The following is a 115,343-nucleotide window of genomic DNA, read 5'->3' as shown; positions in this document are numbered from 1 at the left end:
AGAAACGCAAATCGGCTAGTCAACAACCGAAATAAACGCTCAAGATCGGCCTTATCGCTGGCGAGAACATCGAATGCCACCAGCATCATTGATGCCTGCTGCGGCGTCAGGATCCCCGCCTGATGCTGACCATAAAACGGCTGCGTTTCACTACGCGCATCCGGAGACAGTGTACCCGGCGCGCTTTGTGGTTTTTGCGCGTGGGCAACCGGACACCCACCCGCCAGCGCCAGCGCCCCACCCAGGGCGCCCATCCCTTTCAGTAAACGTCGGCGTGACGGTTCGCTCACGCCGTTTTCATTATCTTGCTGCATAGTGCTTAATCCAGACCCAGAACACCGCGTAATTGCGACAAGTCTTCCGCCAGCGTCGTGATTGGCCCTTTCAGCGCATTACGATCGGCATCAGTCAGTTTGTCATAGGTTTCAAAACCGTCTTTGGTACGGTACTTGCTCAGAATGGTATCAACCTTTTTGAAGTTCGCATCCACCTTCGCCAGCAGCTCAGCATTGGATTTTTGCAACTGAGGACGCAGGAGATCGACAATTTTCTGCGCGCCATCGACGTTGGCCTGGAAATCCCACAGATCGGTATGGCTGTAGCGATCTTCTTCCCCACTGATTTTGCTGGCAGCAACTTCTTCAATCAGTCCTGCTGCCCCGCCAACAACTTTAGACGGTGGGAAAGCCAGCTCGCTAATACGCGTTTGCAGGTCAAGAACATCGCTATTTAATTGGTCGGCGTATTTATCCATACCTTTGGTGGTATTGTCGCCAAACAGCGCTTTCTCCAGACGGTGGAAGCCGGTGAATTTAGGATCGGCGGCTTTTTGCTCATAATCATCTTCACGCGCATCGATGCTGCCGTCGAGATCGGAGAACAGTTCAGCAATCGGTTCAATACGCTCATAATGCTGACGGGTTGGCGCATACAGCGATTTCGCTTTTTCCAGATCGCCTGCTTTAATCGCATCAGTGAAGGCTTTAGTGCCCGCAACCAACTGCGCGGTTTCAGCTGTCACATAAGCTTTATATTCGGTAATCGCGCCGCTCAGACTCAGCAGAGCATCGCTCTGTGCGGCATCCGCCGTTGCGCTGCCTTTTACGATCAGTTTGCCTTTCGGGTTAGTCAACAGACCGCAGGTCATATCATATTCGCCAGGCTGCAGGTTAGCGGTCATTTTCTGGCTAAAACCTGGTGCAATGTTTTCGCGCTCTTCAACCACCATAACGCCTTTAAGAATTTCCCACTCCAGCGCTTTCTGGCTGTGGTTCTGGATGATGAACTGCGTTTTCCCGGCGTTAACCGTGATCGTCATCGGTTCACACTGTTTGTCGTTAACCGTGACTTTCACCTGCGGAATATCGGCGGCTTGTGCAGAAAAAGCGGATGCAAACAGCGCGGCAATACCCAACTGCAGCGCACTACGGCGAAAATTAAACGTCATAACCTATCCCTATAAATAAGTATGTTGTAACTAAAAAGTATTCTGCATCGCGTTTTTATCAAGGTGCGGTACGCGATGCCGTAGTGCCTGAACGCGGCGGTAGTGCAAACATAATCAACGCCGGAATCAGGTAGATAAACCAGACAGCGACTTCACTAACGCTTGGCGCTTCCTGATAGCCGAAAATGCCTTCCATCAATGTGCCAAACAGCGAATGCGTCGACAGCACACTGCTCAGGTCAAACGCCACATCCTGAAAATGATTCCACAACCCGGCTTCGTGGAAAGCGCGGATCGCCCCTGCGGCAAGACCGGCAGCTACCAGCAAAATGAACAGGCTGGTCCATTTAAAGAACGCCCCGAGGTTGAGGCGAATGCCGCCGAGGTAAATCAGGTATCCCAGTACCACTGCGGTAGCCAGTCCCAGCATCGCGCCTAACGGCGGCCAGATGCCTACATCCTGCTGGAATGCCGCCAGCAGGAAGAACACCGATTCCAGCCCTTCTCGCGCAACAGCAAAAAAGACCATCATCACCAGCGCCCAACCGTGATGATTACCGCGTTGCAACGCGTTATCGACAGCCTGTTCAAGCTGGACTTTGACGTTGCGGGAAACTTTACGCATCCAGAACACCATCCAGGTGAGGATCACCACGGCAATGACCGCCACGATGCCTTCAAACAGCTCCTGTTCTTTTTGCGGAAATTCACCGGTGGTTTCGTTGATGAAAATCCCTAACGCCAGGCATAATGCCGCCGCCAGCAGAACACCAATCCACATCACACCAATCCATCGACCACGCTGAGTCCGTTTCAGGTAGCTAGCAATCAGGCTGACAATCAGCGCGGCCTCTAACCCTTCGCGCAACATAATTAGAAATGGAACAAACATGCGAAGAACCCTTAAACGTTATTCTCGGTCAATTGATGAAAAGAAAAGTAAATTACAGTGATAGTGATTATCATTACAGCAAAGAAAAACTCAAGCAGAATGTTTTGAGAATGATGACTTAATGTAAACAGTTAGGCGGGTAATGGTTATGCAGGTTTGCGGGGGCGCAATAAAAAGCCCGCGCACGGCGGGCTTCAGGGACAGGAGATAAATTATTCTGCCTGTAAACGCGATGGCGGAGCTGAGTGATAATGCGCGTCAGCCTCGGCAAAACGTTGCTGCATAGCAGTTGAAGGTGCTTTACCCAACAGGCTGAAGACCACAATACCGATGCTGCCGAAAACAAAGCCCGGGATGATTTCATACAGACCCAGCCAGGCGAACTGCTTCCAGACGATTACCGTCACCGCACCGATGATCATCCCTGCCAGCGCGCCGTTGCGGGTCATACGCGACCACATTACCGAGAACAGAACCACAGGGCCAAACGCCGCGCCGAAGCCCGCCCAGGCGTAGCTTACCAGACCCAGCACGCGGTTCTCCGGGTTCGCCGCCAGCGCGATGGACACCAGCGCCACGACCAGCACCATGATGCGGCCAATCCATACCAGCTCTTTCTGGCTGGCATTTTTACGCAGAAATGCTTTGTACAAGTCTTCGGTGATTGCGCTGGAGCACACCAGCAGCTGGCAGCTCAGGGTCGACATAACCGCAGCGAGGATCGCAGACAGCAGAATACCGGCAATCCACGGGTTAAACAGGATTTGCGCCAGTTCAATAAACACACGCTCGGCGTTCTGGTTAACGGCACCAGCAAGCTGTGGGTTGTTGTTAAAGTAAGCAATACCAAAGAAGCCCACAGCCACGGCACCCGCCAGACACAGGATCATCCAGGCCATGCTAATGCGGCGAGCATGAACAATGCTATGGTGGGAATCTGCCGCCATAAAGCGCGCCAGAATATGCGGCTGACCAAAGTAGCCCAGACCCCAGCCCATCAGGGAAATGATGGCAACAAAATTCAGCCCTTTGAACATGTCCACGTTCTCAATGCTCTTTTGTTTAATCACTTCCAGCGAATCCTCGAACCCACCCACACCAATAATAACCATCACCGGCGTCAGGATCAGGGCGAAGATCATCAGGCTGGCCTGGACGGTATCGGTCCAGCTTACTGCCAGGAAACCACCGATAAAGGTGTAAATGATCGTCGCGGCCGCGCCCGCCCAAAGTGCTGTTTCGTAGCTCATGCCAAAGGTACTTTCAAACAGACGCGCCCCTGCCACAATCCCTGAAGCACAATAGATGGTGAAAAACAGCAGAATAACCAGCGCGGAGATAATACGCAGAATTCGACTTTTATCTTCAAAGCGACCGGTAAAGTAATCCGGTAACGTCAGCGCATTGTTATTATATTCGGTGTGTACGCGTAAACGTCCGGCCACCAGCTTCCAGTTGATCCAGGCGCCCAAAATAAGGCCGATGGCGATCCAGCTTTCTGAAATGCCCGACAGGAAAATTGCGCCAGGCAGACCCATCAGCAACCAGCCGCTCATGTCAGATGCCCCAGCAGATAACGCGGTCACGAACGGACCCAGACTGCGTCCCCCCAGAATGTAATCGTCAAAGTTTTTGGTTGAACGCCATGCAATAAACCCTATCAATATCATGCCGAAAATATAGACACAGAATGTCACTAACATCGGTGTGCTAATAGCCATCAAAACTCTCCAAAATTATGTATCAGCAATGCCGTGGCTTGCCGTTTTATTACCCTGCCGGAACGTGGCAAAGATATCTATGTTGACCAGGGCGACCGTATCCTGCCGGAAGCGATGGTTATTCACAATCGATTTAACACACCATTTACATCAAATTTGATCCAGAGTAGATAGCATTTTTCTGTAGGTTGCACTCTCTCACATTTTTTTCGGTTGCACCTTTTAAAAGTGTTAACTACCGCAGAGAAAAAGATTCTGTAATTTTTACAGCCCACATCATAAGACTCATATTTATTAACATCTCATTCATTTCCAAGCTTGCAAACCAAGTCACATTTAACACGGTTGCACAAAGTTGCAACATAGTGGATATTTCTCGGTAACTATCAGACCCGTATTTCAGTACAACAGGAGTAAACGGCATGGGAACCACCACGATGGGGGTTAAGCTGGATGACGCCACTCGCGAGCGTATTAAAACAGCAGCATCACGAATCGATCGCACGCCACATTGGCTGATCAAACAAGCCATCTTTAATTATCTCGAAAGACTGGAAAATGACGACGCGCTTCCTGAACTACCGGCCCTGCTGGCGGGTGCCGCGAATGAGGGTGAGGAGTCAACCACGCCGCAGAATGAAGCGCATCAGCCTTTCCTGGAATTTGCCGAACAGATCCTGCCGCAGTCAGTTTCCCGCGCAGCAATCACCGCCGCGTACCGCCGCGCCGAAACCGATGCAGTGCCGATGCTGATGGAGCAGGCTCGTCTGCCGCAACCCATCGCTGAGCAAGCGCACAAGCTGGCGTACAGCCTGGCCGACAAACTGCGTAACCAGAAGACCGCCAGCGGCCGCGCCGGGATGGTACAAGGTTTATTGCAGGAATTCTCCCTTTCTTCACAAGAAGGCGTCGCGCTGATGTGTCTGGCGGAAGCCTTGCTGCGTATTCCTGATAAGGCAACCCGCGATGCGTTAATCCGCGACAAAATCAGCAACGGCAACTGGCAGTCGCACATTGGACGCAGTCCGTCACTTTTCGTCAACGCAGCGACCTGGGGGTTGTTGTTTACCGGTCGTCTGGTTTCTACACATAATGAAGCCAGCCTTTCACGCTCACTCAACCGTATTATCGGCAAGAGCGGTGAACCACTGGTGCGTAAAGGCGTCGACATGGCAATGCGCTTGATGGGCGAGCAGTTCGTCACCGGAGAGACTATCGCCGAAGCGCTGGCTAACGCGCGTAAACTGGAAGAAAAAGGTTTCCGCTACTCTTATGACATGCTGGGCGAAGCGGCTCTAACCGCCGCTGATGCCCAGGCTTATATGGTTTCGTACCAACAGGCAATCCACGCCATTGGTAAAGCCTCAAATGGTCGCGGCATCTATGAAGGGCCGGGCATTTCTATCAAGCTGTCGGCGTTGCATCCGCGTTATAGCCGCGCGCAGTATGACCGCGTGATGGATGAACTCTATCCGCGCCTGAAGTCGCTTACTCTGCTGGCCCGCCAGTACGACATCGGTATCAATATCGATGCTGAAGAGGCAGACCGACTGGAGATCTCCCTCGATCTGCTGGAAAAACTGTGTTTTGAACCTGAAATGGCGGGCTGGAACGGTATCGGCTTTGTAATCCAGGCCTACCAGAAGCGCTGTCCGTATGTCATTGATTATCTCATTGATCTGGCTACACGCAGCCGCCGTCGCCTGATGATCCGCCTGGTTAAGGGCGCCTACTGGGATAGCGAAATCAAACGTGCGCAAATGGACGGTCTGGAAGGTTATCCGGTCTATACCCGTAAGGTGTACACCGACGTTTCCTATCTGGCCTGTGCGAAAAAACTGCTTGCGGTACCGAATCTGATCTACCCGCAGTTCGCCACCCACAACGCCCATACGTTGGCGGCGATTTATCAGTTAGCCGGTCAAAACTACTATCCGGGTCAGTACGAGTTCCAGTGCCTGCACGGTATGGGCGAACCGCTATATGAGCAGGTCACCGGTAAAGTTGCCGATGGCAAACTGAACCGTCCATGCCGCATTTATGCACCGGTAGGCACGCATGAAACGCTGCTTGCGTATCTGGTACGTCGTCTGCTGGAAAACGGCGCCAACACTTCATTCGTCAACCGCATTGCAGACACTACCCTGCCGCTGGATGAACTGGTAGCCTGCCCGGTCGAAGCCGTTGAAAAACTGGCGCAGCAGGAAGGCCAGGCTGGTCTGCCACATCCGAAGATTGCCCTGCCGCGTGACCTGTACGGTAAAGGCCGCGAAAACTCAGGCGGGCTGGATTTAGCTAACGAACATCGTCTGGCCTCACTTTCCTCCGCCCTGCTCAACAGTGCGCTGCAAAAATGGCACGCTAAGCCAATACTCGAACATCCGGTTGCTGACGGTGAAATGACGCCAGTCGTCAACCCGGCCGAACCGAAAGACATTGTCGGTTACGTGCGAGAAGCGACTCACAGCGAAGTGGAACAGGCATTGCAGAATGCGGTAAATAACGCGCCGATCTGGTTCGCCACACCGCCGCAAGAGCGTGCCGCTATTTTGCATCGCGCCGCCGTTCTGATGGAAGGCCAGATGCAGCAATTGATTGGCATTCTGGTGCGCGAAGCGGGTAAAACCTTCAGCAACGCCATTGCGGAAGTGCGCGAAGCGGTAGACTTCCTGCACTATTATGCCGGCCAGGTCCGCGATGACTTCGATAATGAAACCCATCGTCCGTTAGGGCCGGTAGTCTGTATCAGCCCCTGGAACTTCCCGCTGGCTATTTTCTCCGGGCAGATTGCCGCCGCGCTGGCGGCGGGCAACAGCGTGCTGGCAAAACCCGCGGAACAAACCCCGCTGATTGCCGCCCAGGGTATTGCCATTTTACTCGAAGCAGGTGTACCGCCAGGCGTGGTGCAACTGTTGCCTGGTCAGGGCGAAACGGTCGGGGCGCAGCTCACTTCCGATGAGCGCGTACGCGGCGTCATGTTTACTGGCTCAACGGAAGTTGCCACGCTGTTGCAACGCAATATCGCGACCCGCCTGGATGCTCAGGGACGTCCAATCCCGCTTATCGCCGAAACCGGCGGGATGAACGCCATGATCGTCGACTCCTCCGCGCTGACGGAACAGGTGGTGGTCGACGTCCTGGCTTCTGCCTTTGACAGCGCCGGGCAGCGCTGCTCCGCGCTTCGCGTCCTGTGTCTGCAAGACGATGTAGCCGACCATACGCTGAAAATGCTGCGCGGCGCGATGGCGGAATGCCGCATGGGTAACCCGGGCCGCCTGACCACCGATATTGGACCGGTCATCGATGAAGAAGCCAAAGCCAATATTGAGCGCCATATTCAGGCCATGCGCGCCAAAGGGCGTCCGGTGTTCCAGGCCGTGCGCGAAAATAGCGACGATGCGCGGGAATGGCAAACCGGTACCTTTATCGCCCCGACGCTTATTGAGCTGGAAAGCTTCGATGAATTACAAAAAGAGGTGTTTGGTCCGGTACTGCACGTCGTGCGTTACACCCGTAATAATCTGGGCAGCCTGATTGAGCAAATTAATGCCTCCGGCTACGGTCTGACGCTGGGCGTACACACCCGTATCGATGAAACCATCGCCCAGGTCACGGGCTCAGCACATGTGGGGAACCTGTATGTTAACCGCAATATGGTCGGCGCCGTCGTCGGAGTGCAGCCATTCGGTGGCGAAGGCTTGTCAGGAACCGGGCCAAAAGCGGGTGGGCCGCTGTATCTGTACCGCCTGCTGGCAAACCGTCCGGAAAATGCGTTAGGTATTACCCTTGCCCGCCAGGATGCAGACTACCCGGTCGATGCGCAGCTTAAAGCCGCACTGGTTCAACCGCTGGAAGCGCTCAGCGAATGGGCAACCGACCGTCCAGCACTGCGTGCGCTCTGCCAGCAGTTTGGCGAACTGGCGCAGGCGGGAACGCAACGCCTGCTGCCAGGCCCCACCGGCGAGCGCAATACCTGGACGCTGTTGCCGCGTGAACGCGTTCTATGTATCGCCGATGATGAACAGGACGCACTGGTACAGGTTGCCGCTGTAACTTCCGTTGGTAGCTTAATCCTGTGGCCAGATGATACGTTCCATCGCGACCTGGCAAAACGCCTGCCAGCCGCGGTCTCCGGGCGCATTCAATTTGCCAAAGCGGACAACATCGCCACGCAGCCGTTTGATGCCGTTATTTTCCACGGCGATTCCGATCAGCTTCGCGCACTGTGTGAAGCAGTGGCGGCCCGCGAAGGGGCGATTGTGTCGGTCCAGGGCTTTGCCCGTGGCGAGAGCAATATTCTGCTGGAGAGGCTGTACATTGAACGCTCCCTGAGCGTCAATACCGCCGCAGCTGGCGGGAACGCCAGCCTGATGACAATCGGCTAAGGTTGTGGTTAATTAAGGCTCCGGTAACGGGGCCTTTTTTTATGAAGCCAGAGGGAAGCATGAAACGAATCGTACTGACATGTGTAGCGCTGCTGCTGAGCGGCCAGGCGCTGGCGGATGACTGCGCCAACGCGAACACGCAGATTGAGATGAACACCTGTGCGGCTGAGCAGTATAAGGCGGCCGACGCCAAACTTAATGAAACTTATCAGAATGCGCTGAAGCGCGCCGCTCCAACCCAGCGCGATTTACTGAAAAAAGCGCAAATATCCTGGATAACTTTGCGCGATGCGGACTGTGCATTACTCAGTTCTGGTACCGAAGGCGGTAGCGTTCAGGCGATGATTACCAGCCAGTGCCTGACGGATAAGACCAACGAGCGCGAAGCGTTTCTCGCCTCGCTCTTGCAGTGTGAAGAAGGCGATTTAAGCTGCCCGCTACCACCGGCCAGTTAACGCACGCGGATCCCTTCAATAATCATCCGCTGTACGCTCTCGACCGTTTGGTTAAAAAAGGCTTCATCACGCAGCGTTGCGCCTGTCACCGCCTCTACCTGTGGGGCAAAGTCGGCGTAGTGCTGAGTTGAAGCCCAAATCATAAAAATCAGATGATGCGGATCGACCGGAGCCAGTTTTCCGCTTTTGATCCAACCGGCAATCAGCGCGGATTTCTCATCAATTAGCGTTTTGAGATCCCCCTCCAATTCTGCCATCAATAAAGGTGCTCCGGCCAGCATCTCCATACAAAACAGCCGTGATGCCTGAGGGTAATCGCGCGACACTTCCAGCTTAAGGCGAATGTATTCTTTAATGGCCACCAGCGGCGCAAAGTCTTCGCGAAAAGCTTTCAATGGAGCCAGCCAGATGTCGAGGATCTGCCGTAAAACGGCAATATAAAGCACCTCTTTTGACGGGTAGTAATAAAGTAAATTGGTTTTTGACACGCCCGCCTGCTCTGCCACCTGCTCCAGGCGCGTGCCGTGGATCCCATATTGGGAGAAGATATTTAATGCCGCGGTTAATATGGCCTGGCGTTTTGCACTGACGGCCTGCGAACGCTTACCTGTTTTTTTCTCTGCGCGTTGGACCATGCGCCCTCTCCTTCTTGTGAGGACATCAGCATACCAAATCACGCGGTGAATGGTTAAATTAAAGCGATTCCGGAGGCGCCTCTTGCGGCTGCGCTTTTTTCTTTTTGAACTTCAGCTCGCTGACCAGCACGCCAACAATAATGAATGCCGCACCAAGCAATGCAAGTAGCGGTAAGCGTTCACCCGCCAGACGGCCAAAGATCCCCGCCCACACTGGCTCACCGGTATAAATAACCGTCGCGCGCGTCGGCGAAACGCTACGCTGCGCCCAGTTCATGGTGACCTGAATAATCGCGCTGAAAATCCCCAGCCCCAGCGCCACCACCAGCAATCCGGTAGACATTGGAGGTACGGTCTCTCCGGCTGGTCCCATCGCAATAAACGCCACTATCGAAGCCGTTGCCAGTTGCACTACCGTTACCCGCCGTACATCCACTTTTCCCGCCCACGCGCTAATCAGGATAATTTCTGCCGCAATCGCCACCGCACCGGCGAGCGTGATCCACTCGCCTTCGCCTAAAGCCAGTAAATTACCTCCCGGTCCGGCAAGAAAAATCAATCCGATAAAGGCCAGTACAATACCGACGCACGGCATCAGTCCAGGCATGCGCCCCAGACACAGCCATTGTAAAAGCGGTACCAACGGAACGTACATCGCGGTAATAAATGCCGATTTACTGCTGGGAATAAACTGTAGCCCCCAGGTTTGCAGGCTATAGCCCAGCGCAATGGCGATACCGATTGCAACCCCTGCTTTGACTTCCAGCCATGTCAGCTTATGCAGTGTGTGTAACGACAAAATCGCGACCGCCAGCGCGGCAGTGGCAAAACGCACACCAACAAAGAAAAAAGGCCCGCTCAGGGTAACGGCATATTGCACCGCCAGAAACGTGCCACCCCAGAACATGGTGATCACAATGAGGATCGCTTCCTGAGGTTTAACAGAAAAGGAATAACGAGAGAGTAATGACATGAGACACCCGATTAACTGAATGTCATTAGTCTGCGTTGCGTTTTGTTACAGTTCAACCTTGCAGACAAAAAAAACCGCCGGAAGGATCCGGCGGCGGTGGCTACGTAACGTCTGTCTCTGACGCTCAGGCGTCACGACATATCTGACAGATAGCCCGACAATTACGATTTGTTGTTGCCGTGACTATTTTTGCCCCCTTTTTTGCCTGCCTCTGAAGCGCGTTGCGGGTCATTCTTAAAGTTGCCCCCGCTGTGCTGGCCACCTTTTCGACCTGCTTCTGATGCTCTTTCGCGGTCTTCCGCAAAGTTGCCGGAACCGCCCCGATGGTTTGCCATTACTGACCTCCGTCATTGATTAGACATCATATTGCATAGGTACTGAGGAGTGATACCTCACGCAGCGTTACGGGCGGGGCCCTGAAAATAACTGCGTGGGATTAAGCATAGTGAAGCGTGGACTGGGCAGACGCTAACTGTAATATCCTGCAACAGGATCAGGAGTGCCAAAGAAATAATCACCCTAAGAAATCAATAAGTCTTTCTTATGACTACCGAATTCACTCCAGTTAAATATGTATCATTTTGCTACAAAGCAGGTTGTTATAAAAATTGTTATAAATCAAAGAAGTGATTGTGAAATTTGCACTCCTGACAGTACGTCATATCTTTAAAGGTAGGTAGCGAGTCGCTACGGACACGGTTAACTCGAGGAGTAGTGTAAAATGGCAAAAGTTCTGGTGCTTTATTATTCCATGTACGGACACATTGAAACTATGGCCCATGCAGTCGCAGAAGGCGCAAATAAGGTAGATGGCGCGGAAGTGATTATTAAGCGCGTACCAGAGACCATGCAGCCTGAGATTTTCCTTAAGGCTGGCGGCAAAACACAAAACGCACCAGTCGCAACCCCGCAAGAACTGGCTGATTACGACGCCATCATTTTTGGTACCCCCACGCGCTTTGGCAATATGTCCGGTCAGATGCGTACCTTCCTCGACCAGACTGGCGGGCTGTGGGCCTCTGGTGGTCTGTACGGCAAACTCGCCAGCGTATTCAGCTCAACGGGAACCGGCGGCGGTCAGGAACAAACCATTACCTCAACCTGGACTACGCTTGCCCACCATGGGATGGTGATTGTGCCTATCGGTTACGCGGCGCAAGAGCTGTTTGATGTCTCTCAAGTTCGCGGCGGTACCCCTTACGGTGCAACCACCATTGCCGGAGGCGACGGCTCCCGCCAGCCAAGTCAGGAAGAATTATCTATCGCCCGCTATCAGGGTGAATATGTCGCAGGTCTGGCAGTAAAACTCAACGGCTAATCTTCAACAGGAGGATTCGAATGCCAACTCAAGAAGCGAAAGCCCATCGCGTCGGCGAATGGGCAAGTCTGCGCAATACATCGCCGGAAATAGCCGAAGCCATTTTTGAAGTCGCACATTATGACGAGAAACTGGCGGAAAAAATTTGGGAAGAAGGTAGCGATGAGGTACTCATCAAAGCCTTTGAAAAAACAGACAAAGATTCGCTCTTTTGGGGTGAACAGACTATCGAACGTAAAAACGTCTAGCGCTCAGACTCCCCCGCGAACACGGGGGAGTTTTTCTTTTATTTAGCCGCCTCATTCAGCACGCTGTCGAACTTATCTATCGGGCAAAAACCATCCGCATCTATCGGACATCCTTTCAGCTCAAGCGTTACGCGCTGCGCTGGGGATTTCAGCGTCAGAACGTCTGCATTACGCAACTGCAGCGAGCTCTGATACACATACTCGATTTTCATCAGATCACGATTTGCGTTGCTGTCATGCCAGCGCTGAAAGACAATCTTCCCGCCAATCGGTGTACGCTCGTTCTGATCGTGAAGCTGGTATGGTTTGAAATCCAGCGCGGTGAGCAGCGAAGCGATGTTTGAGTCATGTCCCACCAGCACGGTTATTTTCGGTGCTTTCGCGCGTTCAGTAACCAGCGCATTATCAATATATTTCACCAGAGGTTTGGCGACGTTCTGCGCCACTTCCGGGGAGGTGAACAGGCTGTCCTGATAGCCATTTTTCAGCTTCGACAGAACCTTCCACTGCTGATCCGATTTAATCTCGCCCCAGGCAACCTTGTCCATCGGGAAGCCTTCGTAATACTGCAGCGTGAAGGCATCGACCAGCGAATTCCCCACCTTCAGAGGCCCCGATACGCCTGGCTCCTGCTGGTATTTCGCGCTGAACGTATCTTTGGCATCGGTCAGGGAACACTGCTGTTTTTCTTTACAGGATGGAGAGTCTTTGTAGTCGGTCATTTGCTCAAGCAACTGATAGCTATCGTTGAGCTGCATTTTACTACGCTCTTTCTCCATGGCCTGAACGGCCTGCTGGCTGAAGGTGGCGGAATCATCGGTGATCACCGGATTAAAGGTGGGATCCATGGTGCCCATTTTTTCCTGATGATGGACCGGAACATCGCAACCAGGGAAAGCGCCGGTGACAAAGAACTGCGCCGTAGCAACAGTGCGCTGCAGGCTGTTAGCATAGGTATAAACCGTATCCGGTGCCGGACATTCGCCCGATTTCACCATCCCCTGCTCTGCCAGCCACTCTCGCATGTAGTGACCCATATAGATTTCCAGCACACCGCCTTTGGTGGTGAGTTGTCCGCCGGGGACATCCCACTCTGGCCATTGCTTGGGGGTGGACTGTTCAAGAACGCTGCCATTATTGGCTAAAGGTGCACGTAAGTTATGCCGACTCATCATCAATACTTGTTGAAGCTGATACCCTTCCGGCGCGGTCTGCGCCTGCGCGGCGGTTGACAATAATACAGCCCCTGCCACGGCTGCGGCGATTAACGATTTATTCATCCCTACGACCTCTTGTTGTTATCAATCACAACAGAGTGTGACAGAAATATGACATATTTCCGGGAACGCTTTCGCAAAACAGACCATCTAGCGTGTCGTTTTAACACCAAACTCGGTTTCGAGTTTACGAATGCCAAGAGGTGTGAAGATGACGTGGCGGCTGCCCTGTTCGGTTTTTATCCATCGCTGTTCACTGAACCAGCGCAGCAGCGTTGCGCCAAGCACACCACCAGGATGATAACGTCGCTCGCTCCAGTCCAGACAACCGCAGGTTAACTTCCGCCGGGATGAACCCGCCGCCAGGACAATCCCCATCTGGGCCAGCTTTTCCCGTCCAAGTGACGTCAGCGTTTCGCCATCCGGCGTTAACCACTGACGGGAAACCAACGTATCAAACAACCTCACCGCGACCTCTCCGGCGAGATGGTCGTAGCAGGTGCGGGCATGCCGCAAACCTGGCGGCGTTGTGATTCTCCGGGGCGTTGATGCCGCCCACGCAACGCCCATCAGGCGTTCCAGCAGTTCAGCGATATCGGAACCTGCAAGGCGAAAATAACGATGTCTGCCCTGCGCAAGCGCCACAACAAAGCGTTGTTCGCACAGACGCGCCAGATGCGCGCTGGCGGTCGACGCGGATATATCCGCCACCGCGCTGAGCTCAGTTGCAGTCCAGGCGCGGCCATCCATCAGGGCGCACAGCATACGCGAGCGCGATTTATCGGCCATCACTGCCGCAGAGAGTGCCATTTTCGACTCCAGATCGCCCTCTTCTTCATGTAACATCACGGATGCCATAACGACCTCATTGCCCCTGAATCTTTGAATTAACGATGCCATGAAAGTCGCGCAAAGTCACCGAACCGGTCACATAGCACGCAGCATCATCTCTGTACCCAACCCGACCAGACAAAACAGAAAACAGCGTTTAAACACGAGCGGAGAAATAACCCTTCGCACACGGGTTCCTATCCACTGGCCAATAAGTGCAGGAACAATGGCCAAAGCCGACAAGCTTAAAGATTGTACGGGCAGCGCGTTGTGCCACCACAGACCCAGCGCCAATGCCAGGGTCGAAAAGGTAAAAGAGATCCCGAGCGCCTGTACCAGTTCATCTTTCTCAAAGCCCAGGGACTGGATCCAGGGTACGGCGGGTATCACAAACACCCCGGTTCCGCCGGTCAATAAGCCGGTCACAAATCCAATAACGAGGGAGTACGGTTTTTCACGCTGCGGGGCCACCGTGATTTTCTTTCCCGCCAGCGTCCAGATAGCGTAGGCCACCAGCGCCACGCCGAGCGCAAACTGAGTTCGGGTGGTGTCGCCCCCGGTAATCCAGGCGCTGGCAAGCAGAGTCGCCACTACCACTGTCAGCAGCATTGGCCACAGTCGTTTGAGCAATTGACGCGTATTTCCGCCTGCGCCAAACTGAAACAGATTACTGATCAGCGAAGGCAACAGCAGCATGGCCGCCGCCGCAACCGGTGAAATAAGCGATCCGAGGATCCCCATTGCCACGGTAGGTAACCCCATACCCGTAACGCCTTTCACCATCCCGGCGAGGACAAATGTGGCGGCAATCATCATCACCAGGGAGGATTCAAATGCGTATACATTGGCCATTCTTTATTTTCCCACAAAAAAAGATAAGCCAGATTAAACGCAACTATGAATACTTGCTTCGTCGGTTGACGAAATATGCCATTCAATTATTCGCAGATAATCACTTCGCTGCGGATATTGCGTGCACAATATAAGGTTCCATCTGTCAAATACAATTGATGAAAGCGCGTGTTATCTGGGATGTTGTGTAAAAGGGAACGCTCAGTATCAATGAACTCTCGTTGTATCCGATAATGAACCGCATCATCAGTTTCAAAGGAAACGTATTCCCGTTTGGTATATGGTTTACTTTTTAATTTCACATACACAATGTATTGCACCGTACTGAATGTCAGTCCAGTTTTTGCAGCAATCTCTTTCAGATTTAGTGGTTCAGAAGACGTATAGAGTGTTTGTACCTGTTCAATACGTTTTTGATTGTAGGCGGATACCCGCAGGCTGAGTTTCAGTCGATACGCCATATTGCGCACAACCGTAATATTAGTGTGAAGCATCCCCGCAATCTGCTCCGTCGTGAGAACGCCTGCGTTTTCACGCAGGACGGCCAGACTCTCTTTATTCCACCTGAATGCCATATAGTGTTTCTCTTTGTATCGCGTTCATCGGGCGGCCAGTCGCGCAAACGTTGCATCTAACTCAGGCGGTTTCCGCATCCCCTGGTGTAATTCCAGTACACGACCATCCCTGTCAATTAACACAGAGGTTGGCGTGCCGATGACCTGATAGCGCTCCTGGGAAATCTTAAGCTGATCGCGGAGTACCGGGTAAGAAACCTGATGTTTCGCCAGTAAGTCATCTATGTTAACCGTTGCCGGATCGGTATTCACAGCCACGACCACAACGTTATCGCCCCACTTTTTACTTAGCGCTTCCAGCGCGTCCATTTCGGCAAGACAGCCACCGCATCCCGCCGACCAAAAGTTTAGATAAATAGCCTTTCCACGCCAGCGCTCAAGCCCAGCCTTCCCCCCCTGCAGGTCGAATGTTGCCAGCGCCGGGGCTTGCTGCCCAACCACCAACTTCTCTTCTTTACATCCACTAATCAGAACCAAAATGGCGAAAGTTAATACGTTAATCCAGCGCATGTTGATTAGCCTCCTCACCGTGATATTTGCCATGCTGCAAACGGATAATACGATCGGCAAATAACCCCAGCGCCGGATTATGCGTCACCATCACAATCGTGCGCCCCTGCCGATGCAGGTCAGTGAGTAGATCCAACACCCGCTGTTCATTCTCTTCATCGAGGTTACCCGTAGGTTCATCGGCAAAAATCACCGGCGGCTCATTGACCAGCGCCCGGGCAATGCACACCCGTTGCTGCTCTCCCCCAGAAAGTTGACTCGGCAGGTGCGTTACTCGATGCCCAAGACCGACTTGTTCCAGAACCTTCCTGGCCGCCGCTTCATCTACCACGCTATGGTAGTGTTGCGCCAGCATGATATTCTCCAGCGCGGTTAAAAACGGGATCAGATGAAACTGCTGGAATACCAACCCTATTTTCTCAGCGCGAAAACGGCGACGCCCCTCTTCATCCAGTGCGGCAGCATCAATCCCATCTAAAAACACCTGACCTTCTGTCGCGGTGTCCAGGCAGGTCAGAATATTCATCAGTGTCGTTTTACCCGAACCAGAAGCGCCCATAATCGCGACAAACTCCCCCTGCACTATTTGCAGGTTGATGTCATCTAAGGCGGTAACATCGCCGAACCGTTTATATAAATGGCGGGTTTCAATCGCCATTGATGGGGTCTGCACAACGGACATGGCGTTACTCTCCTTTCAACACTTTTGCGGGTTCGATGCTAACCGCGCGACGGACCGGAACAATCGCCGCCAGAATGGCGACCAGTAAAGATAATGTCAGGGTGATGGGCAGCACTGGCCAGCGTAGCGATATTGCGGCATTGAATACAGTCAGTCCCAGTAGTTGGGCCAACATGTACCCTAAGATCCACCCACAAACCACTGCAGCCAGCGCGATAATGCAGGTTTCAAGGAGAATTTGCCGGACAATATCACCGTTGCTGGCCCCCAACGCTTTTTGCAGCGCAAATTCCCTTGCCCGCTCACCCACAATGGCCATCAACGTGGTATTCACACACAAAGATGACAGCGCAAGGATCACAACCGATACCAGCCCCATTAACCCTTTTATTTTATCCAGTACCTGTCCTTCTGATGCGGAGACTTTCCGTATTGGACGGATCTCCAGATCCGGGTATTGAGCCTGCAATCGGCTGGCATAGTTTTCCACCTGACCGACATCGTTACTGACACTCAGCAGCCCATGGCTGATTTTATCGGGCTGATGCAACCACGCCTGCGCCACTTCAAGACTCACAATTAGCATGTTATCTGTCGCATCACCGGCTTCAACAATGCCTTTTATCTGTAAGTTTTTGCGCTGATTGTGATCCACCAGGATGATGTTATCGCCCGGTTGGACGTTAAGACGCTCAGCCAATTTGATGCCAATCATCGCATTGCGATCGTCAAAGCTGACACCAATCCAATTCCCCTGAACCTGCCAGTACGGCACCAGCTTTTGCAAGGATTCAAACCACACGCCGACAATCACCACCTTCTCCAGCTCGGTACGCGCCATACCGTAAAGCCAAGGACTGGCTCCGTGAACCAGGCCTTGCGGTGCCTGATCTAAAATAGTCTGCAACGCTTGCTGCGGCATGCCGGAGCCATGGCCTGGCCCGATGTAGAAATTTGCGCCAAAGGTCCGCAATTCTTCACTCATTTTGGTATTGATGTCGAACCACACCGCAGATAGCGCGGTCACAATGGTCGCCCCGACCATCAATGCGGCAAATACTACGCTAACTCGCTGAAAACGCAGACGCAGTGCCCGCCATACCAGCAACCAGAGCATCGTACGTTTAGCGGCCATACAGCACCTCCACAGGATACAGGCGGGCAATACGGCGGGCCGGGAACCAGGTGCCAATCAGGGCAATCAGGACCGCAATAACCAATACACATGGCACCACAATCCAGGCAAAATTCAATGGCGCATCAAATAGCATCAGGCCAATCGCTTTCGCCATTCCCCATCCAGCAACACATCCCAATGCCCCTCCGGCCAGTCCACTGGACGCGGCTTCAAGATAGAACAACAGCATGATTTGCCACTGATGCGCGCCAAGCGCCTTCATCAGGCCGATCTCTTTAGCGCGTTCCATAATGGTGCTGGTCATAAGTGACGCAATTCCCATAGCCGAAGCTGCCAGTGCTGCGACGGTCACTACGGCCATCAGCAACTGAATTTTATCGATTACAACCCCCTCAGATGCAGCAACCTGCCACACAGGGCGAACTTCTGCACCGGAAATAGCCTCCTCCAGTTGATGAGCAATGGACGAGACATAGGCAGTGCAGTACCAAAGGTCGTACTCTTCAGCATTCAGTGCATCGAGATTTTCACGCGCCCGACGCGACAATTCATTTTCCGGCACCGTCAGCGCTGAGACACGAATGGCCTGTACTTTGCCGGGTAAATCCAGCAACGTTTGCGCCGTGCTCAACGGCATAACCAGTTGGTTATCCTCGTCCCCGCCGCTGGAGAGAATGCCGCTGACGGCCACATTCAACGTTGTATTGCTGGTACGGATCACCAGTTTATCGCCTGGCTTCCAGCCCGTTTGTCGTGCCAACGCATGCCCTACCAGTGTTTGAGGAGCATCACCAGCAGGCTCTTGCGGCCAGTGGCCTGTCACTTGCCAGAACGGGCTTACCGTTTTTTGCCCCGTCTCAAACCCTTCTTCATCTGGAATATCTACCGGTTGGCTGAAGAAGGTGCCGAGAATACGTACTTCTTTGCCGTTAACGTCGACATCACCGCCAAGCATAGGGGCAAAGCCGACAATGTTGTTGCGCCAGAAGATATCCTTAATGTTGGGGAGTTCCGCTTCATCAAGGAAATCCTGTCCTGATAGTGGATTACTGTTTTCACTGAAAAGTGCAGGAAGCGCCGCCTGTCCGGCAGGTTCAATCAAAATATTGGCACCATAGGACTTCAATTCTCTGGACATTTTATCGCCAATATCAATCGACACCGCCAGCAGGGCGGAGATAAGGCTGGACGCAAGAAAGACGGTCATAATAGCCAGCCCCTTGCGTCGGAGATTACGCCCCCAGGATTGTCGTAACATTCTCCACAGCATTGTTACTCCTCCCTCAATTCAGCAGGGACGAACTGTTCCGGGGTTTTACGGAAGCGATCGTAATTGGCCTCGGACGAAAAAAACCAGGTTTTGCCACCATAGCTGTATTTGTAGTCAGCAGAAGTATTGGTCAATGTGGAACCATCAACCGGGTCGGTCACCTTGATGGTCATGACCGTCGAGAAGTAATTCACGCCAGCAGCCAGCTCTTTACCTGGGATCACCAGCTCTTTCTCATCATTACGCCAGTTTTCAATTGGCACAGGATTGCAACCACCAGGTTTACCAATCGAAGGAATGAAAATGTGTACCCCGCATGCCACGCAGATAACCTGATTACCTTCCATCACGTAACCCTGATCGCCGCACAGTAGACAGGCATCAAAAACTACCCCCAAACGCAACTTGTCGGGATAACGGTTAATCACGAAAAAACGTACCGCTTTACCATCATCAGCCACCCAAACAAAGCGGTGCAGCTTGCCATCACGGAGTCGTTCTATTGGCAGATGAACCATGCCATCACTGGCAAGTTGTACCGGAATGGCTTCTGACAACTGCGGCGGTTGAGAGGCGACTTTTTCCCACCACAGTTGTCCGGCGATCACCACCACCGCACAACCTAGCGTGACCAGCCAAAGACGAAACGCATTTCGACGATGCGCCAGCGCCAGTCGATAAGCAATCGGCTCATCGGCTTTACGCGTCTGGCGGAACGCGCATAACAACGCCGGTACCCAGCACAGTGCCAGAGCAAGTAATAGGGCGGCCCCCAACCAGTTATACATCGCCGCGTTGTTTGTCACTTTGGCCACGAAACTCAATAGCGATTTCGCCAGCGGTAGCACCTGCAGTTTCATTAGCAGTAGCAACAAATTACCGCTTAATGGCAGCCAAATCATGACCATCAGAATCAGCGTCAACGGCCAGTAGAGTCCACGAATACGACGCAACAGCATGGCGCTCAGTACCCCAACCAGGCAGAGGATCGCAAATGCCAATAGCATTGCCGTCAGATTCAACAGCAGATCGGTATTTAGCACATGGGTGCTGGTTAATCCGCCGAGATTGGGATCCAAAGCCCAATGTCGGGCTGCGCCAAACACCAAAATCCCCTGCCACAGGTAGCGAATGCGCTTTGATACCCACCAGAAGCTCAACACAAACAGCAGCGTAATCATCACTTCTGTGCCAACCAGCAACAATTGCACTGGCTGCGAGCCACGGAGGGTCAGTCCCACCAGCACGCCAACGATTAAACCTGTGAGTAAGGTCCAGACGAGTGGGCGCAAAGAAGGGGGATCGATGCGACTCCAGAGAACCCCGGAGAGCAGCGCAATGCAGAAAAAAACCTGTAGCGTCGTGACAAAAAAATAACTCATAACATCGACTCTGTACGGCGGATTGAATGATGTAACTATCCAGGTACATCGATAATTTAGAGCCAGCCCATCAGGGGGATAAGTTCGCGGTCAGTTAAGACATGAGCAGCGCAAAACAAATCGTGGGTACACTTCGTACGTAAGATTGTGAGCACTGCCCGGTCCAAAATGGCAAATCAAGCAGCCTGATGGAAAAGCGCTTAGTTCAGGCCGACGTATTTAAATTCATAACTCACGTCAAATGGTTTCCACCAACGACCAACGCCGGTCTCACTGTCTGTATGACGGTGCATACCTGCTTTTGACGGCGGTTCGATGTGATAGGTCACTTTATAGTTACCCACCCCCATCATTTTGATGTTCGCACCGTAATGAGGGCCATCGCTGGCAACCATCGGCATGAACGTACCTTCTTGTTTTTCACCCGTATCACTGTTAATCAAGGTGTAACTGATAGTCAGATAAGGGATCCACTCGCCTGCGCCAAAACCATTTTTACTGCCTTCCACGGCATGAATATCCGCCTCAAGGTGAATATCGGCTTTTGCTGCCGGTAATCCCATGCCACGCGGTTCCATATCGATTGGCTGCAGGTAAACAGCGGCCAGTTCCATCTCATTCATGGTGACAGGCTCACCTGCCGGATACTCCTTAAAGGCAAACGCTGCCGGAGCAGTGAAAATACCGGCCATCACTGCACTGGCAATCAGGGTTTTCTTCATGGTCATCAGACATATCCTCTCGTCTCAAATAACAGCTATAGATTAGTTTTTATCGTTTCCCCAGGAACAGTGCTTTTCCTCCGCATCACCCACAGCGCCGCCAGCGCCGCAAGTAGCAATATGGCCTGCGGTAATAACGTTTCCACGTAGGGATAAATTCCCAACCAACTGATTTCGGGGAAGCCGTTAATCAACGTTGGCTGGAACAGCTTGCCTTCCACCAGTTCCAGAACCCCTTTGCCCGCAAATACAAAGGCCATCAGGTACATAAAACTGCCGGTAAACATAAAGAACGGCTTCAAAGGCAGGCGTACAACCGAGTAGCGCATAATGAGCCAGGCGACCAGCAGAACAACACAGCCGATAACAAAACCTGCCGCAATCGCCATATGCCCAGAAATATCATTCGCATCCCCGATCAGGGCGTAGTAAAACAGCACGGTCTCCGCCCCTTCGCGGTAAACCGCCAGGAAACTGGTAAGCCACAATCCAACCAGTGAACCACGGGAAAGTGAGTGGGACAGTTTCCCTTCCAGCCATGCTTTCCAGTGGCGAGCCTCGACTTTAGACAGTAACCAGTAGCTCATGAAGAACAGCATGACGACGGCAATCAGCATCGTTACGCCTTCCAGCAGTTCTCGGCTGGCGCCGGAATTCGTGAACAGGAGTTGGAATATCACAGCGGTAATGACGCTGGCGAATAATGCAACAATCACCGACTGGCGAATTAACGGAAGCTTATCCTGGTGATTGTTTTTCACCATATAAGCCACGATGGCCGCCACAATAAGCAGGGCCTCCAGTCCTTCGCGGACAATGATCATCAGGCTGTAGAGCAGCAGGCTCCACTGGGTTTCTTCTCCTTCTCCCAACATCACCACCGCTTTTTGTAAATCCTGCTCCAGTGCGCTGGCTTCGGCGTTGAGTCTTTCCACTGGCTGACCCGCTTTCATCAGACTAACCAGACGCGTGAAGTAAGCCTCCAGCGAGGTTTTAAACGCCGAATCGCGAGAACCGATTTTGTTTTCCATACCGCTAGCTTCAAAGCGGTCAAAATAACTGTCTTGCACATCCAGAATGGCATTCTTCGCATCGCCCTCCTGGTAACGGGCAATCGCTTTCTGAATACTTTGATGGATACCCAACGAGACGGCAGCCCAGTCTGCGCGGGCTATATCATCCTGTGCCGTGGGCGTATTCCCCGTATTTTGCACCGCCGTGACCTGCTGTTCGTCACGGGTAGTAGGCAAACCAGGCAGAAGATCCTCAATATCCTGTAACAACGTAGTGACCTGATAAGAGACATTATTAAGGCGATCTGGCTCTGCGGTGAGCGCAATCAACGCAGAAAATTGCTGGTTAATCGCAGCAGCGTCTTTTGCCGATCGATTCTGTCTGACCGACATTTCCATCTCTGAGTTTTTAAAACCCTGATAGTGCGCTTGTTGAACGTTTTGGCTGGCTACGCTTAAATTCCCGGCCTGATAGTTATTTACTGCCTGGGCCAACAAATCGTCGATAACGCGAAAACTCTCTTGCCAGTGTACGGCGATATCTGTCCTGGAAAACGTATTGTGCTGCTCTTCGGCAACCAGGCGATGTCCGCCATCTAACACAGGTTCAACTTCGCGCAGCGAGGCTTTGAGCCAGTCGATTTTAGACTGCACGTCAGAGAGCGATTTTTTTGCGCCAATCATGCGACGGATCTCACCAAAAGCGCTTTCCATTTCATAACTTTTGCTGGCGGAAATGTTGATTCGAATAGGACCTTCAAGGTTTTCAAATACCTCAAAGTAGGCCATTTGCACCGTTCGCCGCGCTTCATCAGTTTGTTGCTGAGAGTAAAGTTCTGCTGTTTTATCAAGACGTTGCTCAATATCCTCAATGAATGAAGCATAGTTTGTTGCGGCCCATACATGAAGGCTTACAAGCAAGCTACACAAAGTGGTCAGCAGGAAAACACAGAACTTACGCACGGTACGCATCCCGTAAAATACAAATGATAATTATTATCATTATCGATTTTAGCTTGCGTTGTACATGACCTGGATCATAAAAATGTCAACGGGTAACAAGTTATGTAAATTTATCTCATGAAAATGTGATGAATACGAAACTGAGACATTTGGGATTGATTAGTGATGCCGTCAATACAGGAGAATTTATCGGTGATATGGAATAGAGTTGCCCCATACTCACTGACGCAAATGAGGCCAACAGTGAGTATGAAGATAAACGTTATTTAAGACAAAAGTGATCAGGGAACTATTATATCAGGACCACGAGTAATCCGTTGCAAAAAACGGCCGTAACCCTGTTCGCCTGTCCAGTAGTTGATGCTTCTCTCAACCCCATTCGATGTCAGGGTCGCGCCAGAAATACCATCCACTGTATATTCATCGATATTCTCTGGTTTCTCCTGAGTTATTCTTAGCGCTGGCATCAAGTTATTATCAACCACTTTTTTACCCGGCCATTGCTTGCGCCAACTTTCATCTTCCACTCTGGCTCCCAAAAAAGGAGTTTCCCGCTGCTGATAGTAATACAGGTTTTTAACCGTACGTCCGTCTGGGTCAAGAGCCAGAAAGGCATACATCATTGACTTCGCACCCTCACCGAAAACAGGGAGTATAATTTGTTGAATTTTATTACTTTTATCTTTTACAAGATATACATCTGCAATAGTACAGCGCTGATGGATCTTCGCGGGATCATGTTCCGGAGCGAGTTTTTTACATCCCTGCGTCTGGACGTCATCAGCTACCCATTCACCGGAATCCAGATTAACCTTACGCGCTAGAATATAACGTTGATACAAATTTTTAATTGTTTTTTTATCGTGCTCATCTGATTTCAACAGGCCTGAAGCATGCAGAATGGCGGCATATTTCTCTTCACTGGTAGGTTCAGTGAGTTCCCCCTGATACATCATAAACCAGACAATAGCAGCAATAAAAATAAGGATACAAAAAAACATCATTGATATAACAATAACTTTACCCTTGCGCATTATTCTATAATCCCTGCGAGAAATAAGATATTTAAAACATCATCAGATATGCCATTATCCTTGTGAATTTGCAACTACAGAAAAAAATCAAAAATATATAACTATTAGTGTGTAGCTTTAGGATCAAATATCATAACAACATGTTTTTCTTACCTTTTTATCGTAAAAGAATGCCGGGTTCCCCCGGCACAAATATCAGAATATTTTCGCCCACCACAGCCGAAGTTTCATGCCCCAGTAGCTGGTCCAGCCGCTGGTGGTTGATACCATCCGACCTTCTGACATCACCACCAACGTGGGCGTGACGCTAATCGCCCAACTGTGGGAAATAGCCCCATTCGCATCATTGATGACCGGAAATTCCACGCCTTTACGCAACAGCCAGCGAGATACCTCAGCTTCATTTCCGGAGCGTAACGCAATGGTCATCACATTTTCCCCTTCCGAGCGCAGCCTGGCGACTTCCGGCGTTGTGAAGCGGCATACGCCGCACCAGCTCGCCCAGAAATAAAGCAACACTGGCTCGTCTTTGCTGAGCGCCGCCAGCGTGACGGTTTCACCATCCAACGTTTGTAAAGGCGTACTGTCAAAAGAGGCAGGGAGCTGCGGCGCGCGCCAGGCATCCATCAGCAGCATCGCCCCCGCCAACAGAGCCAGTAAGATCAGCCCTTCGCGCAGCCAGCGGCGCAGTTTACTGAGCATTGGCCGCCGCCAGTTTTTCTTTTACCACTTCCTCAAGCGTTTCCCACGGCACCGCACCGGGAATAAGTTCATCGCCAATGATCGTTGCGGGGGTTCCCTGTACACCCACCAGTCGCGCCAGTTGCAGGTTAGTGCTCAGCGTTTCAGCACTTTGGGCGTCCAGCGTCACCGGACTGGCCCCCGCTTTTTCCTGCGCCTGTTTGATACTGACATCTGTATGGTAGCCCTTCTTCTGCATCAGTTTTTCATGTAGCGCCAGAAACTGCTGCGGATGCTCATGCCATGTCGTCAGCACGGTCCGCGCCGCCAGTTCCGAGCTTTCACCTTTAAACGGCAACGGTTTGATCACTACCGCCACGTCAGGATATTTCTGCACAATTTTTTCCAGCATTGGATCCAACTGCTTGCAGTATGGGCAGTTGTAATCGGTGAAGTTTATCAGGGTCAGTTTTGCCTGCTTTGAGCCAATCCTCGGGCTGTTGGGATCGTTAAACAGGGCTTCCTGAATTAATGCTTCAATTTGCTTTTCCTGTTCCGGGGTAAACGGCGCAGGTTCTTTCGCGATACTGACGGCAGAAAACAGGGTTAACAGCAGAACAATCATCATCTTCATGGGGTAACTCCTTTGGCATCGTTCAACGTTTGCAGTACCGCATCGCGGGTTAACAACGTGGGTAACACCTGGCCTTCCGGCAGACCGGGGCCATAAATTTGGTTATACGGCACAGCAACCTGGCCGCGTTTTTTTAGAAATTCGGTAATGACTTCAGAAGGGAGTGTCCAGTCGCCGCGCAGCGCCACCACATCCGGCTGTTGCAATGCGGCCTGTACGTCATCTTTATGCAAGACGTTGAACTTGTTTACCTTACAGGTGATGCACCAGTCTGCTGTGACGTCAATGAACACGCGCTTATGTTGCGCCAGCGCATCCTCAATAGCTTGCTCGCTTAGCGGTTGCCAGTTCACGCTCTCTTTGCCGGTGCTTTGCCCTACGAACCCGAAATGCGGGAGCAGCAACGTCGCAAGCCAGATAGCGGAACCCAGCATCATCACGCCGAGCAGACGCCGCAACATATTCATCCAGCGTCCTGGCCGCGGCAAACGCAGCGCCAGACCGGGACGCAGAGCCACCAGCAGCCACGGTAAGCTCATTCCCAGCCCAAGTGCGATAAACAATCCCCACAATGTCGGCAGCGAAGCGGTCAATGCCACCGCCACCGCCGTTCCAAGGAACGGGGCACTGCACGGCGTAGCAAGCAGCGTCGCAAATGCACCTTGCCAGAAATGTCCCGACAGACCGTTGCCGCCGTGAGTCGCCAGCGTGGTAGTCATCGCAGAAGGGAGTCGGAATTCAAACCACCCGAACAGGCTGGCGCTGAACGTCAGCATCACCAGTACCATCACGCCAATGAACCATGGATTCTGAAACTGGATCCCCCAGCCAAGCGCCTGATTGGTTAAACGCAGCACCGTCATCAATAGAGCCAGAGCCATAAATGAGACAAGTATTCCGGCTACCGATGCGAGGAACTGACGACGGACCTGGCGACGACTTTTTTCCTCGACCAGCAAAATCGAGCCCAGCTTCATGCCCAGAACCGGTAACACACAGGGCATCAGATTGAGGATCAAACCGCCCAGCAGCGCCATTAGCACCACTTGCCACAGTGGGAGTGAGGCGTTCTCAACAACCGGGGCTTCGCCAATCGCAAGACGACTTTCCTGGGCAACACCGTTATCTGCCAGCACCAGGGTGACTGACTTACCACGCAGATCCGGCGCGCCTTCTCCCCAACCGTCATGTACAGGTACCGTGGCGCGTAATGTCTCCCCCTCAACATGGATTTGCGGCATGCCAAAATCCGCATCATCAACAGCATCCAGATACAGCCCTGGTGCAGTCCAGCCTCCCGCACGGTGAGCCTCGACGACTAACTCTCCCGCCCGTGCACCGGCGCTCAGAGCATCGGTCAGGCCGCTGGCAAGTGGGATCTGTCCCATCGCCTGAGCATAGTCATGTGCAAAAGTCGGGTCCTGGGCTGTGGCCGTCACGGAAAAAGGAAAATCCGTCAACAGGCAAACGTTGCTACAGGTGGATAGCGTCAAAACGCCGCTGAGCGTGGCGGGCGCTCTACCGCGCACCACCATCGGGAACGTCACCTTATCGTGATACCCCTGGGTAGTAATATTGGCGACCTCAAAACGAGCAGGGGTTGGCCAGAACCAGTCGACCGCAGGCATTTCCTCTTTCCAGGCGATAGCAGGCGCAACGCCCCCCTCGCCCGGAGAACGCCAGTAGGTTTTCCAGCCGTCCTCCAGTTTGACATCCAACAACAGACGGGTTTCACCGCCAGCGGACGTATCAGCGCGTAACCGCACGCTGGCGTGATCGTTATCGGGTGAACGCAGCCAGCCGGGTTCAGCCGCCCAGGATACGGGCAGCCATAGCAATAACAGACAGAGCAGCGTCTGCCTGAAAACAGTCATCATAGTTTTTCTCCGTGAATAATTATCTAACAGTCAGCAACGGCTGTTCTGTCATTCACGGAAGACGCAAAATCGGAGATGCACCCGGAGAGTGGGCGGCGAGATGGCTCGCGGTGGGAAAAAAGGTAGACGAAACGCCCGCACTGGCGCCAGCAACGACAGCAGCAGGCACAGCACCAGAATAGCACCTTCAAACAGTACGGGTGGCGCAGCCAGTAATGACTTCGCGCTCAGTTCACAAGGGGTAACGGGTGAGGTTTCATCGGTCTGCACTTGTGCGCTGGCGACAACGCTTATAACGGCGGTATCCATCTGCAACGCGTGCAGGCCCGCCATGCGTTGTGCGGTGCAAACCATCACCACAACACATGCCAGACAGAGGAACAACCATCCCATCCGTTGACGTTTCGCCATTATACCCTCACTCATTGATGCGAGTTATCTTAACCACTCGCCGGTTTTTGGCAACCTTTACGCTGTAAAGTTATGTCCTTCCATCTGCTGGATATACCGCGATTTCAATCAGATTGAGATCGGGATCCCTGACATAAACCGAGCGAATCGGTCCTGTCGCGCCGGTTCGTGCAACGGGCCCTTCAATAATCTCAACTCCGTGGGTTTGAAACGTCTCTGTCACCTCTTCCAGGGTACGCGTGGTGATAAAACACAAATCCAGCGCCCCCGGCGTTGGCGCGTAGGCTTTAGGTTCAAACTCTTTTCCCCGAATATGGAGATTGATTTTCTGATTGCCAAAGACGAAGGCTTTCCGACCTTGTGCGAAAGTTTCCAACCTCATGCCTAAAAGCTCGACATAAAAACGAACGCAAGCCTCTTCATGATTGGTGGTTAGTACCAGGTGATCCAGGTGGTCGATCATAGTGATATCCATTTGGGTTGCTCATCTCTGACACTTACCCTATTCATTCACGCGCGACAAGAAAAAGACAATCTACAGGGGTATTTGCAGAACTTAGCGAAACACCTTGCCATTCACGCTTTAAAGGCGAAATGATAATTAATCATATTTTCGTCTTTGTTTATTACACTATAACATTGCTAAAAACACCCCTAAAAATATCACGGAAGTTATTATTCACTATTTACGAAGAATGCCAGAGAATATTTCAATGTCAGCACACAAATAATGCCCACCACGTACTGATGCGTAAATGAAAGTAAGGGTCAGCGCATTTTCAGGGGATTTCCTTATTATATCCATACGCAATGAATAACGTATTCATTAGCAGATAATTTGTTTATCAAATGTTATTTAGAGTATATGGAAATGAAAAAATATTTATTACCCCTGATTGGGTTACTTTTTACAGTTAGCGCTCAGGCAGCATCATTTACCGACGGTAAAGAGTATATCACCCTGGAAAAACCCGTCGCTTCCGCCCCAGCTGCGCTGAAGTTTTTCTCATTTTACTGTCCTTCCTGTTATCAGTACGATGAAGTTTTTGAAATCACGGATAACGTGAAAAAAGTACTGCCTGCTGATGTCAAACTCACCGAATACCACGTCGACTTTTTAGGTCCGCTGGGGCAAGACATGACGCACGCCTGGTCCGTCGCCATGCTGTTAAACGTACAAGATAAAGTTAAACCGTTGCTTTTTGATGCCGTTCAGAAAAAACAAACCGTTAAAACAGCGGATGATATTCGTAACGTATTTATCAGCGCGGGCGTCAGCGCCAGTGATTATGATGCCGCCTGGAACAGTTTTGCCGTGAAATCCCTGACCGCAAAACAACAAGAAATGGCTAAAGCGGTAGATTTAACCGGTGTGCCCGCCATTTTTATCAACGGTAAATATATGATCAATCCAAAAGGACTGAAATCTGACGACCTAAACTCTTTTGTGAAGAGCTACGCGGATACGGTTCGCTATCTGATCACCAAATCCTGACATTTCGCTAATCTCACTTTTCGCACCACACAACAGTCAAAAGCGCTGTTGGTGGTGCGCAATCACATCATTTAGACCAATATCCTTTCTTCCCGGTTGGCATTCGCCGTTATCAGGATTACCCTAAACTTAGCGGTGTTACCTGTTGTCGGGGTACACCTTCTTCAAGTGTTGATTTACACGAGAGAACGCTATGGAATTAAAGGATTATTACGCCATTATGGGCGTGAAACCGACAGACGATCTCAAGACAATCAAGACCGCCTATCGTCGACTCGCCCGTAAATACCATCCTGATGTCAGCAAAGAGACTGACGCTGAGGCCCGGTTTAAAGAGGTTGCTGAAGCCTGGGAAGTCCTGAGTGATGAACAGCGACGTGCCGAGTACGACCAACTGTGGCAGCATCGCAACGACCCTCAGTTCAGCCGTCAATTCCAGCAAGGAGAGGGGCAAAGCTACAGCGCCGAAGATTTCGACGATATCTTCTCCTCCATTTTTGGTCAGCGTGCGCACCAGTCGCACCAGCGCCCTGCCAGCCGCGGGCATGACATCGAAATAGAAGTTGCCGTCTTCCTCGAAGAAACGCTTACTGAGCATAGCCGCACTATCAGTTACAACCTGCCAGTCTACAATGCGTTTGGCATGGTAGAACGAGAAATTCCTAAAACACTGAACGTGAAAATTCCGGCTGGCGTCGGTAACGGCCAGCGTATCCGTCTGAAAGGTCAGGGTACGCCCGGCGAAAACGGTGGGCCGAACGGTGATTTGTGGCTGGTGATTCATATTGCGCCGCATCCGCTGTTCGATATCGTTAATCAGGATCTGGAAGTTGTCGTTCCTCTGGCGCCGTGGGAAGCTGCGCTGGGTGCGAAAGTAACCGTTCCGACGCTGAAAGAGAGCATCCTGCTGACCATTCCTGCAGGCAGCCAGGCCGGTCAGCGGTTACGCATTAAAGGCAAGGGTCTGGTAAGTAAAAAACATACCGGCGATTTGTATGCGGTGATCAAGATCGTCATGCCACCGAAACCTGACGACACCAGTGCCGCCCTGTGGCAACAACTGGCGGATGCACAAAAGACCTTTGATCCGCGCAAAGAGTGGGGGAAAGCATAATGGCTAACGTTACCGTCACTTTTACCATTACCGAATTTTGTCTGTACACCGGTGTGTCAGAAGAAGAACTGCATGAGGTTGTCGGCTTAGGGGTGATAGAACCCCATGAAGACGAGACGTTTGACGATCATGCGCTGACCGTAATGCGTCGCGCGATGCGCCTGCGTCAGGAGCTGGAACTTGACTGGCCAGGGATTGCCGTTGCATTGACGTTGCTGGAAGAGAACGCTCAGTTACGTCAGGAAAATCGCCTGCTGCGCCAGCGATTGTCCCGTTTTATCAGCCATCCTTAGTGCGTCAGGGCCAGCATGGTGCTGGCCCTTTTATTGTCCGCCCCGCGCTCTTAATGACATTAAGCAGTAGATAGCATACAGTCAGAGATAAGAATTATCTCAAACAATAAGACGTTGAGCCATGCAGCTTAAGCCCCTCACAAAAGGTCGTTTTCACAATATCTGGCAGCAAGATGATGCCTTAATTGAGAAGATATTCCAGGAACTGCTCTCTGAAACGCAGATGATCCACGAAGATGAGTATCTCTATCGCCAGGGACAAGTAGTCGATCGACTTATCATGGTGCAATCAGGCAGAATTTCCCTGCGTTACAGCGCGGAAAATGGTCGCCGTTTTCAGTTGGGCGCAATGGAATGTGATGAGCAACTATTTGGTGAAATGGAGTTTTTTACCGGGTATCGCTGCCAGCTTGATATCGTGGCCGAAGAGCCGTTGACCGTGGCGGTGTGCAGCTGTGATCGTCTTGAAGAAGCGCTAAACCAGCACCCGAGACTGGCGATATTTTTTGCCAGTGCGATGGCGATTGATTATCAGGATATGCTGGAAATCTTCCTGCACCGGATGCTCTACCCTATCGTTCATAACGTGGCGTATGATCTGTATCGCCAGCATCAGAACAAACAGCCGATGGATGGTTTCCATAAAAAATACCAGGAAGCAGAACGGTTCGGCACCACCGATCGGGTCTATCGGCGGGCGGTTAAAGCCCTGACGGATGCCGGACTGGTAACGCGCACGAAGCAAGGACTGGAAATTAAGGATCTGGATGGGCTGCGTAATTTCCTCGGCAATGACATCATTGACTGACACACCATCTCCGTAGAGAAGGTTGGTGTGTCAGTTCAGCGCAATCAGAATTTATAGGTAAGGTTGAAGTAGTGACCGAGTCCGGTGGTGCGCCCTGCTCCGCCGTGATTTTCCATCAATGCCATATTGCGGAAATACTTCAAGCCATAACCCACCGCATAATGCTCTGAATGCCAGTAGATACCGTTATACCATTCAATCGCGTTATTGCTGTATAACGGTTGATTAGCAATCTTGTTAGCGGCGAACTGATAGTCAAAGTAACCCTGATAGTTCAGGTAGCTGCCGTTAGCAAAGGTATAGAACGGCGTCGACCAGTTGGTCGAGAACATGTAGCCATCCCACTTGCCTTCGTTATCCGCACCGTAGTTTTCACGCACATAATGCGCATAGATGTTCATTCCCACCAGACCAAACCACGGAACCTTAACATCTGTGCCCAGACCGACATAATGTTCAAATAATTCCCGGTCGCCAATGTTATTTACCGTTGCGATATAGAATTCGTTAAATGGCCCAACGGATAAATCTTTATTTAAAATAGCATCCAGGGAAAAACGTGGGGATATCTTGGCGAAAAAGTTATCGCCACCATGGCGGTCATCCTGCTTGCGGTCAAAAATATCAAAGAAATCGACATAACCATACAGATCGATAACTCCGGAACGCGCCCCAAACTCCAGTTCCAGATAAGTGTCATTACGAATACCATAAGGCACTTTCGCATCCACACTTTGCATTAAGTTCATCTGCATCCAGTTAAAATCATTTTTACGGACGTTGCCATCGGTATAATCAGCAGCAAGCGCTTGCGTACAGCTCATTGCAACGATTGCGCCCAGAACTGTTTTTTTAATCATTGATTTATTCTTCATCATTTTCAATTCCTTTGAGCAAGGTTGAGTGTCGCCCCACCAAATAAATGGTGTGGCGACTGACTATCTAATTAGAGAGGTAAGTGTTATTACTGTGCTTTGTTACGTTTAAGTTTTAATGTACCCATCAACATGATAAAGATTATTAAATATAATACTGGTATTGCGTACATAATTTTCTGCAAGCCCATTGTTTTTTCCATTAGCGCACTGATCGCTGGACTAAACATAGCCCCGGCGCTACCGCTAATTAAAATATATGAAACATTCTGACTACTTGCGCGCTTCACAAATGAAACTCCGTAGGCAATAAAGGAGTTATACAGCGCCGCACAGACGAATCCGTAACTATAAGCCAGATAATCAAGCCCCGAGATGTTTTCTTTCGTTACAATAATGGTCGTAATAACGCAAGCGAGCAAAATAATACTCAACAGGAAATAATGTATCCTCACTCGAGAAACAATGACAGTTGATACTAGCGCCCCAACCAACGCCGCTCCCCAGTATTGGGTAATAATATTACCGGCTTCTTCAAAAGGAATGCCAAATTTGTTCTTCACAAATAATGGTGCCCAGGTCAGGAAGGTATACAGCGCCAGCATACCTAAGAACAGACCAATACCTCCGCTAATAATCCCTGGGTTCCACTCAGACTTCACCGCGTCTGTCCGATCCTCCGCAGACGCAGTTTCACAGGCAGTAAAACGAGTGAGCGCCACCACACCTAACGTAAGTAAGGCCACCATGCCAACACTTAGATAGCTGTAACTCCATGACATATTGTGCGTCAGGGCGTAGGTGGTGATCAGCGGGAAAACCACGCCTGCGACGTTAAAGGTGGCGTCTTGTACCACCAACATTGTACTTTGAATGCGATCCTGCCATACCGAAACGACAATCGTTCCTGCCACACACAGGCCAATCCCACCGCAAAAGCCCACCAAAGTCATGGCAACCATCACTGGCCATAAGCCGGGGCTTAAGTGCATTGCCAGCGAACAGAGGAACACTATCGAATAGATAATAAACGTCATTCGCTTGACGCCAATTTTTTCTATCAGGAAAAAGGCGGCGATGGTCCCCGCTAATGCCCCACCGTTAAGCAGCGAAAATATCGAGGCAACGGTATTCACATCAGCACTGTAACGTACCGCAATCGGTTCAATCAGCATTCCAAACTGACTGGCAAACCCCGCCATAATAAAATTTGCCAGAAAACTAATCAGTGTAAGTGCTATTTTATTCTTCATATAATGACATCCCTGATTGGTTCAATTAAAAGCCAATGCTAAGCCGTAACGGCTGTATTTAGCGCCAGCTCAATCATATTTTTAAAAGTTAATTGTCGTTCCTCTGCCGTGGTTTCTTCGCCTGTCAGGCAATGATCGGACACCGTTAAAATAGCCAGTGCTTCAATATTAAATTGGTGTGCTAAGGCGTATAAGCCGGCCACCTCCATATCCACACCCAGTACACCAAACTTTTCCAGTGCAGGAATGAGGTTTTCGTCAGGATCGTAATAAAGATCGCCACTGAAAACATTACCGACCTTAATGTCGATTCCGGCCTTCTGCGCCAGCATCCACGCCTGTTGTAGTAATGGGAAGTGAGCGGACGTCGCCATCGTGTAGCCCGCGCTACGTTTTAAATTTGTGACAGAGTCCGTTCCGGCAGCGAGAGCCAGAATAATGTCGCGCATTTTGACATGCGGTTGTGTTGCCCCCAGGCTACCGACGCGAATAATTCTCTTCACATTAAAATCATGTACCAGCTCATGGGCGTATAGCGTCATAGACGGAATACCCATACCGTGTCCCATCACCGAAACAGGTTGACCAAAATAAAGACCGGTATAGCCCAGCATATTACGCACGTTGGTAACTTCGCGGTAATCCATAAGATAATTTTCGGCAATAAATTTTGCGCGCAGCGGATCGCCCGGCATAATCACAGTTGGCGCAAAATCACCCGCTTTAGCATTAATATGTGCAGTCATAACAATTCCTGAATTATGGGTATTGGAGATATGCAGGGATTGTAACCAGACGTTTGCAGAGGATTGAGGACAAAAGTCCTGCTCAAAGGATCGGCCTCTCATTTCTGAGAGTTAGAGTTGCAGGCTTAGGATGCAGAGGAAAACTATGCCCCGGCAACAGTTAGGAAAAGCAAGACCCAGAACAATAAAAGAACAGATTAGCCCCCAAATCGCTGGTGACTACCGCGTTGGCGCGAGTAGCCATAGCAGCGTCAATATTGTTTTGAAAATGGTCTTATTGTTATTATCGTATTCCACTCTAAGCTTGGATGCCTGCCATGACCCGATTAAGGTTTAGTGAGATGACTCACGCCGATATACCTGCTGTTCAGTCGTTCCTTATTAAGCATCTTAATTTGTTCTTCAATGCCGGGAGAGTCATGCCTGCTGCTGAAGAAGATATCTTCGATCTCAGGCAGCAGTATATTTTGCAAGAAAGAAATCTATTACTTTGCGCATGGAGTGAAAAACAAGAGCTCATCGCTACACTTGCGGTATGTCAATATGATGATCGTATCACTGAGCTACGTGGGCACTATAATTTGCCTGAAACGGCAGAAATTTGTCGTTGCTACGTGGATGCGCGCTACCGCAGACAGGGAATCGGAAGCCGGTTGTTTGCTTTAGCTCAAATGTTCTGCCAGCAGCAAAAATATAAAACCTTATATCTTCATACTCATCATTTCTTGCCTGGAGGGTATCATTTTTGGTTGCGTAAAGATTTTAGCGTCGTTATGGATATGCAGGATGAATGGCAATTGGTACATATGCAGAGATCACATTATTAAATTAACCCAACGCTAATTAACTGCGTTATTGATAACGATCAATATGATTAAATTGAAAAAATAAAACCGTGTTTATAGTTTGATCAATATCAATCAATTCTCATTTAGCTTTTTATTGTTATTTTCATGTATACATCCGAGATAAAGGATTTAAGCATAACCAATTGTAAAACATAACAATTTTACCAAAGGTGTGAGGTTTTCCCTGTTTATTCATACGGTTGACCTCGTTAACAATTGCCGTTAGAGTCGCTTTTGACAGCATTTCATTACATTTTTGTATATGAATAGGAATATGGTGAGAATTATTCAATTCAATTCCATAACTGCCCCCGCAACTGTAGGCGGATGCAGAATATCCTTGTGTGGTTAATAAGCCACAGGTCACTGTAAAGCTCGTCTTTATGGGAAGGCTGATATTCTGATTACCGTGAGTCAGGAGACCTGCTGTCAACGATGTATACCATTAAGTGGACGGGATGGTCCATGGGATGAATTATTTGACGTAAGCAGTAGTGTATTTATGAATAAGATTTTGGCTAAGTAAGGCTTATTTGCATTTGTTGCATATCTTCATTCTTAAAATTCACGATTTAATGTCATCTATCTTCATGTCTCCTCCCGATATATGGAATGAAATGAGCCATGACCAGACTTTAAGATTCTGGCATCAACGGGACGATGATAATGCACGCTAATTCTACATTTTTCTCTTCTAAAAAAACGCTTCTGGCTATTGTTGGAACCACTGTACTGTTGACTTCCGGTTTTTCTAACGCGGCAAAAACCGAATATCCTCTGACGATTAAAAACTGTGGACGCGATATTACCTTTAATCAGGCACCAACGCGCGTGGCAACCGTGGGTCAGAACAGTACCGAGATTCTCTATTCACTGGGGCTGGCCGATCGCGTCGTGGGTACTTCGTTGTGGTTTGGCCCGGTACTGGATGCTTACAAAGCAGCAAATGAAAAAGTTGCCGTCATTGCGCAAAATATTCCCAGCTTTGAAGGAATTGTGGCTAAAAAACCAGATCTGGTCGCCAGCCAGTTTGAGTGGCAAATCGGCCCTGCTGGCACAGTTGCCTCATACGAACAGTTTAGTGAACTGAAGGTGCCCGTTTACACCGCGCCAGCTGACTGTGCTAAGGATAACGAAGATGGGGGTGATGGTGTTCGTAAGGGCATGTTTGATATTGCCATGGTGTATCAGGAAGTCGCCGATCTGGCAAAAATTTTTGATGTTCAGGATAAAGGCGAAGCGCTGATTGCCAGCCTTAAAGCGCGTGAATCAGCAGCAAAAAATAAAATTACCGGCATGGATAAGAATGTTTCTGCCGTGTTCTGGTTCTCAAGCGCCGATTTACAGCTCGATCCTTACGTTGCCGGGAAGTTTGGCCCAGCAGCATGGATAGCCCAAACGCTGGGTGTGAAAAATGTCATTGATTCTGCTGAAGAGTGGCCAACGGTGGGCTGGGAAACCATCGCTAAAGCTAACCCTTCTGTCATTGTGCTCGGTGAGATGAGCCGCCGACGCTTCCCGGCAGATGACTGGAAGATCAAGATGGAATACCTCCAGTCCGATCCTGTCACCAAACTGATTCCTGCCGTCAAAGAAAACCATCTGCCGGCCATTGACGTGCAGACAATGAATGCCGGGATCAGAACTATTGATGGGGTGGAAAAACTGGCTGACGCTCTGGTTGAATATGGCTTAGCGCATCCGCAGGCTGCTCATTAATCTACATTTTGCGCTATATCACGGCACGGTATAGCGCATCTCCGTTACTCAGGAACGCAGATAATCATGAGTGATTCTCGCAGGATGCGTCGCGCTGTTGGTCAGCTTGCGGTGAGAGTCGGTGGTCATGCCGTTTGGGTCAGTGCGCTGATGTGTTGCGTACTGCTGGCGGGGATTTCCATCGGCGAAACGTTTATCCCCTGGCGGCACGTACTCAGCACGTTGGCAAATCATCTTTTCGATACCCACTATCCTGTCGATGCACTGGATGCGGGGATCGTCTGGAACTACCGCCTGACCCGAGCACTGGTCTCAGCAAGCTGCGGCGCCTGTCTGGCTGTTTCCGGCGTAGTGTTGCAGTCGTTGCTGCGCAATGCGCTCGCCGAACCTTATCTACTGGGGATTTCTGCCGGAGCATCTACCGGTGCGGTGCTGATTGCGCTCACGGGACTGGGGGCTGGCATCATCAGTATGTCTTTAGGGGCGTTCATTGGTGCGCTGACGGCATTTCTGTTCGTTGCGCTATTGGCGATGGCCGCTGGCGGTAAACAAGGCGGCGGGATTACAACCCAAATCATTCTTGCCGGGATCGCCAGTTCGCAACTGTTCAATGCGATTACGTCGCTTATCATCACCCGCTCAGCAAACGCCGAGCAAGCACGCGGAATTATGTTCTGGTTGTTAGGCAATTTGAGCGGTGTACGCTGGCCCGATGTTGTCTTAGCTATTCCTACCGCTCTGGTCGGTATTGCGCTGTGCTTCTGTTATGCCCGCCACCTTGATGCGTTCTCCTTTGGCGCTGAATCCGCGGCATCGTTGGGCATTCCAGTCAAACGTACTCGCGCAGTACTGATTGCTGCTGTCACCGGTATGACAGCGATTATGGTCTCCATTGTTGGTGCGATCGGCTTTGTCGGTCTGGTGATCCCTCATGCCGCTCGTTTGCTGGTCGGCAACCAGCATCATCGACTGCTGCCGGTTAGTGCGCTTACCGGCGCCATTTTCCTCATTGTCGCCGATGTTATTTCTCGCACGTTACTACCCGGCCAGGTACTGCCCATTGGGGTAATCACGGCTTTGGTCGGCGCGCCTGCGTTTTCAATCATTCTGATAAGAGGAAACCAGAACAAATGACGGTAAACCTCGTACAGCCACTTGTTACCTCTGCGCAAGCCGTTATTGAAGCCTGCAATCTGCGTTGGAAGGTAAAGGGTAAGACGATTGTTGATGATATTTCTCTCCGCGTAACTCCCGGCGAGTTTGTCGGTATCATCGGTCCCAACGGCTCGGGCAAAACGTCACTGATTTCACTGCTGGCCGGTTTGCTGAAGCCGACTTCCGGGCACATCACTCTGCGGCAAAAAGCGCTCCAGCACTATTCGCGGCGTCATCTTGCACAACATGTGGCGCTGGTCGAACAACAGGCTGAAACCAGCGAGCGGCTTACCGCTTTACAAGCCGTTTCTCTGGGACGGACCCCCTGGCTTAGCCTGCTCACCCCCTGGTCTGCCAAAGATGACGATATCGTACAAACGATGCTGGAGAAGGTCGATCTCAGTGAATTACAGCACCGCTGCTGGCATACCTTTTCCGGGGGAGAAAAACAGCGCCTGCATATTGCACGGGCGCTGGCGCAGCAGCCGCAATTGTTGCTGATGGACGAACCCACCAACCATCTCGACATTCAACATCAGATTGGCCTGCTGAGTCTGGTTAAACGTGAAAAGCTCACGGTGATTGCTGCTCTGCACGACCTTAATCATGCCGCAATGTTCTGCGATCGCATAATCGTAATGACCTCCGGACAAATGGCGATGCAGGGTAAACCTTGCACCGTTTTTACCCGCGAAAATCTCCATGCCTGGTTTGGTATCGACGCCGTTGTCGAACATGAAGCGGGTAGTGAAAACTGTTTTATTCGTTATCAAAGACCTGATGAATTTTAAGGAAGAATCGATGAAATACCTCAAACAGAGTCTGAAAGTTTTGTGTTTACTCGCCCTCGCCTCTTCAGCCTTCGCGCAAACTCACGAAGTGTTGATGAAGAATCGTGGGTCTGCGGGGCCGATGGTCTACGAGCCGGATTATCTGGAGATCCAACCCGGTGATACGGTGAAGTTTATCCGTAAGCATAAGAGCCACAACGCGGCTTCAATTGCTGAATTGTCTCCAGCTGACTATCCCGGTTTCATGGGAAAAATAGATGAAGAGATCGAGGTGACTTATGACAATCCTGGATTTTACGGCATCAAATGTTCACCGCATTACGCTCAGGGCATGGTGATGATGATTAAGGTTGGCGATACCACGTTACCGGATAGCTATCGGGCATTCAAAGCGCCAGGTATTGCTGATAAGCGCTTTCAGGAAATTTACGCGCGTATCGACAAACAATAATCCGCATTACTCTGGGAGAAATACAAGGTGGCAGATAAAAAACTTGCAGATGGCGAAATCCAGGAACAGCGTCGGGAATGCCTGTGTAAACTGACGAAATTCGTCGGCGCGGCGGGCGTCGCGGCTGCCGTGTGGCCGCTGGTTTCGGCCTTGAGCCCGGATGAGAAAACGCTAGGGGAAAATGAACCGATTGATGTTTCTCTTGCGGGTGTTGCTGCTGGACAAACCATCAGGCGCATATGGCAGGGAAAGCTGATTCTTATTCACCACCGCACGCAGGAAGAGATTGTCGCCGCCAGAAATACCGACTGGCATACGCTTATTGACCCACAGTCTGACAGCGAGAGGGTCTCTGCGGTTCATCCCCAATGGCTGGTGGTTCAAGGGTACTGTCCACATGCCGGATGTGTCCCCAACGCCCAGCCGGGAGGGCTGGGCTGGATTTGTCCGTGCCACGGCTCGGAATTTGATACCTCCGGGCGCGTGACGCGCGGCCCCGCAACGGCCAACCTGGCAATCCCGGATTACGCCTTTCATTCTGATGGTCAGATCGTGCGTATCGGCACTAAGGAAGCCTGACATGATGAGTGAGCGCGTCTATTCGCTTCGCTGGCGAATTCCTTTTCCTCGTTCGATTGCCGGACTCTGGCTGTTCGCTATCGGCGCAATCCTGCTGGTTATGCTCGGCGTGCAGATCCTGACAGGTATCGTACTGGCGATGTTTTACGTGCCGACAGCCGGGCTGGCATTTGACTCCATTATTCATATTATGCGTGCGGTTCGCCACGGAGAACTGATACGTAATATGCATGCTATTGGCGCATCGCTCTTTTTCTTTGCCTGTTATCTGCATATTTTTCGCGGTATGTACTACAACGTGTACCGCAAGCCCTGGACAACAATGTGGTTGATTAGCGTCACGCTGTATATCCTCCTGATGATAACCGCATTTCTTGGTTATAGTCTTATTTGGGGGCAAAAAAGCTACTGGGCGGCAACGGTCATTACTCGCTTTGCCCAGGCCATTCCGCTAGTGGGTGATACGTTATACGCATATTTAGTCGGTAGCCATACGCCGGGAACACCGATGCTTGGCCGCTTTTTTGTTATCCACTTTATTCTTCCTTTTGTGATTGTCGTGGCAACGGTTTTTCATATACGAACCGTACAGTCAGCGTTTGCCCAGGCGATGAAAAAGAAGTTCAGCGAGAAAGAGTCCAGGAGCCTGTTGTTCGATTACAAAATTACCGATCTCGATGCCATCAAAATCACCCTTTTTTTGATGCTCTTCGCCTGGTTTTTATTCTTTGCTCCGCACTATCTGAGCAGCGCCGATAACTTTATTCCCGCAGACCCAACGATTACACCGGCGATTGTTGCGCCAGAATGGTATTTCCTTCCCTTCTTCTCCATCTTGCGCTGCTTCCCGAATGAATTCGTAGGACTAGCCGCGATGAGCGGTTCGATACTGATTTTCTATTTTCTTCCCTGGCTTGATACCTCCCGGGCTCGTTTTCGCCATTACAGCAAGCTGGTCAAATGCGGATTCTGGCTGTGGGTCATCAATGCCTGCTTTTTAGGCTGGTTAGGATCGAAAGCGCTGGTTGGCCCCGACCTTCTTGACGGTTTTCGTAACGAAGAAGGTTGGATACGTGCCGCGTCCCAGCTTTCGACGCTGATTTGGTTTGCCTGGTTTTTAATCGTATTACCTTGCCGTCGTTTTCTGGAAAAACAGGACTGATAATGAAACGACTATTGAAATTCAGTGTTCTGTGTTTTTCTCTATTGGGACTGGGCTCCACCTATGCGCAAGAAGCCACGCCTGAACGACAGGAATGGAGTTTCAGCGGCATCAATGGCCAGTATGATAAAGAGCAGCTTCGGCGTGGTCTGCAGGTTTATGAAGAGAAGTGTCGCGCTTGTCACGGCATGAAGCACCTTACCTTTCGAACCTTGACCAGATCCGGCGGCCCGGAACTCACGGAAGAAGAAGCAAGAAGTATCGCTAACGGCTATCAGTTTCCTGAGATTCAGGATGACGGCCAGATGGGTGAGCGGGACGGGACGCTAAATGACAGCTTTATATCGCCATATTTAAACGAGCGGGAAGCTCGATACCTTAATAATGGCGCAGAACCTGTTGACCTGAGCTATATCGTCCGCGCCCGCTCATACGATCGTGGATTTCCGCAATTCCTGTTAGATGCTTTTCTGCCCTACACGGACCAGGGAGCTGATTACGTCTACGCGTTACTCACCGGTTATCTGCCTGACGATCCCGAACTGAAGGCTAACCGCTATTTTCCGGGCGGCGTGATTAACATGCCGAAACCGCTGAATAGCGGAGAGATCCAATGGAGTCCGGCGTCACAGAAAGCTGAAACTGAGGAGCAATACGCCAGGGATGTTACCGCCTTTCTGGCATGGACAGCCGATCCGGCGCTCTCTGAACGAAAACAGCAAGGGAATTACGTTATGGGCTATCTGGCTATTATGCTGGGGCTGCTATGGATATTACGACGAATGAAGAGACGTTCGCTCATGTAGCTTTTGCGAGGCGGGGTGATTACTCATTTCACCAGTATTCAACCGGTCAGCAGCACTGTTGCCCTTGCGCGACTAAGACGAGTAAAGAAAGACAAAATATAAACCGAGCAAAACGAAAAAACCCCAAGCTATTTGATAGCTTGGGGTTTATGTTTGGCGGAAGCGTAGAGATTCGAACTCTAGAACCCTTTCGGGTCGCCGGTTTTCAAGACCGGTGCCTTCAACCGCTCGGCCACGCTTCCAATGAGGCGCACTATAAACATCCCGAACGGACCTGTAAAGCACCAATGTGTTCGTTTGCCTGAAAAACAGCCAAAATGTTGTTAATCGACTGAAATAACAACAGATTGACCATTTAATCAGCACAAATACCGGCTACAACGCTTAATGTTTTTTGATGTACATATCTTTGGTGTAGTAATTTCCCCGGTTATCCGGCGCAAATCCCCCCACCCACGGCTTCACCAGATGCGTGCGGACATAGTGGTAAACCGGAATCGCAGGGACATCATCACCTAAAAGATCTTCAGCCTGCTGATAGTATTTGCCTCGTTCTTCCAGTGAATTTGCTTTCGCCGCATTACGCATCGCTTCATCAAAGGCGGGGTTGCTGTACTTGGTAGTATTCTCGCTATCACCGGTACGGAAAATATTGAGGAAACTTGAAGCATCATCATAATCGGCTATCCACGCATAGCGCACGACGTCAAAATTACCGGTGTGCATAGTGTCCAGCATGGTTTTCCATTCCTGGTTTTGCAGCTTCGCCTCGACGCCAAGGTTTTTCTTCCACATCGACGATACGGCAATCGCAATACGCTGGTGCGTTTCGAAGGTGTTGTAGAGCAAATTCAAGCTAAGCGGATGCTCAGGACCAAAACCGGCTTCAGCAAGCAGTTTTTTGGCTTCAGCAATACGTTTTTCGAGCGGCCATGACGCATACTCCGGGGCATGCAGTTTCACCCCACCTATTTCCGGCTGGCTGATAACCCACGCTGCTCGCTGCCCCTGCCCCATCACCTTTTGCGCAATGATGTCTTTATCCAACGCCATATTCAGCGCCCGGCGCACGCGCGGATCATTAAACGGCGCGCGGGTTGTATTGAACTGATAGTAATACGTTGAAAGCTGGGGAGAGACATGCAGTTCATCGCCCATCGTTTTTTTCAGTTGGGCGAACTGATTGACCGGTACGCTATAAACAATGTCGATTTCACCGGCCTTATAGCGGTTTACGTCAGCCGACTCTGAGCTGATGGGCAAATAAGTAACTTTATTAATAACCGTATGCTGATCGTCCCAGTAATGTGGGTTACGCTCGGCAACGATGCGCTCATTGACCACCCATTGCGATAGTTTGTACGGCCCACTGCTGACAAAATGTTCTGGTCGGGTCCACTTGTCGCCAAAACGCCCAATCAGAACTTTATCCAGCGGCACCAGCGATGGATGCGCCAGCATCGCCAGAAACGCCGCCGTCGGTTGCGTCAGGGTAATTTCCAGCGTGGTATCATCCAGGGCTTTGACCCCTAGTGTAGCGGGATCTTTATTCCCTTGGGCAATATCAACCGCGTTCGCAACATGCATATTGCCCAGATACGAAGCATAAGGTGAAGCCGTTTGCGGCGAGACCAGACGCTGCCAACTCCAGACAACATCCTGTGCGGTAATCGCAGAGCCATCAGACCAGGTAATGCCCGGACGTAAATGAAAGGTCCAGATAGTATTGTCTTTATTCTCCCAGGACGCCGCAAGGCGGGGCTCGATAGACCCATCCTGATTGACAGCAACCAGACCGTCGAACATATCGCTGATTAAATTAAACTCAACGTTGCTTTCGACTTTATGCGGATCCAGCGATGCCGGCTCACTGCCATTATTTCTCACCAGTTCCTGCTTTTCAGCCAATGCTGTTCCTGCGGGAACATGAGCTGCCCATGCCGCGCCGTTTATTGATATCACACAGGCGGCCAACAGCGTAAACGTAAATACCTTCGATTTGTGTTGAGTCATTCCCTGCACCTTATTGTTCTGTTTTGTGATGACACCGCAATCACTCATAAAGGGATGCAGTAAATAACGCAATATTTTTCAGTGACCTATAAGATGTCGATCTGACATTTTCAAACAATAAGTGGTAACATCTAATTTAGACACTTTTGCTGAAATAATATGCTTAAGTCTGGCGGGTTAAAATGCGTAAAGATGGGTAAAACCGCTGTGTCATTCCCCTTGATTTCATTATCCTCCATCATTAATTACATCTGTCATAAGAGAGTGACTCATGGATCGTATTATTAGTTCTTCGCGCGACCGTACATCGCTACTCAGCACGCATAAAGTGCTGCGCAATACCTATTTTCTGCTCAGCCTGACGCTGGCGTTTTCTGCCATCACCGCAACGGCAAGCACCGTGCTGATGCTGCCATCCCCGGGTCTAATCCTGACGCTGGTGGGTATGTATGGTCTGATGTTCCTGACATATAAAACTGCGGATAAGCCGGTCGGAATTCTGTCTGCTTTCGCATTCACCGGCTTCCTGGGCTACATTCTGGGACCGATTCTGAACACCTACCTGTCTGCAGGCATGGGTGATGTTATCGGTATGGCGCTGGGCGGCACTGCTCTGGTCTTCTTCAGCTGTTCTGCCTATGTGCTGACCACCCGTAAAGACATGTCCTTCCTCGGCGGTATGCTGATGGCAGGTATCGTGGTGGTGCTGATTGGTATGGTTGCGAATATCTTCCTGCAACTGCCAGCTCTGCATCTGGCCATCAGTGCGGTGTTCATTCTGATTTCTTCAGGCGCTATCCTGTTTGAAACCAGCAATATCATCCGTGGCGGTGAAACCAACTACATCCGTGCAACGGTCAGCCTGTATGTTTCGCTGTACAACATCTTCGTCAGCCTGCTGAGCATTCTGGGCTTCGCCAGCCGCGACTAAGTTGTCAACTCGCACTATCCAGCCCCGCTTATGCGGGGCTTTCTTTTTTGGTAAACTGCCGCCAGTTTGACTAACGTAGTGACAAATTATGTTGATCTTTGAAGGTAAAGAAATCAGTACCGATAGCGAAGGCTATCTGAAAGATACCACGCTGTGGAGCGAGCCGCTGGCCGAGAAAATCGCCGAAAACGAAGGCATTACGCTCTCCGCAGAACACTGGGAAGTGGTGCGTTTTGTCCGCGATTTTTATCTGGAATTTAATACCTCCCCCGCTATCCGCATGCTGGTAAAAGCGATGGCCAACAAGTTTGGCGAAGAGAAAGGCAACAGCCGTTATCTCTACCGCCTGTTCCCAAAAGGTCCGGCCAAGCAGGCGACTAAAATTGCCGGCCTGCCGAAACCGGTGAAATGTATTTAATAACGGATACTAAATCCCTTTAGCTCGTCGCCAGGACGATGGGGTTCGCTGAGAACTCTGTCTACCCTGGCGCTTCGCGGCCCCCCGGCTTTCAACCACTTCATCAGTTGTTCCACCCGGTCACCTTCACCGCAGGCGACAACCTCTACGCTGCCGTCATCCATATTCTTCGCGTATCCGGTCAATCCCAGCCGTTGTGCTTCATGCTGGGTGGTGTAGCGAAATCCTACCCCCTGAACCCGGCCATAGACCCAGGCGATTATGCAGACTTTCGACATTGCGGTTCTCCTTATCATCACAGCGCGCGTTGCAAATATGCGCAAAACTCAGGACAATGGCGCCCATTTCTTTGAATTGACAGAATAGTAAATTATGAGTGTACGTTTAGTGTTAGCCAAAGGGCGCGAAAAATCATTACTGCGCCGCCATCCGTGGGTATTTTCCGGTGCTGTCGCACGTATGGAAGGTAAAGCCAACCTCGGTGAAACCATCGATATTGTTGACCATCAGGGTAAATGGTTAGCACGCGGCGCGTACTCACCCGCGTCGCAGATCCGTGCACGCGTCTGGACATTTGACAAGTCTGAGTCCATCGATATTGATTTCTTCACCCGTCGTCTGCAGCAGGCGCAGACATGGCGTGACTGGCTGGCGAAAAAAGACGGTCTGGACAGCTACCGTCTGATCGCCGGCGAATCCGATGGTCTGCCGGGTGTCACCATTGACCGCTTCGGCAACTTCCTGGTGTTGCAGTTGCTCAGTGCGGGGGCTGAATACCAACGCGCCGCGCTGATTAGCGCTCTGCAAATTGTTTTCCCAGACTGCGCCATTTATGACCGTAGCGATGTGGCCGTGCGTAAAAAAGAAGGTATGGAGCTGACTCAAGGGCCAGTAACGGGCCAGCTTCCGCCAGCACTGCTGCCAATTGAAGAGCACGGCATGAAGCTACTGGTTGATATTCAGCATGGTCACAAAACCGGCTACTACCTCGATCAACGCGATAGCCGCCTGGCCACGCGTCGTTATGTGGAAAATCAGCGTGTGCTGAACTGTTTCTCTTATACCGGTGGATTTGCGGTTTCAGCATTAATGGGTGGCTGCCGTCAGGTCGTCAGCGTTGACACCTCTCAGGAAGCGCTCGATATTGCCCGCCAGAACGTGGAACTGAACAAGCTGGATCTGAGCAAAGCTGAGTTCGTGCGTGATGATGTGTTCAAACTTCTGCGAGCTTATCGCGATCGTGGTGAGAAATTCGACGTCATCGTGATGGATCCGCCGAAATTTGTCGAAAACAAAAGCCAGTTGATGGGTGCCTGCCGCGGCTATAAGGACATCAATATGCTGGCTATTCAGTTACTCAATCCGGGCGGCGTACTGCTGACTTTCTCCTGCTCTGGGCTTATGACCACCGATTTATTTCAGAAAATCATCGCTGATGCCGCAATAGATGCTGGTCGTGATGTACAATTTATAGAGCAGTTCCGTCAGGCCGCCGATCACCCGGTGATCGCTACCTACCCGGAAGGGCTGTATCTGAAAGGGTTTGCCTGTCGCATCATGTAACTTGAAAAGTGGAATATTACCCTTACATAGAGGGTATCTATTTCCCGGGAGGTGACTATGATTGCCAGCAAATTCGGTATCGGCCAGCAGGTCCGCCATTCCCTGTTAGGTTACCTCGGAGTGGTCGTGGATATCGACCCGGAATATTCGCTTGATCAACCGTCAGCCGATGAGTTGGCGGTTAACGACGAACTTCGCGCCGCTCCCTGGTATCACGTGGTGATGGAAGACGATAATGGTCTGCCAGTACATACGTATCTGGCCGAAGCACAACTGAGTAGTGAGCTACAGGAAGAACATCCGGAGCAACCGTCGATGGATGAACTGGCGCGAACAATTCGAAAACAGCTTCAGGCCCCGCGCCTGCGCAATTGATGCAAACACAGACCCGATTAGCTAATCGGGTCTGTGCGTTTTGTTCGGCTACAGATCAACCTTACTTCGCCAGTCCCAGCCGCGGGATCTCAATCGCCGGGCAACGATCCATCACCACCGTCAACCCTGCATCACGAGCCAGTACGGCTGCTTGCTCGTTAATCACGCCGAGCTGCATCCATAGGGTCTTCGCGCCGATGGCAATTGCCTCCTGAGCAACACCCCACGCCGCTTCGGAATTACGGAAGACATCTACCATATCCACTTTCTCTGGTACATCTGCCAGCGTCGCATAGCCCTGCTGCCCCAGCAGTGTTTTTCCGGCAACTTTCGGTGAAACAGGAATAACGTGATAGCCCTGATCGAGTAAATATTTCATAACCCGATAGCTTGGGCGATCGGGTTTATCGCTTGCACCCACCAGTGCAATCGTGCGGGTCGTTGTCAAAATGCCAGCAATATCGGTCTCTTTCATCGTTTTCCTCCAGGCTGTTTAGCAAAGTGTACGACAAACCTGACTTTGCGACCATTCATCCCATACTGGCGCATGAGAGCTAAACTCAAAAATATGTCTATATGTTAGTAAACATGATTATCGAAAAATTTAGATACATCTTATACAGATTTTTTCTGGACAGGAGAAACTTATGAAAGCCGGCATTGTGACAGCCTTAATTGCCCTGTGTTTGCCGGTAACCGTTTTTGCTACCTCTCTACGTCTGTCTAATGATATTGACCTTCTGGTGCTGGACGGAAAAAAAGTCTCCAGCTCATTACTGCGTGGTGCCGAAAGTATTGAGCTGGAAAATGGTCGGCACCAGCTCGTGTTTCGCGTAGAAAAAACCATTCGCCTGTCCAGCCACGAAGAACGTCTGTATATTTCGCCCCCGCTGGTCATCAGCTTTGATACCCAACTCGTCAGTCAGGTTAATTTTCACCTGCCACGTCTGAGCAACGAGCGAGATGCAACGCATTTTGACGATGCCCCACGCGTAGAACTGCTGGATGGGGATTCCATGCCTATACCGGTTAAGCTGGATATTCTGTCAATCACATCCACCGCAAAAATCGTAGATTATGAAATGGAAACAGAGCGCTATAACAAAGCGGCTAAGCATGCGTCTTTACCGCAATTTGCCACGATGATGGCCGATGACAGTTCGCTGCTTTCCGGGGTATCTGAACTGGACCGCGTGCCGCCTCAGTCACAAACGCTGACTGAGCAGCGCTTAAAATATTGGTTTCAACAGGCTGACGCACAAACGCGAAGTAATTTCTTACAATGGGCTGAGAAACAGCCCCCATCGTGACATTTATGTTCGTATACGCATTTTTTTTGTCTTTCTCTTGCAGCGTCAAGTGCTTCCAGTACTCTGTAACAAGGTTAACTTGGGAGCTGTACTATGGAATTAACGACTCGCACATTACCAGCGCAGAAACATATTGCGTTGGTCGCACACGATCACTGCAAAAAGATGTTGATGAGCTGGGTTGAACGCCACCAGCCATTACTGGAACAACACGTTCTGTATGCTACAGGGACAACTGGAAATTTAATTCAACGCGCGACAGGAATGGACGTCAATGCCATGCTGAGCGGCCCAATGGGGGGTGACCAGCAGGTGGGTGCGCTAATTTCAGAAGGGAAAATTGATGTGCTGATTTTCTTCTGGGATCCGCTCAACGCCGTTCCCCACGATCCTGATGTCAAAGCCCTGCTACGCCTGGCCACAGTCTGGAACATTCCGGTCGCCACCAACGTGTCAACGGCTGATTTTATTATCCAGTCGCCAAACTTTAACGACGCAACGGATATCTTGATCCCGGATTACGCCCGTTATCTTGCAGAACGCCTCAAATAAACGCTAAGCAGGCGGCAACTGCCGCCTGCTTTTCAGGGTTTCCGGGTCACCGGAACGTCTAATTGCTTAAGCTCATCAACAAAACATGATGGCGCGTCTTTACTAAACAGTAGCCATACCCGATGCCGCGCACGCGTTAGCGCCACATACAGCAACCGCCTCTCTTCAGCATCAGGAAAATCTTCAACAGCCGGGAGTAACGCCTCTTCCATAATCGACTCACGAGCCGGAGCCGGAAAACCGTCATTCCCGTCATGAAGCCCCATAACAATGACGTAATCCGCCTGCTGCCCTTTGCTGGCATGAATAGTCATAAAATCCAACTGCAGCTTGGGCCAGCGGGTGGCCGCTTTGTCCAGGCTGGCTGGCTTCAGATGATGGTACCGCGCCAGTACCAGAATTCTCTCTTCAGCTTTCACAAAACCCGACAGCTTATCCAGCAACAGATCTAACTGACTTTCATCGAGCAACGTGACGGCTTTTTTATCACCGGTCGTCAGACTGTTCAGCGGTTTCGTGAGCTGATGTGGGTTTTGCTGGATAAACTGGTTTGCGACTTCGCCAATCCGGCTATTAAAACGGTAAGTCGTATCCAGATTACAGCTATCGCCCTCACCAAAATTTTGCTGGAATGCGGTCGTCAGAGAAAGCTGTGCTCCGCTGAACCGGTAAATGGCCTGCCAGTCATCTCCCACGGCAAACAGCGTGGTCTGCGAGTTTTGCTTTCGCAAGGCGGCTAACAGGGCGGCGCGCTGAGGGGAAATATCCTGAAATTCATCGACCAGAATATGTTTCCACGGACTGATAAACCGCCCCTTCTCCAGAATGACAATAGCCTGATGGATCAACCCGGAGAAATCGACGGCATTCTCATCCTTCAGGGCACTCTTCCAGGCCTTGAGCAGCGGCGCCATTAGCTTTATGCGTTTACTGAACAGATCGCGGATCTCCTCCGGAGCATTAGCAATCATCTCCGCCTGTGCTCCACCATGCATCCGCATCAAACTAACCCAGCGATCCAACCGGGAGGCCAGACGGCGCTGTAATTTTTCGTCATCCCAGAAGTTACCTTCGGGTACAGACCACTGCATTTCTTCTTCTAACCATTGTCGCCAGCCTTTAGCCTGAGCCTTTTTCTCACTGCACTGCTGACGCCAGGTCGTTATAAAGAGTTGACTGCGAGCGGCGGCATCATTTTCCAGCTTGCTCACTGTTGGAACTTTTTTGCTACCTTGCGAAATAATGTACAACGCCAGTGAATGGAACGTCCGTGCAGTGACCTCGTCCGTATGCAGACGCTCACGAATGCGGTCATCCATCTCCTGGGCTGCTTTGCGTCCAAACGCCAGCAACAGGATCTGTTCTGGCGCGGCTTCTCCTCGTGCAAGCAGCCAGCCCGCACGGGCGACCAATACGGATGTTTTGCCGCTTCCGGCCCCCGCAAGAACCAATAAAGATTGCTCACCGTTCACTACCGCACGCGCCTGAGCCGGATTCAACGGCGAAGATTCAATATGCTGGAAAAACTCAGCATACTCTTCCAGCATTGCCTCGGTGTACGCCTGATTGTGCTGTAAGCGGCAGGCTTCAATGTCCTTCAACCATGCCAGGCATTGACGTAACGCCTCCCGGCAATTTTCAAATTCTTCCAGCCGATTAACCGGGAGCGGTAACGCGGCAAAGGCACGGCGAATCTGCTGCTGCAGCCCTGACGTTTGTTCGCGCGTCAGCCATTTACTTTCACTAGTACGGGCCGCTATCGCATCCAACTGCTGCTGTAAAACCCCCGCAGCAACGTCACTCATTTCCTGGCTCCACTGTTGCCAGAGTGCATTCAAATGATGATGGAAGCGCTGGGTTTCCGCCCACTCTGTACCGTGAAGACGGACCACCTTCTCATCCGGGAGTACAAACTCCAGCTCGCCCCACACCAGACCACGTTTGCAATGAATAGCCAGTAACTGATTGAAGGGAATAAGATACTCGTGACGATCGCCGGAAACTTTAATCCCGGCATTGAGAATAACGGCCCGATCGTAAGGGTGTTGTGCCAGACGTTTTCCAAGAGAAGTAGCTTTCAGTTCCATAAGACTCAAGCGGATCCACACGAAGAGGTTTGCTTATCAGTGTAACCGCCAGAGAAAACGTGCTCCAGCCCAAAAAAACGTTACAATTGCCGAATTCACAGAAAACCAGAGTTAACCGAGGGTTTATGCGTACTGTTCTGAATATTTTAAATTTTGTGCTTGGGGGGTTCGCCACCACCCTGGCCTGGTTACTGGCAACGCTGGTCAGTATCGTGCTTATTTTTACTTTACCCTTGACCCGTTCATGCTGGGAGATAACCCGACTTTCGCTGTTTCCCTATGGCAACGAAGCGATACATGTCGATGAACTGAATCCTGCCGGTAAAAGCGTCCTGTTGAATACCGGCGGCACCGTGCTCAATATTTTCTGGCTAATTTTCTTCGGCTGGTGGTTGTGTCTGATGCACATTGTCTCTGGTATTGCTCAGTGCATAACGATTATTGGTATTCCGGTTGGCATTGCGAACTTTAAAATCGCTGCCATTGCGCTCTGGCCGGTGGGTCGCCGGGTAGTTTCAGTAGAAGTTGCCCGTGCAGCGCGTGAAGCCAATGCACGTCGTCGCTTTGAATAATCAGGACCAATGGCCTTTATGTTAAGTCCTCTGCTCAAACGCTATACCTGGAACAGCACCTGGCTGTACTACGTGCGGATTTTTATCGCGCTATGCGGTACAACGGCGCTGCCCTGGTGGCTGGGTGACGTCAAGCTGACCATCCCTCTCACGCTGGGTATGGTCGCTGCCGCACTTACCGATCTCGATGATCGTCTCGCGGGCCGACTGCGCAATTTAATCATCACGCTGGTGTGCTTTTTTATTGCCTCAGCCTCCGTTGAACTGCTCTTCCCATGGCCCTGGCTGTTTGCTATTGGGTTAACGCTTTCCACCAGCGGTTTTATTCTGCTGGGAGGATTAGGCCAGCGCTATGCAACCATCGCTTTTGGCGCGTTGCTCATCGCCATTTACACGATGCTGGGCACCTCGCTTTACGATCAGTGGTATCAACAACCAATCCTGCTGCTCGCGGGCGCTATCTGGTATAACCTGCTGACGCTCACCGGACATCTTCTGTTCCCCATCCGCCCCTTACAGGACAATCTGGCCCGCAGCTACGAACAATTAGCGCACTACCTGGAACTGAAGTCGCGTCTTTTTGATCCCGACATAGAAGATGAAAGCCAGGCGCCGTTGTATGATTTAGCCCTCGCTAATGGGCAACTGATGGCAACGCTAAACCAGACCAAAGTGTCGCTGCTGACTCGCCTGCGCGGTGACCGTGGACAACGGGGAACACGTCGCACGCTACATTACTATTTTGTGGCGCAGGATATTCATGAACGCGCAAGCTCCTCACATATTCAGTATCAAACGCTACGCGATCATTTCCGTCACAGCGATGTGATGTTCCGCTTCCAGCGGTTGATGTCGATGCAAGGACAAGCCTGCTCACAATTGTCTCGTTGTATTTTATTGCGCACGCCTTACCAGCACGATCCGCACTTTGAGCGCGTCTTCACCCATATAGATGCCGCACTTGAGCGCATGCGTGCCAGTGGTGAGCCTGCAGATCTGCTCAATACGCTGGGATTCTTACTATCGAACCTGCGGGCTATCGATGCGCAACTGGCCACCATTGAGTCTGAACAGGCTCAGGTGCTCTCGCGCAATGAGTCTGAAAATCAGCTTGCTGATGACAGTCCCCATGGATTCAGTGATATCTGGTTACGCCTGAGCCGTAATTTCACCCCAGAGTCCGCACTGTTCCGCCATGCCGTCCGCATGTCGTTAGTGCTCTGTGTTGGTTATGCCATTATCCAGGTAACCGGCATGAATCACGGATACTGGATCTTGCTGACCAGCCTGTTTGTCTGTCAACCAAACTACAATGCCACCCGACATCGCCTGGCGCTCAGGATTATCGGCACGTTGGTTGGTATTGCCATCGGTTTACCGATCCTGTGGTTTGTGCCCTCTTTAGAAGGGCAGCTAATACTTTTAGTGATCACTGGTGTACTGTTTTTTGCCTTTCGCAACGTCCAGTATGCGCACGCCACCATGTTTATCACGCTGCTGGTATTACTGTGCTTTAACCTGCTCGGCGAAGGCTTTGAGGTTGCGCTGCCGCGTGTCATCGATACGCTAATTGGCTGTGCTATCGCCTGGGCGGCTGTCAGTTTCATCTGGCCAGACTGGCGTTTTCGTAATCTACCACGGGTAATTGAGCGGGCGACTGACGCTAACTGCCGCTACCTTGATGCAATTCTCGAACAATACCATCAGGGTCGTGATAATCGTCTGGCCTACCGTATCGCTCGCCGTGACGCGCATAACCGTGATGCTGAACTCGCCTCCGTGGTGTCAAACATGTCGAGCGAGCCGGATGTGACGGCCCAAACCCGCGAAACGGCGTTCCGTTTACTGTGTCTCAACCATACGTTTACCAGCTATATTTCTGCGCTTGGCGCACATCGCGAACAGTTGACCAATCCAGACGTTCTGGCATTGCTGGATGACGCTGTTTGCTATGTTGATGATGCCCTTCACCATCAACCCGCTGACGAGCAACGCGTATACCAGGCGTTAGAAGGGCTGAAGCAGCGAATTCAGCACCTGGAACCACGCCCGGACAGTAAAGAGCCTCTGGTCGTTCAGCAAGTTGGGTTATTGATCGCTCTGCTCCCGGAAATCCGGCGATTACAGCAGCAAATTGCCGTACTACCTTCTAATACCCCGGTTCCGGCGTAAGAGAACTTACCCACTCCACCAGCTCCTGGCGACGCGTCGCCGGGAGCGCGGCTTCATGTATCCCCCCTACCGCGCCTTCAAGGGCATAGAGTACTTTTACCGTCAGAGCCGGGTTATTTTGCCGAAGTTTCAGCCAGCACATTTGTGCTCCCAACGACCGCATGGTCCCCTCATCTTTAATTCCAACTTCATTCAGCAGAGTCTCCAGATGAAACGTCATATTCGGCAATTCCCGCAGACGATGCTGGGTAAAGCGACTCTGTTTTTCCTTAACCGCTGCATCCAACGAATATCGCGATAACGACACCAGTTGCTGCTGGTTTTGCCACAGGGCATCGTTCACCTGGTAATAATTAAGTACAAGAGGACGTCCTCGCTTAATAAATGTCAGCCAGACAGGAGAATTTTGTACACAATACTGGGCGCTCTGTTCACAGGCGCGAAGATACAACTCACCATTGGCGACCATGGCAAAGACCGTATCGCCAACCGTCAGACTGTAGCCACCAAACAGTGAGCGATAGTGAATTGTCCCCAGAGAAGCCAGATATTCCTGCGATTTATAGATCCTTGCATAAGAAAGCTCTTTCATAAAAATCCTTTTTAAATCATAACGTAAGCAAATGATTTTCAATAGCGGATCCGTTAATGACGAAAATAGGCAACTTATGCGTATGGGGCAAGATGAATTTTATTTTTCCCGTGACGACGACTAAAAATTGCGAACCTGTTTCCGAAAATAAGGTTGATCTTTGTTGATGGCAGGGTTACTGTATATTCATACAGTAACTCACAGGGCTGGATTGATTATGTACACTTCAGGCTATGCAAATCGTTCTTCGTCGTTCTCTTCCGCATCAAGCAACATTGCGCGCGTTTCATCAGAGAACGCAACCGCTGGGCTTATCAGTGAAGTAGTCTATCGCGAGGACCAGCCCATGATGACGCAACTACTGCTGCTTCCTCTGCTGCAACAGTTAGGGCAGCAATCACGCTGGCAGCTGTGGCTGACGCCTCAGCAAAAATTAAGCCGGGAGTGGGTGCAGTCAGCCGGACTTCCATTGACAAAAGTAATGCAGATTAGTCAACTCTCCCCCTGCAATACGCTGGAATCGATGATCCGTGCGCTGCGCACAGGTAATTACAGTGTTGTCATTGGCTGGCTGGCGGAAGAATTAACGGAAGATGAACATGCCGAACTAGTCAAAGCGGCTGATGAAGGAAATGCGATGGGTTTTATCATGCGTCCTGTTTGCGCACAGTCACTTGCGGGGAGACAGCATTCCGGGCTAAAAATTCACTCGAATTTGTATCATTGAGTAAAATTAGGATTTATCCTGGAATTTTTTTTCATGCTTCAATTTGCCTTTGAGCTTTAACGCGTTTTTCGTCCGAACGCCTGTCTCAAGCGGTTTTCAGGAAATCCTCAGTGCATTTAGTCATCAATAAATGTTAAATATTATGTATACAAGCCTTTTTTTTTCATATGCCTGACGGACTTCACACTTGTAAGTTTTCAACTACGTTGTAGACTTTACATCGCCAGGGGTGCTCGGCGTAAGCCGCAGATATCGGTAGAGCAACTATTGAACTGGTCCCCGGGTGAAGGATTTAACCGTGTTATCTCTCTTCGGAGATATTCATGGCGAATTTTGGATGATAACGAGGCGCAAAAAATGAAAAAGACAGCTATCGCAATTGCAGTGGCACTGGCTGGTTTCGCTACCGTGGCGCAGGCCGCTCCGAAAGATAACACCTGGTACGCTGGTGCTAAAATGGGCTGGTCTCAGTACCATGATATTGGCAACAACCAGATCAACAACGCCGGTCCGACCCACGAAAGCCAACTGGGTGCCGGTGCGTTCGGTGGTTATCAGGTTAACCCGTACGTTGGTTTTGAAATGGGTTACGACTGGTTAGGCCGTATGCCGTACAAAGGCTACACCGACCAGACTCATCAAAACGGCGCTTTCAAAGCTCAGGGCGTTCAGCTGACCGCTAAACTGGGTTACCCAATCACTGACGATCTGGACGTTTATACCCGTCTGGGTGGTATGGTTTGGCGTGCAGACGCTAAAAACAACGAAGGCTTCAAAGACCACGACACTGGTGTATCCCCAGTATTCGCTGGTGGCGTAGAGTATGCAATTACTCCTGAAATCGCTACCCGTCTGGAATACCAGTGGACCAACAACATCGGTGACGCGAACACCGTTGGTGGTCGTCCGGATAACGGCCTGTTGAGCGTTGGTGTTTCTTACCGTTTCGGCCAGCAGGAAGAAGCAGCTCCAGTAGTTGTTGCTCCGGCTCCGGCTCCAGAAGTACAGACCAAGCACTTCACTCTGAAGTCTGACGTTCTGTTCAACTTCAACAAAGCAACTCTGAAACCAGAAGGCCAGCAGGCTCTGGACCAGATGTACAGCCAGCTGAGCAACCTGGATCCGAAAGACGGTTCCGTAGTGGTTCTGGGCTTCACTGACCGCATCGGTTCTGACGCTTACAACCAGGGTCTGTCCGAGAAACGTGCTCAGTCCGTTGTTGATTACCTGATCTCTAAAGGTATTCCTTCTGACAAAATCTCTGCACGTGGCATGGGTGAATCCAACCCAGTTACTGGCAACACCTGTGACAACGTGAAAGCTCGCGCTGCACTGATCGACTGCCTGGCTCCGGATCGTCGTGTTGAGATCGAAGTTAAAGGCATCAAAGACGTTGTAACTCAGCCTCAGGCTTAAGTTATCGTCTTATAAAAAAACCCCGCGCTATGCGGGGTTTTTTTTCATCTGTTTCCACTCAAAACAAGCCTCTTGTTACACCAGCCAACCGCTAGTCTTTTCCCAGCAACGCCTGTAAATCCTGTTTCAATGTCGACATTTTGTTCGCGTACTTCTCTTTATGCTCTGCGTCTTCAATCAGCTGCACTATAGTTTCAGAAAGCGTTTTTCCGCGCCGCTGCGCAAGACCTGCCAGACGCTGCCAGACCATAAACTCCAGATCGATCGATTTCTTACGCGTATGTTGATGTTCTGCATTAAAGTGCCGCTTACGCCTCGCCCGGATCGTTTGCTTCATACGATTGAGCAGTGCAGGGTTCATGTATTCTTCAATCCAGGCGTTGACCCGAACCGGTTCATTTTCGAGGGTTAGCAACAAATCAACGGCTTCTTTGGCAGCGCTGGCTTCCACATAGCGGGTAATCAACTCCCCCTCGCGATGCTTCTTCACCAGGTACTTCCATTTCCATCCGCTTTCAAGATTTTCAAGTTGTTGATATTTCATTGCGATCTCAATGTTACCGTGTAACTCTTATCAGAATATCAGCTTTTTCGGCATCTGAAGAAAAGAATATCCAGCCTGTGAACTGTCGCGCGTCATCACAACCGTTTCGCGGCGCTTTCCAGGTGTTTAGTGGTGAGGGTTACGGTATAATCTCGTTTTTTACAACAGACTAAAAAACATCAACTTTGACCATTACGAAACTTGCATGGCGTGATCTGGTTCCTGATACCGACAGTTATCAGGAAGTATTTGCACAGCCGCACGTCACTGACGACACCGACACCTTACTTAGTGATACTCAGCCACGTTTACAATTCGCGCTAGAGCAGCTTCTTCAGCACTGGACAACATCCTCGTTCATGTTGGTGAAAGCACCGGAGGAGCTTGAGTATCTCAACCTTATTGCAAAGGCTGCACGTCCCTTGCACACGGATGCAGGAAGCCTGACTGGCGGTCATTACGACATCTCCGGTCACACTATTCGTTATCGTACAGCTGAAAAAGCGGAAGACAATTTTGCGACGTTGACGCAGGTGGTCAGCGCTGACTGGGCCGAAGCTGAACAACTGTTTGGCTGTCTACGTCAGTTCAATGGCGAAATTACGCTGCAGCCAGGTCTGGTACATCAGGCCAATGGGGGTGTGCTGGTTATCTCATTGCGCACGCTGTTGGCCCAACCTCTGTTGTGGATGCGTCTGAAAGCCATTGTCAGCCACGAGCGTTTTGATTGGGTGGCTTTTGATGAGTCTCGCCCGCTGCCTGTCTCTGTTCCGCCTATGCCGCTTAAACTGAAAGTGATTTTGGTGGGTGAGCGTGAATCGCTGGCGGATTTCCAGGACATGGAGCCAGAGTTGGCTGAGCAGGCCATTTACAGCGAGTTTGAAGATAATCTGCAGATCGTGGATGCCGAAACCATGACGCAGTGGTGTCAGTGGGTCACGCATACTGCCATGCGCAATAATTTGCCTTACCCCGCTCCTGATGCCTGGCAGGTTTTGATCCGTGAAGCCGTTCGCTATACCGGTGAACAGGATACATTGCCGCTTAACCCGCTGTGGATCACCAGACAGTTCAAAGAGGTGGCCCCGTTATGCGAGAGCGAAACCTGCAACGCTGAGCAGTTCAGCCTGATGCTGGCTCAGCGCGAATGGCGTGAGGGATTCCTGGCCGAACGCATGCAGGACGAAATTCTGCAAGAGCAGATCCTTATCGAGACAGAAGGCGAGCGTATTGGCCAGATCAACGCCTTGTCGGTGATTGAGTTTCCAGGCCACCCACGCGCATTTGGCGAGCCTTCTCGTATCAGTTGCGTCGTGCATATTGGCGACGGCGAGTTTACTGACATTGAGCGCAAAGCCGAGCTCGGCGGAAATATTCATGCCAAGGGTATGATGATTATGCAGGCGTTCCTGATGTCGGAACTCCAGCTTGAGCAGCAAATCCCCTTCTCTGCCTCGCTGACCTTTGAGCAATCTTACAGCGAAGTGGACGGTGACAGCGCGTCTATGGCAGAACTGTGCGCATTGATCAGCGCCCTCGCCGACGTGCCTGTTAATCAAAGTATCGCCATTACCGGTTCTGTCGATCAGTTTGGTCGGGCGCAACCTGTCGGTGGTCTGAATGAGAAAATTGAAGGTTTCTTCGCCATCTGCCAGCAGCGTGAGCTGACGGGCACGCAGGGCGTTATCATTCCTTCGGCTAACGTCAGACACCTCAGCCTGCATCCCGCGCTGCTGCAGGCCATAGAAGAAGAAAAATTCACTATCTGGGCGGTGGACGACGTAACTGATGCGCTGCCACTGTTGTTAAATCTGGTGTGGGATGGCGAAGGCCAGACAACGCTGATGCAAACCATTCAGGAGCGTATTGCCACGGCTACGCAACAGGAAGGTCGTCACCGTTTTCCATGGCCGCTACGTTGGCTGAACTGGATTATTCCGAACTGATCGGACTTGTTCAGCGTACACGTGTTAGCTATCCTGCGTGCTTCAATAAAATAAGGCTTACAGAGAACATGGTAGATAAACGCGAATCCTATACGAAAGAAGACCTTCTTGCCTCTGGTCGCGGTGAACTGTTTGGCGCAAAAGGGCCACAACTGCCAGCACCAAGCATGCTGATGATGGACCGTGTCATCAAGATGACCGAAACCGGTGGCAACTTTGACAAAGGTTATGTTGAAGCTGAACTGGATATCAACCCAGACCTGTGGTTCTTCGGTTGTCACTTTATCGGCGATCCGGTGATGCCGGGCTGCCTGGGTCTCGACGCCATGTGGCAGCTGGTTGGATTCTATCTCGGCTGGCTGGGCGGCGAAGGTAAAGGCCGTGCGCTGGGCGTAGGTGAAGTTAAATTCACCGGCCAGGTTCTGCCGACTGCGAAGAAAGTCACTTACCGCATTCACTTCAAACGTATCGTTAACCGTCGCCTGATCATGGGCCTGGCTGATGGTGAAGTGCTGGTTGATGATCGTCTGATCTACACCGCAAACGATCTGAAAGTGGGTCTGTTCCAGGACACTTCCGCGTTCTAATCCAGGACTGCGTAGCAGCCAGACATTAACGTTTCTCCGTTTTATCTGGTGTGCAAAAAGGCGAAACCTCCGCTCTGCGGAGGTTTCTTTTATCTAAAGAGACAGAATCAGGCCATTAAAACCCTATCCCCCATGGCTTCTCGCCAGCCTCCCAGCCAGTATGACCTCTGATTCAGCGTCTGATAGGGACACATTTCTTTTGAGCGTCCGGCAATGCCGGCCTGATATCCACGTTGATGTGCCCGTTCCAGGCGATCTCGTTTTTGTCTCTTCATGCCTCGTTTCCCTCATTTTTTGGTCTGGTGGAAAAGAAAACAGTGATTACTAAGTGTGCAATCACACTAAACGAATACCCCTAAACATTAGGCTCGTCAATGCGCAAAATTCACGCCAGTGTCATATTTGTGAGCTAGCCTCTAAATCATTTGTACAAAAATAGTCAGTCAAAACAGCTATCTCCACGGCTAAAAAAATAAAAAAAACCGCCCCGGGCGGTGAGCCAGGGGCGGCATAATTTACAATTATTTAAGCTTATGGGATGCGTTTCAGCTCTTGAGCAATAGCCGTCGCTTCCTGACTCCAGGCGTTAGCAAGAACCTTCACCATCTCATCGTAGCCGTCTTTAGTCTGTACAGCTTCGATGTGGAATGGACGTTTGATCAGTTGTCCCTGATGATTCAGCAACCATTCTCCACTCACGATAACCTTACCATCGTAACGACCGTGGAAGCCGGTTACGGTGACGTTCAGCGTGTCCTGAGTGCTTCCCAGCGGCTGCGAAGCAACAACCCAGCCAGGCAACTGCATGCTGAGGTTAGCAACCAGCGTATTGCGCAATTGCTGATCTAATGGGCTGGCCCAGAGATTATTATTGGCTATAACATATTGCACATCGCTGGTCTGGTAAACCACCCCATTACCGGCCAGATAATCAGGTACCGCAATCTGTTCAACCCACAGCAGACGGTTTCCCTGATTGGCGGAGCTCTGCACACCGCCTTGTGCGATAGGGAGCTGGTAATAGCTTTTATTCTCTCCGCTGGAGCTGCATGACGTCAACCAGACCGCCATCATCACCACTAGCCACTTTTTCATTGTTTCGCCCTCTTCGGCTCTGGATCTTTCTTGTCCTTCGCTTCAAATACCAGCGCATTACTCTTATCGTTCAGCGTTTTCAGTACCGGTTGCAGTTCACGTAGCACCTGATCAAGACGCTGCATATCTGCCACCATCTTGTTGTAGGCCGCAGAACCAGGCTGGAAGCCCTGCATGCTACGATTTAGTTCACGCAGCGTGTTCTGCATATCCGCCGGAAGATCCTGCATCGACTGGCTGGACGTGATCTTGTTCATGTTATCCAGCGTGGTTTGCAGATGCTTCATCGTGCGCTGGCTTTCCGACAGCGTATTGGTTGCCTGCTCAATCATCGGGTTCAGCGGCAGATTATTAATCTTATCCAACGCTTCCATCAGACGCTGTTGGATCTGCGCCAGACCACCGCTCACGGTCGGAATAATTTGATAACCATTAAATTCGCGTACACCAGTAATCGGCGGCTCTTTCGGATAGAAGTCGAGATCGACATAAAGCGCGCCGGTCACCAGGTTCCCGGTTTTGAGCGATGCCCGTAATCCGCGTTTAAGCAATTCCGCCAGATGAGCACCAACATCAGTATCTTCGCCCAGCTGCGCCTTCAGACGTTCTGGTTCGATGCGTACCAGCACCGGAATGCGGTAATCATTGTTGAACACCTGGCGCATATTCGGTGAGAAGAAAGGTACTTTACTCACCGTACCCAAGCGGATGCCACGGAATTCCAGCGGCGCACCAGGCTGCAGGCCACGAATCGAATCTTTAAAGAACATCAGATAATCGATATGATCGGTATACAGTGAATCCTGAATACTTTTTTGATCGTCATAAAGATTAAACGCTGACTGTTGTGCGACCGGCTCGCCCTGCTCTAAACCTTCTGGCACATCAAAACTTACACCACCGCCAAACAGCGTGGAGAGCGAACCCATTTCTACGCGCATACCTGCTGAGGTAAGATCTACGGCGATCCCGCTGTCTTTCCAGAAACGCACATTACTGGTCACCAGACGATCGTTAGGCGCATTAATGAAAAGCTGATAGCTGATCGTACGCTTTTGCGCATCAAATGTGCTGGTTTCAACCGAACCTACACGATAGCCGCGAAAAAGCACCGGATCGCCCGGACTCAACTGACCGGCTTTTTTGCTGTCCAGAATCACACGGATCCCTTTTGCATCTGGCGGGGCCAGTGGCGGTGAATCCAGCAGTTGGTAGTTTTCCAGCTTACTGCCTTTATTGCCAGGCTGCAGTTCAATATAAGCCCCGGACAATAGCGTGCCGAGCCCACTTATACCTTCACGTCCAACCTGCGGCTTCACCACCCAAAAGACAGAATCTTTATGCAGCAGCTTTTCCATTCCGGAGTTAAGACGCGCTTTAATCTCCACATGGGTCAGATCATCCGTCAGGGTTGCGCTCTCAACGATGCCGACGTCCACACTGCGGCTCTTAATCGTCGTTTTGCCCCCTTCAATACCTTCGGCATTGGTGGTAATAAGCGTGACCTGTGGCCCCTGATGACTGTAGTGATAAAACAGAACCCACGCGCCAATGAGTGCAGTGACGATAGGAAATATCCACACGGGCGACCAGTTTTTTACCTTTTGCACTTTGGCTTCCCCACTTTTAGATTCCATGCTGTCAGGACTCCTCATGGCCTGGTTCTGGTTCACGATCCCACGACAGACGCGGATCAAATGTCATCGCAGAAAACATTGTCATAATGACGACTAAAGCAAACATCAAAGCACCCATTGCAGGATAAATGTTCATTAACCCTCCCATGCGCACCAGCGCAGAGAGTACCGCAATCACAAATACGTCGATCATTGACCAGCGACCGACAAATTCCACAACTTCATAAATCAGGTGCATACGTTCACTGTCGCGTTTGCCGTGCCCTTTGGCGTCCCAGCATAGCCAGGCAATGGCGATCATTTTCAACGTCGGCACCATAATACTGGCGATAAAGATAACTGCAGCCACCGGATACGAGCCTTCGCTCCAGATTAAAACCACCCCCTCAAGTATGGTTGACGGCAGCTTTGACCCGAGCAAATCGGTAATCATAATCGGCAGAATATTGGCAGGAAGATAAAGCATGATTGACGTAAACAGTAATGCCAACGTCCATTGCAGACTGTTTTTACGCCGCACATAACCTTTCGTCTGACAACGTGGGCACACCCGTTCATCAGCGGGAAGTATTGCAGTGCAGCAAGAGCAGGAACGCAGTCCCTGTCGAATACCAGGCACGCCAGGTTTTAAGGCCTGCTTTATGACAGGCATTGGCGCAATATCATCCCATAGCCAGCGACGGTCAACGCACTGAAATGCACGCAACTGTAAAACGCAAAAGAAGCACCACGGAATAAAGCTGCTGCCCACGCCGATATCGCCGTAGGCCATCAGCTTAACAAAGCTCACCAGCACGCCGGCGAGGAAGATTTCTGCCATTCCCCAGCTTTTTAACTGAAACAAAATGCGCGCCAGCCATGCTTTAAGCCGCTCGGGCATCTGAACCCGGTTTACCAGTAGCAGGATCGTCAGCAGGCAAAAGGCCGGAACTAGCTGAACGAATAAGATAAAGAAGGTGCCGAGACTGGCGTAATCTTCAGAAAAGAGCACGCTGGGAATTTGCAGCAACGTCACTTCACTACTCACCCCTGCGACGTTCATATTCACAAAGGGAAAGAGGTTTGACAGCAGCAGCATAAATAGTGCGGCTAAAACATAGGCAGTGGGACGCTGCCGGGGCGCGTCCCACTCAACGGTTAACGTAGTGCCACATCGTGGACATGCCGCTTTCTGACCATGCTCAAGGCGAGGTAACGCCACCAGCATGTCACACTGCGAGCACAAAATATGCTTCGCGGCATGGTGATGTTCGCACATAGGTGCTCCTTTAATTATGCGCCATTCTTCAAAGACTCAAGATACTCCCAGCGCTCAAAGGCTTGCTCAAGTTCTTGTTCCGCTTCGTTCAAATTAGCTAACACCTGTTGCGTTTGCTCGTGAGGCTGACTGAAAAACGCGGCGTCAGCAACCTGAGCCTGTAAGGCTTCCAGCTTAGCTTCCAGTTCTTCAAGCAACGCGGGGAGCTGCTCCAGTTCGCGCTGCAGTTTATAGCTTAGTTTGCTGGTGCCGCGTTTGACAATTTCTGCTTTAGGAGCGGCTGGCTCCTCTGTTTTTTTCGCAACTGGCTGCTTAAACGCCACATACTGCGATTGCTGACTGCGCGCATCATGATAACCGCCGACATAACGACCAATTTTACCGCCGCCTTCGAAGATCCAGCATTCGGTCACGGTATTATCGACAAACTGACGGTCGTGGCTCACCAGCAGCACGGTGCCCTGGTAGCTATCAATCAATTCTTCGAGCAGTTCCAGCGTTTCGACGTCAAGATCGTTAGTTGGTTCATCGAGAATCAACAGATTGCTGGGTTTCAGGAACAAACGCGCCAATAACAGGCGATTACGTTCCCCGCCAGAGAGCGCACGTACTGGCGTCATCGCACGTTTCGGATGGAACAGGAAGTCCTGCAGGTACCCCAGCACATGGCGAGGTTTACCGTTAACCATCACCTCTTGCTTACCTTCAGCCAGGTTGTCCATCACGGTTTTATCGGGATCCAGTTCGGCGCGGTGCTGATCGAAATAGGCCACTTCCAGCTTGGTACCGACGTGAATGCGTCCGCTGTCAGCCTGAAGCTGACCTAACATCAACTTCAGCAGCGTTGTTTTGCCGCAGCCGTTAGGTCCGATTAGCGCGATCTTGTCGCTACGCTGCACCTGCGCGGAGAAATCTTTCACCAGCTGCTTTCCGTCAACCTGGTAATCCACATTCTCCATTTCGAAAACAATCTTGCCTGAACGGCTAGCCTCTTCGACTTGCATCTTCGCTGTGCCCATTACTTCGCGACGTTCGCCACGCTCGCGACGCATGGCTTTCAGTGCGCGCACGCGACCTTCGTTACGCGTACGACGCGCTTTGATACCCTGACGGATCCAGACTTCTTCCTGCGCCAACTTGCGGTCAAATTCCGCGTTTTGTAACTCTTCTACGCGCAACGCTTCTTCTTTATCCAGCAGATACTGATCGTAACTCCCCGGATAGGTCACCAGCTTGCCGCGGTCAAGATCGACAATACGCGTCGCCATATTGCGGATAAATGAACGGTCATGGGAAATGAAAATAATTGTCCCATTGAAGGTTTTCAGGAACCCTTCCAGCCAGTCGATGGTTTCAATATCCAGGTGGTTCGTCGGTTCATCCAACAGCAGCACGCGCGGGTTGCTCACTAACGCGCGGCCCAGCGCCGCCTTACGTAGCCAGCCGCCGGAAAGCGATGCCAGCTCCATGTCTGCTTCCAGGCCAAGCTGTTCCAGTACTTCATTAATACGGTTTTCCAGCTGCCACAGATTGTGGTGATCCAGCTGTTCCTGAACCTTCGCCAGTTCCTGGAGGTTTTTATCACTCGGATCGGCGATCACCAGATGCGAGATATCGTGATAACGCTTGAGGTAAACCGCCTGTTCTGCAATCCCTTCGGCGACAAAATCGTAGACGCTACCCTGCACGTTGCGCGGCGGATCCTGCTGCAGACGCGCCACAACCAGATCCTGCTCATAAATAATACGCCCATCGTCAAGACCCTGTTCACGGTTCAGGATCTTCATCAGCGTCGATTTGCCCGCGCCATTACGGCCAACCAGACAGACCCGCTCGTTATCTTCGATATGCAGTTCAGCATTATCAAGAAGCGGCGCATCGCTGAACGACAGCCATGCACCATGCATACTGATTAATGACATTTAATTTTCCTTTCAGGCTGCGGTAATCAGCCAGCAATTGTGGATCTGACGGTTACGGGCAAAGTCCTGAGAAAGCGTTTTTTGGGTGATTTCTTGTGCTTTCAATCCCAGTGCAGCCAAACCGTCGAGATCCATACGGAACCCACGTTTGTTGTTGGAGAACATGATCGTGCCGTCTTTACGCAGCAGACGTTTCAGATCTTTCATCAGCGCCAGATGATCGCGCTGCACATCAAACGAGTCTTCCATACGTTTTGAGTTAGAGAACGTCGGTGGATCGATGAAAATCAGATCAAACTGTTCATTGGCATCACGCAACCAGCCCAGGCAATCGGCCTGAATTAAACGGTGAGCGCGACCGCTCAGGCCGTTCAGACGCAGGTTGCGTTCCGCCCATTCCAGATAGGTACGCGACATATCAACCGTCGTGGTGCTACGCGCACCGCCCAATCCTGCATGTACGCTGGCGCTGCCGGTGTAGGAGAACAGGTTGAGGAAGTCCTTACCTTTACTCATCTGCCCCAGCATACGGCGCGCAATACGGTGATCGAGGAATAAACCCGTATCAAGGTAGTCAGTCAGGTTCACCCACAGGCGCGCGTTGTACTCGCTTACCTCAATGAATTCACCCTTCTCATTCATCTTCTGATACTGATTCTTGCCTTTCTGGCGTTCACGGGTTTTCAGCACCAGTTTATTGGGCGCGATTTCCAGTACTGACAGCGTTGCGGCAATAATGTCAAACAGGCGTTGGCGCGCTTTTTGCGCATCAACTGTCTTCGGTGGGGCATATTCCTGAACCACGACCCACTCACCGTAACGATCCACAGCAACGTTGTATTCCGGCAGATCAGCGTCATACAGGCGATAACATTCAATGCCTTCCTGGCGCGCCCATTTTTCCAGTTTCTTGATGTTCTTGCGCAGGCGGTTAGCATAATCTTCCGCGACCGTGGCAGGCTTGCTGTCCGCGGTGGTCTCTGCAACGTGATAGTTTTTCTGCACACAATCCAGCGGGCCGTTTTTCGCCTTGAACTGCTTGTCGGCACGTAATTGCAGGCTGCTGAGCAGATCCGGAGAGGCGCTGAACAGCGACAAATTCCAGCCGCCAAACTGGTTTTTCATCGTACGGCCCAGCAGGCTGTGCAGGGCAATCAGCGCCGGTTCGCTATCCAGACGTTCGCCGTAAGGCGGGTTACTGATAACCGTCCCATACGGTCCTTTCGGCAACGGATTGCTCAGTTTGGCGACATCTTTAACGTCAAACGTCATCAGATCGGCAATACCGGCACGGCGAGCGTTACTGCGCGCTTTTTCGATCACGCGCGCATCGCTGTCGGATCCATAAAAATGCGAGGTATAGTCAGCCAGTCCCTTACGCGCACGCACCTGCGCTTCGGCTTTAACTTCTTGCCAGACGGCTTCGTCGTGCTGCGCCCAACCGCTGAAGCCCCAGTACCCGCGGTGCAGGCCCGGCGCGCGATCGGTTGCCCACATCGCCGCTTCAATCAGCAGTGTGCCGGAACCACACATCGGATCGAGTAACGGGGTTCCCGGCTGCCAGCCAGAACGCATAACAATAGCGGCGGCCAGCGTTTCTTTAATCGGTGCCTGACCCGCGCGATCGCGATAGCCACGCTGGTGCAAACCATCACCGCTCAGATCAAGCGCAATGCTGGCGGTATCTTTGTTCAACCAGACGTTGATGCGCAGATCCGGAGATTCACGATCCACATTCGGACGCGGCATATTTTTACGGGTAAATGCATCGACAATCGCATCCTTGACCTTTAGCGCGCCGTACTGGCTGTTACGAATGGTTTCGTTCAGGCCGCTAAAATGAACGGCAAACGTAGCACCAGGGTTAAATATCTCTGTCCAGTCGATTGCCTGAACGCCGAGGTACAGATCAAGATCGCTGTAGACCTTGCACTCTCCCATCGGCAGGATAATGCGCGAGGCCAGGCGACTCCACATCAGGCTCTGGTAAACAAGCCGCGTGTCGCCCTTAAAATGGACCCCACCCTGAACGACCTGACACTCCAGCGCGCCGAGGTTTTCCAGTTCAGTTTTTAACAGCTCTTCCAGCCCGCGGGCCGTACTGGCAAACAGAGAATTCATAATGTCACTTTTACTCCGAGAAAATTGCTGCGCATTATAGCTAATATGGGCTGTATGTCATAAAGTTGAAGGCTTATTTTCATTCGAGGGGCTGTACAGTGGTCACGTTAACCCGACTTTTTATTCATCCGGTTAAATCAATGCGCGGCATTGGGCTCACGCATGCCCTGGCCGACGTCAGCGGTCTCGCCTTTGACCGTATATTTATGATCACTGAACCTGACGGAACGTTCATAACCGCCCGCCAGTTCCCACAAATGGTCCGTTTTACGCCTTCCCCATTCCACGATGGGCTGCATCTTACGGCTCCAGACGGCAGCAGTGCGCTCGTACGATTTGCCGACTTCGCCACCCAGGATGCGCCAACTGAAGTATGGGGGAATCATTTTACCGCGCGCATTGCGCCAGTGGCTATTAACCAGTGGCTTAGCAGTTTTTTCTCCCGTGACGTGCAGTTACGCTGGGTCGGTCCGCAGCTGACGCGCCGTGTAAAACGACATGTTGATGTTCCTTTATCCTTCGCTGATGGTTATCCCTATCTGCTGGCCAACGAAGCATCCCTGCGCGATGTGCAACAGCGCTGTCCGGCAAGCGTCAAAATGGAACAGTTTCGCCCCAATCTGGTGGTTTCAGGAGCTGGCGCCTGGGAAGAAGATACCTGGAAAGTGATTCGTATTGGCGACGTCATTTTTGATGTTGCAAAACCCTGTAGCCGCTGTATTTTCACTACAGTTAGCCCGGAAAAAGGCCAGAAACATCCATCCGGCGAACCGCTCGCAACACTGCAAACCTTCCGTACTGCGGTAGATAACGGCGATGTCGATTTCGGCCAGAATCTTATCGCACGCAACAGTGGCGTTATTCGCGTCGGCGATGAGGTAGAGATTTTGGCAACCGGCCCCGCCAGGGCGTACGGCGCAGCGGAATCAGACGACACTGCACCCGAACAACAACCTGATGCCACGGTGCTTATTGACTGGCAGGGACAGACCTTTCGCGGAAATAATCAGCAGGTATTGCTTGAGCAGCTGGAAAACCAGGGTATCCGGGTTCCCTATTCATGCCGGGCAGGCATTTGCGGATGCTGTCGAATTCGACTGGTAGATGGCGAAGTTAGCCCGTTGAAGAAATCAGCGATAGGGGACGACGGAACGATTCTGTGCTGCAGCTGTATTCCCAAAACGGCAATCAGGCTGGAGAGCTAAACCGCCTGCTCAAGGCTGAAACTGTCAACTACTGCTTGCGGTTTCAGTCTGTCATTCATTATTTTAATCGCATCGCCAAGCTGCATCGTACGCCCGGCGATAACCACACCAGGTTGCGCAAGCAGACAAAGCGCGGCGTTTTCACCCGGCTCAACCACTAACAGGTTTACCTGTTCATCGGTATCGCTTAAATCAACACAGGCAGCGTCACCCACGACCGGCGACCAGTTAATACCGTGTGCAACAAAGTGCCAGCTTTTCGGCATTTGCGGTTTGAGATAACGAATCGCCACCAGCGCATTGAGCACCAGTTCCGCTTTTTGTTCTTTGGCTAAATCCAGGTAGCGACATTTTTCTTCAAAGGAAAAATAAAGCGCGGCGTCATCAACACAAAAACCTGACGGAGAAAATGCATCAGGAGTGAGCATTTTACGAGCAAAACGCGAACGGAATAACATGCCATTGGCTAAATCGAGCATCATACGATCGTGCTCTTCATCATAATACCAGCGCCAGTTATCGTCGGGTTTAATTCGCATCAGTTTCTCTCCTTTCCTTAATCATCACCGTTACGACAGTATCCTTTTGCCGCTTCGTTTATTGCCCTAATAATAAAAGCTCAGAATGTTTAAATAAGCAACAGTAAAGGAATATAAAACAACCAGGGCTAGAAATAAAGCCCTGGTTTGTGATTAAGGTAGCATTCAGATATTGCTGACGATTTCTTTTATCAACGGCGGACCTTTAAAAATAAAGCCCGAATAAATCTGTACGAGGGTTGCACCAGCAGCTATTTTCTCACGTGCAGCAATCACCGAATCGATACCACCAACACCAATAATCGGCAGCTGGCCTTTTAATTCCTGAGACAACTGGCGAATAATTTCTGTACTTTTTAATTGTAATGGTCGACCGCTCAGGCCACCCATTTGATCGCAATTTTTCATTCCTTGAACGAGAGAACGATCGAGCGTGGTGTTAGTCGCAATTACGCCATCAATATTATGACGAACTAAACTGTCAGCAACCTGGATCAGTTCTTCCACAGAAAGATCCGGCGCGATCTTTACCGCCACTGGAACATATTTATGGTGGATCGCTTGCAGATCATTTTGCTTATTTTTAATTGCCGTCAGGAGATCGTCTAGCGCCTCGCCGTATTGCAGCGTACGTAATCCCGGCGTATTCGGTGAAGAGATATTAATCGCGATATAACCCGCATAAGCATAGACTTTTTCCATACAAATCAGATAGTCATCTTTGCCGTTCTCTACTGGGGTATCTTTATTCTTACCAATATTAATCCCCAGAATACCGTCAAAATGAGATTTTTTAACGTTCTCAACCAGGTTATCAACCCCGTGGTTATTAAACCCCATACGGTTGATCAAACCTTCTGCATCGACCAGACGGAACAGACGCGGTTTATCGTTACCCGGCTGAGGGCGTGGCGTCACGGTACCAATCTCAATGGAACCAAATCCCATCGCGCCGAGCGCATCAATGCACTCCCCGTCTTTATCCAGTCCGGCAGCAAGCCCGAGCGGATTTTTAAACGTCAACCCCATACAGGTAACCGGTTTTGCCGGTACTTTCTGGCGCACAAGCGCTTCAAGCGGTGTGCCGGTAATGCGACGTAATTGCTGGAATGTCAATTCATGAGCGCGCTCTGGATCGAGCTGAAAAAGGGCTTTACGAACGAAGGGGTAGTACATGAACTCTCCTGGATTCCCGGTGTGCAAACCGGGGGCGTATTATGTGCGATCGCGAGCAAAAAGGGAATTGACCTGCGGCAATAAATAGCAATCGTTTTCCTCGCCCCTGCTTTTTACACCCTAAATAATTCGAGTTGCAGGAAGGCGGTGACGCAGCAAATCCCCAGGAACGTACACCAGTACGTGACTGGGGTGAGCGAGGAAAGCCAACGCACATGCAACTTGAAGTATGACAGGTATATTTATTTTTCGACTTTTCTATCCCGTATAAATCATTTCGATAAACAAAATCTCTCTGCCAGACTGCATAAATTGTTATCAATGTTAAGCAAAAGCAAACAATTAGTTATAAGGGGAGATTAAAATTATGCGCGTCATTACTCTGGCGGGAAGCCCACGCTTTCCCTCTCGCTCCAGCGCGTTACTGGAATATGCTCGAGAAAAACTAAACGGTCAGGATGTGGAAGTTTTTCACTGGAATCTGCACAACTTTGCCCCAGAAGACCTGATCTATGCCCGTTTCGACAGTCCGGCGCTGAAGACATTTAGCGAACAATTGCAGGATGCAGACGGGCTGATTGTCGCCACGCCGGTCTACAAAGCCGCTTACTCTGGCGCCCTGAAAACCCTGCTCGATCTGCTCCCCGAGCGAGCGCTGGAAGGGAAAGTAGTTTTGCCGTTGGCTACCGGCGGCAGCGTGGCGCATTTGCTTGCCGTCGATTACGCGCTGAAACCGGTACTGAGCGCATTAAAGGCCCAGGAGATCCTGCACGGTGTGTTTGCCGATGATTCGCAGGTAATTGATTATCAACATAAACCTCAGTTTACGCCTAACCTTCAGCAGCGTCTGGACAGTGCGCTTGATACCTTCTGGCTGGCGTTGCATCGTCGCGACGTCCAACTTCCTCAACTGAACACCCTGCGAGGTGCCGCCCATGCTTGATCTTCTCAAGCGTCACACGTCATGGCTGGCACTGAGTGGGTTGTTGTCGCTGTCAACTCTGGGGCATGCCGCAGAATCGGCCCCCGATGCCTTGCGTATTGGTTACCAGAAAGGAAGCGTCAGTATGGTGCTGGCCAAAAGCCATCAGCTACTGGAGAAACGCTACCCGCAGACCAAAATCTCGTGGATTGAATTCCCGGCTGGGCCGCAAATGCTGGAAGCGCTCAACATCGGCAGTATCGATCTCGGCAGCACCGGTGATATTCCGCCAATTTTTGCCCAGGCCGCCGGGGCCGATCTGGTTTACGTGGGCGTCGAGCCGCCCAAGCCGAAAGCCGAAGTGATTCTGGTGCCGAAAAATAGCCCGATCCAGAGCGTCGCGCAGCTTAAAGGACATAAAGTCGCTTTCCAGAAAGGGTCCAGCGCCCACAATTTACTGCTCCGGGCGCTGCAGCAGGCCGGACTGAAATTTACCGATATTCAACCGACCTATCTGACTCCCGCCGACGCGCGAGCAGCCTTTCAGCAAGGAAACGTTGACGCATGGGCTATCTGGGACCCCTATTATTCCGCCGCGTTACTGCAAGGTGATGTACGCGTGCTAAAAGACGGCTCAGACCTCAAGCAAACCGGTTCGTTTTATCTCGCCGCCCGTCCCTATGCCGAGAAAAATGGCGCATTTGTTCTTGGCGTACTGGATACCTTTAGCCAGGCCGATGCGTTAACCCTCAGCCAGCGCCAGCAAAGTATTACCCTGCTGGCCAAAACCATGGGACTGCCAGAACCGGTGATTGCGTCTTATCTGGATCACCGTCCGCCAACCACCATTGTGCCAGTCAACGCCTCTGTTGCAGCCCTGCAACAACAAACCGCCGATCTGTTTTATGACAACCGTCTGGTGCCGAAAAAAATCGATATTCGCCAGCGTATCTGGCAACCCACTCAGCAGGCAGGAGAAAAATTATGAGTCTGAACATGTTTTGGTTTTTACCCACCCATGGTGACGGTCATTATCTTGGAACGGAAGAAGGTTCGCGCCCTGTCGATCACGGTTATCTGCAACAAATCGCGCAAACGGCCGATCGTCTTGGGTTTACCGGCGTTCTGATCCCAACTGGTCGCTCTTGCGAAGATGCCTGGCTGGTCGCCGCCTCGATGATCCCGGTCACCCAGCGATTAAAGTTTCTGGTCGCGCTGCGTCCAAGCGTTACCTCGCCAACGGTTGCCGCACGTCAGGCTGCAACGCTCGACAGACTCTCAAATGGCCGGGCGTTATTTAACCTGGTGACCGGCAGCGATCCACAGGAGCTGGCAGGCGACGGCGTGTTCCTCGATCACACCGAGCGCTATGAAGCCTCTGCTGAATTTACTCAGGTCTGGCGGCGCTTGCTGCAAGGTGAAACGGTGGATTTCAACGGCAAACATATTCACGTCCGCGGCGCGAAGCTGTTTTTCCCTCCCGTACAACAACCCCGACCACCGCTTTATTTCGGCGGCTCGTCTGATGTCGCACAAGATCTTGCTGCAGAACAGGTTGATCTCTACCTGACCTGGGGCGAGCCGCCCGAACAGGTGAAAGCGAAGATTGAACAGGTGCGGGCCAAAGCAGCGGCGCTCGGGCGTAAGATTCGCTTCGGTATTCGTCTGCATGTGATCGTACGAGAGACAACGCACGAGGCATGGCAGGCAGCGGATCGTCTGATAGCCCATCTGGATGACGACACCATCGCCAAAGCCCAGGCCGCCTTCTCAAAAACGGATTCGGTTGGTCAGCAGCGAATGGCTGCACTGCACAACGGTAAACGCGACAAACTGGAAATTAGCCCGAACCTGTGGGCAGGGGTAGGACTGGTACGCGGTGGCGCAGGGACCGCACTGGTTGGAGACGGTCCTACGGTCGCAGCACGTATTAACGAGTATGCCGCGCTGGGAATCGACAGCTTTGTGCTGTCCGGCTATCCGCATCTGGAAGAAGCGTACAAGGTTGGTGAGCTGCTGTTCCCGCATCTGGATGTCGCGATACCAGAAATTCCGCAACCGCAGCGCCTGCAACAGCAAGGCGAAGCGGTTGCAAACGAATTCATCCCGCGCAAAGTCGCTCAAAGCTAAGGAGCGGCTAATGGCAACGACGAAAAACAGATGGTTATTGCGCCTCGCGCCCTGGTTTTTACCGGTAGGTCTGGTGGCGCTCTGGCAGCTCGCATCATCAATGGGCTGGCTGTCCAACCGCATACTGCCCTCTCCGGAGGGTGTTATCGAAGCCTTCTGGACGCTTTCCACCAGCGGCGAGCTTTGGCAGCATCTGGCCATCAGTTCCTGGCGCGCGCTGATCGGATTCTCCATCGGTGGATCGATTGGCCTGACGCTGGGACTGATCAGCGGTCTTTCGCGTTGGGGAGAACGCCTGCTGGATACCTCGGTGCAGATGCTGCGTAACGTACCGCATCTGGCGCTGATCCCGCTGGTGATTTTGTGGTTCGGCATTGATGAATCCGCCAAGATCTTTCTCGTTGCGTTGGGCACGCTGTTCCCGATTTACATCAACACCTGGCATGGGATCCGTAATATCGATCGTGGGCTGGTAGAGATGGCGCGCAGCTATGGGTTGTCCGGCTTTTCACTGTTTGTTCATGTCATCCTCCCTGGCGCCCTGCCCTCAATTATGGTCGGCGTGCGTTTCGCTCTCGGGCTGATGTGGCTGACGCTTATCGTCGCAGAAACCATTTCAGCCAATGCCGGTATTGGCTACCTGGCGATGAACGCCCGCGAATTTCTGCAAACCGATGTGGTCGTGGTGGCCATTATTCTCTACGCCTTACTCGGCAAACTTGCCGACGTCAGCGCCCAATTGCTGGAGCGAGTCTGGCTGCGCTGGCACCCGGCTTACCATATAAAGGAGGCTACCGTATGAATACCGCTCGCTTGAACCAGGGTACGCCGCTGTTGCTGAGCGCCGTGACAAAACAATACGCCGCTAATACGGTGCTCAATCAGTTAGATTTGCATATACAGGCCGGGCAGTTCGTTGCCGTGGTTGGCCGCAGCGGTGGTGGTAAAAGCACGTTGCTGCGTCTGCTGGCAGGGTTGGAGTCGCCCACCTCAGGCGCATTACTTGCCGGAACCACCCCACTGGCGGAAATTCAGGATGATACGCGTATGATGTTTCAGGATGCGCGTCTGCTACCATGGAAGACGGTTATCGATAACGTCGGTCTGGGTCTGAAAGGTCACTGGCACAATGCGGCCCGAGATGCGCTGGCCGCCGTTGGACTGGAGAATCGTGCTCAGGAGTGGCCCGCAGCGCTTTCTGGCGGACAAAAACAGCGCGTGGCCCTGGCCCGGGCATTAATTCATCGCCCTGGTCTGCTGCTGCTGGATGAACCCCTCGGCGCACTGGATGCCTTAACCCGCCTTGAAATGCAGGAGCTGATCGTCTCTTTATGGCAAGAGCACGGCTTTACCGTACTGTTGGTCACCCATGACGTCAGCGAAGCGGTAGCAATGGCCGATCGCGTTTTGCTGATTGAGGACGGAAAAATCGGGCTGGATTTAACGGTGGATATTGCACGACCTCGCCGGATTGGTTCCGTGCGTTTGACAGAACTGGAAGCCGAGGTGTTGAACCGGGTGATGCAGCGTGGCGACAATGAAGTTCAGCTACGCAAGCAAGGTTAAAAATGCCGGATGGCGCTACCGCTTATCCGGCCTACGCGTGAATGGTAGGCCGGACCCATCCGGCAATATTATCAGGCTAACGCTTTAGAGATCTTTTCGAACAGATCGCCTGACAGATTCTCCAGACCTTTCAGCTGTTCCAGCGCCGCACGCATCTTCGCCTGACGTTTTGCATCATAACGTTTTAAGCGAATCAGCGGCTCAATCAGGCGTGACGCCACCTGCGGGTTACGGCTGTTGAGCTCAGTCAGCATGTCAACCAGGAACTGATAACCGCTACCATCTTCCGCATGGAATGCTGCCGGGTTGCTGCCCGCGAAGGCACCGATCAGAGAACGGATGCGGTTTGGGTTACTCATGCTAAAAGAGCGATGCTTCAACAGGCCGCGTACCGTTTCCAGTACGTTTCTAGCCGGGCTGGTGGATTGCAGGATAAACCATTTATCCATCACCAGACCGTCATGGTGCCACTTATTGTCATACTCCTGCATCAACGCGTCACGACAAGGAAGCTGCGCAGCGACTGCCGCGGATAGCGCCGCCAGCGCATCGGTCATATTGTTCGCTTCACGGTACTGCTTGCTTACCAGCGTGTCAGCCAGATGGGTTTCGCCAAAGGCCAGGAATCGCAGGCAGGCGTTACGCAGCGTACGCTTGCCAATATCGGCATGCTCAACGCGGTACTCATCAAGATGATTAGCGTTATAGATGGCGAGGAATTCATCCGCCAGCTCGGCCGCCAACGTGCGGGTTAACGCTTCGCGTACTTCGGTTATCGCCACCGGATCAATGATGTCGAACAGTTCGGCAATTTCATTTACTGAAGGCAGCGTCAGGATCTCTGCCGCCAGCGCCGGATCGATTTTCTCATCCAGCAAAACTGCGCGGAATGCATCGGCCACGTGTACCGGCAGCGACAGCGGCTGTCCCTGCTGATGGCGGGCAACGTTGAGCTTAATGTAGGTCGCCAGCAGGCTTTGCGCCGCGTCCCAACGAGAGAAATCATTACGCGCGTGACGCATCAGGAAAGTCAGTTGCTGATCGCTCCATTTATATTCCAGTTTTACCGGCGCGGAGAATTCGCACAGCAGCGCCGGAACCGGCTGGAAGTAGACGTTATCAAAGACAAACGTCTGCTCTGCCTGGGTGACGTTGAGTACGGAATTCACCGGGTGCCCGCCTTTTTGTAGCGGGATCACTTTCCCTTCGTTGTCATACAACTCGAGAGCGAATGGAATATGCAGCGGTTGTTTTTCAGCCTGATCCGGCGTGGCCGGCGTGCGCTGGCTAATGGTCAGCGTGTACTGTTCAGTTGATGGGTTATAGTCATCACGCACGGTCAGAATCGGCGTACCGGACTGACTGTACCAGCGGCGGAAATGGGAGAGATCAACGTTAGACGCATCTTCCATCGCCTGCACAAAATCATCACAGGTTGCAGCGCTACCGTCGTGACGCTCAAAGTACAGTTGCATCCCTTTCTGGAAGTTAGCCTCACCCAACAGGGTGTGGATCATACGAATCACTTCCGCACCCTTCTCGTACACGGTCAGGGTATAGAAGTTGTTCATTTCGATGACCATATCCGGGCGGATAGGATGCGCCATCGGGCTGGCGTCCTCAGCAAACTGCAGGCCGCGCATGGTACGCACATTGCTGATGCGGTTTACCGCACGTGAGCCGAGATCGGAACTGAACTCCTGATCGCGGAACACAGTTAAACCCTCTTTCAGGCTCAGCTGGAACCAGTCGCGACAGGTCACGCGGTTGCCGGTCCAGTTATGGAAATATTCGTGACCGATAACGCGCTCAATATCGAGGTAATCTTTGTCGGTGGCGGTATCGGTACGCGCCAGCACGTATTTGGAGTTAAAGATGTTCAGACCTTTATTCTCCATCGCGCCCATGTTGAAGAAATCCACAGCGACAATCATATAGATGTCGAGGTCATACTCGAGGCCAAAGCGCTCTTCATCCCATTTCATGGAGTTTTTCAGCGAGGTCATCGCCCATGGCGCGCGGTCCAGGTTACCGCGATCGACGTACAGTTCCAGTGCCACTTCACGCCCTGAGCGGGTAGTAAAAGTATCGCGCAGGACGTCAAAATCACCGGCTACCAGCGCAAATAAATAGCACGGTTTCGGGAATGGATCCTGCCACTGTACCCAGTGACGACCATTTTCCAGTTCACCCTGCGCCACGCGGTTACCGTTGGAGAGCAGGAACGGATATTGCGTTTTATCGGCGATTATTTTGGTAGTAAAACGCGCCAGCACGTCCGGGCGATCAAGATACCAGGTAATATGGCGGAAACCTTCTGCTTCGCACTGAGTACACAGCGCATCGCCTGACTTGTACAGCCCTTCCAGCGCGGTATTCGCCGCTGGGCTAATTTCATTCACGATACGCAGCGTAAAACGTTCCGGCAGTTGATTGATGACCAGAGCGCCCTCTTCTTCTTTATACTCTGTCCACAGCTCGTCGTTTACGTGGATCGACACCAGGGTCAGATCTTCGCCATTCAGGCGCAGGGGCGCGTCGGACGCGCCATGACGGACAGCCTGGCTCACTGCGGTGACCACGGTTTTTTCAGCATCCAGGTCAAAGGTCAAATCAATATCAGTAATCTGGTAATCCGGCGCACGATAGTCGTGACGGTATTTGGCTTGTGGCTGTTGTGTCATAAAAAAACCTTTAGCATCTTTAATAGAGTCTCGGCTTCAGTCTATTCCTGTTGCGTAAATCGCGCTACGCAGAATGTTCATCTTTTCAGGCACAAACACCCTTTTTGCTACATTTTTATAACACGTGGCACGAATTGCCCTCGACCAGAAAGAGAGCTTATGGTGTGATCGGGGTTCAATAAATCGCTAAACAGGGTATACTCCAGCGGTTTTCTTAGTTGTTTATTGTACTAAACGCTCCCGTGAGAGGATGCTACTGCGCACCTATGACACAATTCGCTTCTCCTGTTCTGCACTCGCTGCTGGATACAGACGCTTATAAGTTGCATATGCAGCAAGCCGTTTTTCACCACTACTATGACGTACAAGTAGCGGCTGAATTTCGTTGCCGTGGCGATGACCTGCTCGGTATTTATGCCGATTCTATTCGTGAGCAGGTGAATGCTATGCAGCACCTGCGACTGCAGGAGGATGAGTACCAGTGGCTCTCCGGCCTGCCTTTCTTTAAAGCTGATTACCTCACCTGGTTACGTGATTTCCGCTATAACCCGGAACAGGTTTGCGTCACCAATGATAACGGTAAGCTAAACATCCGCTTAACCGGTCCGTGGCGTGAAGTGATCATGTGGGAAGTCCCGCTGTTAGCGGTGATTAGCGAACTGGTACACCGTTACCGCTCACCTGAATCAGGCGTCCCGCAGGCACTCGATGAGCTGGAAAGCAAACTAGTAGAATTCTCTGCTTTAACGAAAGATGTCGATATGTCCCGCTTCCATTTGATGGATTTCGGTACGCGTCGTCGTTTTTCGCGCGAAGTACAGCAGGCTATCGTTAAACGCCTGCAGCAAGAGCCCTGGTTTGTCGGCACCAGTAACTACGATCTGGCCCGCCGTCTGTCATTAACCCCAATGGGTACGCAGGCGCATGAGTGGTTCCAGGCTCATCAGCAAATCAGTCCTGAACTTGCCACCAGCCAACGTGTTGCCCTGGCCGCTTGGTTAAATGAGTATCCTGATCAACTCGGCATTGCATTGACCGATTGCATCACCATGGACGCATTTTTACGCGACTTTGGCGTTGAGTTTGCGACCCGCTACCAGGGATTACGCCATGACTCAGGCGATCCGGTGGAATGGGGTGAAAAAGCCATCGCCCATTATGAAAAACTGGGTATTGATCCGCTGAGCAAAACGCTGGTCTTTTCAGATAACCTCGATCTGAAAAAAGCGATTGAACTCTACCGCCACTTCTCTTCCCGCGTACAGTTGAGTTTTGGTATTGGGACACGGCTAACATGCGACATTCCACAGGTTAAGCCGCTTAATATCGTAATTAAGCTGGTGGAATGTAACGGCAAACCAGTGGCGAAGTTATCTGACAGCCCGGGTAAAACCATCTGCCACGATAAAGCATTTGTTCGTGCACTGCGCAAAGCCTTCGATCTCCCGCATATTAAAAAAGCCAGTTAATCCTTCCAGGGAGCCATTTGGGCTCCCTTATTCGCGTTTATTTCCGAAATCTTTCACTCCAGCTACGAATTCTGCTTGTCTGATTGCAGATGCCAGGTAACATAGGTATCCCCCCCATTATGGGTGGACATGTGTTTATATATCCGACTATTAACAGAGAGAATATTATGAGCGTTGTGCCTGTAGCCGACGTACTCCAGGGCCGCGTAGCCGTTGACAGCGAAGTCACCGTGCGCGGATGGGTGCGTACCCGCCGAGATTCAAAAGCTGGCATCTCCTTCCTCGCCGTTTATGACGGTTCCTGCTTTGATCCTGTACAGGCCGTCATCAATAATTCTCTGCCCAATTACAATCAGGACGTACTGCGCCTGACGACGGGTTGTTCAGTTATCGTAACGGGTAAAGTCGTTGCATCACCTGGACAAGGACAGAGCTTTGAAATTCAGGCCACTGAAGTTGAAGTCGCGGGCTGGGTTGAAGATCCTGATACCTACCCAATGGCGGCTAAGCGTCACAGCATCGAGTATCTGCGTGAAGTGGCGCATATGCGTCCGCGCACCAATATGATTGGTGCGGTAGCGCGCGTACGTCATACGCTGGCGCAAGCGCTGCATCGCTTCTTCCACGAGCAGGGTTTCTTTTGGGTATCGACTCCGCTGATCACCGCTTCCGATACGGAAGGTGCCGGTGAAATGTTCCGTGTTTCTACGCTGGATCTGGAAAACCTGCCGCGTAACGATCAGGGTAAAGTCGATTTCGACAAAGACTTCTTTGGTAAGGAAGCCTTCCTGACCGTTTCCGGTCAGTTGAACGGTGAAACCTACGCCTGCGCCCTGTCCAAAATTTATACCTTTGGTCCGACTTTCCGTGCAGAAAACTCTAACACCAGTCGTCACCTGGCAGAGTTCTGGATGCTGGAACCAGAAGTGGCGTTCGCTGACCTGAACGATGTTGCAGGCCTGGCTGAAGCGATGCTGAAATACGCGTTCAAAGCCGTACTGGCAGAGCGTGCGGATGATATGAAATTCTTCGCTGAACGTGTCGACAAGGACGCGATTTCACGCCTGGAACGTTTCATTGATGCTGACTTCGCGCAGGTGGATTACACCGACGCGGTAAGCATTCTGGAAAAATGCGGCAAACAGTTTGAAAACCCGGTTTACTGGGGTGTGGATCTGTCTTCCGAGCATGAACGTTATCTTGCTGAAGAGCACTTTAAAGCGCCGGTGGTGGTGAAAAACTACCCGAAAGATATCAAAGCGTTTTATATGCGCCTTAACGAAGACGGTAAAACCGTTGCTGCAATGGACGTTCTGGCTCCTGGAATCGGCGAAATCATCGGTGGTTCTCAGCGTGAAGAGCGTCTGGACGTGCTGGATGCCCGTATGCTGGAAATGGGTCTGAACAAAGAGGATTACTGGTGGTATCGCGACCTGCGTCGCTACGGTACCGTTCCGCATTCCGGCTTCGGATTGGGCTTCGAGCGTCTGATCGCTTACGTCACCGGCGTGCAAAACGTCCGTGATGTTATTCCGTTCCCGCGTACTCCGCGTAACGCCACCTTCTAAACGTGCGTTATTGTTTCAAAGGCCAGCATTGCTGGCCTTTTTTATACCCTTTTCATGTTATCTGGATACCCATCTCACGTTAAACACAACCTTTCAATCCCATCCACCTGTTACGTAATATTTCATCGCAATACATTTGCACAAAAAATAACCAGTAATTTTATTGTGGATTAGCATTTTCTGATTAAATAGTACATTTTTTAGCCTTTCGCACGGCACTCCAGACGTCCAAAAATCGTTACCTGTAAAATCCAAACTTTCCGGTATTACGGAGAAAAAATAACCTTAGCAAAATTAAATATAAGAAAATCATATAAATAGAAATAAAAACGAGAATTTTCAGCTCAGGGGTATCCGAAGTTTGACGCTGTTCACAAAGTTGCACAAAAATAACATTTTGTTACACATTTTTTCTTTTTGAAACCAAATCTTTATATTTGTAGCACTTTGACGGTAGCGAAACGGTAGTTTGAATGGAAAGATGCCTGTCAGACACATAAAGACACCAAACTCTCATCAATAGTTCCGTAAATTTTCATTGACGGAATTTATTGGCGGCAGTGGCAGGTGTCATATAAAAACCGATGAGGGTAATAAATAATGATGAAGCGCAATATTCTGGCAGTGGTTATCCCTGCTCTGCTGGTAGCCGGGGCAGCTAACGCTGCAGAAGTTTACAACAAAGATGGTAACAAGCTGGATATCTACGGTAAAACCGTTGGTCTGCATTATTTTTCTGACAGCGCTGCTGACGATGGCGATCAGACTTATGCTCGTCTTGGTTTCAAAGGGGAAACTCAGATTAACTCCGAGCTGTCCGGTTACGGTCAGTGGGAATACAACTTTGCCGGTAACAACTCTGAAGGCGGCAGTGACGCTCAGAACGGCAACAAAACCCGTCTGGCATTTGCTGGTCTGAAATATGCCGATCTGGGTTCTTTCGACTACGGTCGTAACTACGGTATCGTTTACGATGCTCTGGGTTACACCGATATGCTGCCAGAATTTGGTGGTGATACCGCATACAGCGACAACTTCTTCGTTGGTCGTGTTGGTGGTGTTGCAACCTACCGTAACTCCAACTTCTTCGGTCTGGTTGACGGTCTGAACTTCGGTATCCAGTATCTGGGTAAAAACGAACGTGATGGCAATACCGGTCGCTCTAACGGCGACGGCGTTGGCGGTTCTGTAAGCTACGAAATGGATGGTTTCGGTATCGTGGGTGCTTACGGCGCAGCTGACCGCACCAACGCGCAGGAAAACTCTTTCTACGGCAATGGCGGTAAAAAAGCTGAGCAGTGGGCGACCGGCGTGAAATACGATGCTAACAACATCTACCTGGCAGCGAACTACGGTGAAACCCGTAACGCGACCCGCATCTCAGGTGCTGGTAACAGCGGTTTTGCGAACAAAACTGAAGACGTATTCGTCGTTGCTCAGTACCAGTTCGATTTCGGCCTGCGTCCGTCCCTCTCCTACAACAAGTCTAAAGCGAAAGACGTAGAAGGTATCGGTGATGTGGATCTGGTCGATTACTTCGAAGTAGGTGCGACCTACTACTTCAACAAAAACATGTCCACCTATGTTGACTACAAGATTAACCAAATCGATTCTGACAACAAACTGGGCGTGAACTCTGACGACATCGTTGCAGTTGGTATCGTTTACCAGTTCTAATAGCAGACCTCTTTGTTAAATGCCTTAAAAACAGGACTTCGGTCCTGTTTTTTTATATCTGCCAGCGGATTCTTGCGTCTTAAAAAAACACCTCAGCTTTTCGTCAGTAACGGTTGGCATTTTGTAAATCTACCGTTAACCTGATAGCGGACTTCCCTTCTGTAATCACTATGGAACCTCGTCATGTTTGAGAACATTACCGCCGCTCCTGCCGACCCCATTTTGGGTCTGGCTGATTTGTTTCGTGCCGATGACCGCCCTGGAAAAATAAACCTCGGGATCGGTGTATATAAAGATGAGACAGGCAAAACGCCGGTGCTGACCAGCGTTAAAAAAGCCGAGCAATATATACTGGAAAATGAAACCACCAAAAACTATCTTGGCATTGACGGTATTCCAGAGTTTGGTCGTTGTACTCAGGAATTACTGTTTGGTAAAACGAGTTCGCTTATCAACGATAAACGCGCACGTACAGCACAGACCCCTGGTGGCACTGGCGCACTTCGCGTGGCAGCTGATTTTCTCGCAAGAAATACGTCGGCTAAACGCGTATGGGTGAGCAACCCAAGCTGGCCGAACCATAAGAGCGTCTTTAACTCTGCCGGTCTGGAAGTTCGTGAATACAACTATTACGATGCGGCGAACCACTCATTAGACTTTGATGCGCTGCTGGTAAGCCTCAGCGAAGCTCAGTCTGGCGATGTGGTACTGTTCCACGGCTGCTGTCATAACCCAACCGGTATCGATCCTACGCTTGAGCAGTGGCAAACGCTGGCTCAGCTTTCTGTCGAGAAAGGGTGGTTGCCGCTGTTTGACTTCGCATACCAGGGCTTTGCCCGCGGTCTGGAAGAAGATGCAGAAGGTCTGCGCGCATTCGCCGCGCTGCACAAAGAGCTGATCGTTGCCAGTTCCTACTCCAAGAACTTTGGTCTGTACAATGAGCGCGTAGGTGCCTGTACGCTGGTTGCTGCTGATGCTGAAACCGTCGACCGTGCGTTTAGTCAGATGAAATCAGCCATTCGCGCTAACTATTCCAACCCGCCAGCACACGGCGCATCCGTAGTTGCCACGATTCTGAGCAATGACGCGCTGCGTGCCATCTGGGAACAGGAACTGACCGATATGCGCCAACGCATTCAGCGCATGCGTTTACTGTTCGTGAATACGCTGCAGGAGAAAGGTGCGAACCGCGACTTCAGCTTTATCATCAAACAGAACGGCATGTTCTCATTCAGCGGCCTGACAAAAGAGCAGGTTCTGCGTCTGCGTGAAGAGTTTGGTGTCTACGCTGTCGCTTCCGGACGTGTAAACGTAGCTGGAATGACGCCAGATAACATGGCGCCGCTGTGCGAAGCGATTGTCGCAGTACTGTAATCTATCGCGTACAAAAAAGGCCGCAATAGCGGCCTTTTTATTTATCTGCGGTATTACCAGACAGGCATTTCGTCCTGCAGGAACGGGTTATGAAGCCGTTCGTTACCCAGCGTAGAAAGTGGGCCGTGACCCGGAATAAACGTCACGTCATCGCCCAGCGGCAACAGTTTACGTTTAATCGAATCGATCAGTTGGCTGTGATCTCCGCGCGGAAAATCGCTGCGCCCTACGCCACCTTTGAAAATCACGTCACCCGAAATCAGTAACTTTGATTGCTCATCAAAGAAGACCACATGTCCCGGTGTATGACCCGGACAATGCAACACCTGCAACGTCACGTTGCCAACGCTGACCCGATCACCTTCGTTCAGCCAGCGATCGGGCGTCAGCGGCTCACAATCGCCCAGGCCAAACATGCGGCTCTGCGCAGGGAGCCCCTGTAGCCAGAACTCATCTTCTTTTTCCGGACCAATAACCGGTACACCATAATGCTGTGCCAGTTCAGCTGCCACCCCAACATGATCAAGATGACCGTGAGTAAGCAGGATCTGCATTAGCGTCAGACCGCTGGCATCCACTTCCTGTTTGATTTTCTCGGCATCGCCGCCGGGATCGACCAACGCGGCCAGACGAGTCTGCTCACACCAGATTAGCGAGCAGTTCTGGGCGAATGCAGTGACCGGAATAATACGATAGTTCATACAGCTCCTGTTTCATTAAGCTTATGGATCACCAGTGCCGTGCAGGGCCGGTGTCGATATGCACAAAGTTACTGCTGGGGTAGTATCCTACACCACCTGCGCGCATAGATAACGCAGCTTTGCGAATATTACTTAATGCGATGCCTTCAATATGGAAATCCATGGCCTGGCCTTTGGTGTGGTAGCTTTTCTTGGCCACACCGCGACTGCGCGCACGTAGTTCATTATTGGTATCGACGGAACGATAACCGGAGATCAGCTGTACGGGTTTACGCGTACCCAGCAGGCCCTGCAGACGGAAGAGTTGATCAAACAGTCCGGGGTCAATGGATTTCACTTTATTGGCCCGAAAATCACGGAAAAAGTGATTAAGTTTTGCTAATTCGTCCTGAATATAGCCCCTGCCATCAAAAAACTCTGCTTTTATTGACTCACCGGTATGCAGGTTATTCAGAGTCAATATACGCGGACGTGGGGTAGAGAGTGTTGCAAACGCAGGCGTAGGCAGGATGGCAGCGCCGAGGGCAATACCACCAAGCGCCAGCAGTTTGCGGCGATTAGCGTCAAATTTGTCCATGGTATTAAGGTCTACAAGGTCAATGTTATCGTATGTATGCTCTAGCGCACGCGGGAAACCTTATCTGGCTAAGTAGTCCACGTCAAGGCTCCCAACCCCAGGAAATACGGGGCTCACAGCCATTTTGCCCCGTTTCCAGCATAACTTACGACAATCATTTTCCTCGAACTGCTTCATTTATCTGATTAATTGCTCGGCTTTTGACACAATTTGTGCGCTGGATCGCGCTGTCAGATCGTAATTGTAAATATCTGTACGATACTGCGTGCGACCATCCGGGCCAACAAATGCGGTCAGATAGTAGAGGTTGACCGGAATATTCTGGCGAATATTCACGTACCGCGTATCCCCTTGCTTCAGGGCATCCGAGATGCGGGTATCATTCCAACCCGCGTCCTGTAGCAGCATATTCGCCAGCTCAGATGCCTTATTCACACGCACACAGCCGGAACTTAACGCCCGCGTATCTTTCTGGAACAGATTGTGGTTCGGCGTATCGTGCAGATAAATAGCGTCCGAACTCGGCATATTGAATTTATAGCGTCCGAGCGAGTTACGTGCGCCCGGAGCCTGCTGAAAGCGGAACGGCAGATTGGACGCAGTGATGGTGGCCCAGTCAACCTGCCACGGATCTATCGTCTCTTTACTGTTCCAGCCGCGCATTACGGTATAGCCGTGACGTTCAAGATACCCCGGATCATTCCACAATTTAGGCAGAATATCTTTTCGGGCCAGCGTCGGCGGCACGTTCCACGGCGGGTTAACGACCACGTTATTCAGCGCGCTGCTCATCATCGGCGTTTTACGATCGGGGCGCCCGACGATAACGCGCGAGGCCAGCACCTGATTGCCGTTCTGATAATAAACCAGCGAGTAGGCAGGAATGTTTACCATGATGCCGGTAGACAGATCGCTCGGCAAAAGGCGCAAGCGCTGAATATTTAACGCCAGCACGCCAGCACGCTGAGCAGGCGTTACGTTCAGCCAGTCACGCGTCGCAGGACCTATCGCGCCATCAGCCCCAAGCCCTTGCCACGTCTGAAAACGTTTTACCGCATCGACAAGTTCACGATCGTAAGCGCTACGTCCTTCTTTAGCAGATGTACTGACGGTGGACTCCAGCATTCCCGTACGGCGCAAAATTTCACGCAGCGCGGGAATGTCATTACTCCACTCTCCCGGACGCAGCGTCGCGGTACCGGTTAGCTGAGGCCAGGGCCGCGTATCGCTCACCAGCTTGAGTAGTGATTCATGCATTGCGGCGTACTGCGGATGCTGAGGTGCCAGGCTGGCGACGAACGATGTCAGTTGTCCGTTATCCAGCGCGACCTGCCACTGGTTGATGACAGAAATCGGCGGCGTCGTCAGCGCATAGGGCTTATCGCTATAAAGCCAGCGATTACCTTTGACAGGGATATTAGCGATAAAGTGCAGATACCCCATCATCGCATCCGAGAGCACAATGTCTCTCGCCTGACCGGTTACTGCCGGATCAGTCAGAAGTGCAACCCAGGTAGTAAACTGCGGCTGAAAGCCAGCAATCGCGACCTCGGCCAACTGTTGTTGAAAGGCCTTTACCGCATCACGATTTTCCCACATCGGCTTCATTTCACGTGCGGCATACAGCAATTCCAGTTGGCTCATATACACTGGCGTGAAGCCCGCTGGAAGTTGAGATTGTAATTCGGCGCGGGCTTGATCAACTGACACGCCCTGCGGTAACGGTTGAATCCCCGCCATAATAGCCGTCGCGGAAGATTGTACCTGCGGCTGCGATAATGCTGTTGGCTGTTCACTGACGCTCGCAGAGCTATCGCCAGGGATCATTTCAGGCTCATCGGCCTGCGCATTGAACAGTGGAGCGAATGTTACGGCCAGGCACAAACTGATTGCCGACAGCCGACGACCACACATTTTATTAAGCAACATCCCTTGCCCCCTGTTTTCTTTATCATACTCTATAGCCAGGCACCATAAATCGGGTGTGCAACGCCTGTAGACGCCAATACAACTGAAGTATGACGAGTAAGCCTGCATACCCGTCAGGCTTATCTTCAGTATATAAACTTCGCCAATGTTTTACCTGGTATAATGTAAAGAAGTTAAAAGAAATTGCACCTGCAATTGAGACTTTTCGGAAAAGAAGAAAGGCGGTCAAATGACCGCCTTTCTATTTAGCTTGCCTGCGAGGAGGCATCTTCAGTCCCCGGCAGTGGTTCCGGTAACTGAGGCGCAAATCCGCGCAGCCCCACCACATGAACGTGCTCGGTGTTCTGGAAGACTTTACGCACCAGTTTGTAGGTCGTGCCTTTCTCTGGGCTGATGTTTTCCGGCGCAGCGATAATCAGCTGCATCTGCAAACGCTCACACAGCTCAAACAGAGTCGCAATAGATCGCGCATCGAGTCGTGCTGCTTCATCAAGGAACAGCAGGCGGCAAGGAGAGATGTCTTTCCCGCGCAATCTGCGACCTTCATCTTCCCAGCTTTGCACCACCATCACCAGAATAGACATCCCGGTCCCGATCGCTTCACCCGTTGACAGCGCGCCAGATTCAGCACGCAGCCAGCCGTCAGAGCCACGGTTAACCTCAACTTCCATTTCCAGATAGTTACGATAGTCCAGCAGCTCTTCACCAATGGTTTGCGGCGTGCGTTGCCCCATGTCGATCTGCGGATTCAGACGCTGATACAGCTTCGCCAGCGCTTCTGAGAAGGTCAGGCGATTGCTGTTAAACAGATCCTGATGCTGTTCATGCTGCTCTGAAAGTACGTCCAGCAAGGTAGCATGCGTTTCACGCACATTGACATTCAGGCGAACGCTGTTAACCTGGCCAAACGACACACTTTGCAGCCCCTGGTTCAGCATGCGAATACGGTTCTGTTCACGCTGAATGGTCTTACGAATAATGTTCGCCACGCTGCGAGAGCTGATCGCCAGTTTCTGTTCACGAGAGGTTAGCTCTTCCGTCAGACGGCTCAGCTCAATCTCCATCTGTTCGATGGCTTCAACCGGATCGTCGGTACGGATAATATCCTGGCGAATACGTTCACGCAGATGCTGGTAAACCGCGACGAAGAACTGGATTTTGCGCTCTGGGCGTTTTGGATCTTCAGACATACGCAACACATCGCGCAGGTGTTCGTTATCCGCAACCGCCAGACGTAGCGCACCGAGCGCCTTATCCGACATCGAACGCAGTTCGTCACCGGAAAGATAGGCCAACTCGCGACGGTGCAGACGACGTTCCACACCGTTATCTTTCACCATCCGCATGACTGCACACCAGCCGGCTTTGGCGGTGACTACCTGCTCACGCATTTCATGATAATCACGTTCCAGCTTGCGCAGTCTGCGGGTCAGGTTTTCCATCTCCGCTTCGCAGAAGGTCAGTGCTTTCTCAAGTTGGTTGCGGCGTGCACGGTTGTTGCTGAGCTGCGCATGCAGTTCGTCACGACGGATACGCGCGCGCTCTTCGGCACCGCTGTCCGCACGAACGCCAATATCCTGCAGTTCACGTTGTAAATCATTAAGCAGCTCTTTTTTGGTGTCATAAGAGCTTTTTAGCGATGCCATGACCTGGTTGTACTGGCTTAACTGTGCAGCATGACTACGCAGCGCTTCACGAGCGCGGGTACGTTCGGCTTCCGCCTGTTCCAGGCGTTCACGCAATTTTTCGTTCAGATCGCTATTACCGCTCAGCATTTCGGCTGAGTCGGAATAACTAAAGTGCGCCCGACGCTGTACGACTTCAGTCAGCGCAAAAGCCTGCTGACGTGCGTCGCGCTGCATCTGCTGGGAATACGTATAGTCTTCCTTCAGCTGTTCAAACTGCTCAGGGTCATTTTGCAGAACTGAAACGATAGGTTCCAGTTTCGCCAACTGATTACCATGTTGCTGTACAAAACGCGCGGCTTCCTGAGCTTCATCCAGACGCTCGCGAATTTCGTCCACGCGATCGGCCAGCGTGTCATCTGCCAGCAGATTCAAGCGCGGCAGCAGGCGGTTCAGCGCGGAGACGCCCTCTTTCGCCTGTTCAAACTGCATACGGCTTTGCTGATTATCATTTTCATGATTGGTCTGCGCACGTTCCAGTTCAACGCGACGGCTATTCAGTTGGCGAATTTCCGCTTCTGGATCGGCTTCAAACGCCACCGACAGATGGCTGCCGATAAAGCGGCTGAACGCCTGATGCAGACGCTGGGTTTTCTGTACATCAAAGGAGAGCGTGGCGAAACGTTCAGACAGCCCTTCACGCTCGGCATGCAGGGTTTCGATACGGCTTTCACGCGCTGCACGACCAAAAATAGGCACCTTCGGGAAGCGGGAATAACGCCATTGACGCTCGGCGGTTTTCACCACCACCGCATTTTCCAGTTCATCAACGCTGAAGACGCTATCATCAAACGACTGCGGATCCCCTTCGATGAAATAGAGATCTTCCGGGCAATCCGTCAGCCCTTCAAGCTGTTCGGTAATTAGTGATAGATCTGGTACCACGATGGCATGGCGCGAAGGACCGTACAGCGCAGAGAAGTACGGGGCATCTTCAAGGCTAACGTCATCATAAATTTCTGACAGCAGCACGCCGCCAAAGCGTTCAGCCAGCGCGTTCAGACGCTGATCTTCCGCACCGCCCGGCTGACTTAAACGTTCAATCTCTTCATCAACCGCATTTTTACGTGCACCGACTTCATCACGCTCAACAATGGCCTCACGCTCGCGCTCCAGCAATTGTTGCAGATACTCGGTCACATCCTGGCTGGAGGTAAACTCTTCGCCACACTGCTCGCTAAGCTGATTCAGGCTATTTTGCGCAGCCAGCCAGACAGGTGCCCGCTTCATCAAATGCTGAATACGGGATTGTAGCTGTTCCTGTTCCTGACGCAGCGTCATACGCTGTTCGCTGGCAGACGAGACGCTGTCCGACAAGGCGGCGATGCGCGCTTCCAGTTCCTGGTGCAGCGCTTCCAGCTCATCGATATCAAACTGTTTACCCTGACGCTTGCAGAATTCGGCCAGCAGACGCTCGGCATCCTGCTGTTCGCGCAGACGCTGCTCCAGTTCGCTCAGTCGCATACGCAATGGCTGAACCTGTTCCGCCAGGTGGCGCTGTTCAACGCCTTCGCGCAGCAGTTCACGCGCCACGCTCCAGGCTTCACTACGTGCCAGCGGGCCGTTGATAGCCGCCACCAGCTGATAAGCCTGTTCGAACTGGCTATGCGCGGTTTGCGCCACGCTCATTTTTTGTTCAAGCGTTAGCAGCTTTTCAGTGGCTTCCTGCTCTTTGGCCTGGAAAGTCTCCAGCCATTCTGCGGCGCTGTCGGCTGTCAGATCTGGTAGGTGGCAGAGCTCTTTCGCCCGATTTAGGGCCTGAATCGCCTGGGTATACTGGATGGCTCGCGTCTGCTGGACGTCCAGCGCCTGCTGGTAATCGGCAAGCTGGCTTTTCAGCTCATCCACTTCCAGTTCGGCGGCTTCCGCGCGGGCTTCGTTTTCATCCTGGCGGTCAACGGCTTCCGCAACCACCTCATTTTGTTCTTCAAGACGGATCTGCAGTTCTTCGAGATCCGCTTCGTAGCGTTCAATTTTTTCCTGCTGACGCAGCGCGGTTTGCACCAGATTCAGGTGATCGCTCGCGGCCTGATAATCGGCTTCCAGATCGCCTTCGGCGCCGTTATGCTCGCCCAGTTCACGCGCCATATCCACGTGCTTGTACTGCTCTGCCGCCAGCTGCTTACGTGAGGTATACAGTTCACGACGATATTCCAGTGCTTTATCCAGATGGATACGACGTTCGTTGGCGTGGCGCATATAATCCGCAGCCACATAGTTGGTCGCTTCGCTGATCAAATGCTTAAACAGGTCGCGGTCAGACTGGGTTACGCGAATCGCTTCCAGCGTCATGCGGTTTTCACGCAGCGCGGCTTCCATATCCTGGAACGCTTTACGTACGCCGCCGTTTTCCGGCAGCAGGTAGTCACGCAGTGAACGGGTAATGGCGCTGGAGATCCCGCCGTACAGCGAGGCTTCAATCAGACGGTAGAATTTACTACGATCAGACGCGGAGCGCAGACGACGGGCAATGATGCCCAGATCGAACATCAGCGAATGATAATCGGTTATTGAGTTGAACTGCTTAAACTGCACACCTTCCATCTCATCAAGCTTCTCTTTCAGCTCAGGTAGAGACAGTACGCGCGCCTGGCGTTCGTTCAGCGTTTCCGTCACCAGTTGGGTTGGCTGTACCGACATCGGCAGCCCCTGAATGGCAAACGGTTTGATATCCACTTTGCGATCACGACCCGCAACCTGTTGCAGACGCACACCCACGACCACGCGCTGATGACGCGAGTTGAGGACGTCGAGCATTGAGTAACAGACCCCTGCTTTCAGCTTACCGTGCAGACCTTTATCACGTGAACCGCTGGTTGCACCAGCTTCGGTGGTGTTACGGAAATGCAGCAGGGTTAAGTCCGGAATGAGCGCCGTAACAAATGCCGCCATGGTGGTGGATTTACCCGCACCGTTACCACCGGACAGCGTGGTGACCAGCTCATCGAGATCAAACGTACGGGCAAAAAAACCATTCCAGTTAATCAGCGTAAGTGAGCGAAATTTACCGCGTTCAATCATTATTCTTCTTCTCCACTGTCCGGCTGATTCTCTTCGGGCTCATCGTTGAGCTGCAGACGGTTCTCGACCGCCATCGCTTCACCATCACGAATTAAGCGACGCTGTGCTTCACGCGGATCGTCACCGCTACGCACATCCGCGCCAAAGCGGAAGACAGATTCCGTAATACGGAATTTGCTGCTGTCGTGGCCCAGAAACCACACCATGCCTAAGCGGCGCAAGCGGTTGAGCGAAGAACGCACTTTTTCCTGTAGCTTCTGGCGGTCAACGTCAGAACCGGTTGAACGGTTGTTCACCAGCTTCAGCAGTTTGGCTTCATCCGCCAGCGTTAACAGCTCGTCATACAGCTCTTGCTGGGTAAAAATCCCTTCGTTCGCCAGGCGTTCCGGGCTGAGATAGAGATAGCAAAGAATTTTACCCACCATCATGTCCAGTTCAGACAGGACCGAACGCGGAATGAGCGTCGTTGAACGCGGACGAAGGTAAAAGAACCCTTCCGGCGCACGGATCAATTCCACGTTATAGCGGCTGTAAAACTCTTCAAAATATTCCTGAAAATCCATCAGGAAGGCATGATTATCCAGTTCATCCAGACCGATATGGCGGCCCGAACGTAAGGCACTATCCAGCGCCGGAAATAACGGATTCGCCAGCGCCTGCGCCAGCTTTACCGGCATCACTTGTTCAATATTTGTCAATGACATGCGCCTGTACCTTGGCTCCGTAATCATTAATCGGCTGCCATTTGGCTGGCAGTCCGGTGAAGTCTGCTTGCGCTACGCCAAGGCGTACCGCCTGATCGATAACAATACGCGCGACGTCGAAATGACGCGCACGTGGGTATTGCGCCAGATACTCGCGCACTACCAAACCGAGATCCAGTGGTGTTTGTCTGGATTTGTAGATAGCCAGCTGTTCTTCGATGATCGCCGCCAGTTGTTCACGGATCTCGTTAAATTCTTCATATTCCAGATCTTCCGGAAGTTCACCGGTGACCTCTTCGTCACGCAGCACCATCTCCTCGTCACGCATATCCAACAGACGATCGGCGTTGGCATAGGTCAGCGCCCACGGATCGTCAAAGTAAGTCTGCACGGACTGACGCAGACGTTGGGCGAAGACGCGGTTTTTATCCATATCGATCGCGGTACGGATAAATTTATGCACATGACGATCGTAGCCGATCCACAAGTCAATGGACTGCTGACCCCAGCTAATAATGCGGTCGAGCTTGCTTTGTAAATCAAACACCAGCCGATCAACAAAATGCAAATCATCATGCGTCATTGTGGCGTCCTGGATGCGTAACAGGTTAGCCTGCAGCTTATCCCCCGCCGCTTCCAGCGTATCCTGCAATTCACGCAGCGTACCAGACGTTTCAGAAAGCAACAGTTCACAGCTGGAAATCGCCGCCCGCCAGTCTTTGTTTAGCAACTGTGCGATGTCGTCTTTTACCTGCTGCTGCTGTTCATCCATGATGCGCTGGGTCAGATCGATACTGTCGAAAATCTCCGCCACCGAGTATTTCAATGGCGCATAGACGTTGCGGTGCCAGTGGAACTCATCGCCACCTTCCGCTGCCGCATCCGCCGCGCGCTTCAGTTCGCCTGCAACAATCGACAGTTGCATGGAAAGACGCAGCGTAGAGAACTCGCGCTGACGAATATAGTAATCTGTGATGCCAATCCCGAGCGGCGTTAAACGGTAAATGGCGTTGCCTTCAGCCTGCTCGCTGGTAAAGCGGTTCAGCAGACGTTGACGCACCATATCGTTGATCGCGTTGTTGGCGCGGACGCCGATGGTTTCGCTGGTTTGCTCAAACGCATCACTCACATGGCGGAATGCATCCACCAGTTCACCTTCACTCATCTCACCGTCAAGTCGCTCACCGTTCAATGTGGCGACCGCCAGCAGGAACGAAAGTCTGTCTACCGGCAGAGAGATGGAGAAGTCATTTTTTCTGGCCCAGGCAACCAGTTCGGGGACTGTCTGGGAAAATTCACTCATAGGTTATCCTTGCATCTGCGGCTCGGGCCGGACGTTTAATCGCGGTGACATGAATATAGCGCCCAAGGCTGATATACGGTTCCTGGCGGCAATAGCGCGTTTCTATTTCTGTTAAAGCATCAAAACAGTCATGCTGTTTTTGTTTATCACGCAGATAATCATGAAACACCCTCACGCCCGTTTTACCGGTTATCTCCCAGCCAATCTCCTCCAGCCAGCCATAGACCTGCTGAGGGTCGCGCGGGAAATCGGGAGACAACGTGCGCCGTTTCTTTTTATACATTCCCTGCTGTACATAGCCGAAATTACCGACCAACACATTACGCATCAACAGGCCATTTGCATTGTAGAACATCAGCGATAAAGCACCGCCCGGGCGTAACATCGACCACAATGTTTTTAAGACGGCTTGTGGATCGGCCACCCATTCCAGCACAGCATGAAACAATATCAGATCAACCTGAGAATCCAAATGCTGTGGGATGTCCTGAGCGGCACAATGTATAAAATGCATGTTGTCGCTCACACCTTGCTCTTCTGCCGCCCGTTGCGCTCGCGCCACCATCTCAGCAGAAAGATCGCACAAGGTAACGTGATGGCCCCGCTGCGCCATCAGAATGGCTGTCTGCCCTTCTCCGCCACCCGCATCAAGCACACGCAATGTCTGGCCCGCGTATTCGGCAAGAAGTTTGTCCAGATCCTGCCAGAGGATCGTCTGGCGAAGCTGACCTTTAGTGGTGCCGTAAATGTTACGGGAAAACTTCTCTGCAATGTCATCAAAATTGCGATCCCGCATCAGGCTCTCCACATGCTGGCTTTAGGGTGACTAAGTAAAACCGCTATTTTGTCACACCCACGCCGAGAATGAACCTTCCTGGTGTAATATCGCTGCAGATCCCCTGCTGTATGGTTAAAAAAGGAACCAAAAAGGATGCTTTTTACGCTGAAGAAAGTGATTGGCGGTATGATGCTGCCACTTCCGCTAATGCTCATTATCATGGGTACAGGCCTGGTGCTGCTCTGGTTTAGTCGCTTTCAAAAAACAGGGAAAGTGTGCATTAGCCTGAGTTGGCTGGCGCTGTTACTTCTTAGCTTGCAACCCGTCGCTGATAGCCTACTGAAACCGATTGAGGACAGCTATCCAACCTGGCAGGATACACAAAAAGTGGAATACATTGTGGTGCTGGGCGGAGGGTATACCTGGAATCCTCAGTGGGCACCAAGTTCAAACCTAATCAGCAACAGTCTTCCGCGTCTGAATGAAGGTATTCGCCTCTGGCGTGCTAATCCGGGATCGAAGCTTATCTTTACCGGTGCTGCGGCAAAGAGCAATAACGTCAGTACTGCAGAAGCGGGAGCCCGCGTAGCGCAGTCACTGGGTGTGCCACCCGGTGATATCATCACGCTGGATAAACCTAAAGATACTGAAGAAGAAGCCGCAGCGGTTAAGCAGGCCATCGGCAGCGCGCCGTTCCTGCTGGTGACCTCCGCATCGCACTTACCACGAGCAATGATTTTCTTCCAACAAGCTGGACTACACCCGTTGCCCGCGCCGGCTAATCAGTTAGCAATTGATTCACCGCTAAATCCGTGGGAGCGCGCGATCCCCTCTCCCGTCTGGTTGATGCATAGCGATCGTGTTGGTTACGAAACATTGGGTCGCATCTGGCAGTGGTTAAAAGGTTCAGGCGAGCCACGGCAGCAGTGATTTCGTTGCCAGATCAAAGTTGGTGCGATTAAAACGTCCGGTGTTGACTAGTTGCGCCACCTCATCCCATAACACATACAGCCAGCGCCGCCAGATGAAGGACTCCGCCACGGGCGCGCGTTGCAGGTATTGCCAAAGCAGGCTTTCCGCCAGCGCGTTATCCATTAAACGGAACAATTCATACTCTCTGGGCGCCCACAGCATCAACCCCGGTCCCACCATGGCCAGTAGCTGATCGCTACGGGCGTCTTTGAGCATGCTACGTAAACTGAAATTACCGTGGATCAGTACGCAGTTATCATTGAATCCTTCAAATAAAGCGGGTAAACACTCACGGGTACGAAACAGGATGCGCTTATCCTGCATCGTCAAGCCAGTATTGTTGAACTGATTTAACGTGGTCCACAGCACCTCAACACGCTGGCGATACCAGGATGGCCAGATATTCTCTTGCGTGTTATCCACCATTCCCACGCAGCCACGGCTATCCTGCCGATGCCATGACAGCAGACCTTCTACGATCTGATCTTTTAAATGTTCCCAGCGTTCGGGCGTTCGGGCTGGCGCTTCCACCGGCACACCCCGTAAACGCTCAAGCAGTAACACATCGGGGCCGGGATGCTCTTCGTGGGTCAAGACCCCGTAAATGACGGGCATACGCACCGTACCGCTGCGCGCTAACATGGAGGTTTTCCATGCCAGTTGCTGCGCCATACCTGGCGTGGTGAAACTTCTCGCCATCAGCGGCATCGGATTTCCCTGACTGTCGTACAGTGACCACAGGGCCGTATCCACTTTTTCATTCACGCATTCTATACGACTGAGTTTTTCGCCCAGCAGGTGGCTGAGTTCGGCACGCAACTGTTCCATTTCAGATTGCCCTCATAAATGCTACTGCTTTCATAATGAGCGTCGGGCAGACAGATGTCACCCGGATGAGATCAATTGATGAAAAGAAAAGTGGAGGGAAAGCGCAACGATACGACACTCCTCCCAAAAATACGCATCAATATGGGGGAGTGCCGTGAGAAAAACTAAGGCATTTCGGCGCGAACGCGCTCGAGATCTTCGGTAGTGTCTACGCCGGTACCCGGGACTTCTTTTGCGACGGCAACGTGAATTTTTTCGCCGTACCACAGCACTCGCAGCTGCTCCAGCATTTCGATATGCTCAAGCGGGCTAGGCTGCCAGTTAACATAGCGGCGAATAAAACCGGCGCGATAGCCGTAAATGCCCAGATGGCGCAGGAAGGTGTCCCCCACCGTTTCCAGACTTTTGGCGAAACGATCGCGATCCCATGGGATGGTCGCGCGTGAAAAATAGAGCGCATATCCTTCAGCGTCCAAAACGACTTTTACCGCATTCGGATTAAATGCCTCTTCCGCACTGTGAATCGGAGCCGCAAGAGTCGCCATGCCGACCTGACGTTGCGCCAGATTCTCAGCTACCTGGCGAATAATGACCGCCGGAATCATCGGCTCATCACCCTGTACGTTCACAATAACGGTATCATCGCTAAAACCACATTTCTCGACGACTTCCGCCAGGCGCTCCGTACCAGACTGGTGATCGGCGCGGGTCATGCACACTTCCCCCCCCACCGCTTCTACCGCGCGAGCGACATCCTCGTGATCGGTGGCCACGATGATACGTTCAGCGCCAGATTCACGCGCACGCTCCAGGACATGCACGATCATAGGCTTGCCGTTGATATCCAGTAGCGGCTTGCCCGGCAGACGAGTGGACGCATAACGCGCAGGAATAATGACCACAAAACTCATGATTTACTCTCATCAGCAGTCAGAACGCGGGCTTCGGTTTCCAGTAACACAGGAATGCCATCACGCAGTGGGAAAGCAAGGTTATCCAGTTTACAAATCAGTTCCTGTTTTTCCTGGTTAAACCAGAGTTTGCCATTGCATACCGGGCAGGCAATGATTTCAAGCAGACGATGATCCATAGTTCCTCCAGATGGACCGGATTGTGAATCCGTAAATATTAACATAATCGCTTAATGGGCTGGGTCTATTTCCCAACCATGGCGTGCATCAGCAAATAAACCTTCAGGATAACGTCCCAGCGTCACGCGTGTTGCCAGTTGCCAGCGGGCAAAATCGTCAATCGCCTGAAACAATCCTTTTTGCAAAGTCACCCCAGGCTTAACCCCATCCTGTAACCACAGCGAAATCACGTCCAGCACGCCCGTTTTACGGTGCATTTTGGCATCCATTCGCCCAACCAACTGCCCGCGGTGCAGCAACGGCAAGACGAAATAACCGTACTGACGTTTTGGTGCTGGCGTGTAACACTCCAGCCGGTAGCTAAAATCGAATAGCTGCTCTGCCCGTTTACGATCCCAAACCACCGGATCAAAAGGCGATAACACTGCGCTGTGGGTCGCCGTTAATTTGCCCGCCAGCGCCTGTTCGAGTAGCGGCTGAAGGTGGCTATGCAGCCATAGCGTTCCCAGCCCTTCAACGTCGACAGGAATAATCTTTTGCTGTTCCGCCCGTTCGTTGTACCAGTTTTTTAGCGCCGGGCGCTTCAGGCGGTAGTAGTCTGCCAGCCATTGTTCGCGGAAAATCCCCAGACTGCGGGCGCTGTTATCCAGCATAACGCTTTCAGCATCTTCCTGCGAAAGTGGGTCGCGTTCATCGTCCCAGTGTGGCATGACGCGATGGGTTAAATCATACACGCGCTGGAAATTACGCCGTTCCACCACCATCACTTTCCCGGCAGTGAACAGCCCTTCAAGATGACGCTTCTGCGGTTTCCACTCCCACCAGCCGCTGGTCCCCTTGCGTGGATGCTCAAAATCAGCAGATCGTACCGGTCCGTTATGCTGGATGTGCTGGAGCAGTTGCTCAATTTCATGAGCATGTTCTTTCATCCACGCCGCTTTATACTTCCAGCCCATATTCTCCGGGGCCAGCATGCGGTGACGTATCAGCATAAAATCGCTGCGCGGCAAAAAGCAGGCCTCGTGCGCCCAGTATTCCATCAGTTCGCCCTGCTGTAACGAGTCGTCCAGCCATTGGGGTGAATAATCTCCTAAACGACTAAACAGCACCAGGTAAGGACTTCGCGCCACAATATTGATGGTATCGATTTGCAGTAACGACATGCGCGAAATAGTCGCGAGAATATCTGCCGGGGTTGCCCGACGGCGTGTTTTTTTCAGCAGACCTTGAGCGGCAAGGTGAAGATGACGGGCATCCGTCAGAGAAAGGTGCGGCAACGACATCTATGGCCTCATAAATGATTCGCTGCCGCAGCGTGAATCAGTTAGCGAGTCAGCGAGATTAAGCTATCCAGCAACACGTCAGGCCGATCGCCTGACAAATGAGCGTCAACAGGTAAATACCACCAGTTTTCATCGGCAAATGCCCGGCACTTAACCGCATCTTTTTCCGTCATCACCAGCGTTTGCCCGGCGTTTACAAACGCACTGACGTCACTGTAGGTCAGAGACTGATGGTCTGCCAGCGCAATGCTTTTTTGCACGCTGGCACCGCATGCTTTCAGCGTGGCAAAAAAACGCGGAGGGTGACCAATGCCCGCCATGGCGACAATATTGGGCAATTGCGCTACATCACGGCGTTCGCCTGTACGTAAATTAACGGCCAGCCCCGGTTCAAGTCGCATAGGGATTTCCCCTGGTTGCGCAACGCCACCGTTAACAATAGTCGCATCCACCGATTTTAGACGACCTGCGCGTTCCCGCATTGGACCAGCGGGAAGCCACCAGCCATTGCCAAACCGACGTTCGCCGTCAATAACCACGATTTCAACATCTCGCGCCAGACGATAGTGCTGTAGCCCATCGTCGGTCACAATAATCTGCACGTCATGTTGGGCCAAAATGGCTTTTACCGCATCCGATCTTACCGGGGATACCGCTACCGGCACGCCGGTACGTTGGGCGATCAGCACAGGTTCATCACCCGCTTCTGCGGTAGTGGTCTCTGCGGTCAATAACAACGGATAAGCAGCCGCTTTCCCGCCGTAACCACGCGACACCACGCCCACGCGAATCCCGCGTTGCTGCAGTTGTTCAACCAGCCAAATCACCACCGGTGTTTTGCCATTGCCGCCGGCTGTAAGGTTTCCGACCACCACAACCGGTACTGGCGCGCGCCAAGCGCGTTTCAGCCCAAGCTTGTAGCATAGGCGGATCCCGCCACTCACCAGGCCATAAAGCCAGGAGAGTGGAAGTAACAATCGCCACAGCGGCGATTCACCAGACCAGATACGTGCGATCATTGACCGAATTGCATTTTGTGTAATTGCGCATAGACCCCGCGCTGCTCAATCAGGTCGCTATGGGTTCCGCGTTCGACAATCAGACCATCCTCCACCACGATGATTTCGTCGGCTTGTTCAATGGTTGAAAGACGGTGAGCAATGACCAGAGAAGTACGGTTTTTCTGTAGCTCATCCAGCGCAGACTGAATCGCACGTTCAGATTCGGTATCAAGAGCTGATGTTGCTTCATCAAGGATCAGAATTGGGCTGTCACGCAACAAGGCACGGGCGATAGCGATACGCTGACGTTGTCCGCCGGAAAGCAGGACGCCGTTTTCACCAATCACCGTATCCAGACCATTATCCATCTTGTTGATGAAATCCATGGCGTAGGCCATCTGTGCCGCTTTTTCGATCTGCTCACGGCTGTACATATCGGTACGCGCGTAGGCGATGTTGTTGGCAACCGTATCGTTAAACAGGTGCACATTCTGCGAAACCAACGCAACCTGATCGCGCAGGGATGCCAGGGTATATTCGCGCAGATCGTGTCCGTCCATCAGAATCTGCCCTTCATCAATATCGTAGAAGCGCGTAATCAAGCTGGCGATGGTGGATTTTCCTGAGCCCGAACGGCCAACCAGAGCAACGGTTTTACCCGCGGGAATATTCAGGTTGATGTTGCGCAGAGCCGGTACTTCACGTCCCGGATAGGTGAAAGTCACGTTGCGGAACTCGAGATCGCCGGTAGCACGCTCGATAACACGTTTACCTTCATCTTTCTCTTGTTCGCTATCCAGAATCGTAAATAAGGTCTGGCATGCCGCCATACCGCGCTGGAACTGCGCGTTGACGTTGGTCAGCGATTTCAACGGACGCATCAGCGCGATCATTGAGGAGAAGACAACCGTAATTGTCCCTGCCGTCAGGTTTTCCATTACGCTTGGGAAGCTGGCCGCATATAACACGAAGGCCAGAGCCAGAGACGCAATCAACTGGATGATAGGGTCGGAGATAGAAGAAGCGGAAACCATCTTCATACCCTGCAAACGCATCTTGTTGCTGACCTTATCAAAGCGCTTGGTTTCGACTTCCTGACCACCAAAAATCAGAACTTCTTTGTGGCCTTTCAGCATCTGCTCCGCACTGGTCGTAACCTGCCCCATAGTGTTTTGCATGTTTTTACTGATGCTACGAAAGCGCTTGGAAACCACACGGATCGCCACTGACACAATTGGCGCCAGTACAATCAGGATCAGTGACAGCTGCCAGCTGTAATAGAACATCATGATAAACAGGCCAATGATTGAGGCCCCTTCACGTACCACGGTGATCAGCGCGCCGGAAGACGATGACGCGACCTGCTCTGAATCATAGGTAATACGTGACAACAGCGTACCTGTAGACTGTTTATCAAAAAAGGAGACTGGCATGCCCATCATATGACCAAACAGGCGGCGACGCATGGTCATGACCACTTTGCCTGACACCCATGAGATACAGTAGCTGGAGACATAACTGGTTAAGCCACGAACTATCATCAGCCCAATGACCACCAGCGGCATCCACAGCAGCACCGAACGATCCGTTTTACCAAAACCATCATCCAGTAATGGTTTAAGGAGCGATAACATGAAGGTATCGCTGGCCGCGTTAAGGACTAACGCTATACCCGCCACGATCAGACCCGATTTAAAAGGCGCTATGGTTGGCCATAGTCGGCGAAACGTCTGCCACGTAGAGAGATCTTTATCGTTATGCATTCAAAAAACCAGCATTTGTTAGAATAGCCGCATATTCTACCCGTTATCCTCCGACACGCCAAACCACTGATGATACCAACGAGGTAAAATCTGATCCCGCAAGCTGTGTATTCGCCAGTTTTTTTGGTAAAAATCCAGCGTAATCTGCCCCTGATGTGGTGTATCCAGCCATTGATAATTTTGTTTCCGATAACGTTGCTTCACTTTCCATGATGGCAGACGCCAGGCGTTGTAACGAGATGCAGAGGCTAGTGCGGCCTGCCCGTCAACTCGCTGAATGAGTGCCAGTGATGATGAAGTATTGCTGCCATGATGCGGAACCTGCATCACCGTAGACTGCAGATGCTGCCAGTAGTGACTTAGCATTTTTTGTTCAGCGGGAGACTCAATATCGCCGGTCAGCAGAACACTCTGATACCCATCATCAACTTTAACCACGCAGGAGTGGTTATTCCCCTGCCCTGTATTTCCACGCACAGGCCAGTGCGCACTGAAGGTTAACCCTTGCCATTGCCAACGTTCTCCGCGAAAACACGGGAGGTGTCCTTTCCAGCCTAGCGGACTTCTTATCCATAGTGATGGCCAGACTTGTTGTAAGGAGTGCAACCCTCCCCGGTGATCCATATGTTCATGGCTTAAAATGACCCCTTCCGGCTCCAGATTATGCCAACGCAACCAGGGAATAATCAGCTGTTGCGCGCTATCACCTTCAGGCCATGCCAGACCAGTATCGTAAAGCAGCGCTTTTCCATTACGCACAATCACCATCGCCAGCCCCTGCCCGACATCCAGCATATGCACTTGCCACACATCTGTACGCGGTGCACGCCAAAGCGGCCCACTCAGCAAAAGTAGCGCAGAGAAACAGACCACCGGTAGCGTACGCAAGATATTTAGTCGCCATGCGATAATCATCATTCCGGGTAAAAATGCGAGCCATTGCCAGCGTGCATCAATATTGATCCACCCTTCAGGCAGGCTCCTGAGCCCCCAAAATAGTAGCGCCAGAGAGCGATCCGCTAAATACCACAGATTCGATTCAATCATCACCAGTCCGGCTAAATGCACGATCATGCCTGCTAATATCAAGGGTACGGAAACAAACGTGACCAAAGGGACGGCAAACAAATTAGCCGGAAACGAGGTCAGACTAAAACCGTGAAACATTGCGATTTGTACGGGAAGAAGCAGAAGCGTAATACCCAATTGCAGATGAGCCAGCGCCAGAAATTGACGACCAGCACGCGACAGCGGCCAGTCCGGGAGCGGTACCCATTGGTACCAGAACAGCAGTGCCGCAACGGCGGATGCAGACAACCATAGGCTTTGCGAAAGAACGGCAACAGGATCCACCACCAGAATGGCTGCCAGACAGCAGATCCATACCGACCATCCGCTCCACTGCCTGCTGCTAAGTCTTAGCGCCCCCCAGACTAGCAGCGCAACAACCGTTCGTAATGCCGGGGGTTGCAGCCCTGTCAGCCAGGCATATAATGTGGCGCAGACAATCCCACCCACTAATGGAACCTGCCAACAAATCCATCTGGCGGGCATAAAAAATTGTCCCGCGCGAATTATTCCGGCAGCCAGAAGTGCAGCAAACGCAATATGCAGCCCGGAGATAGCCATCAAATGAGCCGTGCCGGTATCACGCATAATCGTTTTCACCTCTTGTGACACGGACAAGCGCTCACCCATTCCCAGACCCAGTATAACCTGCTGCCAGGGATAGTCGGCGAGTACCGTTTTCAACGAGTCGAGAAATCGCGAACGCAAACTGCATTGTGGTGTGATAACCGAAGCCTGTAAGAATCGCCCCGTCAGCGGTTGATGCTGCGCCAATGCGTAACGCTGGCTATCAAATCCGCCTTCGTTTAATTGACCGTGTACGGCGCGGACTTTCAACGTCATCGCCCATGTCTGACCCGCACAAACATCACCGGGTAAATACTGTCCGTACAGGACGATTCCTTGTGCAGGAAAGATTCGTTTCCCCTGAAGGTGAGTGATTTGGCCGTAGTGCGTTGTCATATTGTCAGTTCCGGTTATCCGCACAATGGCTTGCTGGGTTTTCGCAGGCAGCGTATTACCGGCCCACAGAGCTTCTTTCGCAGCCAGGATTCCCCAAAGAAAAAACAGCAGGGTTAGTCCGGCGGAACGTATATATTTGTGGGGGAGAAAACAGAGCAGACATGCCAGACAAAATACAATGCCGATACACAACATGCCTGGCAGCGTAGGTAATAGCATGAGTGGGAGAATGCCGAATAATGCACACGTACTCACCGTTGTTATTTTCATCAATAACCTCCCTGTTACAGGGAGTGTGCAGTACTCTTCGACGGTTGTCTGGCATCAATTTATCGTTATACGACCTGAGTTCCGCAGACATTTAGTGGGGGTTGTAACGTACAAATTAACTGGGATGAGGATTCCAGGATAGGCGCACAGAAATGAAAAAAGCACCCATGCGGGTGCTTTTCTCGGCGTTAAGTCTCGCTAAAAACTTAACCGTAAATATTGGCGCGATCGCGCAGTTCTTTACCTGGTTTAAAGTGCGGAACGTATTTCCCTTCCAGATCCACTTTATCGCCGGTCTTCGGATTACGTCCGGTGCGTGGTGCGCGGTAATGCAAAGAGAAGCTGCCGAAACCGCGGATTTCAATACGCTCGCCCTGCGCAAGAGTCGAGGCCATATGTTCCAGCATCTCTTTAACTGCATCTTCAACCGCTTTCGCGGGAATATGAGGTTGCTGGGTTGCAAGTCTTTCAATCAATTCTGACTTGGTCATGATTCCTCCGGTTCCTTAAAGGCATAATTAGCTGCTGCATTGATTAAGGGCGGCCGTAGCCGCCCTTTGTCATTGATTACAGGACGAATCCTGTAATCTGTCAAGCTACTCGTCATCCTTTGTGCCGTTAACAGCACAAAGGATTTAGAGCACTCGATATTACTCGCCTTTAGCTGCTTTGAAAGCTTCAGCCATTGCGTTGTTAGAGAAGTTAGCATCTTCCTGTTTGTTAACAGTTGCGATTGCATCTTTCTCATCAGCTTCGTCTTTAGCACGAACAGACAGGCTGATTGCACGGTTCTTACGATCAACGCCGGTGAATTTAGCTTCAACGTCGTCGCCTACGCTCAGAACCAGAGTTGCATCTTCAACGCGGTCACGTGAAGCTTCAGAAGCGCGCAGGTAACCTTCAACGCCGTCAGCCAGTTCTACGGTTGCGCCTTTAGCGTCAACTGCAGTGACTTTACCGTTTACGATTGCGCCTTTCTTGTTCAGTGCAACCCAGTTGTTGAACGGATCTTCTGCGAGCTGTTTAACGCCCAGAGAGATACGCTCACGCTCTGCGTCAACCTGCAGAACAACTGCTGCGATTTCGTCGCCTTTTTTGTATTCACGAACTGCTTCTTCGCCTGCAACGTTCCAGGAGATGTCAGACAGGTGAACCAGGCCGTCGATGCCGCCGTCCAGGCCGATGAAGATACCGAAGTCAGTGATAGACTTGATTTTACCTTCAACACGGTCGCCCTTGTTGTGGGTTTCCGCGAACTGCTGCCATGGGTTGTTTTTGCACTGCTTCAGACCCAGGGAGATACGACGACGTTCTTCGTCGATATCCAGAACCATAACTTCCACTACGTCGCCAACGTTAACAACTTTGGACGGGTGGATGTTTTTGTTGGTCCAATCCATTTCGGAAACGTGAACCAGGCCTTCAACGCCTTCTTCGATTTCAACGAAGCAGCCGTAGTCGGTCAGGTTGGTCACGCGACCAGTCAGTTTGGTACCTTCTGGATAACGCTTAGCGATAGCTACCCATGGATCTTCGCCCAGCTGTTTCAGGCCCAGAGATACACGAGTACGCTCGCGGTCGAACTTCAGCACTTTAACAGTGATTTCGTCGCCAACGTTTACGATTTCGCTCGGATGCTTAACGCGTTTCCATGCCATGTCGGTGATGTGCAGCAGGCCGTCAACGCCACCCAGATCAACGAATGCACCGTAGTCAGTGAGGTTCTTAACGATACCTTTAACTTCCATGCCTTCCTGCAGGTTTTCCAGCAGCTGATCGCGTTCTGCGCTGTTTTCGGATTCGATAACGGCACGACGGGAAACAACAACGTTGTTACGCTTCTGATCCAGCTTGATTACTTTGAATTCAAGCTCTTTGCCTTCCAGGTGCAGCGTGTCGCGGACCGGACGAACGTCTACCAGGGAACCCGGCAGGAACGCGCGAATACCATTCAGCTCAACAGTGAAGCCACCCTTGACTTTGCCATTGATAACACCAGTAACGGTTGCAGCTTCTTCGTAAGCTTTTTCCAGCGTGATCCAAGCTTCGTGACGTTTAGCTTTTTCACGGGACAGCAGGGTTTCACCGAAGCCGTCTTCTACTGCATCCAGAGCAACGTCAACTTCGTCACCAACCTGGATTTCCAGCTCGCCCTGGGCGTTTTTGAACTGCTCTGCCGGAATGGCGGACTCAGATTTCAGACCAGCGTCAACCAGTACTACGTCTTTGTCGATAGCAACAACAACACCACGAACGATGGAACCCGGACGGGTTTCGATTTCTTTTAAGGATTCTTCAAACAGTTGAGCAAAAGATTCAGTCATGTTTAATCTTCAGGTTTCATATTTAACGTCCACCTGGCTCCATGCCGGATGGGGTTGTTTAACATACCCGCTGTCAATCCATTGCAACGGGGGTACTGCAAATTCGGTCGCACTTAAGCGAGAGCCAGTTTTTGGCGCGCGTATTGTAACGCTTTTTCAATCACTTGCTCAATGCTTAATCGGGTTGAATCCAAAACTAAAGCATCAGCAGCAGGAACCAGCGGCGCTACAGCACGGTTACGATCGCGATAATCGCGTTCTTCGATCTCGGCCAAAAGGCGCTCAAAGTTAACACTAAAGCCCTTCTCCTGCAACTGTAGCATACGTCTATGCGCACGTTCTTGCGAGGAGGCGTCCAGAAAAATTTTCACCGGCGCATCCGGGAACACCACGGTCCCCATATCACGTCCATCAGCAATCAGACCTGGGGTTTCGCGAAATGCGCGTTGACGACGTAAAAGCGCTTCACGCACGCGAGGAAACGCCGCGACCTGAGAGGCGGCATTCGCCACTTCCTGGGTACGGATTTCACCGCTGACATCCTCACCTTCAAGAATGACTTCAAGGTTGCCGTCTGTTGAGATAAAACGCACATCCAGGTGTGAGGCAAGCGGTACCAGAGCATCTTCAGAAGTGACATCAACATGGTGATGTAACGCTGCGAGCGCCAGTACGCGGTAGATCGCGCCTGAATCTAACAGATGCCACTGCAATGCTTCCGCCATTGCCTTGCACAAGGTGCCTTTTCCTGCACCGCTTGGGCCATCAATGGTAATAACCGGGGCAATTGCCGTCATCTTTTTCTCCTTAAACGGGCGTACATTAACGTGAACGCCGCGCATTATACGCGCCAACGCTAATGATCGTTAATACAGAGTGTAAAAACCCGATTAGTCTGTAACGATATGTGGAAGAATTGCGCAATTATAGCGGGCTGGCGAGAAACCAGCCCGGAAGATGGCACTGTTTTACTTTTTATCTGCTGCGATACGTTCACGCATATGCTGAGCGCGATCGTCAGATGCCGGATGAGAATCCATCAGTGATTTTGCATGGCCTGCGTCCATCGTGGCAAACTTATCAAACGCAGTCACTAACCCCTGACGGTCAATACCGCGTTTTTTCAGCAAATCATAGGAAAAGTCATCCGCATCCGATTCCTGGCTACGGGAGAAGGCTGAGTTAATCACACCTTCCGCCAGATCGCCCAACTGAGACTGGGAAAGCTGAGAAGCGACGCCGCTGGTCGCAGAAATAGCATCGCGCGCAGCAAGTGTGGCATACGCGGTCTGCATTGCTTTACGTGAGTGCCCTAAAGAAACATGGCCCAACTCATGACCCAGCACGCCTTCAATTTCATTGTCGGTCATCAGGTCCATCAAGCCCGAATAAACACGTACACATCCATTCGCCATTGCCCAGGCATTGATATCACTGGTCATATAAACTTTATAGTTGACCGGCGTTCCATCAATGTTATTACCCAACGCTTTCGCAATTTTATTCAGACGCTTAGTGTATTTGCTTTTTGCGCCCGCCAGCTGGTTTTCACTATCCATCTGCTTACATGAGCTGTTAGAGAGGGATTTGACATCAGCGTCGGTAAGCGTCGCAGCTTTATAAGCTGCCATACCAGAACTGGCAACAAGGTCGCCATTTACGCCATTTTTACAACCTGCCAGCAACGTAGCGGAAACCGCCAACGCCAAAAAGAGTGATTTATTTTTCATGCTAATCTTCCGATGATATTTATAATAAAAACAAATAAATAAGTTAAATCATCCACAAGTTAGCATTAGTTGTAAGCGTAAAAACAGTGCGGTTACGGACACAGAAACGCCAGTCCGGGGACCGACGTTTCGTGAGGATCAGGCAGATGTACTAATACGCGCCAGCTGTTCGAAATAATCCGGGAAAGTTTTGGCGGTACATTTTGGATCAAGAATGGTCACAGGCGTGTCAGACAGCGCCACCAGCGAGAAACACATCGCCATGCGGTGATCGTTATAGGTCGCGATGTCCGCAAATTGCAATGTTGCAGGCGGGGTGATGCGGATAAAGTCATGCCCCTCTTCCACCTCCGCGCCCACTTTGCGTAACTCCGTCGCCATCGCGAACAGACGATCGGTCTCTTTGACGCGCCAGTTGTAGATATTACGTAATGTCGTGGTGCCTTTCGCAAACAGCGCCGCCGTTGCAATGGTCATCGCCGCATCAGGAATATGGTTCATATCCATATCCACTGCGTTCAACTCGCCGTGAGTACAGGCAATAAAATCGTCGCCCCATGTAATGGTAGCACCCATTTTTTCCAGTACATCGGCAAAACGAATATCACCCTGCATACTGTTACGGCCAATCCCGGTAACTTTTACCGTACCGCCTTTAATGGCACCCGCCGCGAGGAAATAGGAAGCGGAAGAAGCATCACCTTCAACCAGGTATGCACCCGGTGACTGGTACTGCTGCTGCCCCTTCACGACAAAGCGCTGGTAGTTTTGATTTTCAATTTCAACACCAAACGTTTTCATCAGGTTCAGTGTGATATCAATGTAAGGTTTGGATACCAGGTCACCTTTAATTGCAATCGTCGTATCCTGCGGCGCAAGCGGCGCAGTCATCAGCAGCGCAGTGAGGAACTGGCTGGAAACGCTACCGTCTACCTCAACCTGGCCTCCGGTAAAGCCACCGCGCAGACGTAAAGGTGGATAGTTTTCCTGCTCCAGATAGTCAATTTTGGCTCCGCCCTGGCGCAGCGCATCAACCAGATGGCCTATCGGGCGCTCTTTCATGCGCGGTTCGCCCGTCAGCACGATGTCATTGCTGCCCAGACATAGCGCTGCGGCCAGCGGGCGCATTGCGGTTCCGGCATTACCAAGGAACAGTTCCACTGAGCCTTGCGCATGTAATGCACCACCATTGCCAATAATCTCGCAGCGGGTACGATCAGCAGAAAGGGTATAGCTAATCCCTAACACATTCAGAGCATTAAGCATATGGCGAACATCATCGCTGTCCAGCAGGTTGGTCAGGACAGTGGTGCCATTGGCTAATGCGGCCAGCAGCAAAGCGCGGTTAGAAACACTTTTGGATCCAGGCAGATTGATTGTGCCATCCACCCGCGCAATGGGTTGTAACGTCAGGGATTCCATGAAACTCGACTCTCAAAAACAGACATAAAAACCCCACAGACGGGCTGTGGGGATGAAAAGTACAGCAGATTAGCCGCGACGGCGTTCAAAATCGACCATGAAATCGGTCAGTGCTTTTACACCTTCAAGCGGCATTGCATTGTAGATGGACGCACGCATACCGCCGACCACACGATGCCCTTTCAGCGCATGCAGGCCCGCAGCAAAAGACTCTTCCAGGAACAGTTTATCCAGTGCGCTGTCAGCCAGCTGGAACGGTACGTTCATGCGTGAACGGTTGGATTTCGCCACATCGTTACGGTAGAAATCGCTGTTATCAATTACGCCGTACAGCAGTTCCGCTTTTTGCTGGTTAATCTTATCCATTGCATTAACACCGCCCTGCTTTTTCAGCCATTTAAAGACCAGGCCAGACAGATACCAGGCAAAGGTTGGCGGCGTATTGAACATGGAATCGTTGTCATTCAGCACGGTATAGTCGAGGATTGACGGGCATGATACATGAGCTTTACCCAGCAAATCTTCACGGACGATGACAATCGTCAGGCCGGCCGGGCCGATGTTTTTCTGTGCACCGGCATAAATTACGCCATAACGGCTAACGTCAAGCGGTGCGGAAAGAATGGTAGAGGACAGATCCGCCGTGACCACAACGTTGCTGGCAAAATTCGGCGTTTCATCGATCGCAATGCCATCGATAGTTTCGTTCGGACAATAGTGCAGGTACGCCGCGTTATCAGAAAGCTGCCATTCACTCATCGGCTTAACAGCACGCAGGCCGTCCACGGTGACTTTGGCATCAATAACGTTTGGTGTGCAGTATTTTTTCGCTTCTTTAATTGCACTGGCGGCCCAATAACCGGCATCGACGTAATCCGCGGTGGTTTTATCACCCAGAATATTTAACGGGATACCCGCGAACTGCCCACGACCACCGCCATGGCAGAACAACACTTTATAGTTGGAGGGGATGCTAAGAAGATCACGAAAATCCTGCTCCGCTTCCTCGGCGACCTGGATGAATTCTTTGCCACGGTGGCTAATTTCCATCACCGACGTGCCAAGACCGTTCCAGTCGCGAAGATCCTGTTGAGCCAGTTTAAGTACTTCTGCCGGTAGCATTGCCGGACCTGAACTAAAATTAAAGACCTGAGCCATTTCCCCTCACCACGTTGTGTTGTTGTCCAATCAACATCCTGTCATTGACGATAATCCGGTGACAGACATTGGTATAAGTTATTCCTGTGGATATCGGTTTTATCATTCAGTGACACGCGCCGCAATGGGTAAAACTGACCAGGGTAAAAATGTGTCATTGGTCACACAACAGAATCTATCGGATTGACGGGTAAAAACCGAGATTTTTGCTGTCAGGTAACCCGTTTTGCCCGACTGGCCTTCGACCATTCTGGATTTGCACAGCGTGGACATAATTGATGATCTCCGGCGTTCATTTGCACCACTTCGCTACAACGTATACAGGCATAGTCTCCTGCTTCAGGCATTACTTTAAATCGTTGCGTACAGTGCTTAGGTAAAATACTGAGCCCCGGCTTTACGTCTTCATCGGCAAAGAAGTAGACGCTGATTTGTCCATTCGTCTCCAGAATAGCCAGTTTCACCTGTCCCAATTGCTCCACGCCGTTCAAACGCAGTTCCATAAAGAATTCAAATTCCGTCATATTGGCACTATTGAGCTTTGACCATGCCAGCTCGCCGTCTTCAATGATCACGACGGGTTTGCCCTCCAGCAGGTCCTCCATTTTTTCACTATGCGCCATTAGCCACATCACCAACCGATACAGCACAGCAAGAGTAATAAAAACCACCAGCACTGGCAGCATCGGGACATCGTCATAGAATGCCACGTCTCCCGCTGCAGAACCCAGCGTAAGGATGATCAGCACTTCAAAAAGCGACATCTGGCGTACGCCGCGACGTCCGGTGATTTTTAAAAACAGAAAAACCAATATAAAGGTGTAGAGGCTGCGTAACGCAACTTCCCCCAGAAAATCCATGGGCACCTTATCAAGCGCCATACGGTGCAAATCGAAAGCTTTCATTAATATGCTCTAAACGTAGTTGGCTGTAAGAAAGCATAGCCAATGCTTTTATTTACGCCTGAGCTCCGGCGGCGATAGCGCCGTTCATTGAAAACCCGTATCATTGCGCGCTTTCCGTACGACAAAAGTGATTTTCATGACGCAAACATTTATCCCCGGCAAAGATGCCGCTCTGGAAGACTCCATCGCTCGCTTCCAGCAAAAATTGCTCGACCTCGGTTTTCAAATTGAAGAAGCCTCGTGGTTGAATCCCGTCCCTAACGTCTGGTCTGTACATATTCGCGACAAAGAATGCGCGCTGTGCTTCACCAACGGTAAAGGCGCGACGAAAAAAGCGGCGTTGGCTTCCGCGCTGGGCGAATATTTTGAGCGTCTGTCGACTAACTATTTCTTTGCGGATTTCTGGTTGGGCGAAACTATCGCCAATGGCCCGTTCGTGCATTATCCGAACGAAAAATGGTTCCCGCTGACAGAAGAAGACGATGTACCAGAAGGTTTACTGGATGCACGTCTGCGTGCGTTTTACGATCCAGATAACGAACTGACTGGCAGCATGCTTATCGATCTGCAGTCTGGTAATGAAGAACGTGGCGTCTGCGGCCTGCCGTTTACCCGTCAGTCGGATAACCAGACTGTCTATATTCCGATGAATATTATCGGCAACCTGTATGTTTCTAACGGCATGTCCGCGGGTAACACGCCTAACGAAGCGCGCGTTCAGGGCCTGTCTGAAGTCTTTGAACGTCATGTGAAGAACCGTATTATCGCCGAAAGCATCAGCCTGCCGGAAATCCCGGCCGAGGTGATGGCGCGCTATCCGGCAGTGGTGGAGTCCATCGCCACACTGGAAGCGGAAGGTTTCCCAATTTTCGCCTACGATGGCTCGCTGGGCGGCAAGTATCCGGTGATTTGCGTTGTCCTGTTCAACCCGACCAACGGTACCTGCTTCGCTTCCTTCGGCGCACACCCGGATTTCGGCGTGGCGCTGGAGCGTACCGTCACTGAACTGCTGCAGGGCCGTGGTCTGAAGGATCTTGATGTCTTCACCCCACCGACCTTCGACGATGAGGAAGTGGCAGAACATACCAACCTTGAAACTCACTTCATCGATTCCAGCGGTTTGATCTCATGGGATCTGTTCAAGCAGGATGCCGACTATCCGTTCGTTGACTGGAATTTCTCTGGCACCACGGAAGAAGAGTTCGCCACTCTGATGGCCATCTTCAATGCTGAAGATAAAGAAGTGTATATCGCTGACTATGAGCACCTGAGCGTTTACGCGTGCCGCATTATTGTGCCGGGAATGTCTGACATCTATCCGGCAGAAGATCTGTGGTTAGCTAACAACGCTATGGGCGCCCATCTGCGTGACACCATTCTCTCTCTGCCGGGCAGCGAATGGGATAAAGAAGACTATCTCAATCTGATCGAACAACTGGATGAAGAAGGGTTTGACGACTTCACCCGCGTACGCGAGCTACTCGGTCTGGCGACCGGTGCGGATAACGGTTGGTACACCCTGCGTATTGGCGAGCTTAAAGTGATGCTGGCGCTGGCCGGTGGCGATCTGGAGCAGGCGCTGGTGTGGACAGAATGGACGATGGAATTTAACGCCTCCGTCTTTAGCGCGGAACGTGCAAACTACTATCGCTGCCTGCAAACATTGTTGCTGCTGTCTCAGGAAGAGGACCGTCAGCCGCTGCAATATCTGAACGCATTTGTCCGCATGTACGGCGCAGAGGCGGTTGAAGCGGCAAGTGCGGCATTGAGTGGCGAAGCGCCATTCTACGGGTTGCAAACCGTTGATAACGATCTGCAAGCTTTCCCGGCGCATCAGTCTCTGCTGAAAGCCTATGAAAAACTGCAGCGCGCGAAAGCGGCACATTGGTCAAAATAATGACAGTCAGCCTGCGCTAAGTAGGCTAAAAGTATTGTCTGGGATATATTACGGGGCGCTTTAAGCGCCCTGTTTTTTTATTTTGGTCAAATCGGAAAATAAATGTAAAAACAAGGTTAAATATTAGTAGTTGATATTAAAAAAATTAGCATATTAATGTGGTTTTTTATCTCAATTACTCCATTTTAATTAACCGTCTGACAGGAGACAAAAAGAAAAAATTCAACTCACTTTATAATTTTTAAAATTTATTTTTATATGGATAATCAACAAGTTACTCCGTAATCGCATAAAAACCATGCGTCTTGCGGGCCTATAAGCCAGGCGAGATATGATCTATATCAAATTCTCATCTATAATGCTTTGTTAGTATCTCGTCGCCGACTTAATAAAGAGAGAGTTAGTGTGAAAGCTGACAACCCTTTTGATCTTATTCTACCTGCTGCAATGGCCAAAGTTGCCGAAGAAGCAGGCGTCTATAAAGCAACGAAACATCCGCTTAAGACGTTCTATCTGGCAATTACTGCCGGTGTATTCATTTCAATTGCCTTTGTTTTCTATATCACCGCCACAACCGGTACCGGAACTATGCCTTTCGGCATGGCAAAATTAGTAGGTGGTATCTGCTTTTCCCTGGGGCTGATTCTTTGTGTTGTCTGCGGCGCAGACCTCTTCACCTCAACCGTATTGATTGTCGTAGCAAAAGCCAGTGGTCGTATTACCTGGGGCCAATTGGCTAAAAACTGGCTTAACGTTTATGTCGGTAACCTGGTGGGTTGCTTGCTCTTCGTGCTATTGATGTGGCTTTCCGGCGAATACATGACCGCCAACGGCGCGTGGGGGCTCAACGTCCTACAAACAGCCGACCACAAAGTGCACCATACTTTTGTTGAGGCGGTAAGTCTTGGCATCCTGGCTAACCTGATGGTGTGTCTGGCCGTATGGATGAGCTACTCGGGCCGCAGCCTAATGGACAAAGCGTTTATCATGGTATTACCGGTCGCAATGTTTGTTGCCAGCGGTTTTGAGCACAGTATCGCAAACATGTTTATGATCCCTATGGGTATTGTAATACGCGATTTCGCCACCCCGGAATTCTGGACCGCAGTTGGGTCTTCTCCGGAGAATTTTTCTCACCTGACCGTGATGAATTTCATCACCGATAACCTGATTCCGGTTACGATCGGTAACATTATCGGCGGCGGTTTGTTGGTCGGGTTGACATACTGGGTCATTTATCTGCGTGGTAACGATCATCATTAATCTGATGATGCCCATTACACGCAGTAAATAAAAAATCCACTTAAGAAGGTAGGTGTTACATGTCCGAGCTTAATGAAAAGTTAGCCACAGCCTGGGAAGGTTTTACCAAAGGTGACTGGCAGAATGAAGTAAACGTACGTGACTTCATTCAGAAAAACTACACTCCATATGAGGGTGACGAGTCCTTCCTGGCTGGCGCAACTGATGCGACCACTGCACTGTGGGACAGCGTGATGGAAGGCGTTAAACAGGAAAACCGCACTCACGCGCCTGTTGACTTTGACACCTCCGTTGCTTCTACCATCACTTCTCACGACGCTGGCTACATCAACAAAGCGCTCGAGAAGATTGTTGGTCTGCAGACTGAAGCTCCGCTGAAACGTGCGATCATTCCGTTTGGCGGCATCAAAATGGTTGAAGGTTCCTGCAAAGCGTACAATCGCGAACTGGACCCGATGCTGAAAAAAATCTTCACCGAATATCGCAAAACCCACAACCAGGGCGTATTCGATGTTTACACCAAAGACATTCTGAACTGCCGTAAATCCGGTGTTCTGACTGGTCTGCCAGATGCGTATGGCCGTGGCCGTATCATCGG

At 51.3% G+C, this 115,343-nt stretch carries 105 protein-coding genes, 1 tRNA gene and 1 riboswitch (2 of these 107 running past the window's edge); of the genes, 42 read left to right on the top strand and 64 right to left on the bottom strand.

Annotation, left to right across the window (positions count from 1 at the left end):
• From efeB to putP, 4 genes are all read right to left on the bottom strand, one after another.
• On the bottom strand, nt 1-314 hold the 5' end (the start) of the coding sequence (gene efeB / locus SK34_RS15760; RefSeq protein WP_003836807.1) for an iron uptake transporter deferrochelatase/peroxidase subunit. The gene continues 970 nt to the left of window position 1, outside the view; the window shows 314 of its 1,284 coding nt (coding positions 1-314); its start codon is at nt 312-314; the stop codon falls past the left edge of the window.
• Nucleotides 315-319: 5 nt separating this feature from the next.
• On the bottom strand, nt 320-1,447 hold the full coding sequence (efeO, locus tag SK34_RS15755; RefSeq protein WP_003846842.1) for an iron uptake system protein EfeO: 1,128 nt from the start codon (nt 1,445-1,447) through the stop codon (nt 320-322).
• A gap of 58 nt (nt 1,448-1,505) precedes the next feature.
• Nucleotides 1,506-2,339, bottom strand: a complete 834-nt coding sequence (efeU, locus tag SK34_RS15750; protein ID WP_003036041.1) for an iron uptake transporter permease EfeU — start codon at nt 2,337-2,339, stop codon at nt 1,506-1,508.
• A gap of 212 nt (nt 2,340-2,551) precedes the next feature.
• Nucleotides 2,552-4,060, bottom strand: a complete 1,509-nt coding sequence (gene putP / locus SK34_RS15745) for a sodium/proline symporter PutP (RefSeq protein WP_003036036.1) — start codon at nt 4,058-4,060, stop codon at nt 2,552-2,554.
• Nucleotides 4,061-4,482: 422 nt separating this feature from the next.
• On the opposite strand from putP, the gene putA reads away from it, so the two are divergent.
• Together putA and SK34_RS15735 are read left to right on the top strand one after the other, a co-directional pair.
• Nucleotides 4,483-8,445: a trifunctional transcriptional regulator/proline dehydrogenase/L-glutamate gamma-semialdehyde dehydrogenase gene (putA, locus tag SK34_RS15740; RefSeq protein WP_048233425.1), complete on the top strand. Its 3,963-nt coding sequence runs from the start codon at nt 4,483-4,485 to the stop codon at nt 8,443-8,445.
• Between the two features lie 59 nt (nt 8,446-8,504).
• Nucleotides 8,505-8,900: a lysozyme inhibitor LprI family protein gene (locus tag SK34_RS15735; protein WP_048219137.1), complete on the top strand. Its 396-nt coding sequence runs from the start codon at nt 8,505-8,507 to the stop codon at nt 8,898-8,900.
• On the opposite strand, the gene rutR is transcribed toward SK34_RS15735, so the two are convergent.
• The 3 genes from rutR to SK34_RS15720 all read right to left on the bottom strand — a co-directional run bounded on the left by rutR (nt 8,897) and on the right by SK34_RS15720 (nt 10,843).
• Entirely contained in the window at nt 8,897-9,535 is a 639-nt protein-coding gene (gene rutR / locus SK34_RS15730; RefSeq protein ID WP_003036026.1) for an HTH-type transcriptional regulator RutR, read from the bottom strand. The two genes, SK34_RS15735 and rutR, sit on opposite strands and share 4 nt — an antisense overlap.
• A 58-nt stretch (nt 9,536-9,593) precedes the next feature.
• The gene (locus SK34_RS15725) at nt 9,594-10,508 is read right to left on the bottom strand and encodes a DMT family transporter (protein WP_003036024.1); all 915 of its coding nucleotides are present in this window, start codon (nt 10,506-10,508) and stop codon (nt 9,594-9,596) included.
• 161 nt (nt 10,509-10,669) lie between these two features.
• Entirely contained in the window at nt 10,670-10,843 is a 174-nt protein-coding gene (locus tag SK34_RS15720) for a con-10 family general stress protein (RefSeq protein ID WP_003036022.1), read from the bottom strand.
• A gap of 386 nt (nt 10,844-11,229) precedes the next feature.
• On the opposite strand from SK34_RS15720, the gene wrbA reads away from it, so the two are divergent.
• Both wrbA and SK34_RS15710 read left to right on the top strand, forming a co-directional pair.
• Nucleotides 11,230-11,826 (top strand): NAD(P)H:quinone oxidoreductase, encoded by a 597-nt coding sequence (gene wrbA, locus SK34_RS15715; RefSeq protein ID WP_003832057.1) that lies wholly within the window; start codon nt 11,230-11,232, stop codon nt 11,824-11,826.
• A 20-nt stretch (nt 11,827-11,846) separates the two neighbouring features.
• Nucleotides 11,847-12,074 (top strand): YccJ family protein, encoded by a 228-nt coding sequence (locus SK34_RS15710; RefSeq protein ID WP_003036015.1) that lies wholly within the window; start codon nt 11,847-11,849, stop codon nt 12,072-12,074.
• Nucleotides 12,075-12,112: 38 nt separating this feature from the next.
• Here the strand turns inward: SK34_RS15710 and agp are convergent, their stop codons facing one another.
• The 17 genes from agp to SK34_RS15625 form a co-directional block, all read right to left on the bottom strand.
• Nucleotides 12,113-13,354: a bifunctional glucose-1-phosphatase/inositol phosphatase gene (gene agp / locus SK34_RS15705; protein WP_003836813.1), complete on the bottom strand. Its 1,242-nt coding sequence runs from the start codon at nt 13,352-13,354 to the stop codon at nt 12,113-12,115.
• Between the two features lie 87 nt (nt 13,355-13,441).
• The gene (locus SK34_RS15700) at nt 13,442-14,149 is read right to left on the bottom strand and encodes an ArsR/SmtB family transcription factor (protein ID WP_044700725.1); all 708 of its coding nucleotides are present in this window, start codon (nt 14,147-14,149) and stop codon (nt 13,442-13,444) included.
• Between the two features lie 69 nt (nt 14,150-14,218).
• Nucleotides 14,219-14,974 (bottom strand): sulfite exporter TauE/SafE family protein, encoded by a 756-nt coding sequence (locus SK34_RS15695; protein WP_048233423.1) that lies wholly within the window; start codon nt 14,972-14,974, stop codon nt 14,219-14,221.
• Between the two features lie 86 nt (nt 14,975-15,060).
• The gene (locus SK34_RS15690) at nt 15,061-15,549 is read right to left on the bottom strand and encodes a hypothetical protein (RefSeq protein ID WP_003036005.1); all 489 of its coding nucleotides are present in this window, start codon (nt 15,547-15,549) and stop codon (nt 15,061-15,063) included.
• 24 nt (nt 15,550-15,573) lie between these two features.
• A complete protein-coding gene (locus SK34_RS15685) occupies nt 15,574-16,059 on the bottom strand; it encodes a TlpA family protein disulfide reductase (protein WP_003036003.1) in 486 nt (161 codons plus the stop codon).
• On the bottom strand, nt 16,046-16,741 hold the full coding sequence (locus SK34_RS15680) for an ABC transporter ATP-binding protein (RefSeq protein WP_003836817.1): 696 nt from the start codon (nt 16,739-16,741) through the stop codon (nt 16,046-16,048). The genes SK34_RS15685 and SK34_RS15680 overlap by 14 nt, the downstream gene beginning before the upstream one ends.
• Before the next feature lie 4 nt (nt 16,742-16,745).
• Entirely contained in the window at nt 16,746-17,876 is a 1,131-nt protein-coding gene (locus tag SK34_RS15675; protein WP_003836818.1) for an ABC transporter permease, read from the bottom strand.
• On the bottom strand, nt 17,866-19,149 hold the full coding sequence (locus SK34_RS15670) for an ABC transporter permease (RefSeq protein ID WP_003836819.1): 1,284 nt from the start codon (nt 19,147-19,149) through the stop codon (nt 17,866-17,868). The genes SK34_RS15675 and SK34_RS15670 overlap by 11 nt, the downstream gene beginning before the upstream one ends.
• A 2-nt stretch (nt 19,150-19,151) precedes the next feature.
• The gene (locus SK34_RS15665; protein ID WP_016149897.1) at nt 19,152-20,531 is read right to left on the bottom strand and encodes a Fe-S-containing protein; all 1,380 of its coding nucleotides are present in this window, start codon (nt 20,529-20,531) and stop codon (nt 19,152-19,154) included.
• 200 nt (nt 20,532-20,731) lie between these two features.
• Nucleotides 20,732-21,259, bottom strand: coding sequence for an iron transporter (locus SK34_RS15660; RefSeq protein ID WP_003035987.1), 528 nt, complete (start codon nt 21,257-21,259; stop codon nt 20,732-20,734).
• A 29-nt stretch (nt 21,260-21,288) separates the two neighbouring features.
• Complete coding sequence (locus SK34_RS15655) at nt 21,289-23,238, bottom strand: FTR1 family iron permease (RefSeq protein WP_048233421.1); 1,950 nt, start codon at nt 23,236-23,238, stop codon at nt 21,289-21,291.
• 272 nt (nt 23,239-23,510) lie between these two features.
• Nucleotides 23,511-24,263 carry an NADH:ubiquinone reductase (Na(+)-transporting) subunit C gene (nqrC, locus tag SK34_RS15650; protein WP_003836822.1) on the bottom strand — a complete coding sequence of 251 codons (753 nt, stop codon included), beginning with the start codon at nt 24,261-24,263 and terminating at the stop codon, nt 23,511-23,513.
• A 195-nt stretch (nt 24,264-24,458) separates the two neighbouring features.
• Nucleotides 24,459-24,965 (bottom strand): protein disulfide oxidoreductase, encoded by a 507-nt coding sequence (locus SK34_RS15645; RefSeq protein WP_048233420.1) that lies wholly within the window; start codon nt 24,963-24,965, stop codon nt 24,459-24,461.
• Nucleotides 24,955-25,578, bottom strand: a complete 624-nt coding sequence (locus SK34_RS15640; RefSeq protein WP_044712489.1) for a DsbA family protein — start codon at nt 25,576-25,578, stop codon at nt 24,955-24,957. Before SK34_RS15640 ends, SK34_RS15645 begins: the two co-directional genes overlap by 11 nt.
• Nucleotides 25,575-27,455: a protein-disulfide reductase DsbD family protein gene (locus SK34_RS15635; protein WP_048233417.1), complete on the bottom strand. Its 1,881-nt coding sequence runs from the start codon at nt 27,453-27,455 to the stop codon at nt 25,575-25,577. The genes SK34_RS15640 and SK34_RS15635 overlap by 4 nt, the downstream gene beginning before the upstream one ends.
• 48 nt (nt 27,456-27,503) lie before the next feature.
• The gene (locus tag SK34_RS15630; protein ID WP_044712491.1) at nt 27,504-27,866 is read right to left on the bottom strand and encodes a hypothetical protein; all 363 of its coding nucleotides are present in this window, start codon (nt 27,864-27,866) and stop codon (nt 27,504-27,506) included.
• Nucleotides 27,867-27,936: 70 nt separating this feature from the next.
• Complete coding sequence (locus SK34_RS15625; RefSeq protein ID WP_003846865.1) at nt 27,937-28,341, bottom strand: VOC family protein; 405 nt, start codon at nt 28,339-28,341, stop codon at nt 27,937-27,939.
• Between the two features lie 396 nt (nt 28,342-28,737).
• Between SK34_RS15625 and dsbA the strand changes: the two genes are divergently transcribed.
• The 4 genes from dsbA to SK34_RS15605 all read left to right on the top strand — a co-directional run bounded on the left by dsbA (nt 28,738) and on the right by SK34_RS15605 (nt 31,576).
• On the top strand, nt 28,738-29,361 hold the full coding sequence (dsbA, locus tag SK34_RS15620) for a thiol:disulfide interchange protein DsbA (RefSeq protein WP_003035960.1): 624 nt from the start codon (nt 28,738-28,740) through the stop codon (nt 29,359-29,361).
• A 193-nt stretch (nt 29,362-29,554) separates the two neighbouring features.
• Nucleotides 29,555-30,475 carry a curved DNA-binding protein gene (gene cbpA, locus SK34_RS15615; protein WP_044712494.1) on the top strand — a complete coding sequence of 307 codons (921 nt, stop codon included), beginning with the start codon at nt 29,555-29,557 and terminating at the stop codon, nt 30,473-30,475.
• Complete coding sequence (cbpM, locus tag SK34_RS15610; RefSeq protein ID WP_003836827.1) at nt 30,475-30,768, top strand: chaperone modulator CbpM; 294 nt, start codon at nt 30,475-30,477, stop codon at nt 30,766-30,768. The genes cbpA and cbpM overlap by 1 nt, the downstream gene beginning before the upstream one ends.
• A gap of 121 nt (nt 30,769-30,889) precedes the next feature.
• A complete protein-coding gene (locus tag SK34_RS15605; RefSeq protein WP_044712495.1) occupies nt 30,890-31,576 on the top strand; it encodes a Crp/Fnr family transcriptional regulator in 687 nt (228 codons plus the stop codon).
• Nucleotides 31,577-31,620: 44 nt separating this feature from the next.
• On the opposite strand, the gene SK34_RS15600 is transcribed toward SK34_RS15605, so the two are convergent.
• The 3 genes from SK34_RS15600 to deoD all read right to left on the bottom strand — a co-directional run bounded on the left by SK34_RS15600 (nt 31,621) and on the right by deoD (nt 34,450).
• Nucleotides 31,621-32,454, bottom strand: a complete 834-nt coding sequence (locus SK34_RS15600) for a nucleoside-specific channel-forming Tsx family protein (protein WP_003846871.1) — start codon at nt 32,452-32,454, stop codon at nt 31,621-31,623.
• 86 nt (nt 32,455-32,540) lie between these two features.
• On the bottom strand, nt 32,541-33,704 hold the full coding sequence (gene tsgA / locus SK34_RS15595; protein ID WP_016149894.1) for an MFS transporter TsgA: 1,164 nt from the start codon (nt 33,702-33,704) through the stop codon (nt 32,541-32,543).
• Between the two features lie 38 nt (nt 33,705-33,742).
• Nucleotides 33,743-34,450: a purine-nucleoside phosphorylase gene (gene deoD / locus SK34_RS15590; RefSeq protein ID WP_003035940.1), complete on the bottom strand. Its 708-nt coding sequence runs from the start codon at nt 34,448-34,450 to the stop codon at nt 33,743-33,745.
• 317 nt (nt 34,451-34,767) lie between these two features.
• Here deoD and SK34_RS15585 point away from each other — a divergent pair, with 317 nt between their 5' ends.
• The 8 genes from SK34_RS15585 to SK34_RS15550 all read left to right on the top strand — a co-directional run bounded on the left by SK34_RS15585 (nt 34,768) and on the right by SK34_RS15550 (nt 41,961).
• The gene (locus tag SK34_RS15585) at nt 34,768-35,277 is read left to right on the top strand and encodes a GNAT family N-acetyltransferase (protein ID WP_008320248.1); all 510 of its coding nucleotides are present in this window, start codon (nt 34,768-34,770) and stop codon (nt 35,275-35,277) included.
• A 242-nt stretch (nt 35,278-35,519) separates the two neighbouring features.
• A riboswitch (cobalamin riboswitch) is annotated at nt 35,520-35,743 on the top strand.
• A gap of 221 nt (nt 35,744-35,964) precedes the next feature.
• Nucleotides 35,965-37,017 carry an ABC transporter substrate-binding protein gene (locus SK34_RS15580; protein ID WP_003035934.1) on the top strand — a complete coding sequence of 351 codons (1,053 nt, stop codon included), beginning with the start codon at nt 35,965-35,967 and terminating at the stop codon, nt 37,015-37,017.
• A gap of 66 nt (nt 37,018-37,083) precedes the next feature.
• Nucleotides 37,084-38,151 carry a FecCD family ABC transporter permease gene (locus tag SK34_RS15575; RefSeq protein ID WP_003836829.1) on the top strand — a complete coding sequence of 356 codons (1,068 nt, stop codon included), beginning with the start codon at nt 37,084-37,086 and terminating at the stop codon, nt 38,149-38,151.
• Nucleotides 38,148-38,963 carry an ABC transporter ATP-binding protein gene (locus SK34_RS15570; RefSeq protein WP_048233415.1) on the top strand — a complete coding sequence of 272 codons (816 nt, stop codon included), beginning with the start codon at nt 38,148-38,150 and terminating at the stop codon, nt 38,961-38,963. Before SK34_RS15575 ends, SK34_RS15570 begins: the two co-directional genes overlap by 4 nt.
• A gap of 10 nt (nt 38,964-38,973) precedes the next feature.
• Nucleotides 38,974-39,414 (top strand): pseudoazurin, encoded by a 441-nt coding sequence (locus SK34_RS15565; protein WP_003035925.1) that lies wholly within the window; start codon nt 38,974-38,976, stop codon nt 39,412-39,414.
• A gap of 27 nt (nt 39,415-39,441) precedes the next feature.
• Nucleotides 39,442-39,993, top strand: a complete 552-nt coding sequence (petA, locus tag SK34_RS15560) for a ubiquinol-cytochrome c reductase iron-sulfur subunit (RefSeq protein ID WP_003846882.1) — start codon at nt 39,442-39,444, stop codon at nt 39,991-39,993.
• A gap of 1 nt (nt 39,994) precedes the next feature.
• Nucleotides 39,995-41,155 carry a cytochrome b gene (locus SK34_RS15555; RefSeq protein ID WP_048233413.1) on the top strand — a complete coding sequence of 387 codons (1,161 nt, stop codon included), beginning with the start codon at nt 39,995-39,997 and terminating at the stop codon, nt 41,153-41,155.
• A 2-nt stretch (nt 41,156-41,157) separates the two neighbouring features.
• Nucleotides 41,158-41,961: a cytochrome c1 gene (locus SK34_RS15550; protein WP_048233411.1), complete on the top strand. Its 804-nt coding sequence runs from the start codon at nt 41,158-41,160 to the stop codon at nt 41,959-41,961.
• Between the two features lie 154 nt (nt 41,962-42,115).
• On the opposite strand, the gene SK34_RS15545 is transcribed toward SK34_RS15550, so the two are convergent.
• Nucleotides 42,116-42,203, bottom strand: a tRNA-Ser gene (locus tag SK34_RS15545).
• A 142-nt stretch (nt 42,204-42,345) separates the two neighbouring features.
• Nucleotides 42,346-43,974, bottom strand: a complete 1,629-nt coding sequence (locus SK34_RS15540) for an ABC transporter substrate-binding protein (RefSeq protein ID WP_003836832.1) — start codon at nt 43,972-43,974, stop codon at nt 42,346-42,348.
• Between the two features lie 271 nt (nt 43,975-44,245).
• Here SK34_RS15540 and yccA point away from each other — a divergent pair, with 271 nt between their 5' ends.
• Together yccA and tusE are read left to right on the top strand one after the other, a co-directional pair.
• The gene (gene yccA, locus SK34_RS15535) at nt 44,246-44,905 is read left to right on the top strand and encodes an FtsH protease modulator YccA (protein WP_003035917.1); all 660 of its coding nucleotides are present in this window, start codon (nt 44,246-44,248) and stop codon (nt 44,903-44,905) included.
• A gap of 88 nt (nt 44,906-44,993) precedes the next feature.
• On the top strand, nt 44,994-45,323 hold the full coding sequence (gene tusE / locus SK34_RS15530; RefSeq protein WP_003035914.1) for a sulfurtransferase TusE: 330 nt from the start codon (nt 44,994-44,996) through the stop codon (nt 45,321-45,323).
• Here tusE and yccX read toward each other — a convergent pair.
• Nucleotides 45,320-45,601, bottom strand: coding sequence for an acylphosphatase (gene yccX, locus SK34_RS15525; protein WP_003836833.1), 282 nt, complete (start codon nt 45,599-45,601; stop codon nt 45,320-45,322). The two genes, tusE and yccX, sit on opposite strands and share 4 nt — an antisense overlap.
• A 94-nt stretch (nt 45,602-45,695) precedes the next feature.
• Here yccX and rlmI point away from each other — a divergent pair, with 94 nt between their 5' ends.
• Nucleotides 45,696-46,886 carry a 23S rRNA (cytosine(1962)-C(5))-methyltransferase RlmI gene (rlmI, locus tag SK34_RS15520; RefSeq protein WP_048233409.1) on the top strand — a complete coding sequence of 397 codons (1,191 nt, stop codon included), beginning with the start codon at nt 45,696-45,698 and terminating at the stop codon, nt 46,884-46,886.
• 57 nt (nt 46,887-46,943) lie between these two features.
• On the top strand, nt 46,944-47,261 hold the full coding sequence (hspQ, locus tag SK34_RS15515; protein ID WP_003035905.1) for a heat shock protein HspQ: 318 nt from the start codon (nt 46,944-46,946) through the stop codon (nt 47,259-47,261).
• Between the two features lie 61 nt (nt 47,262-47,322).
• Here hspQ and SK34_RS15510 read toward each other — a convergent pair whose 3' ends face one another.
• Nucleotides 47,323-47,736 carry a CoA-binding protein gene (locus SK34_RS15510; RefSeq protein ID WP_003035903.1) on the bottom strand — a complete coding sequence of 138 codons (414 nt, stop codon included), beginning with the start codon at nt 47,734-47,736 and terminating at the stop codon, nt 47,323-47,325.
• A gap of 172 nt (nt 47,737-47,908) precedes the next feature.
• Between SK34_RS15510 and csgI the strand changes: the two genes are divergently transcribed.
• Together csgI and mgsA are read left to right on the top strand one after the other, a co-directional pair.
• Complete coding sequence (gene csgI / locus SK34_RS15505) at nt 47,909-48,571, top strand: curli synthesis inhibitor (RefSeq protein ID WP_003836835.1); 663 nt, start codon at nt 47,909-47,911, stop codon at nt 48,569-48,571.
• 93 nt (nt 48,572-48,664) lie between these two features.
• Nucleotides 48,665-49,123, top strand: a complete 459-nt coding sequence (mgsA, locus tag SK34_RS15500) for a methylglyoxal synthase (protein WP_044700753.1) — start codon at nt 48,665-48,667, stop codon at nt 49,121-49,123.
• 32 nt (nt 49,124-49,155) lie between these two features.
• Here mgsA and helD read toward each other — a convergent pair whose 3' ends face one another.
• Complete coding sequence (gene helD, locus SK34_RS15495; RefSeq protein WP_048233407.1) at nt 49,156-51,210, bottom strand: DNA helicase IV; 2,055 nt, start codon at nt 51,208-51,210, stop codon at nt 49,156-49,158.
• A gap of 125 nt (nt 51,211-51,335) precedes the next feature.
• Between helD and SK34_RS15490 the strand changes: the two genes are divergently transcribed.
• Nucleotides 51,336-51,782: a YccF domain-containing protein gene (locus SK34_RS15490; RefSeq protein ID WP_003035892.1), complete on the top strand. Its 447-nt coding sequence runs from the start codon at nt 51,336-51,338 to the stop codon at nt 51,780-51,782.
• 18 nt (nt 51,783-51,800) lie between these two features.
• Nucleotides 51,801-53,954, top strand: a complete 2,154-nt coding sequence (yccS, locus tag SK34_RS15485) for a YccS family putative transporter (protein ID WP_032941200.1) — start codon at nt 51,801-51,803, stop codon at nt 53,952-53,954.
• On the opposite strand, the gene SK34_RS15480 is transcribed toward yccS, so the two are convergent.
• Nucleotides 53,932-54,546: a TfoX/Sxy family DNA transformation protein gene (locus SK34_RS15480; protein WP_003035889.1), complete on the bottom strand. Its 615-nt coding sequence runs from the start codon at nt 54,544-54,546 to the stop codon at nt 53,932-53,934. The genes yccS and SK34_RS15480 overlap by 23 nt on opposite strands.
• A 217-nt stretch (nt 54,547-54,763) precedes the next feature.
• Between SK34_RS15480 and sulA the strand changes: the two genes are divergently transcribed.
• Entirely contained in the window at nt 54,764-55,273 is a 510-nt protein-coding gene (sulA, locus tag SK34_RS15475; RefSeq protein WP_003035886.1) for an SOS-induced cell division inhibitor SulA, read from the top strand.
• 357 nt (nt 55,274-55,630) lie between these two features.
• A complete protein-coding gene (gene ompA / locus SK34_RS15470; RefSeq protein ID WP_003836839.1) occupies nt 55,631-56,689 on the top strand; it encodes a porin OmpA in 1,059 nt (352 codons plus the stop codon).
• Nucleotides 56,690-56,780: 91 nt separating this feature from the next.
• Here the strand turns inward: ompA and matP are convergent, their stop codons facing one another.
• A complete protein-coding gene (gene matP / locus SK34_RS15465; RefSeq protein WP_003035881.1) occupies nt 56,781-57,233 on the bottom strand; it encodes a macrodomain Ter protein MatP in 453 nt (150 codons plus the stop codon).
• Nucleotides 57,234-57,418: 185 nt separating this feature from the next.
• Between matP and SK34_RS15460 the strand changes: the two genes are divergently transcribed.
• Entirely contained in the window at nt 57,419-59,179 is a 1,761-nt protein-coding gene (locus SK34_RS15460; protein WP_003035878.1) for an AAA family ATPase, read from the top strand.
• Nucleotides 59,180-59,247: 68 nt separating this feature from the next.
• The gene (fabA, locus tag SK34_RS15455; protein ID WP_048233834.1) at nt 59,248-59,766 is read left to right on the top strand and encodes a bifunctional 3-hydroxydecanoyl-ACP dehydratase/trans-2-decenoyl-ACP isomerase; all 519 of its coding nucleotides are present in this window, start codon (nt 59,248-59,250) and stop codon (nt 59,764-59,766) included.
• 107 nt (nt 59,767-59,873) lie between these two features.
• On the opposite strand, the gene rmf is transcribed toward fabA, so the two are convergent.
• The 6 genes from rmf to rlmKL all read right to left on the bottom strand — a co-directional run bounded on the left by rmf (nt 59,874) and on the right by rlmKL (nt 67,799).
• A complete protein-coding gene (gene rmf, locus SK34_RS24015; protein ID WP_003035871.1) occupies nt 59,874-60,041 on the bottom strand; it encodes a ribosome modulation factor in 168 nt (55 codons plus the stop codon).
• Between the two features lie 256 nt (nt 60,042-60,297).
• Nucleotides 60,298-60,861, bottom strand: coding sequence for a membrane integrity-associated transporter subunit PqiC (pqiC, locus tag SK34_RS15450; RefSeq protein ID WP_003035868.1), 564 nt, complete (start codon nt 60,859-60,861; stop codon nt 60,298-60,300).
• Complete coding sequence (gene pqiB / locus SK34_RS15445; RefSeq protein WP_003836843.1) at nt 60,858-62,498, bottom strand: intermembrane transport protein PqiB; 1,641 nt, start codon at nt 62,496-62,498, stop codon at nt 60,858-60,860. Before pqiB ends, pqiC begins: the two co-directional genes overlap by 4 nt.
• A gap of 4 nt (nt 62,499-62,502) precedes the next feature.
• Entirely contained in the window at nt 62,503-63,756 is a 1,254-nt protein-coding gene (pqiA, locus tag SK34_RS15440; RefSeq protein WP_003035862.1) for a membrane integrity-associated transporter subunit PqiA, read from the bottom strand.
• Between the two features lie 14 nt (nt 63,757-63,770).
• Entirely contained in the window at nt 63,771-65,678 is a 1,908-nt protein-coding gene (locus SK34_RS15435) for an ABC transporter ATP-binding protein (protein ID WP_003836846.1), read from the bottom strand.
• A 12-nt stretch (nt 65,679-65,690) separates the two neighbouring features.
• The gene (rlmKL, locus tag SK34_RS15430; RefSeq protein WP_016149878.1) at nt 65,691-67,799 is read right to left on the bottom strand and encodes a bifunctional 23S rRNA (guanine(2069)-N(7))-methyltransferase RlmK/23S rRNA (guanine(2445)-N(2))-methyltransferase RlmL; all 2,109 of its coding nucleotides are present in this window, start codon (nt 67,797-67,799) and stop codon (nt 65,691-65,693) included.
• Between the two features lie 98 nt (nt 67,800-67,897).
• Here rlmKL and SK34_RS15425 point away from each other — a divergent pair, with 98 nt between their 5' ends.
• Nucleotides 67,898-69,004 (top strand): YcbX family protein, encoded by a 1,107-nt coding sequence (locus SK34_RS15425; protein ID WP_044700763.1) that lies wholly within the window; start codon nt 67,898-67,900, stop codon nt 69,002-69,004.
• On the opposite strand, the gene zapC is transcribed toward SK34_RS15425, so the two are convergent.
• Both zapC and pyrD read right to left on the bottom strand, forming a co-directional pair.
• The gene (gene zapC / locus SK34_RS15420; RefSeq protein ID WP_003035852.1) at nt 69,001-69,543 is read right to left on the bottom strand and encodes a cell division protein ZapC; all 543 of its coding nucleotides are present in this window, start codon (nt 69,541-69,543) and stop codon (nt 69,001-69,003) included. The two genes, SK34_RS15425 and zapC, sit on opposite strands and share 4 nt — an antisense overlap.
• Nucleotides 69,544-69,708: 165 nt before the next feature.
• Complete coding sequence (gene pyrD, locus SK34_RS15415) at nt 69,709-70,719, bottom strand: quinone-dependent dihydroorotate dehydrogenase (protein WP_003831973.1); 1,011 nt, start codon at nt 70,717-70,719, stop codon at nt 69,709-69,711.
• A gap of 367 nt (nt 70,720-71,086) precedes the next feature.
• Here pyrD and ssuE point away from each other — a divergent pair, with 367 nt between their 5' ends.
• From ssuE to ssuB, 5 genes are read left to right on the top strand one after another with little or no spacing between them, the layout of a single operon-like run.
• Nucleotides 71,087-71,662 (top strand): NADPH-dependent FMN reductase, encoded by a 576-nt coding sequence (gene ssuE / locus SK34_RS15410; RefSeq protein WP_016149876.1) that lies wholly within the window; start codon nt 71,087-71,089, stop codon nt 71,660-71,662.
• A complete protein-coding gene (locus SK34_RS15405; RefSeq protein WP_044712507.1) occupies nt 71,655-72,629 on the top strand; it encodes a sulfonate ABC transporter substrate-binding protein in 975 nt (324 codons plus the stop codon). The genes ssuE and SK34_RS15405 overlap by 8 nt, the downstream gene beginning before the upstream one ends.
• A complete protein-coding gene (gene ssuD / locus SK34_RS15400; protein WP_048219161.1) occupies nt 72,626-73,771 on the top strand; it encodes an FMNH2-dependent alkanesulfonate monooxygenase in 1,146 nt (381 codons plus the stop codon). Before SK34_RS15405 ends, ssuD begins: the two co-directional genes overlap by 4 nt.
• A 10-nt stretch (nt 73,772-73,781) precedes the next feature.
• Nucleotides 73,782-74,573 (top strand): aliphatic sulfonate ABC transporter permease SsuC, encoded by a 792-nt coding sequence (ssuC, locus tag SK34_RS15395; protein ID WP_048233404.1) that lies wholly within the window; start codon nt 73,782-73,784, stop codon nt 74,571-74,573.
• Nucleotides 74,570-75,337, top strand: a complete 768-nt coding sequence (gene ssuB, locus SK34_RS15390) for an aliphatic sulfonates ABC transporter ATP-binding protein (RefSeq protein WP_003035840.1) — start codon at nt 74,570-74,572, stop codon at nt 75,335-75,337. The genes ssuC and ssuB overlap by 4 nt, the downstream gene beginning before the upstream one ends.
• A 71-nt stretch (nt 75,338-75,408) precedes the next feature.
• Here ssuB and pepN read toward each other — a convergent pair whose 3' ends face one another.
• The gene (gene pepN, locus SK34_RS15385; RefSeq protein ID WP_048233402.1) at nt 75,409-78,021 is read right to left on the bottom strand and encodes an aminopeptidase N; all 2,613 of its coding nucleotides are present in this window, start codon (nt 78,019-78,021) and stop codon (nt 75,409-75,411) included.
• A 266-nt stretch (nt 78,022-78,287) separates the two neighbouring features.
• Here pepN and pncB point away from each other — a divergent pair, with 266 nt between their 5' ends.
• From pncB to aspC, 4 genes are all read left to right on the top strand, one after another.
• Complete coding sequence (pncB, locus tag SK34_RS15380) at nt 78,288-79,490, top strand: nicotinate phosphoribosyltransferase (RefSeq protein ID WP_003836860.1); 1,203 nt, start codon at nt 78,288-78,290, stop codon at nt 79,488-79,490.
• A gap of 167 nt (nt 79,491-79,657) precedes the next feature.
• Entirely contained in the window at nt 79,658-81,058 is a 1,401-nt protein-coding gene (gene asnS, locus SK34_RS15375) for an asparagine--tRNA ligase (protein ID WP_003035832.1), read from the top strand.
• A gap of 600 nt (nt 81,059-81,658) precedes the next feature.
• Nucleotides 81,659-82,735, top strand: coding sequence for a porin OmpF (ompF, locus tag SK34_RS15370; protein WP_016149871.1), 1,077 nt, complete (start codon nt 81,659-81,661; stop codon nt 82,733-82,735).
• A gap of 183 nt (nt 82,736-82,918) precedes the next feature.
• Entirely contained in the window at nt 82,919-84,109 is a 1,191-nt protein-coding gene (aspC, locus tag SK34_RS15365) for an aspartate transaminase (protein WP_048233401.1), read from the top strand.
• Between the two features lie 53 nt (nt 84,110-84,162).
• Here aspC and SK34_RS15360 read toward each other — a convergent pair whose 3' ends face one another.
• The 7 genes from SK34_RS15360 to cmoM all read right to left on the bottom strand — a co-directional run bounded on the left by SK34_RS15360 (nt 84,163) and on the right by cmoM (nt 94,825).
• Entirely contained in the window at nt 84,163-84,810 is a 648-nt protein-coding gene (locus SK34_RS15360) for an MBL fold metallo-hydrolase (protein WP_048233399.1), read from the bottom strand.
• Between the two features lie 28 nt (nt 84,811-84,838).
• Nucleotides 84,839-85,387: a peptidoglycan L,D-endopeptidase MepK gene (locus SK34_RS15355; RefSeq protein WP_003035820.1), complete on the bottom strand. Its 549-nt coding sequence runs from the start codon at nt 85,385-85,387 to the stop codon at nt 84,839-84,841.
• A gap of 177 nt (nt 85,388-85,564) precedes the next feature.
• Entirely contained in the window at nt 85,565-87,316 is a 1,752-nt protein-coding gene (gene ldtD / locus SK34_RS15350) for a L,D-transpeptidase (RefSeq protein WP_048233397.1), read from the bottom strand.
• A gap of 245 nt (nt 87,317-87,561) precedes the next feature.
• Nucleotides 87,562-92,022 carry a chromosome partition protein MukB gene (gene mukB, locus SK34_RS15345; protein ID WP_048233395.1) on the bottom strand — a complete coding sequence of 1,487 codons (4,461 nt, stop codon included), beginning with the start codon at nt 92,020-92,022 and terminating at the stop codon, nt 87,562-87,564.
• Nucleotides 92,022-92,726 carry a chromosome partition protein MukE gene (mukE, locus tag SK34_RS15340; RefSeq protein WP_003035809.1) on the bottom strand — a complete coding sequence of 235 codons (705 nt, stop codon included), beginning with the start codon at nt 92,724-92,726 and terminating at the stop codon, nt 92,022-92,024. Before mukE ends, mukB begins: the two co-directional genes overlap by 1 nt.
• Nucleotides 92,707-94,029 carry a chromosome partition protein MukF gene (gene mukF / locus SK34_RS15335; RefSeq protein ID WP_003836877.1) on the bottom strand — a complete coding sequence of 441 codons (1,323 nt, stop codon included), beginning with the start codon at nt 94,027-94,029 and terminating at the stop codon, nt 92,707-92,709. The genes mukE and mukF overlap by 20 nt, the downstream gene beginning before the upstream one ends.
• Nucleotides 94,022-94,825: a tRNA uridine 5-oxyacetic acid(34) methyltransferase CmoM gene (gene cmoM, locus SK34_RS15330; protein ID WP_003846990.1), complete on the bottom strand. Its 804-nt coding sequence runs from the start codon at nt 94,823-94,825 to the stop codon at nt 94,022-94,024. The genes mukF and cmoM overlap by 8 nt, the downstream gene beginning before the upstream one ends.
• A gap of 135 nt (nt 94,826-94,960) precedes the next feature.
• On the opposite strand from cmoM, the gene elyC reads away from it, so the two are divergent.
• A complete protein-coding gene (elyC, locus tag SK34_RS15325) occupies nt 94,961-95,737 on the top strand; it encodes an envelope biogenesis factor ElyC (protein ID WP_048233393.1) in 777 nt (258 codons plus the stop codon).
• Here elyC and SK34_RS15320 read toward each other — a convergent pair.
• From SK34_RS15320 to SK34_RS15255, 14 genes are all read right to left on the bottom strand, one after another.
• Nucleotides 95,714-96,607: a YcbJ family phosphotransferase gene (locus SK34_RS15320; protein ID WP_003035798.1), complete on the bottom strand. Its 894-nt coding sequence runs from the start codon at nt 96,605-96,607 to the stop codon at nt 95,714-95,716. The two genes, elyC and SK34_RS15320, sit on opposite strands and share 24 nt — an antisense overlap.
• 164 nt (nt 96,608-96,771) lie before the next feature.
• A complete protein-coding gene (gene kdsB, locus SK34_RS15315; protein ID WP_003035796.1) occupies nt 96,772-97,518 on the bottom strand; it encodes a 3-deoxy-manno-octulosonate cytidylyltransferase in 747 nt (248 codons plus the stop codon).
• A complete protein-coding gene (gene ycaR, locus SK34_RS15310; RefSeq protein ID WP_003035793.1) occupies nt 97,515-97,697 on the bottom strand; it encodes a protein YcaR in 183 nt (60 codons plus the stop codon). The genes kdsB and ycaR overlap by 4 nt, the downstream gene beginning before the upstream one ends.
• Nucleotides 97,698-97,748: 51 nt before the next feature.
• The gene (locus SK34_RS15305) at nt 97,749-98,981 is read right to left on the bottom strand and encodes a winged helix-turn-helix domain-containing protein (protein WP_048233390.1); all 1,233 of its coding nucleotides are present in this window, start codon (nt 98,979-98,981) and stop codon (nt 97,749-97,751) included.
• Between the two features lie 41 nt (nt 98,982-99,022).
• Nucleotides 99,023-100,000 carry a tetraacyldisaccharide 4'-kinase gene (gene lpxK / locus SK34_RS15300; RefSeq protein ID WP_003836886.1) on the bottom strand — a complete coding sequence of 326 codons (978 nt, stop codon included), beginning with the start codon at nt 99,998-100,000 and terminating at the stop codon, nt 99,023-99,025.
• Nucleotides 99,997-101,745 (bottom strand): lipid A ABC transporter ATP-binding protein/permease MsbA, encoded by a 1,749-nt coding sequence (gene msbA, locus SK34_RS15295; RefSeq protein ID WP_003035784.1) that lies wholly within the window; start codon nt 101,743-101,745, stop codon nt 99,997-99,999. Before msbA ends, lpxK begins: the two co-directional genes overlap by 4 nt.
• Before the next feature lie 36 nt (nt 101,746-101,781).
• The gene (locus SK34_RS15290) at nt 101,782-104,046 is read right to left on the bottom strand and encodes a ComEC family protein (protein WP_048233388.1); all 2,265 of its coding nucleotides are present in this window, start codon (nt 104,044-104,046) and stop codon (nt 101,782-101,784) included.
• Between the two features lie 206 nt (nt 104,047-104,252).
• The gene (ihfB, locus tag SK34_RS15285; protein ID WP_003035780.1) at nt 104,253-104,537 is read right to left on the bottom strand and encodes an integration host factor subunit beta; all 285 of its coding nucleotides are present in this window, start codon (nt 104,535-104,537) and stop codon (nt 104,253-104,255) included.
• 159 nt (nt 104,538-104,696) lie between these two features.
• Entirely contained in the window at nt 104,697-106,370 is a 1,674-nt protein-coding gene (gene rpsA / locus SK34_RS15280) for a 30S ribosomal protein S1 (RefSeq protein ID WP_003035776.1), read from the bottom strand.
• Nucleotides 106,371-106,483: 113 nt separating this feature from the next.
• Complete coding sequence (gene cmk / locus SK34_RS15275) at nt 106,484-107,167, bottom strand: (d)CMP kinase (protein WP_003035772.1); 684 nt, start codon at nt 107,165-107,167, stop codon at nt 106,484-106,486.
• Nucleotides 107,168-107,338: 171 nt separating this feature from the next.
• Nucleotides 107,339-108,100, bottom strand: a complete 762-nt coding sequence (locus SK34_RS15270; RefSeq protein ID WP_003836891.1) for a metalloprotease LoiP — start codon at nt 108,098-108,100, stop codon at nt 107,339-107,341.
• Nucleotides 108,101-108,238: 138 nt separating this feature from the next.
• Nucleotides 108,239-109,522, bottom strand: a complete 1,284-nt coding sequence (gene aroA / locus SK34_RS15265) for a 3-phosphoshikimate 1-carboxyvinyltransferase (protein ID WP_048233386.1) — start codon at nt 109,520-109,522, stop codon at nt 108,239-108,241.
• A 69-nt stretch (nt 109,523-109,591) separates the two neighbouring features.
• Complete coding sequence (serC, locus tag SK34_RS15260; RefSeq protein WP_003847007.1) at nt 109,592-110,680, bottom strand: 3-phosphoserine/phosphohydroxythreonine transaminase; 1,089 nt, start codon at nt 110,678-110,680, stop codon at nt 109,592-109,594.
• 212 nt (nt 110,681-110,892) lie between these two features.
• Nucleotides 110,893-111,585, bottom strand: coding sequence for a DUF421 domain-containing protein (locus SK34_RS15255; protein ID WP_003847009.1), 693 nt, complete (start codon nt 111,583-111,585; stop codon nt 110,893-110,895).
• Nucleotides 111,586-111,721: 136 nt separating this feature from the next.
• Between SK34_RS15255 and ycaO the strand changes: the two genes are divergently transcribed.
• The 3 genes from ycaO to pflB all read left to right on the top strand — a co-directional run.
• A complete protein-coding gene (gene ycaO, locus SK34_RS15250; RefSeq protein ID WP_016149860.1) occupies nt 111,722-113,482 on the top strand; it encodes a 30S ribosomal protein S12 methylthiotransferase accessory factor YcaO in 1,761 nt (586 codons plus the stop codon).
• Nucleotides 113,483-113,887: 405 nt separating this feature from the next.
• Nucleotides 113,888-114,745 carry a formate transporter FocA gene (gene focA, locus SK34_RS15245; RefSeq protein ID WP_003035756.1) on the top strand — a complete coding sequence of 286 codons (858 nt, stop codon included), beginning with the start codon at nt 113,888-113,890 and terminating at the stop codon, nt 114,743-114,745.
• A gap of 59 nt (nt 114,746-114,804) precedes the next feature.
• On the top strand, nt 114,805-115,343 hold the 5' end (the start) of the coding sequence (gene pflB, locus SK34_RS15240) for a formate C-acetyltransferase (protein WP_003035753.1). Its footprint extends 1,744 nt past the window's final position; the window shows 539 of its 2,283 coding nt (coding positions 1-539); it begins with the start codon at nt 114,805-114,807; its stop codon lies beyond the right edge, outside the window.

The sequence above is a fragment of the Citrobacter sp. MGH104 genome, assembly GCF_001034485.1.
Classification (GTDB): domain Bacteria; phylum Pseudomonadota; class Gammaproteobacteria; order Enterobacterales; family Enterobacteriaceae; genus Citrobacter; species Citrobacter freundii.
The sequence above is the reverse complement of the archived record's forward strand: the minus strand, read 5'-3'. Positions and strand labels throughout refer to the sequence as shown.

What these genes read in the sequence shown, in the direction of transcription:
- efeO (WP_003846842.1), bottom strand. Translation starts at nt 1,447, where the DNA reads ATGACGTTTAATTTTCGCCGTAGTGCGCTGCAGTTGGGTATTGCCGCG.
- efeU (WP_003036041.1), bottom strand. Translation starts at nt 2,339, where the DNA reads ATGTTTGTTCCATTTCTAATTATGTTGCGCGAAGGGTTAGAGGCCGCG.
- putP (WP_003036036.1), bottom strand. Translation starts at nt 4,060, where the DNA reads ATGGCTATTAGCACACCGATGTTAGTGACATTCTGTGTCTATATTTTC.
- putA (WP_048233425.1), top strand. Translation starts at nt 4,483, where the DNA reads ATGGGAACCACCACGATGGGGGTTAAGCTGGATGACGCCACTCGCGAG.
- SK34_RS15735 (WP_048219137.1), top strand. Translation starts at nt 8,505, where the DNA reads ATGAAACGAATCGTACTGACATGTGTAGCGCTGCTGCTGAGCGGCCAG.
- rutR (WP_003036026.1), bottom strand. Translation starts at nt 9,535, where the DNA reads ATGGTCCAACGCGCAGAGAAAAAAACAGGTAAGCGTTCGCAGGCCGTC.
- SK34_RS15725 (WP_003036024.1), bottom strand. Translation starts at nt 10,508, where the DNA reads ATGTCATTACTCTCTCGTTATTCCTTTTCTGTTAAACCTCAGGAAGCG.
- SK34_RS15720 (WP_003036022.1), bottom strand. Translation starts at nt 10,843, where the DNA reads ATGGCAAACCATCGGGGCGGTTCCGGCAACTTTGCGGAAGACCGCGAA.
- wrbA (WP_003832057.1), top strand. Translation starts at nt 11,230, where the DNA reads ATGGCAAAAGTTCTGGTGCTTTATTATTCCATGTACGGACACATTGAA.
- SK34_RS15710 (WP_003036015.1), top strand. Translation starts at nt 11,847, where the DNA reads ATGCCAACTCAAGAAGCGAAAGCCCATCGCGTCGGCGAATGGGCAAGT.
- agp (WP_003836813.1), bottom strand. Translation starts at nt 13,354, where the DNA reads ATGAATAAATCGTTAATCGCCGCAGCCGTGGCAGGGGCTGTATTATTG.
- SK34_RS15700 (WP_044700725.1), bottom strand. Translation starts at nt 14,149, where the DNA reads ATGGCATCCGTGATGTTACATGAAGAAGAGGGCGATCTGGAGTCGAAA.
- SK34_RS15695 (WP_048233423.1), bottom strand. Translation starts at nt 14,974, where the DNA reads ATGGCCAATGTATACGCATTTGAATCCTCCCTGGTGATGATGATTGCC.
- SK34_RS15690 (WP_003036005.1), bottom strand. Translation starts at nt 15,549, where the DNA reads ATGGCATTCAGGTGGAATAAAGAGAGTCTGGCCGTCCTGCGTGAAAAC.
- SK34_RS15685 (WP_003036003.1), bottom strand. Translation starts at nt 16,059, where the DNA reads ATGCGCTGGATTAACGTATTAACTTTCGCCATTTTGGTTCTGATTAGT.
- SK34_RS15680 (WP_003836817.1), bottom strand. Translation starts at nt 16,741, where the DNA reads ATGTCCGTTGTGCAGACCCCATCAATGGCGATTGAAACCCGCCATTTA.
- SK34_RS15675 (WP_003836818.1), bottom strand. Translation starts at nt 17,876, where the DNA reads ATGGCCGCTAAACGTACGATGCTCTGGTTGCTGGTATGGCGGGCACTG.
- SK34_RS15670 (WP_003836819.1), bottom strand. Translation starts at nt 19,149, where the DNA reads ATGCTGTGGAGAATGTTACGACAATCCTGGGGGCGTAATCTCCGACGC.
- SK34_RS15665 (WP_016149897.1), bottom strand. Translation starts at nt 20,531, where the DNA reads ATGAGTTATTTTTTTGTCACGACGCTACAGGTTTTTTTCTGCATTGCG.
- SK34_RS15660 (WP_003035987.1), bottom strand. Translation starts at nt 21,259, where the DNA reads ATGACCATGAAGAAAACCCTGATTGCCAGTGCAGTGATGGCCGGTATT.
- SK34_RS15655 (WP_048233421.1), bottom strand. Translation starts at nt 23,238, where the DNA reads ATGCGTACCGTGCGTAAGTTCTGTGTTTTCCTGCTGACCACTTTGTGT.
- nqrC (WP_003836822.1), bottom strand. Translation starts at nt 24,263, where the DNA reads ATGCGCAAGGGTAAAGTTATTGTTATATCAATGATGTTTTTTTGTATC.
- SK34_RS15645 (WP_048233420.1), bottom strand. Translation starts at nt 24,965, where the DNA reads ATGCTCAGTAAACTGCGCCGCTGGCTGCGCGAAGGGCTGATCTTACTG.
- SK34_RS15640 (WP_044712489.1), bottom strand. Translation starts at nt 25,578, where the DNA reads ATGAAGATGATGATTGTTCTGCTGTTAACCCTGTTTTCTGCCGTCAGT.
- SK34_RS15635 (WP_048233417.1), bottom strand. Translation starts at nt 27,455, where the DNA reads ATGATGACTGTTTTCAGGCAGACGCTGCTCTGTCTGTTATTGCTATGG.
- SK34_RS15630 (WP_044712491.1), bottom strand. Translation starts at nt 27,866, where the DNA reads ATGGCGAAACGTCAACGGATGGGATGGTTGTTCCTCTGTCTGGCATGT.
- SK34_RS15625 (WP_003846865.1), bottom strand. Translation starts at nt 28,341, where the DNA reads ATGGATATCACTATGATCGACCACCTGGATCACCTGGTACTAACCACC.
- dsbA (WP_003035960.1), top strand. Translation starts at nt 28,738, where the DNA reads ATGAAAAAATATTTATTACCCCTGATTGGGTTACTTTTTACAGTTAGC.
- cbpA (WP_044712494.1), top strand. Translation starts at nt 29,555, where the DNA reads ATGGAATTAAAGGATTATTACGCCATTATGGGCGTGAAACCGACAGAC.
- cbpM (WP_003836827.1), top strand. Translation starts at nt 30,475, where the DNA reads ATGGCTAACGTTACCGTCACTTTTACCATTACCGAATTTTGTCTGTAC.
- SK34_RS15605 (WP_044712495.1), top strand. Translation starts at nt 30,890, where the DNA reads ATGCAGCTTAAGCCCCTCACAAAAGGTCGTTTTCACAATATCTGGCAG.
- SK34_RS15600 (WP_003846871.1), bottom strand. Translation starts at nt 32,454, where the DNA reads ATGATGAAGAATAAATCAATGATTAAAAAAACAGTTCTGGGCGCAATC.
- tsgA (WP_016149894.1), bottom strand. Translation starts at nt 33,704, where the DNA reads ATGAAGAATAAAATAGCACTTACACTGATTAGTTTTCTGGCAAATTTT.
- deoD (WP_003035940.1), bottom strand. Translation starts at nt 34,450, where the DNA reads ATGACTGCACATATTAATGCTAAAGCGGGTGATTTTGCGCCAACTGTG.
- SK34_RS15585 (WP_008320248.1), top strand. Translation starts at nt 34,768, where the DNA reads ATGACCCGATTAAGGTTTAGTGAGATGACTCACGCCGATATACCTGCT.
- SK34_RS15580 (WP_003035934.1), top strand. Translation starts at nt 35,965, where the DNA reads ATGCACGCTAATTCTACATTTTTCTCTTCTAAAAAAACGCTTCTGGCT.
- SK34_RS15575 (WP_003836829.1), top strand. Translation starts at nt 37,084, where the DNA reads ATGAGTGATTCTCGCAGGATGCGTCGCGCTGTTGGTCAGCTTGCGGTG.
- SK34_RS15570 (WP_048233415.1), top strand. Translation starts at nt 38,148, where the DNA reads ATGACGGTAAACCTCGTACAGCCACTTGTTACCTCTGCGCAAGCCGTT.
- SK34_RS15565 (WP_003035925.1), top strand. Translation starts at nt 38,974, where the DNA reads ATGAAATACCTCAAACAGAGTCTGAAAGTTTTGTGTTTACTCGCCCTC.
- SK34_RS15555 (WP_048233413.1), top strand. Translation starts at nt 39,995, where the DNA reads ATGATGAGTGAGCGCGTCTATTCGCTTCGCTGGCGAATTCCTTTTCCT.
- SK34_RS15550 (WP_048233411.1), top strand. Translation starts at nt 41,158, where the DNA reads ATGAAACGACTATTGAAATTCAGTGTTCTGTGTTTTTCTCTATTGGGA.
- SK34_RS15540 (WP_003836832.1), bottom strand. Translation starts at nt 43,974, where the DNA reads ATGACTCAACACAAATCGAAGGTATTTACGTTTACGCTGTTGGCCGCC.
- yccA (WP_003035917.1), top strand. Translation starts at nt 44,246, where the DNA reads ATGGATCGTATTATTAGTTCTTCGCGCGACCGTACATCGCTACTCAGC.
- tusE (WP_003035914.1), top strand. Translation starts at nt 44,994, where the DNA reads ATGTTGATCTTTGAAGGTAAAGAAATCAGTACCGATAGCGAAGGCTAT.
- yccX (WP_003836833.1), bottom strand. Translation starts at nt 45,601, where the DNA reads ATGTCGAAAGTCTGCATAATCGCCTGGGTCTATGGCCGGGTTCAGGGG.
- rlmI (WP_048233409.1), top strand. Translation starts at nt 45,696, where the DNA reads ATGAGTGTACGTTTAGTGTTAGCCAAAGGGCGCGAAAAATCATTACTG.
- hspQ (WP_003035905.1), top strand. Translation starts at nt 46,944, where the DNA reads ATGATTGCCAGCAAATTCGGTATCGGCCAGCAGGTCCGCCATTCCCTG.
- SK34_RS15510 (WP_003035903.1), bottom strand. Translation starts at nt 47,736, where the DNA reads ATGAAAGAGACCGATATTGCTGGCATTTTGACAACGACCCGCACGATT.
- csgI (WP_003836835.1), top strand. Translation starts at nt 47,909, where the DNA reads ATGAAAGCCGGCATTGTGACAGCCTTAATTGCCCTGTGTTTGCCGGTA.
- mgsA (WP_044700753.1), top strand. Translation starts at nt 48,665, where the DNA reads ATGGAATTAACGACTCGCACATTACCAGCGCAGAAACATATTGCGTTG.
- helD (WP_048233407.1), bottom strand. Translation starts at nt 51,210, where the DNA reads ATGGAACTGAAAGCTACTTCTCTTGGAAAACGTCTGGCACAACACCCT.
- SK34_RS15490 (WP_003035892.1), top strand. Translation starts at nt 51,336, where the DNA reads ATGCGTACTGTTCTGAATATTTTAAATTTTGTGCTTGGGGGGTTCGCC.
- yccS (WP_032941200.1), top strand. Translation starts at nt 51,801, where the DNA reads ATGTTAAGTCCTCTGCTCAAACGCTATACCTGGAACAGCACCTGGCTG.
- SK34_RS15480 (WP_003035889.1), bottom strand. Translation starts at nt 54,546, where the DNA reads ATGAAAGAGCTTTCTTATGCAAGGATCTATAAATCGCAGGAATATCTG.
- sulA (WP_003035886.1), top strand. Translation starts at nt 54,764, where the DNA reads ATGTACACTTCAGGCTATGCAAATCGTTCTTCGTCGTTCTCTTCCGCA.
- ompA (WP_003836839.1), top strand. Translation starts at nt 55,631, where the DNA reads ATGAAAAAGACAGCTATCGCAATTGCAGTGGCACTGGCTGGTTTCGCT.
- matP (WP_003035881.1), bottom strand. Translation starts at nt 57,233, where the DNA reads ATGAAATATCAACAACTTGAAAATCTTGAAAGCGGATGGAAATGGAAG.
- fabA (WP_048233834.1), top strand. Translation starts at nt 59,248, where the DNA reads ATGGTAGATAAACGCGAATCCTATACGAAAGAAGACCTTCTTGCCTCT.
- rmf (WP_003035871.1), bottom strand. Translation starts at nt 60,041, where the DNA reads ATGAAGAGACAAAAACGAGATCGCCTGGAACGGGCACATCAACGTGGA.
- pqiC (WP_003035868.1), bottom strand. Translation starts at nt 60,861, where the DNA reads ATGAAAAAGTGGCTAGTGGTGATGATGGCGGTCTGGTTGACGTCATGC.
- pqiB (WP_003836843.1), bottom strand. Translation starts at nt 62,498, where the DNA reads ATGGAATCTAAAAGTGGGGAAGCCAAAGTGCAAAAGGTAAAAAACTGG.
- pqiA (WP_003035862.1), bottom strand. Translation starts at nt 63,756, where the DNA reads ATGTGCGAACATCACCATGCCGCGAAGCATATTTTGTGCTCGCAGTGT.
- SK34_RS15435 (WP_003836846.1), bottom strand. Translation starts at nt 65,678, where the DNA reads ATGTCATTAATCAGTATGCATGGTGCATGGCTGTCGTTCAGCGATGCG.
- rlmKL (WP_016149878.1), bottom strand. Translation starts at nt 67,799, where the DNA reads ATGAATTCTCTGTTTGCCAGTACGGCCCGCGGGCTGGAAGAGCTGTTA.
- zapC (WP_003035852.1), bottom strand. Translation starts at nt 69,543, where the DNA reads ATGCGAATTAAACCCGACGATAACTGGCGCTGGTATTATGATGAAGAG.
- pyrD (WP_003831973.1), bottom strand. Translation starts at nt 70,719, where the DNA reads ATGTACTACCCCTTCGTTCGTAAAGCCCTTTTTCAGCTCGATCCAGAG.
- ssuE (WP_016149876.1), top strand. Translation starts at nt 71,087, where the DNA reads ATGCGCGTCATTACTCTGGCGGGAAGCCCACGCTTTCCCTCTCGCTCC.
- SK34_RS15405 (WP_044712507.1), top strand. Translation starts at nt 71,655, where the DNA reads ATGCTTGATCTTCTCAAGCGTCACACGTCATGGCTGGCACTGAGTGGG.
- ssuD (WP_048219161.1), top strand. Translation starts at nt 72,626, where the DNA reads ATGAGTCTGAACATGTTTTGGTTTTTACCCACCCATGGTGACGGTCAT.
- ssuC (WP_048233404.1), top strand. Translation starts at nt 73,782, where the DNA reads ATGGCAACGACGAAAAACAGATGGTTATTGCGCCTCGCGCCCTGGTTT.
- ssuB (WP_003035840.1), top strand. Translation starts at nt 74,570, where the DNA reads ATGAATACCGCTCGCTTGAACCAGGGTACGCCGCTGTTGCTGAGCGCC.
- pepN (WP_048233402.1), bottom strand. Translation starts at nt 78,021, where the DNA reads ATGACACAACAGCCACAAGCCAAATACCGTCACGACTATCGTGCGCCG.
- pncB (WP_003836860.1), top strand. Translation starts at nt 78,288, where the DNA reads ATGACACAATTCGCTTCTCCTGTTCTGCACTCGCTGCTGGATACAGAC.
- asnS (WP_003035832.1), top strand. Translation starts at nt 79,658, where the DNA reads ATGAGCGTTGTGCCTGTAGCCGACGTACTCCAGGGCCGCGTAGCCGTT.
- ompF (WP_016149871.1), top strand. Translation starts at nt 81,659, where the DNA reads ATGATGAAGCGCAATATTCTGGCAGTGGTTATCCCTGCTCTGCTGGTA.
- aspC (WP_048233401.1), top strand. Translation starts at nt 82,919, where the DNA reads ATGTTTGAGAACATTACCGCCGCTCCTGCCGACCCCATTTTGGGTCTG.
- SK34_RS15360 (WP_048233399.1), bottom strand. Translation starts at nt 84,810, where the DNA reads ATGAACTATCGTATTATTCCGGTCACTGCATTCGCCCAGAACTGCTCG.
- SK34_RS15355 (WP_003035820.1), bottom strand. Translation starts at nt 85,387, where the DNA reads ATGGACAAATTTGACGCTAATCGCCGCAAACTGCTGGCGCTTGGTGGT.
- ldtD (WP_048233397.1), bottom strand. Translation starts at nt 87,316, where the DNA reads ATGTTGCTTAATAAAATGTGTGGTCGTCGGCTGTCGGCAATCAGTTTG.
- mukB (WP_048233395.1), bottom strand. Translation starts at nt 92,022, where the DNA reads ATGATTGAACGCGGTAAATTTCGCTCACTTACGCTGATTAACTGGAAT.
- mukE (WP_003035809.1), bottom strand. Translation starts at nt 92,726, where the DNA reads ATGTCATTGACAAATATTGAACAAGTGATGCCGGTAAAGCTGGCGCAG.
- mukF (WP_003836877.1), bottom strand. Translation starts at nt 94,029, where the DNA reads ATGAGTGAATTTTCCCAGACAGTCCCCGAACTGGTTGCCTGGGCCAGA.
- cmoM (WP_003846990.1), bottom strand. Translation starts at nt 94,825, where the DNA reads ATGCGGGATCGCAATTTTGATGACATTGCAGAGAAGTTTTCCCGTAAC.
- elyC (WP_048233393.1), top strand. Translation starts at nt 94,961, where the DNA reads ATGCTTTTTACGCTGAAGAAAGTGATTGGCGGTATGATGCTGCCACTT.
- SK34_RS15320 (WP_003035798.1), bottom strand. Translation starts at nt 96,607, where the DNA reads ATGGAACAGTTGCGTGCCGAACTCAGCCACCTGCTGGGCGAAAAACTC.
- kdsB (WP_003035796.1), bottom strand. Translation starts at nt 97,518, where the DNA reads ATGAGTTTTGTGGTCATTATTCCTGCGCGTTATGCGTCCACTCGTCTG.
- ycaR (WP_003035793.1), bottom strand. Translation starts at nt 97,697, where the DNA reads ATGGATCATCGTCTGCTTGAAATCATTGCCTGCCCGGTATGCAATGGC.
- SK34_RS15305 (WP_048233390.1), bottom strand. Translation starts at nt 98,981, where the DNA reads ATGTCGTTGCCGCACCTTTCTCTGACGGATGCCCGTCATCTTCACCTT.
- lpxK (WP_003836886.1), bottom strand. Translation starts at nt 100,000, where the DNA reads ATGATCGCACGTATCTGGTCTGGTGAATCGCCGCTGTGGCGATTGTTA.
- msbA (WP_003035784.1), bottom strand. Translation starts at nt 101,745, where the DNA reads ATGCATAACGATAAAGATCTCTCTACGTGGCAGACGTTTCGCCGACTA.
- SK34_RS15290 (WP_048233388.1), bottom strand. Translation starts at nt 104,046, where the DNA reads ATGAAAATAACAACGGTGAGTACGTGTGCATTATTCGGCATTCTCCCA.
- ihfB (WP_003035780.1), bottom strand. Translation starts at nt 104,537, where the DNA reads ATGACCAAGTCAGAATTGATTGAAAGACTTGCAACCCAGCAACCTCAT.
- rpsA (WP_003035776.1), bottom strand. Translation starts at nt 106,370, where the DNA reads ATGACTGAATCTTTTGCTCAACTGTTTGAAGAATCCTTAAAAGAAATC.
- cmk (WP_003035772.1), bottom strand. Translation starts at nt 107,167, where the DNA reads ATGACGGCAATTGCCCCGGTTATTACCATTGATGGCCCAAGCGGTGCA.
- SK34_RS15270 (WP_003836891.1), bottom strand. Translation starts at nt 108,100, where the DNA reads ATGAAAAATAAATCACTCTTTTTGGCGTTGGCGGTTTCCGCTACGTTG.
- aroA (WP_048233386.1), bottom strand. Translation starts at nt 109,522, where the DNA reads ATGGAATCCCTGACGTTACAACCCATTGCGCGGGTGGATGGCACAATC.
- serC (WP_003847007.1), bottom strand. Translation starts at nt 110,680, where the DNA reads ATGGCTCAGGTCTTTAATTTTAGTTCAGGTCCGGCAATGCTACCGGCA.
- SK34_RS15255 (WP_003847009.1), bottom strand. Translation starts at nt 111,585, where the DNA reads ATGAAAGCTTTCGATTTGCACCGTATGGCGCTTGATAAGGTGCCCATG.
- ycaO (WP_016149860.1), top strand. Translation starts at nt 111,722, where the DNA reads ATGACGCAAACATTTATCCCCGGCAAAGATGCCGCTCTGGAAGACTCC.